Source organism: Pseudomonas sp. GM79 (assembly GCF_000282495.1).
Taxonomy (GTDB): Bacteria; Pseudomonadota; Gammaproteobacteria; order Pseudomonadales; family Pseudomonadaceae; genus Aquipseudomonas.
This window is the reverse complement of sequence record NZ_AKJE01000110.1, coordinates 1-112,169: the sequence shown is the minus strand read 5'-3', so window position 1 is coordinate 112,169 and position 112,169 is coordinate 1. Positions and strand designations below refer to the sequence as shown.

102 protein-coding genes are annotated in these 112,169 nt (G+C 59.3%); 43 read left to right on the top strand and 59 right to left on the bottom strand.

Features of this window, described 5'->3' with window-relative positions:
- Positions 1-599: 599 nt before the first annotated feature.
- The gene (locus PMI36_RS02895; protein WP_008075710.1) at positions 600-1,571 is read left to right on the top strand and encodes a L,D-transpeptidase family protein; all 972 of its coding nucleotides are present in this window, start codon (positions 600-602) and stop codon (positions 1,569-1,571) included.
- Positions 1,572-1,694: 123 nt separating this feature from the next.
- Here the strand turns inward: PMI36_RS02895 and oprI are convergent, their stop codons facing one another.
- Positions 1,695-1,946 carry an outer membrane lipoprotei OprI gene (oprI, locus tag PMI36_RS02900; protein ID WP_003172710.1) on the bottom strand — a complete coding sequence of 84 codons (252 nt, stop codon included), beginning with the start codon at positions 1,944-1,946 and terminating at the stop codon, positions 1,695-1,697.
- A gap of 629 nt (positions 1,947-2,575) precedes the next feature.
- Here oprI and PMI36_RS02905 point away from each other — a divergent pair.
- Positions 2,576-2,857, top strand: coding sequence for a GNAT family N-acetyltransferase (locus tag PMI36_RS02905; RefSeq protein ID WP_007899932.1), 282 nt, complete (start codon positions 2,576-2,578; stop codon positions 2,855-2,857).
- Between the two features lie 65 nt (positions 2,858-2,922).
- Here the strand turns inward: PMI36_RS02905 and PMI36_RS02910 are convergent, their stop codons facing one another.
- Complete coding sequence (locus tag PMI36_RS02910; protein ID WP_007899930.1) at positions 2,923-3,999, bottom strand: 3-deoxy-7-phosphoheptulonate synthase; 1,077 nt, start codon at positions 3,997-3,999, stop codon at positions 2,923-2,925.
- Between the two features lie 143 nt (positions 4,000-4,142).
- Positions 4,143-4,571: a PilZ domain-containing protein gene (locus tag PMI36_RS0129960; protein WP_032830718.1), complete on the bottom strand. Its 429-nt coding sequence runs from the start codon at positions 4,569-4,571 to the stop codon at positions 4,143-4,145.
- Here PMI36_RS0129960 and PMI36_RS02915 point away from each other — a divergent pair.
- The 5 genes from PMI36_RS02915 to cysB all read left to right on the top strand — a co-directional run bounded on the left by PMI36_RS02915 (position 4,570) and on the right by cysB (position 8,528).
- Positions 4,570-4,956: a thioredoxin family protein gene (locus PMI36_RS02915; RefSeq protein WP_008075707.1), complete on the top strand. Its 387-nt coding sequence runs from the start codon at positions 4,570-4,572 to the stop codon at positions 4,954-4,956. The two genes, PMI36_RS0129960 and PMI36_RS02915, sit on opposite strands and share 2 nt — an antisense overlap.
- Positions 4,953-5,909 (top strand): putative 2-dehydropantoate 2-reductase, encoded by a 957-nt coding sequence (locus tag PMI36_RS02920; protein WP_008075705.1) that lies wholly within the window; start codon positions 4,953-4,955, stop codon positions 5,907-5,909. The genes PMI36_RS02915 and PMI36_RS02920 overlap by 4 nt, the downstream gene beginning before the upstream one ends.
- Before the next feature lie 25 nt (positions 5,910-5,934).
- Positions 5,935-6,840 (top strand): 5'-nucleotidase, encoded by a 906-nt coding sequence (locus PMI36_RS02925; protein WP_008075703.1) that lies wholly within the window; start codon positions 5,935-5,937, stop codon positions 6,838-6,840.
- A 96-nt stretch (positions 6,841-6,936) separates the two neighbouring features.
- Positions 6,937-7,440 carry a universal stress protein gene (locus PMI36_RS02930; RefSeq protein WP_008075701.1) on the top strand — a complete coding sequence of 168 codons (504 nt, stop codon included), beginning with the start codon at positions 6,937-6,939 and terminating at the stop codon, positions 7,438-7,440.
- A gap of 113 nt (positions 7,441-7,553) precedes the next feature.
- Positions 7,554-8,528 (top strand): HTH-type transcriptional regulator CysB, encoded by a 975-nt coding sequence (gene cysB / locus PMI36_RS02935; RefSeq protein ID WP_007899921.1) that lies wholly within the window; start codon positions 7,554-7,556, stop codon positions 8,526-8,528.
- Positions 8,529-8,531: 3 nt separating this feature from the next.
- Here cysB and PMI36_RS02940 read toward each other — a convergent pair whose 3' ends face one another.
- Together PMI36_RS02940 and PMI36_RS02945 are read right to left on the bottom strand one after the other, a co-directional pair.
- Positions 8,532-8,999: a hypothetical protein gene (locus PMI36_RS02940; protein ID WP_008075698.1), complete on the bottom strand. Its 468-nt coding sequence runs from the start codon at positions 8,997-8,999 to the stop codon at positions 8,532-8,534.
- Between the two features lie 14 nt (positions 9,000-9,013).
- Positions 9,014-9,412 (bottom strand): hypothetical protein, encoded by a 399-nt coding sequence (locus tag PMI36_RS02945; RefSeq protein ID WP_008075695.1) that lies wholly within the window; start codon positions 9,410-9,412, stop codon positions 9,014-9,016.
- A 124-nt stretch (positions 9,413-9,536) separates the two neighbouring features.
- Between PMI36_RS02945 and earP the strand changes: the two genes are divergently transcribed.
- Positions 9,537-10,694, top strand: a complete 1,158-nt coding sequence (gene earP / locus PMI36_RS02950; protein WP_008075693.1) for an elongation factor P maturation arginine rhamnosyltransferase EarP — start codon at positions 9,537-9,539, stop codon at positions 10,692-10,694.
- Positions 10,695-10,742: 48 nt separating this feature from the next.
- Entirely contained in the window at positions 10,743-11,312 is a 570-nt protein-coding gene (locus tag PMI36_RS02955; RefSeq protein ID WP_007943632.1) for an elongation factor P, read from the top strand.
- Positions 11,313-11,488: 176 nt separating this feature from the next.
- On the opposite strand, the gene PMI36_RS02960 is transcribed toward PMI36_RS02955, so the two are convergent.
- The 4 genes from PMI36_RS02960 to PMI36_RS02975 form a co-directional block, all read right to left on the bottom strand.
- The gene (locus PMI36_RS02960; RefSeq protein WP_008075690.1) at positions 11,489-12,505 is read right to left on the bottom strand and encodes an alpha/beta hydrolase; all 1,017 of its coding nucleotides are present in this window, start codon (positions 12,503-12,505) and stop codon (positions 11,489-11,491) included.
- Between the two features lie 32 nt (positions 12,506-12,537).
- Positions 12,538-12,957, bottom strand: coding sequence for an organic hydroperoxide resistance protein (locus tag PMI36_RS02965; protein WP_008009416.1), 420 nt, complete (start codon positions 12,955-12,957; stop codon positions 12,538-12,540).
- A gap of 349 nt (positions 12,958-13,306) precedes the next feature.
- On the bottom strand, positions 13,307-13,768 hold the full coding sequence (locus tag PMI36_RS02970) for a MarR family winged helix-turn-helix transcriptional regulator (protein ID WP_007899914.1): 462 nt from the start codon (positions 13,766-13,768) through the stop codon (positions 13,307-13,309).
- Between the two features lie 69 nt (positions 13,769-13,837).
- On the bottom strand, positions 13,838-14,794 hold the full coding sequence (locus PMI36_RS02975) for a LysR family transcriptional regulator (protein ID WP_008075687.1): 957 nt from the start codon (positions 14,792-14,794) through the stop codon (positions 13,838-13,840).
- Between the two features lie 108 nt (positions 14,795-14,902).
- Here PMI36_RS02975 and PMI36_RS02980 point away from each other — a divergent pair, with 108 nt between their 5' ends.
- A complete protein-coding gene (locus PMI36_RS02980) occupies positions 14,903-15,652 on the top strand; it encodes a sulfite exporter TauE/SafE family protein (protein ID WP_008075685.1) in 750 nt (249 codons plus the stop codon).
- Here the strand turns inward: PMI36_RS02980 and PMI36_RS02985 are convergent.
- Complete coding sequence (locus PMI36_RS02985) at positions 15,642-16,496, bottom strand: LysR substrate-binding domain-containing protein (protein WP_007899911.1); 855 nt, start codon at positions 16,494-16,496, stop codon at positions 15,642-15,644. The two genes, PMI36_RS02980 and PMI36_RS02985, sit on opposite strands and share 11 nt — an antisense overlap.
- Before the next feature lie 96 nt (positions 16,497-16,592).
- Here PMI36_RS02985 and PMI36_RS02990 point away from each other — a divergent pair, with 96 nt between their 5' ends.
- Positions 16,593-16,808, top strand: coding sequence for a DUF1127 domain-containing protein (locus PMI36_RS02990; RefSeq protein WP_008075682.1), 216 nt, complete (start codon positions 16,593-16,595; stop codon positions 16,806-16,808).
- Between the two features lie 64 nt (positions 16,809-16,872).
- On the top strand, positions 16,873-18,102 hold the full coding sequence (locus PMI36_RS02995; protein ID WP_008075680.1) for a winged helix-turn-helix domain-containing protein: 1,230 nt from the start codon (positions 16,873-16,875) through the stop codon (positions 18,100-18,102).
- Between the two features lie 107 nt (positions 18,103-18,209).
- Here the strand turns inward: PMI36_RS02995 and PMI36_RS03000 are convergent, their stop codons facing one another.
- Positions 18,210-19,556 (bottom strand): class II 3-deoxy-7-phosphoheptulonate synthase, encoded by a 1,347-nt coding sequence (locus tag PMI36_RS03000; RefSeq protein ID WP_007899909.1) that lies wholly within the window; start codon positions 19,554-19,556, stop codon positions 18,210-18,212.
- 151 nt (positions 19,557-19,707) lie between these two features.
- Here PMI36_RS03000 and PMI36_RS03005 point away from each other — a divergent pair, with 151 nt between their 5' ends.
- Positions 19,708-20,463: a spermidine synthase gene (locus PMI36_RS03005; RefSeq protein ID WP_007899907.1), complete on the top strand. Its 756-nt coding sequence runs from the start codon at positions 19,708-19,710 to the stop codon at positions 20,461-20,463.
- 110 nt (positions 20,464-20,573) lie between these two features.
- Here the strand turns inward: PMI36_RS03005 and PMI36_RS03010 are convergent, their stop codons facing one another.
- Positions 20,574-21,365 carry a crotonase/enoyl-CoA hydratase family protein gene (locus PMI36_RS03010; protein WP_008075677.1) on the bottom strand — a complete coding sequence of 264 codons (792 nt, stop codon included), beginning with the start codon at positions 21,363-21,365 and terminating at the stop codon, positions 20,574-20,576.
- Between the two features lie 423 nt (positions 21,366-21,788).
- On the opposite strand from PMI36_RS03010, the gene PMI36_RS03015 reads away from it, so the two are divergent.
- On the top strand, positions 21,789-23,462 hold the full coding sequence (locus PMI36_RS03015; RefSeq protein WP_007943712.1) for a DEAD/DEAH box helicase: 1,674 nt from the start codon (positions 21,789-21,791) through the stop codon (positions 23,460-23,462).
- Positions 23,463-23,631: 169 nt separating this feature from the next.
- On the opposite strand, the gene PMI36_RS03020 is transcribed toward PMI36_RS03015, so the two are convergent.
- Positions 23,632-24,399, bottom strand: coding sequence for a DODA-type extradiol aromatic ring-opening family dioxygenase (locus PMI36_RS03020; protein ID WP_008075674.1), 768 nt, complete (start codon positions 24,397-24,399; stop codon positions 23,632-23,634).
- A gap of 103 nt (positions 24,400-24,502) precedes the next feature.
- Here PMI36_RS03020 and PMI36_RS03025 point away from each other — a divergent pair, with 103 nt between their 5' ends.
- Complete coding sequence (locus PMI36_RS03025) at positions 24,503-25,159, top strand: thiopurine S-methyltransferase (RefSeq protein WP_008075671.1); 657 nt, start codon at positions 24,503-24,505, stop codon at positions 25,157-25,159.
- Positions 25,160-25,357: 198 nt separating this feature from the next.
- Here PMI36_RS03025 and htpX read toward each other — a convergent pair whose 3' ends face one another.
- The gene (gene htpX, locus PMI36_RS03030) at positions 25,358-26,245 is read right to left on the bottom strand and encodes a protease HtpX (protein ID WP_008075669.1); all 888 of its coding nucleotides are present in this window, start codon (positions 26,243-26,245) and stop codon (positions 25,358-25,360) included.
- A gap of 317 nt (positions 26,246-26,562) precedes the next feature.
- Positions 26,563-27,774: a pyridoxal phosphate-dependent aminotransferase gene (locus PMI36_RS03035; protein WP_008009397.1), complete on the bottom strand. Its 1,212-nt coding sequence runs from the start codon at positions 27,772-27,774 to the stop codon at positions 26,563-26,565.
- A 226-nt stretch (positions 27,775-28,000) separates the two neighbouring features.
- Here PMI36_RS03035 and msrB point away from each other — a divergent pair, with 226 nt between their 5' ends.
- The 3 genes from msrB (at position 28,001) to PMI36_RS03050 (ending at position 29,527) form a co-directional block, all read left to right on the top strand.
- Positions 28,001-28,396 carry a peptide-methionine (R)-S-oxide reductase MsrB gene (gene msrB / locus PMI36_RS03040; protein ID WP_008075667.1) on the top strand — a complete coding sequence of 132 codons (396 nt, stop codon included), beginning with the start codon at positions 28,001-28,003 and terminating at the stop codon, positions 28,394-28,396.
- A gap of 187 nt (positions 28,397-28,583) precedes the next feature.
- On the top strand, positions 28,584-29,069 hold the full coding sequence (locus PMI36_RS03045; protein ID WP_008075665.1) for a glutathione peroxidase: 486 nt from the start codon (positions 28,584-28,586) through the stop codon (positions 29,067-29,069).
- The gene (locus tag PMI36_RS03050) at positions 29,066-29,527 is read left to right on the top strand and encodes a MarR family winged helix-turn-helix transcriptional regulator (RefSeq protein ID WP_007895038.1); all 462 of its coding nucleotides are present in this window, start codon (positions 29,066-29,068) and stop codon (positions 29,525-29,527) included. Before PMI36_RS03045 ends, PMI36_RS03050 begins: the two co-directional genes overlap by 4 nt.
- Here PMI36_RS03050 and PMI36_RS03055 read toward each other — a convergent pair.
- Complete coding sequence (locus PMI36_RS03055) at positions 29,511-31,832, bottom strand: hybrid sensor histidine kinase/response regulator (protein ID WP_032830716.1); 2,322 nt, start codon at positions 31,830-31,832, stop codon at positions 29,511-29,513. The two genes, PMI36_RS03050 and PMI36_RS03055, sit on opposite strands and share 17 nt — an antisense overlap.
- 153 nt (positions 31,833-31,985) lie before the next feature.
- Between PMI36_RS03055 and PMI36_RS03060 the strand changes: the two genes are divergently transcribed.
- Complete coding sequence (locus tag PMI36_RS03060; protein ID WP_008075660.1) at positions 31,986-32,876, top strand: ATP-binding protein; 891 nt, start codon at positions 31,986-31,988, stop codon at positions 32,874-32,876.
- Positions 32,873-33,355: a GAF domain-containing protein gene (locus tag PMI36_RS03065; protein ID WP_008075659.1), complete on the top strand. Its 483-nt coding sequence runs from the start codon at positions 32,873-32,875 to the stop codon at positions 33,353-33,355. The genes PMI36_RS03060 and PMI36_RS03065 overlap by 4 nt, the downstream gene beginning before the upstream one ends.
- On the opposite strand, the gene PMI36_RS03070 is transcribed toward PMI36_RS03065, so the two are convergent.
- The 9 genes from PMI36_RS03070 to PMI36_RS03110 all read right to left on the bottom strand — a co-directional run bounded on the left by PMI36_RS03070 (position 33,356) and on the right by PMI36_RS03110 (position 45,187).
- Positions 33,356-36,301, bottom strand: coding sequence for an HD domain-containing phosphohydrolase (locus tag PMI36_RS03070; protein WP_008075656.1), 2,946 nt, complete (start codon positions 36,299-36,301; stop codon positions 33,356-33,358). It abuts the gene before it with no gap.
- Between the two features lie 49 nt (positions 36,302-36,350).
- Positions 36,351-39,995: a transporter substrate-binding domain-containing protein gene (locus tag PMI36_RS03075; RefSeq protein WP_008075654.1), complete on the bottom strand. Its 3,645-nt coding sequence runs from the start codon at positions 39,993-39,995 to the stop codon at positions 36,351-36,353.
- A gap of 8 nt (positions 39,996-40,003) precedes the next feature.
- Positions 40,004-40,630 (bottom strand): response regulator transcription factor, encoded by a 627-nt coding sequence (locus tag PMI36_RS03080; protein ID WP_008075651.1) that lies wholly within the window; start codon positions 40,628-40,630, stop codon positions 40,004-40,006.
- Positions 40,631-40,886: 256 nt separating this feature from the next.
- Positions 40,887-41,291: a response regulator gene (locus tag PMI36_RS03085; protein WP_008075649.1), complete on the bottom strand. Its 405-nt coding sequence runs from the start codon at positions 41,289-41,291 to the stop codon at positions 40,887-40,889.
- Positions 41,292-41,460: 169 nt separating this feature from the next.
- Positions 41,461-42,792 carry a deoxyguanosinetriphosphate triphosphohydrolase gene (locus tag PMI36_RS03090; protein WP_008075647.1) on the bottom strand — a complete coding sequence of 444 codons (1,332 nt, stop codon included), beginning with the start codon at positions 42,790-42,792 and terminating at the stop codon, positions 41,461-41,463.
- A 67-nt stretch (positions 42,793-42,859) separates the two neighbouring features.
- Complete coding sequence (locus tag PMI36_RS03095) at positions 42,860-44,023, bottom strand: EAL domain-containing protein (protein ID WP_008075645.1); 1,164 nt, start codon at positions 44,021-44,023, stop codon at positions 42,860-42,862.
- Between the two features lie 123 nt (positions 44,024-44,146).
- Complete coding sequence (locus tag PMI36_RS03100) at positions 44,147-44,485, bottom strand: hypothetical protein (RefSeq protein ID WP_007895048.1); 339 nt, start codon at positions 44,483-44,485, stop codon at positions 44,147-44,149.
- Positions 44,482-44,871 carry a phage holin family protein gene (locus PMI36_RS03105; RefSeq protein WP_007895049.1) on the bottom strand — a complete coding sequence of 130 codons (390 nt, stop codon included), beginning with the start codon at positions 44,869-44,871 and terminating at the stop codon, positions 44,482-44,484. The genes PMI36_RS03100 and PMI36_RS03105 overlap by 4 nt, the downstream gene beginning before the upstream one ends.
- Before the next feature lies 1 nt (position 44,872).
- A complete protein-coding gene (locus PMI36_RS03110; protein WP_008009371.1) occupies positions 44,873-45,187 on the bottom strand; it encodes a DUF883 family protein in 315 nt (104 codons plus the stop codon).
- A gap of 306 nt (positions 45,188-45,493) precedes the next feature.
- Here PMI36_RS03110 and PMI36_RS03115 point away from each other — a divergent pair, with 306 nt between their 5' ends.
- Positions 45,494-46,702: an ammonium transporter gene (locus PMI36_RS03115; protein WP_008075642.1), complete on the top strand. Its 1,209-nt coding sequence runs from the start codon at positions 45,494-45,496 to the stop codon at positions 46,700-46,702.
- Position 46,703: 1 nt separating this feature from the next.
- Here the strand turns inward: PMI36_RS03115 and PMI36_RS03120 are convergent, their stop codons facing one another.
- Entirely contained in the window at positions 46,704-48,416 is a 1,713-nt protein-coding gene (locus PMI36_RS03120; RefSeq protein ID WP_008075640.1) for a cation:proton antiporter, read from the bottom strand.
- A gap of 207 nt (positions 48,417-48,623) precedes the next feature.
- On the opposite strand from PMI36_RS03120, the gene PMI36_RS03125 reads away from it, so the two are divergent.
- The 3 genes from PMI36_RS03125 to PMI36_RS03135 all read left to right on the top strand — a co-directional run bounded on the left by PMI36_RS03125 (position 48,624) and on the right by PMI36_RS03135 (position 50,314).
- Entirely contained in the window at positions 48,624-48,866 is a 243-nt protein-coding gene (locus tag PMI36_RS03125; RefSeq protein WP_032830720.1) for a glutaredoxin family protein, read from the top strand.
- A gap of 163 nt (positions 48,867-49,029) precedes the next feature.
- Positions 49,030-49,350, top strand: a complete 321-nt coding sequence (locus PMI36_RS03130; protein WP_008075636.1) for a hypothetical protein — start codon at positions 49,030-49,032, stop codon at positions 49,348-49,350.
- A gap of 73 nt (positions 49,351-49,423) precedes the next feature.
- Positions 49,424-50,314: a pseudouridine synthase gene (locus PMI36_RS03135; RefSeq protein ID WP_008075634.1), complete on the top strand. Its 891-nt coding sequence runs from the start codon at positions 49,424-49,426 to the stop codon at positions 50,312-50,314.
- An 89-nt stretch (positions 50,315-50,403) separates the two neighbouring features.
- Here PMI36_RS03135 and PMI36_RS03140 read toward each other — a convergent pair whose 3' ends face one another.
- A complete protein-coding gene (locus PMI36_RS03140; protein ID WP_007895056.1) occupies positions 50,404-50,625 on the bottom strand; it encodes a YgdI/YgdR family lipoprotein in 222 nt (73 codons plus the stop codon).
- A gap of 76 nt (positions 50,626-50,701) precedes the next feature.
- Positions 50,702-51,304, bottom strand: coding sequence for a molybdenum cofactor guanylyltransferase MobA (gene mobA, locus PMI36_RS03145; RefSeq protein WP_008075632.1), 603 nt, complete (start codon positions 51,302-51,304; stop codon positions 50,702-50,704).
- Between the two features lie 81 nt (positions 51,305-51,385).
- Between mobA and moaB the strand changes: the two genes are divergently transcribed.
- Positions 51,386-51,925 carry a molybdenum cofactor biosynthesis protein B gene (moaB, locus tag PMI36_RS03150; RefSeq protein ID WP_008075630.1) on the top strand — a complete coding sequence of 180 codons (540 nt, stop codon included), beginning with the start codon at positions 51,386-51,388 and terminating at the stop codon, positions 51,923-51,925.
- Positions 51,909-53,135, top strand: a complete 1,227-nt coding sequence (locus PMI36_RS03155; RefSeq protein WP_008075629.1) for a molybdopterin molybdotransferase MoeA — start codon at positions 51,909-51,911, stop codon at positions 53,133-53,135. The genes moaB and PMI36_RS03155 overlap by 17 nt, the downstream gene beginning before the upstream one ends.
- A 65-nt stretch (positions 53,136-53,200) precedes the next feature.
- Here the strand turns inward: PMI36_RS03155 and PMI36_RS03160 are convergent, their stop codons facing one another.
- On the bottom strand, positions 53,201-53,509 hold the full coding sequence (locus PMI36_RS03160; RefSeq protein WP_008075626.1) for a hypothetical protein: 309 nt from the start codon (positions 53,507-53,509) through the stop codon (positions 53,201-53,203).
- 322 nt (positions 53,510-53,831) lie between these two features.
- On the opposite strand from PMI36_RS03160, the gene yegS reads away from it, so the two are divergent.
- Positions 53,832-54,749: a lipid kinase YegS gene (gene yegS, locus PMI36_RS03165; RefSeq protein WP_008075624.1), complete on the top strand. Its 918-nt coding sequence runs from the start codon at positions 53,832-53,834 to the stop codon at positions 54,747-54,749.
- Here yegS and PMI36_RS03170 read toward each other — a convergent pair.
- The 3 genes from PMI36_RS03170 to PMI36_RS03180 form a co-directional block, all read right to left on the bottom strand.
- Positions 54,733-55,392 carry a response regulator gene (locus tag PMI36_RS03170; protein ID WP_032830712.1) on the bottom strand — a complete coding sequence of 220 codons (660 nt, stop codon included), beginning with the start codon at positions 55,390-55,392 and terminating at the stop codon, positions 54,733-54,735. The two genes, yegS and PMI36_RS03170, sit on opposite strands and share 17 nt — an antisense overlap.
- Complete coding sequence (locus PMI36_RS03175; RefSeq protein ID WP_008075620.1) at positions 55,389-56,282, bottom strand: sensor histidine kinase; 894 nt, start codon at positions 56,280-56,282, stop codon at positions 55,389-55,391. The genes PMI36_RS03170 and PMI36_RS03175 overlap by 4 nt, the downstream gene beginning before the upstream one ends.
- A gap of 468 nt (positions 56,283-56,750) precedes the next feature.
- Positions 56,751-57,221: a hypothetical protein gene (locus PMI36_RS03180; RefSeq protein ID WP_008075619.1), complete on the bottom strand. Its 471-nt coding sequence runs from the start codon at positions 57,219-57,221 to the stop codon at positions 56,751-56,753.
- A 463-nt stretch (positions 57,222-57,684) separates the two neighbouring features.
- Here PMI36_RS03180 and PMI36_RS03185 point away from each other — a divergent pair, with 463 nt between their 5' ends.
- Both PMI36_RS03185 and PMI36_RS03190 read left to right on the top strand, forming a co-directional pair.
- A complete protein-coding gene (locus PMI36_RS03185) occupies positions 57,685-58,623 on the top strand; it encodes a chemotaxis protein CheV (protein WP_008075611.1) in 939 nt (312 codons plus the stop codon).
- Between the two features lie 137 nt (positions 58,624-58,760).
- Complete coding sequence (locus PMI36_RS03190) at positions 58,761-59,564, top strand: MOSC domain-containing protein (protein WP_008075610.1); 804 nt, start codon at positions 58,761-58,763, stop codon at positions 59,562-59,564.
- 74 nt (positions 59,565-59,638) lie between these two features.
- Here the strand turns inward: PMI36_RS03190 and ppnP are convergent, their stop codons facing one another.
- The 8 genes from ppnP to PMI36_RS03230 all read right to left on the bottom strand — a co-directional run bounded on the left by ppnP (position 59,639) and on the right by PMI36_RS03230 (position 69,072).
- A complete protein-coding gene (gene ppnP / locus PMI36_RS03195) occupies positions 59,639-59,923 on the bottom strand; it encodes a pyrimidine/purine nucleoside phosphorylase (protein WP_008009347.1) in 285 nt (94 codons plus the stop codon).
- A gap of 74 nt (positions 59,924-59,997) precedes the next feature.
- Positions 59,998-60,546, bottom strand: a complete 549-nt coding sequence (locus PMI36_RS03200) for an exonuclease domain-containing protein (protein WP_008075609.1) — start codon at positions 60,544-60,546, stop codon at positions 59,998-60,000.
- Positions 60,547-60,617: 71 nt separating this feature from the next.
- On the bottom strand, positions 60,618-62,579 hold the full coding sequence (locus tag PMI36_RS03205) for an acetyl/propionyl/methylcrotonyl-CoA carboxylase subunit alpha (protein WP_008075608.1): 1,962 nt from the start codon (positions 62,577-62,579) through the stop codon (positions 60,618-60,620).
- A gap of 109 nt (positions 62,580-62,688) precedes the next feature.
- Positions 62,689-63,486, bottom strand: a complete 798-nt coding sequence (locus PMI36_RS03210; RefSeq protein ID WP_008075607.1) for an enoyl-CoA hydratase/isomerase family protein — start codon at positions 63,484-63,486, stop codon at positions 62,689-62,691.
- Positions 63,483-64,640 (bottom strand): citronellyl-CoA dehydrogenase, encoded by a 1,158-nt coding sequence (atuD, locus tag PMI36_RS03215; protein WP_008075606.1) that lies wholly within the window; start codon positions 64,638-64,640, stop codon positions 63,483-63,485. Before atuD ends, PMI36_RS03210 begins: the two co-directional genes overlap by 4 nt.
- 68 nt (positions 64,641-64,708) lie before the next feature.
- Positions 64,709-66,325 carry a geranyl-CoA carboxylase subunit beta gene (gene atuC / locus PMI36_RS03220; protein WP_008075605.1) on the bottom strand — a complete coding sequence of 539 codons (1,617 nt, stop codon included), beginning with the start codon at positions 66,323-66,325 and terminating at the stop codon, positions 64,709-64,711.
- A 2-nt stretch (positions 66,326-66,327) separates the two neighbouring features.
- The gene (locus PMI36_RS03225) at positions 66,328-67,257 is read right to left on the bottom strand and encodes an SDR family oxidoreductase (protein WP_008075604.1); all 930 of its coding nucleotides are present in this window, start codon (positions 67,255-67,257) and stop codon (positions 66,328-66,330) included.
- Positions 67,258-67,269: 12 nt separating this feature from the next.
- Positions 67,270-69,072: an acyclic terpene utilization AtuA family protein gene (locus PMI36_RS03230; RefSeq protein WP_008075603.1), complete on the bottom strand. Its 1,803-nt coding sequence runs from the start codon at positions 69,070-69,072 to the stop codon at positions 67,270-67,272.
- Between the two features lie 178 nt (positions 69,073-69,250).
- On the opposite strand from PMI36_RS03230, the gene PMI36_RS03235 reads away from it, so the two are divergent.
- The 3 genes from PMI36_RS03235 (at position 69,251) to PMI36_RS03245 (ending at position 71,891) form a co-directional block, all read left to right on the top strand.
- Positions 69,251-69,877 (top strand): TetR/AcrR family transcriptional regulator, encoded by a 627-nt coding sequence (locus PMI36_RS03235; protein WP_008075602.1) that lies wholly within the window; start codon positions 69,251-69,253, stop codon positions 69,875-69,877.
- Positions 69,878-69,970: 93 nt separating this feature from the next.
- Entirely contained in the window at positions 69,971-70,765 is a 795-nt protein-coding gene (locus tag PMI36_RS03240; protein ID WP_008075600.1) for a substrate-binding periplasmic protein, read from the top strand.
- 112 nt (positions 70,766-70,877) lie between these two features.
- Positions 70,878-71,891 (top strand): GNAT family N-acetyltransferase, encoded by a 1,014-nt coding sequence (locus PMI36_RS03245; protein WP_008075599.1) that lies wholly within the window; start codon positions 70,878-70,880, stop codon positions 71,889-71,891.
- Between the two features lie 147 nt (positions 71,892-72,038).
- On the opposite strand, the gene PMI36_RS03250 is transcribed toward PMI36_RS03245, so the two are convergent.
- On the bottom strand, positions 72,039-72,587 hold the full coding sequence (locus PMI36_RS03250; RefSeq protein WP_007894994.1) for an RNA polymerase factor sigma-70: 549 nt from the start codon (positions 72,585-72,587) through the stop codon (positions 72,039-72,041).
- A 381-nt stretch (positions 72,588-72,968) separates the two neighbouring features.
- Between PMI36_RS03250 and PMI36_RS03255 the strand changes: the two genes are divergently transcribed.
- Both PMI36_RS03255 and PMI36_RS03260 read left to right on the top strand, forming a co-directional pair.
- On the top strand, positions 72,969-85,952 hold the full coding sequence (locus tag PMI36_RS03255) for a non-ribosomal peptide synthetase (RefSeq protein WP_008075598.1): 12,984 nt from the start codon (positions 72,969-72,971) through the stop codon (positions 85,950-85,952).
- A gap of 202 nt (positions 85,953-86,154) precedes the next feature.
- Entirely contained in the window at positions 86,155-86,979 is an 825-nt protein-coding gene (locus tag PMI36_RS03260) for an alpha/beta fold hydrolase (protein WP_008075597.1), read from the top strand.
- A 124-nt stretch (positions 86,980-87,103) separates the two neighbouring features.
- Here PMI36_RS03260 and dsbG read toward each other — a convergent pair whose 3' ends face one another.
- The 5 genes from dsbG to PMI36_RS03285 form a co-directional block, all read right to left on the bottom strand.
- Positions 87,104-87,871, bottom strand: a complete 768-nt coding sequence (gene dsbG, locus PMI36_RS03265) for a thiol:disulfide interchange protein DsbG (RefSeq protein ID WP_008075596.1) — start codon at positions 87,869-87,871, stop codon at positions 87,104-87,106.
- Positions 87,847-88,713: a TlpA disulfide reductase family protein gene (locus PMI36_RS03270; RefSeq protein WP_008075594.1), complete on the bottom strand. Its 867-nt coding sequence runs from the start codon at positions 88,711-88,713 to the stop codon at positions 87,847-87,849. The genes dsbG and PMI36_RS03270 overlap by 25 nt, the downstream gene beginning before the upstream one ends.
- Complete coding sequence (dsbD, locus tag PMI36_RS03275) at positions 88,713-90,452, bottom strand: protein-disulfide reductase DsbD (RefSeq protein WP_008075593.1); 1,740 nt, start codon at positions 90,450-90,452, stop codon at positions 88,713-88,715. Before dsbD ends, PMI36_RS03270 begins: the two co-directional genes overlap by 1 nt.
- Positions 90,453-90,593: 141 nt before the next feature.
- On the bottom strand, positions 90,594-91,562 hold the full coding sequence (locus PMI36_RS03280; RefSeq protein ID WP_008075591.1) for a tetratricopeptide repeat protein: 969 nt from the start codon (positions 91,560-91,562) through the stop codon (positions 90,594-90,596).
- Positions 91,563-91,741: 179 nt separating this feature from the next.
- Entirely contained in the window at positions 91,742-92,437 is a 696-nt protein-coding gene (locus PMI36_RS03285) for a hypothetical protein (protein ID WP_008075589.1), read from the bottom strand.
- A 337-nt stretch (positions 92,438-92,774) separates the two neighbouring features.
- Between PMI36_RS03285 and PMI36_RS03290 the strand changes: the two genes are divergently transcribed.
- The 5 genes from PMI36_RS03290 to PMI36_RS03310 all read left to right on the top strand — a co-directional run bounded on the left by PMI36_RS03290 (position 92,775) and on the right by PMI36_RS03310 (position 97,372).
- Positions 92,775-93,455, top strand: a complete 681-nt coding sequence (locus PMI36_RS03290) for a response regulator (RefSeq protein ID WP_008075588.1) — start codon at positions 92,775-92,777, stop codon at positions 93,453-93,455.
- A complete protein-coding gene (locus PMI36_RS03295; protein ID WP_008075587.1) occupies positions 93,452-94,777 on the top strand; it encodes an ATP-binding protein in 1,326 nt (441 codons plus the stop codon). The genes PMI36_RS03290 and PMI36_RS03295 overlap by 4 nt, the downstream gene beginning before the upstream one ends.
- A 244-nt stretch (positions 94,778-95,021) precedes the next feature.
- Entirely contained in the window at positions 95,022-95,507 is a 486-nt protein-coding gene (locus PMI36_RS03300) for a GNAT family N-acetyltransferase (RefSeq protein ID WP_008075586.1), read from the top strand.
- A gap of 143 nt (positions 95,508-95,650) precedes the next feature.
- The gene (locus PMI36_RS03305) at positions 95,651-97,063 is read left to right on the top strand and encodes an aspartate aminotransferase family protein (protein ID WP_008075584.1); all 1,413 of its coding nucleotides are present in this window, start codon (positions 95,651-95,653) and stop codon (positions 97,061-97,063) included.
- Between the two features lie 81 nt (positions 97,064-97,144).
- On the top strand, positions 97,145-97,372 hold the full coding sequence (locus PMI36_RS03310; RefSeq protein WP_007934245.1) for an MbtH family protein: 228 nt from the start codon (positions 97,145-97,147) through the stop codon (positions 97,370-97,372).
- 204 nt (positions 97,373-97,576) lie between these two features.
- Here the strand turns inward: PMI36_RS03310 and PMI36_RS03315 are convergent, their stop codons facing one another.
- The 9 genes from PMI36_RS03315 to PMI36_RS03355 all read right to left on the bottom strand — a co-directional run bounded on the left by PMI36_RS03315 (position 97,577) and on the right by PMI36_RS03355 (position 104,712).
- The gene (locus PMI36_RS03315) at positions 97,577-98,548 is read right to left on the bottom strand and encodes a metal ABC transporter substrate-binding protein (protein ID WP_008075581.1); all 972 of its coding nucleotides are present in this window, start codon (positions 98,546-98,548) and stop codon (positions 97,577-97,579) included.
- On the bottom strand, positions 98,549-99,448 hold the full coding sequence (locus PMI36_RS03320) for a metal ABC transporter permease (RefSeq protein WP_008075580.1): 900 nt from the start codon (positions 99,446-99,448) through the stop codon (positions 98,549-98,551). It lies immediately after the preceding gene.
- On the bottom strand, positions 99,448-100,221 hold the full coding sequence (locus PMI36_RS03325; RefSeq protein WP_404943050.1) for a metal ABC transporter ATP-binding protein: 774 nt from the start codon (positions 100,219-100,221) through the stop codon (positions 99,448-99,450). Before PMI36_RS03325 ends, PMI36_RS03320 begins: the two co-directional genes overlap by 1 nt.
- Positions 100,222-100,295: 74 nt before the next feature.
- Positions 100,296-101,225 carry a metal ABC transporter substrate-binding protein gene (locus PMI36_RS03330; RefSeq protein WP_008075578.1) on the bottom strand — a complete coding sequence of 310 codons (930 nt, stop codon included), beginning with the start codon at positions 101,223-101,225 and terminating at the stop codon, positions 100,296-100,298.
- 35 nt (positions 101,226-101,260) lie between these two features.
- Positions 101,261-101,836 carry a DUF6162 family protein gene (locus tag PMI36_RS03335; protein ID WP_008075577.1) on the bottom strand — a complete coding sequence of 192 codons (576 nt, stop codon included), beginning with the start codon at positions 101,834-101,836 and terminating at the stop codon, positions 101,261-101,263.
- Positions 101,833-102,153 carry a hypothetical protein gene (locus tag PMI36_RS03340; RefSeq protein WP_008075576.1) on the bottom strand — a complete coding sequence of 107 codons (321 nt, stop codon included), beginning with the start codon at positions 102,151-102,153 and terminating at the stop codon, positions 101,833-101,835. Before PMI36_RS03340 ends, PMI36_RS03335 begins: the two co-directional genes overlap by 4 nt.
- Positions 102,150-102,692, bottom strand: a complete 543-nt coding sequence (locus tag PMI36_RS03345; protein WP_008075575.1) for a hypothetical protein — start codon at positions 102,690-102,692, stop codon at positions 102,150-102,152. Before PMI36_RS03345 ends, PMI36_RS03340 begins: the two co-directional genes overlap by 4 nt.
- Positions 102,689-103,894, bottom strand: a complete 1,206-nt coding sequence (locus PMI36_RS03350; protein WP_008075573.1) for a PepSY-associated TM helix domain-containing protein — start codon at positions 103,892-103,894, stop codon at positions 102,689-102,691. Before PMI36_RS03350 ends, PMI36_RS03345 begins: the two co-directional genes overlap by 4 nt.
- A 359-nt stretch (positions 103,895-104,253) precedes the next feature.
- Complete coding sequence (locus tag PMI36_RS03355; RefSeq protein ID WP_008075567.1) at positions 104,254-104,712, bottom strand: VOC family protein; 459 nt, start codon at positions 104,710-104,712, stop codon at positions 104,254-104,256.
- Positions 104,713-104,934: 222 nt separating this feature from the next.
- Here PMI36_RS03355 and PMI36_RS03360 point away from each other — a divergent pair, with 222 nt between their 5' ends.
- From PMI36_RS03360 to PMI36_RS03375, 4 genes are all read left to right on the top strand, one after another.
- Complete coding sequence (locus PMI36_RS03360; RefSeq protein ID WP_008075566.1) at positions 104,935-105,204, top strand: hypothetical protein; 270 nt, start codon at positions 104,935-104,937, stop codon at positions 105,202-105,204.
- A gap of 101 nt (positions 105,205-105,305) precedes the next feature.
- Positions 105,306-105,920 carry a LysE family translocator gene (locus PMI36_RS03365; protein WP_008075565.1) on the top strand — a complete coding sequence of 205 codons (615 nt, stop codon included), beginning with the start codon at positions 105,306-105,308 and terminating at the stop codon, positions 105,918-105,920.
- 205 nt (positions 105,921-106,125) lie between these two features.
- Positions 106,126-107,292, top strand: a complete 1,167-nt coding sequence (locus tag PMI36_RS03370; RefSeq protein ID WP_008075564.1) for a cysteine desulfurase family protein — start codon at positions 106,126-106,128, stop codon at positions 107,290-107,292.
- Between the two features lie 55 nt (positions 107,293-107,347).
- Complete coding sequence (locus PMI36_RS03375; RefSeq protein WP_008075563.1) at positions 107,348-109,156, top strand: aminopeptidase P family protein; 1,809 nt, start codon at positions 107,348-107,350, stop codon at positions 109,154-109,156.
- A 58-nt stretch (positions 109,157-109,214) separates the two neighbouring features.
- On the opposite strand, the gene PMI36_RS03380 is transcribed toward PMI36_RS03375, so the two are convergent.
- The 4 genes from PMI36_RS03380 to rhtA all read right to left on the bottom strand — a co-directional run bounded on the left by PMI36_RS03380 (position 109,215) and on the right by rhtA (position 112,024).
- On the bottom strand, positions 109,215-109,811 hold the full coding sequence (locus PMI36_RS03380; protein WP_008075559.1) for a 2-hydroxychromene-2-carboxylate isomerase: 597 nt from the start codon (positions 109,809-109,811) through the stop codon (positions 109,215-109,217).
- Positions 109,812-109,847: 36 nt separating this feature from the next.
- Complete coding sequence (locus PMI36_RS03385) at positions 109,848-110,588, bottom strand: SDR family oxidoreductase (protein WP_008075558.1); 741 nt, start codon at positions 110,586-110,588, stop codon at positions 109,848-109,850.
- 98 nt (positions 110,589-110,686) lie between these two features.
- The gene (locus PMI36_RS03390) at positions 110,687-110,968 is read right to left on the bottom strand and encodes a hypothetical protein (protein WP_008075556.1); all 282 of its coding nucleotides are present in this window, start codon (positions 110,966-110,968) and stop codon (positions 110,687-110,689) included.
- Between the two features lie 168 nt (positions 110,969-111,136).
- Entirely contained in the window at positions 111,137-112,024 is an 888-nt protein-coding gene (gene rhtA, locus PMI36_RS03395) for a threonine/homoserine exporter RhtA (RefSeq protein ID WP_008075554.1), read from the bottom strand.
- Positions 112,025-112,169 lie beyond the last annotated feature (145 nt).

Sequence of the window (112,169 nt, the reverse complement as noted above, 5' to 3'; positions counted from 1 at the left end):
CGCCATCGGCCATCCATGGCCGGGGGCGGCTACCGCGGCATCCCTGCCGCGGTGCCCCCTACGCAACGCCTGCGTTCGGCCTCTGGGAAAGGGGCGACAGATCAAGATCAAGAGCCAAAGCAACAGCAAGATCAACAGCTTCGCGAGCAAGCCCGCTCCCACAAAAAATCAGAGCACATCCAAAATCAGAGCCATCCGCTCTTCTTTTCACCACTCTATAGGCCGAGCGTTAGCTCGCCTGCAGCTTTTGATCTTGATGCACCGCCCGCCGCGATCGGCCATGGATGGCCGATCGCGGCGGGCCCACGGAGCAGGACCGGAGCGAGGGCATGCCGAGCCTGGGCGAGGCACCGAACGAAAGGGGCAGAAGCGCTTTGGTTACTTTCGCGCTTTTCGAAAGTGACTCGCTGTAAAAGCGAAACCAATAGAGGCCGTGACCGCAGAAACGGATATGTACACCATCAAGATAGAGACCTATGCCTCCATAACCTCCCCAGGCAAGCTCCTCAACCACAGGTCTTTACGTCTCCCCGAAATAACGGGAGGCGGTGTACAATCCCGTTTTTATACCCTTGTCGATCATGCGAAGGATTTTCCGGATGTTGCCGCGCTTTCCCGCCGTCACCCGCTGCCTGTCTCTTGCCGCCCTCTGTGTCGCGGGTCCGGTAGCAGCATTGGAGCTACCCCTGCCACCTCCCGGTGAAGACATCATCGGCCAGGTGCAAGTGATCAAGGCCAAGTACGAAGACACCTTCGCCGACCTTGGCACCACCTACGATCTGGGCTACTCGGAAATGGTCGCGGCCAACCCTGGGGTCGATCCATGGCTGCCGGGCGCCGGGACCGAAATCGTCTTGCCGACGCGTTTCATCCTGCCGCCGGGTCCTCGTGAAGGCATCGTCATCAACCTGGCTGAATACCGTCTCTACTATTTCCCGAAAGGCCGGGACGTGGTGTACACCTTCCCGCTGGGTATCGGCCGTGAAGGCTGGGGCTCGCCGATTGCCCATACCAGCATCATCGCCAAGACGCCGAACCCGAGCTGGACGCCTCCAGCGTCGATCAAGGCCGAGCACGCCGCTGATGGCGATCCACTGCCGAATGTGGTGCCAGCCGGCCCAGACAACCCGCTGGGGCCGTTCAAGTTCACTCTTGGCACTCCGGGCTACCTGATCCACGGTTCGAACAAGAAATTCGGTATCGGCATGCGCACCAGCCACGGCTGCTTCCGCATGTTCAACAACAACGTGCTGGAAATGGCCAGCATGGTGCCGGTCGGGACGTCGGTGCGGATCATCAACGATCCATACAAGTTCGGCCTCAGCGCCGGCAAGGTTTATCTGGAAGCGCACACGCCGCTGGACGACAAGGGCAACCCTTCGGTAGTCGACAAGCACACCGCAGTGATCAATGCGATGCTCAAGCGTGAGGACATCACCAACAACTTGCGCATGAACTGGGATGTGGTGCGTGACGTGGTTGCCGCTGAAGATGGCCTGCCGGTGGAAATCGCCGTGCCGAATGCGTCGGCGTCGATGGTAACGAGTGCGCCGATCGACCTGCAGCAGTAACGCTTTAAAGGAACCCGCCGACGCAGGCCGCGTCGGCGGGTTTTTTATGGCCTGCAGAAACAGCGGGCAATAAAAAAGCCGACCCAAAAAATGGGTCGGCTTGATAACAATCCCGAAGGACTATTACTTGCGGCTAGCTTTTTCCAGCATGCGCAGAGCACGCTCGTTAGCTTCGTCAGCAGTCTGTTGTGCTTTTTGAGCAGCAGCCAGAGCTTCATCAGCTTTACGGTAAGCTTCGTCTGCACGAGCCTGGGAGCGAGCTGCTGCGTCTTCAGTAGCAGTCAGACGTGCTTCGGTTTCTTTCGATACGCTGCTGCAACCGGTAGCCAGAACTGCGGCCAGAGCCAGAGCAGAGAATTTCAGAACGTTGTTCATCGTGTTCCCCTTCAAGGACTTTCTATTAAGTAGCTGTCTCCTCAGAGTGAGGAAATAGCCGGCGTACATACTACCCATTACTTGTAGTAAGTAAACTGACGTATAGCAAGAAGCAAAAAAAATTGTAGGCGTTGATTCTTTTTCGAGCAACTTTTAACTGCATTGTATAAAAAATATCCAGCTGCGAGGCCCGAGCTGAGCGAGCCGCCAAAGAAAAGTTCCCCACCTCGGCAGCTGTTTTTCAGTCTCGACTAAAGTCTGTCTAGATGGAATCGTCCAGACTTTTGTTCGGATTTTGCGCAGCGGCTCTCATATCTTTATCCATGTTGAGGTGACTTAAACAAAGGGCGCTCGTCTTAAGTCGCAATATCCGGCAATGTTCAGGCTCGACTCGGGAAGATTCCGGTCAGGCCGCCCCTGCATTACCCAAGCAACATCCGCCTGCCAGCATGACGAGCGTCCCTTGAGCATTTCTGCCAATGGTGCCTACTATTTGATACGTGCTCGGTTGCGCGAGATTGGTGTTGCTCTCTCGGTGTCCATTCAGGCACAGGGTGGCGTAGATGTTCCTTCGCCGGAAAAACATCGGTAAGGTAGGGGTCAGAATTAAAGACCCGCGAGGAGTAGTGATGAGCGAGGCGTTGTCCATCCACCATGACCAGGCTGGTCATCAGTTCGAGACCACTGTGGACGGTTATCGTGCCTACCTGACCTATATGGATCTGGGGAAACAGACCCTGGATATTTATCGTACCTTTGTGCCTAACGCGCTGCGTGGTCGCGGCATCGCGGCGGCGTTGACCGAGCAGGCACTGCAATACGCCGAGGAAATGGGCTACACAGTCATTCCATCGTGTTCCTATGTGGAGCGCTACATGGAGCGTCACGCGCGGCATGCCGCCAAGCTGTGAATAAAGCGAACGCATAAAAAAACGCCAGGTTTAAGCCTGGCGTTTTTTTTTGCGTGAAACGGTGATCAGCTGCGATCGCGTTTAGGCAACACATCCTTGAGCTTGGCGTGCATGCTGCGCAAGGTGTTTTCGGTGGCGGTCCAGTCGATGCAGGCATCGGTGATCGACACGCCGTATTGCAGGTCGGCGAGGTCTTTCGGGATCGCCTGGCAGCCCCAGTTCAGGTGACTTTCGACCATCAGGCCGATGATCGACTGGTTGCCTTCGAGGATCTGGTTGGCGACGTTCTCCATCACCAGCGGTTGCAGGGCCGGGTCCTTGTTGGAGTTGGCGTGGCTGCAATCGACCATGATGTTCGGCTTGATCTTCGCCTTGTTCAGCGCTTGCTCGCAGAGCGCGACGCTGACCGAATCGTAGTTCGGTTTGCCATTACCGCCGCGCAACACCACGTGACCGTAGGCGTTGCCCTTGGTGGTGACGATCGACACGCCACCTTCCTGGTTGATGCCCAGGAAGCGGTGCGGGCTGGAGACCGATTGCAAGGCGTTGATGGCCACTGTGAGGCCGCCATCGGTGCCGTTCTTGAAGCCGACAGCCGAGGACAGGCCGGAAGCCATTTCACGGTGAGTCTGGGATTCGGTGGTGCGTGCACCGATCGCCGACCAGCTGATCAGGTCCTGCAAGTATTGCGGGGAGATCGGGTCGAGGGCTTCGGTTGCGGTCGGCAGGCCCATTTCAGCCAGGTCCAGCAGCAACTGACGCCCGATATGCAAGCCATCCTGAATCTTGAACGAGTCGTCCAGGTACGGGTCGTTGATCAGGCCTTTCCAGCCGACGGTGGTGCGTGGCTTCTCGAAATACACGCGCATGACCAGATACAAGGTATCGGACACTTCCGCCGCGAGCGCTTTCAGACGCTCGGCGTATTCGTGGGCAGCCTTGATGTCATGGATCGAGCACGGCCCGATCACGACGAACAGGCGGTGGTCGGTGCCATCAAGAATGTTGCGAATGACTTCGCGGCCCTTGGTGACGGTGCGCAGGGCAGCGTCGCTCAGAGGGATATCACGCTTGAGCTGATCGGGAGTGATCAGGGTCTCGTTGGAGGCGACGTTAAGGTCGTTGATCGGTAAATCAGCCATCGTTTACTCGTCAGGTCACGGGTGCCGGCCGCCAGCGAACCCGCGCGGCGGAGCACAGCAAATTAAGCGCGTCGGGGAGCCGAACCTTAGCGCGTTACACCGTGGCTCGACAATGGGCAGACACCGGTTTAATCCAGCATTACCTATGCAAATGCCTTGCGAACCGTGTCGTGGGAGAACTCGTTGGCGTGCAGCTGGACCCATTCGAGGGCCAGGGTCTGGTTGTTCACCTGTTCGCTTTTGGGTTCGTGCTGACGGCAGTAACGTTCGATCTGGCAAACCTGCTCACCCATTCGCGCGCTGAACAGGGTCTGTTCGTCGACAAAAGCGATACCCACCAGGTAGCTGCGTTTTCGTCGCAGGCACCACGCTACATAGCCCAGGTAACAGATTGTGGTGCTCAGGGTCGGCATGCGCACTTGAAGTGCAGTGCCCCTTCGCCACCCGCGGTGGTAATTGCAAGCCACGCCGCCGAGGCTGATAGTGTGCAGCTGTTGCCGCGAAATGCACTCATGTTTGAGCAACGTCAATTCGACGGGTACATCGTCAGGATGAGGAAGATAACGTCCCATGAACACGGACTCCCTGTGTCGGCCATCTGACATCGTTTCTCCCAGTATAGTGGTCGAATCGGAACTGACCGATTTCGACGCCGACCAACGGCTGTTGGCGATGAACGGTATTTCCCTGGTGATCTTTACCAGCGTCGGCTGCGCGAGCTGCCGTTTTGCCCGTGAGCAATTGCCCACGTTCGATCTGGCGGTCGATCGACTGTGCTGGATCGATGCCGGGAACAATGGTGGCGTGGTCGAGCGTTATCGGGTCTTTCATTTGCCGGCGCTGTTTGTAGTGCGCGACGGTGAATTCTTTGGGGCACTACAGTCGCGTTTGATCAGCGCCGAGCTCAATGCAGCCGTGGGGCTGGCGTTGAGTCGAATAGCAGAGGAATTACCATGATAGGGGCAGATGCCAAGCCGACAATCGGTATTATCGGAACCGGCGCGATCGGCGGTTTCTACGGGTTGATGCTGGCGCGTGCCGGCTTCGATGTGCATTTTCTGTTGCGCAGTGAATTTTCAGCGGTGGCCGAACACGGGCTGCAACTCGACAGTGCGATGCACGGCACGTTGACGTTGAATCCGGTTCAGGCCTATTCGACGGCCGAAGATATGCCGCCCTGCGACTGGTTGCTGGTGGGCACGAAAACCACCAGTAACGCGGACTTGGCGCCGACAATCATTCAAGCTGCCGCTCCGAATGCCAAAGTGCTGTTGTTGCAAAATGGCCTGGACGTCGAAGACAGCCTGCGCGACTTGCTCCCCGATTCGCTGCACTTGCTTGGTGGGCTCTGTTTTATCTGCGTCCATCGCGAGGGACCTGGCGTCATCACCCATCAGGCTCTCGGCGCGGTGAATGTCGGCTACCACAGCGGCCCGGCAGTCGATGAGCAGGCGCGGATGGCGATTGTCGAGGAAGGCGCCGGGCTGTTCCGCGCCGCCGGAATCGATTCCCAGGCCATGCCGAACCTGCATCAGGCGCGTTGGCAAAAACTGGTCTGGAATATCCCCTACAACGGCCTGTCGGTTCTGCTTGGGGCAAGCACCACGCCGTTGATGGCCGATACCGACTGCCGGGAGCTGATCAAGGCGCTGATGACCGAAGTGGTTCAGGGGGCAACGGCCTGCGGTCACGAAATGCCGGCCGGATATGCCGACCATCTGTTCATGATGACTGAGAAAATGCCCGACTATTGGCCAAGCATGTACCACGACTTCCTGCACAAGCGACCGCTGGAACTGGATGCCATCTACACTCGGCCACTGGCAGCGGCGAAAGCGGCGGGATGTGAGTTGCCGCGAATTGAAGCCTTGTATCGCAGCTTGAGTTTTATCGACCGACGTAATCACTGAGTCGGCCAAAAGGAGAGGGAAGGGCATGGCCAATGGCATAGACGACAAACTGGTGTTGGCGATTTCTTCGCGAGCACTGTTCGACTTGAGCGAGAGCCACAAGGTTTATCTGTCGAGCGGCGTCGAGGCCTATCGGCAATACCAGATCGAACACGAAGACGAAATTCTCGAGCCCGGCGATGCGTTCCCGTTAGTCGAAAAACTCCTGAACCTGAACGCCAGTCTCGGCCGTGCCCGGGTCGAGGTAATCCTGGTGTCGCGCAACAGCGCCGACACCGGCCTGCGGGTTTTCAATTCTATTCATCATTATGGCTTGGCGATTTCGCGTGCGGCATTTGTCGGCGGGCGCAGTCCTTACCCATACCTGAAGGCCTTTGGCTGCGACCTGTTTCTTTCGACCCATTCCGACGATGTGCGCAGTGCGCTGGATGCCGGTTTCGCGGCAGCGACTATTCTGTCGGGCGGTGCCAGTCGCGCCGCCAGCGATGAATTGCGCATTGCATTCGACGGTGACGCGGTACTGTTTTCCGATGAGTCGGAGCGGGTCTATCAATCGGGAGGCCTTGCAGCGTTTCAGGCCAGCGAGCGTGAGGCCGCCCGCGAGCCTTTGCGCGGCGGGCCGTTCAAAGGATTCCTCGCGGCGCTCAACCTTTTGCAGCGCGAGTTCCCCGACGATGCCTGTCCGATCCGCACCGCGCTGGTGACGGCGCGCTCGGCGCCGGCCCATGAACGGGTGATCCGCACCTTGCGCGAATGGGACATCCGTCTGGACGAGTCGCTGTTCCTGGGAGGGCTGACCAAATCAGCCTTTCTCGAAGCCTTTGCCGCCGACGTATTTTTCGATGACCAGGCCGGCCATTGCGAGCTGGCCCGCGAAGTGGTCGCCACCGGTCACGTGCCGCATGGCATCAGTAACGAGCCGTCGATTTAAAGCGCTGCGGTTCAATGCGTTGCGCCGAACGCCGCACTCGTCACCGCACTGCTAAGCTGAATCAATCTCCGCCATGTTGGCATTCAGGAGGTCCCAATGATTCATTCGATGCTGTATGCCACCGACCTCGGTCTGTATGCACCTTTTGTGATGCAGCATGCGTTGGCACTGGCTCGAACATTCAATGCCGACTTGTATGTGGTGCACGCGGTTGAGCCGATGGGGTTGTTCGCCGAATCGGTGCTTCAGAGTTACCTCGATGAGCAGGCCTTGAACGAGTTTCACAGCCAGGGCCTGAATACGGTGATTGCCAATATCGAGCAGCGGGTGCTCGACAGCTTTCGCGAAGAACTGGGGGATGAGGGGGAGCAGGACCTGGAACGGATTCGGGCAGTGCGGGTGCTGCAGGGCGATCCGTCGCAGGTGATTCTCGAGCAGGCGCAGAAACTCTCCGTCGATTTGCTGATCGTAGGAAGTCACAGTCATGGCGCTGGCGCCGAAACGCCATTGGGCCGAACCGCTGCGCGCGTGTTGCAACTGTCCAGGGTGCCGGTCTATCTGGTGCCGCTGATGGAACGTCGTCGCAAAGGGGATCGCTAGGACACGAATAATGGCGTTTTGATAAAAAAGTTCTAGATTTATTAATCAAACCATTAATATAGTTATATATCGTCGCTGATGCCCGTGGCGTCTACCTGCTTTGAGGGATTCATATGAAGCTTCAACAATTGCGCTACATCTGGGAAGTGGCGCACCACGACCTCAACGTTTCAGCTACAGCCCAAAGCCTCTACACCTCGCAACCGGGCATCAGCAAACAGATCCGTCTGCTGGAAGACGAATTGGGGGTCGAGGTTTTCGCCCGCAGCGGCAAGCACTTGACCCGGGTTACCCCGGCTGGCGAGCGCATCATCACCACCGCCGGCGAAATCCTGCGCAAAGTTGAAAGCATCAAGCAGATCGCCCAGGAATTCTCCAACGAGAAAAAAGGCACCCTGTCGATCGCCACCACGCACACCCAGGCGCGTTATGCATTGCCACCGGTGATCAGCAATTTCATCAAGCAATACCCGGATGTTGCCCTGCACATGCACCAGGGTTCGCCGATGCAGATCGCCGAGATGGCCGCTGACGGCACCGTCGATTTCGCCATCGCGACCGAAGCGCTGGAGTTGTTCGGCGACCTGGTGATGATGCCGTGCTACCGCTGGAACCGCTGCGTGGTCGTGCCTCAAGGCCACCCGCTGACCAAGCTGTCGAAGCTGACCCTTGAAGCCCTGGCCGAATACCCGATCGTGACGTACGTGTTCGGTTTTACCGGCCGTTCGAAACTCGACGAAGCCTTCAGCCATCGTGGTCTGACACCCAAAGTGGTGTTCACCGCCGCCGACGCCGACGTGATCAAGACTTATGTTCGTCTGGGCCTGGGCGTGGGCATCGTGGCGAAAATGGCGGTCGACACCAAACTCGATAGCGACCTGGTGGTGCTCGATGCCAGCGAGTTGTTCGAATCCAGCATTACCAAAATCGGTTTCCGTCGCGGCACCTTCTTGCGTGGTTTCATGTGCGACTTCATCGAGAAATTCGCGCCGCACCTGACCCGCGAAGTCATGGCCAAGGCCATTCAGTGCCACAACAAACAGGAACTGGAAGAGCTGTTCGACGGCGTCGAACTGCCGGTGCATTAATCGCTAAATCACCTCGGTGACAGAAAACTGTTGCCGAGCGCCCGCCACCAGAATCTCCACTTCATCCCCTTCGAACTTGCCCAGCGGCGAGCGAGGGGTAATGACGGTAATCAATTGCCCCACCAGATCGATCTTCAGCCCGGCCGCGTCGGGGGCCAGGAACAGCCATTGTTCGCGACCCTTTTCGTCTTCCAGACCGAGCAGGGCACCGACTTCGATGCCGCGCTGATCGTCATAAGGCCGTAATGTCAGGTTCTGGCAAAGGGTCAATGACTGCCTGATTTCTTCCACTCGTCTGGCCTGTCCGGCCGCCAGATAAGACGCCTCCAGCCCCAGCGTGTCGTACTTGTTTTCGGCTATGTTTTCTTCGTGGGTCGCGGTTTCGTAAGCGGTTTGCGCGGCACGTTCAGCGATGTCGAGATCGATCCGCAGCTTGTCGATAATCAGTTGGTGGACGGTCGGCTTGTGCATGGAGAGCTTCTTGATCAGTCGCAGAATTGCAGGACGTTGGCGCGGCTTTTTTCGCTCGGCGCCGTTTGATTTTGCTGCAGCCAGAATTGGCATTTTGGATTGGACAGATTGTGTTTACTGCTTCTGGCCTGTTCCACCATTTGCTGCTGTTCATTCCTGCGCAGATGGTCCTCGTACTGTTCGAACATCGGGTTCTGCGAGGCGGGTTGCTCAATCACCGGTGGCTTTGCCAGTTGCTCCACCGCCTGGGCCAAGGGCGCCAATTGCTCGTTGAACAACAAGCGCCAGGCGAGCCAGCAAGTCAGTGCGATCGCGATGAATCCCAGCCACAAACCGAGGGCAATACTGCCGGTCAGTTGCAGCGCATTAAACTGGATCGGCAAGGGACGGCGCGGGTTGGGACGGTAGGGCATTACTGCCTCCTGGCGGGTGGTCGCGGGCAAGTGGCGATTGTCGCATGAAGATTAATCGCCGTCGGCTCTTCTGCACGGGGTAATTTATGCGGACAATCGGCGCCTTTGCCAACGGGAGCCTGGAATGCCTGAAATGCCTCAAGTGAAAAACCGCTGGCGCTGGGATATTTTTTGCACCGTGGTCGACAACTTTGGCGACATCGGTGTGACCTGGCGCCTGGCCCGACAACTGGTGGCCGAACATGCCGTGACGGTGCGCTTGTGGGTCGACGATTTGCGAGCCTTCGAGCGTTTGTGTCCGGACATCGACATCAACGCTGCGCAGCAGTGGCAGCAGGGCGTGGAGGTGCGACAGTGGTCGGCCAACTGGCAGCCCACCGAAGCCGCTGATGTCGTCATCGCCGCATTCGCCTGCCAGTTGCCGAGTGCCTATATGGAGGCCATGGCGGAACGGGAAAAACCGCCGCTGTGGATGAACCTCGATTACCTGAGTGCCGAAGACTGGGTTGTCGGCTGTCACGGCTTGCCGTCGGTGAAGTACAAGAACGTGCAGAAGTTCTTTTTCTTCCCGGGCTTTCGCAAGGGCACTGGTGGCTTGTTGCGTGAAAGCGGATTGCTGGAGCGGCGTCGGCAGTTTCAGCAAAGTCCGCAAGCTCAGCAAGAATTCCTGCAAGGCTTGGGAATTGATCGTGCGCCGAATGCACAACTGATCTCGCTGTTTGCCTACGAAAATACCGGGCTAGCCAGTTGGCTCGACGCGATGGCTGGCGACTCGACGCCGACGCATTTGCTGGTGCCCGAAGGGCGGATTCTCGGCGACGTCGAACGCTGGCTCGGGGTGGATGGGCTGAAGGCCGGTGCGGTGCATGTGCGCGGTGCCTTGACCGTGCAAGTGTTGCCGTTCGTCCGGCAGGATCAGTATGACCTGCTGCTGTGGAGCTGCGATTTCAACGCCGTGCGCGGTGAAGACTCCTTTGTCCGCGCCCAATGGGCAGGTCGGCCGCTGCTCTGGCACATCTATCGGCAGGACGAAGACATCCACCTGGATAAGCTCGACGCTTTCCTGACCCTGTACACCCAAGGCCTGTCCGGGCCTGCCCGCGAGGCGATCAGCGGTCTATGGCGGGCATGGAATGCAGGTGAGACAATGACCGATCACTGGAAATCAACCCGCAAACACTGGCCTGAACTGGAAAAACATGCCGAGACATGGTGTCTGGAACAAGCCTTGCAGGCAGATCTTGCCGCAGCGCTGGTACAGTTTTACCTAAATTGGATATGATACGCGGCCTAGATTTTTGTAAATCCCATCCAAATTCGGATATTCGCAATGAAAACTGGTAAAGAACTGAAACCCGGTACCGTGATCCGTCTCGAAAACGATCCTTGGCTGGTTCAGAAAGCTGAATTCACCAAGTCGGGTCGTAACAGCGCGATCATGAAGACCAAGCTGAAAAACCTGCTGACCGGTTACAAGACCGAGATCGTTTACAGCGCCGATGACAAGCTGGACGACGTAATCCTCGACCGCAAAGAAGCGACTCTGTCCTTCATCAGCGGCGACACCTACACGTTCATGGACACCACTGACTACACCATGTACGAGCTGAACGCAGAAGACATCGAAGCCGTTCTGCCTTTCGTTGAAGAAGGCATGACCGATGTTTGCGAAGCGATCTTCTTCGAAGAGCGTCTGGTTTCCGTAGAACTGCCGACCACTATCGTGCGTCAGGTTGACTACACCGAAGGTTCCGCTCGCGGTGACACTTCCGGCAAGGTGATGAAGCCTGCCAAACTGAAGAACGGTACCGAGCTGTCGGTTGCTGACTTCATCGAAATCGGCGACATGATCGAGATCGATACCCGCGAAGGCGGTTCTTACAAAGGCCGTGCCAAATAAGCACCGCTTGAGTAATGAAAAAGCCCGACCATTGTGTCGGGCTTTTTTTTGACTGCAAGAAACACGCGAATCCATTGTGGGAGCGGGCTTGCTCGCGAAGGCGGCTTCACATTCAACAGAAATATTGACTGATCTACCGCTTTCGCGAGCAAGCCGGCTCCCACATTTGTCCTGCGTTATTTCTTCAAATGCTGCTTGAGCTCTTCAGACGCCTGCAACATCGCCGAACGCACCGCAGGCACCTGGCTCACTACGTTGAGCAAACCGTAGTCATGGATCATGCCGTTGTAGCGCACTGCCGTGACCGGCACCCCCGCCTCGTCGAGTTTGCGGGCGTAGGCTTCACCCTCATCGCGCAGGACATCGGCGCTCGCCGTCTGCACCAGCGCGGGTGGCAAGCCCTTGAGTTGCGCGGTACTCGCCCGCAGCGGTGACGCGTATATCTCGTTCCGTTGCTTGGCATCGGTGGTGTAGTTGTCCCAGAACCACTTCATCATGTTTTTGGTGAGGAAGTGCCCCTCGGCGAACTGGTTGTAAGACGCCGTTTCGAAGCTGGCGTCAGTCACCGGCCACAACAACACCTGATACCTGATCGCCGGCGTGCCTTTGTCTTTGGCCATCAGCGCAACCACGGCTGCCATGTTGCCACCGACGCTGTTGCCGGCCACGGCCAGACGTTTGCCGTCGACGTTGATCTCTTTACCGTGCTCGGCCACCCACTTTGTCGCGGCGTAGGCCTGGTTGATTGCCACGGGGTAATGCGCTTCCGGCGACGGGGTGTAATTGACGAACACCGCCGCTGCGCCCGAACCCGTTACCAAATCCCGAACCAGTCGTTCGTGGGTCGGGAAGTCCCCCAGCACCCAACCACCACCGTGGAAGAACATGAACACCGGCAGCTCGCCTTTGACCCCGGCTGGCCGAACGATGGTCAGGCTGATCGGTTGGCCGTCGACCTGGATGGTCTTCTCGCTGACGTCGGCTTTGGGCAGCGTCAGTTTTACCCCGGCCTGCGCACCCACCAATACCGCGCGGGCTTCGGCAGGGGTGAGCTGTTCCATCGGTTTGCCGGTGCCGGCATTCAGTACATCGAGGAACGCCTGGGTGTTGTGTTCAACCCCATTGCCTGCGAATGCACTGTTGATGGACAGGGCGAGAAGAGTACCGGTCAAGACTTTGCTGAAAGTGTTCATGTTCATTTCCTGTCAGGCCTTGGAGTCAGCGATTAGACGGTAACGTGCAGGCGCACATCGACGTTGCCACGGGTGGCGTTGGAGTACGGGCAGACCTGGTGTGCAGCTTCTACCAGGCTTTGTGCGTCGGCTTGTTCAAGGCCCGGCAGGCTGATGTGCAGGTCGATGTCCAGACCGAAACCGCCAGGGATCTGGCCGATGCCGACATGGGCGGTGATCGATGCGTCGTCCGGGATTTTGCGTTTGGTCTGGCTGGCGACGAATTTCAGCGCGCCGATAAAGCAGGCGGAGTAGCCGGCAGCGAACAGTTGTTCAGGGTTGGTTGCCGCACCACCAGCACCACCGAGTTCTTTCGGGGTAGCGAGTTTGACATCGAGGACGTTGTCGCTGGAGATCGCACGACCGTCACGGCCGCCAGTGGAGGTTGCGATTGCGGTGTAGAGAGTTTGCATGGTGTGAGCCTCGTTCGGGTTTTGGTGTTTTTGCGCTAAATGTTTGCGCGCTAAGTAAGTGCGAGGTGAATGTAGCTCGCAAGTATTTAGCGCGCAAGATAAAATTTTGAAAAAATTTGATTCCGAATGAAAGCATGCGGTTAAAAGTATTGAGCTAGAGCTGTCGGGACGGAATTTTTGGTGGGGAGTTTTTTTCGAGAGAGGCGGGCGAAGCTGGAAAGGACACCACAAAACCAATGTGGGAGCGGGCTTGCTCGCGAAAGCGGACTGTCAGGCAACACTGATGCTGAATGACAAACCGCCTTCGCGAGCAAGCCCGCTCCCACAAGGGATTGGTGGTGTTTTGAGGTCAGAGGCTGTCTTGCAGATGACTACGCAGCGCTTGAAGATCCGCTTGCAGCTTTTTCAACTGTTCCAGCGTTTGTCCGCTGGCGCCGAGGATGCACTGGGGAATGCCCCGCGCCTTGTCTCGCAGCGCACGGCCTTGCTCGGTCAGTTCGACAATCACTACTCGCTCGTCTTCACGGCTGCGGGTACGGCTCAGCAGGCCTTCGGCTTCCAGGCGCTTGAGCAGCGGGGTGAGGGAACCGGGATCGGTCAGCAGTCGGGTGCTGATTTCGCCGACCGTCAACCCATCCTTTTCCCACAACACCATCATCGCCAGGTACTGCGGATAGGTCAGGCCCAGCGCTTGCAGCAGCGGCTTGTAGACTTTGGTCATCAGCAGCGAGGTGGAATGCAGGGCGAAGCAGACCTGATTATCCAGCAGCAGGTCGTCGCAGTTATCCGGGTTGTTGCGCTCGGTGTTCATTTCAAAGCCTTGATCAGTGATCGTCATAAATCTAGCGGGCGAATCTTTAATGCGCCAGATAATTCTGGACTAGTGGCGGTCCAGATTGGTTTGCAGCGCCAGATCCCACGGCGGGATGGGACTGAAACGGGTTTTCAGGTATTCCAGCAACAAGCGGCTGCGCGAGCTGGGTTGCTGTTCCAGGCGCAACGCATAAATGCCGGTGCTTTCCGGTTTTGGCAGACCGTTCTCGCAGAACAGCGGCAGCAGTTCGCCGCGTAATAAATATTCGCTGGCCAGCCAGGTCGGCAAGTGCGCGATGCCCAACCCGGCCAGTGCACCGCACACCAGCGCCTCGGCATTGTTGGCGCTCATGCGGATTCGCGCTGGCCGGTGCAAGTGCATCTGCCCATCTCGCTCGAAGCGCCAGGCGAAGGGCGGAGCCAGGCCCTCCCAATCGAGGCCATCATGGTCGATCAACTGCGCAGGGGCGGTGGGCACGCCACGGCGTTGCAGGTAATCGGGGCTGGCGCAGGCGATACGCACCATACTCGCCAGCGGCGTCGCCACCAGTCGGGTATCGGCCATCTGCCCGGCACGTAATACCAGATCGACCTTGCCCAGATTCGAGCCCTGCATGTCGACAAAGCTGTCGATCAGGTGCAATTGCACGTCGAGGCCAGGGTAAAGCGTCAGGAAGTCGGCAATTACCGGCGCGAGGTGTCGTCGTCCGAACGCTGCCGGCGCATCCACCCGGATCAAGCCTTCCGGCGCACTGCTAAGAGACACCGCTTCCGCCCGGGCCAGGCGCAGTTCAGCGACAATCCGCCGCGCACGCTCGGCAAAAGCCAGGCCGGCCGGGGTAGCGCGCACCGCATGGGTGCTGCGAATGAACAACTGGCTGCCAACGGCGCTTTCGAGGCTGTCGATGCGTCGCGCCACGGCCGAAGGCGTCAAGGGATGGCGTCGGGACGCAGCGGAAAAACTGCCGCTTTCCAGCACATCGAGAAACAGGCCAAGTTGTTCGGTCAACTGATTGGGGTTCATGGTTTGTTTGCGCTTGTGCGAAATTGGCACAGCCATTGTGCGTTGCTGTGCGTTTCCCCGCCAGAGCCGACTGCGTAGGATGAACAGCCTGACAAAAGGAAATCGCCTGTGATTGAGTTCTTGTTATATCTGGTTTTTGGCGCGGCCCTGGGAACCCTCGGCGGCCTGTTCGGCATTGGTGGCGGGTTGGTCGCGATCCCGCTGCTGGGCGTGTGGTTCGGTCTCGATCAGCAGATTGCCCAAGGCACGGCGCTGGTGATGGTGGTGCCGAACGTGATGCTGGCGCTGTGGCGCTATCACCAGCGCAATCGCATCGAATTGCAGCATGCGCTGCCACTGGCCTTGATGGGGTTCTGCTTTGCCTGGATCGGTTCGATCTGGGCGGTGGGTATCGATGCGCAATCCATGCGCTTGGGTTTCGTCGCTTTCCTGATCGCGCTGTCGGCCTACAACCTGATGCGAATGTTCACCACGAACGCACCGGCCTCTTCGCAGATGCGCTATTCCTGGCCGTGGCTGGGTGTGCTCGGCGCGGCTACCGGGACGATGGGCGGACTATTTGGAGTGGGCGGGGCGGTGGTGGCAACGCCGGTGTTGACCAGCCTGTTCGGTACCACTCAAGTGGTTGCCCAGGGGTTGGCGCTGGCGCTGGCGTTGCCGAGTACGGGCGTCACCCTGGCGACTTATGCGGTGCACGATCAGGTGCATTGGGCGATCGGTGTGCCGTTGGCGGTCGGTGGATTGATGAGCATCAGTTGGGGCGTGAGAATTGCCCACGCATTGCCGGAGCGGCTCCTGCGCGGGCTGTTCTGTGGTTTTCTGGTGGTCTGTGCGGTGATGCTCGCGTTTAAAGTTTGAAACCTTCGACGATGTGTTCGGCCAGGCATTCGGTGATCGGCGAAGGGTTGTTCAGGTTGCGGATCAGCATGATGCTGGCCTCCGGCAACAGCGGCAGGTCTTCGTTGGCGCCAAGGATGCGCATGTCCGGTGTGATCAGGCTTTCCAGCTGCGCGGTGATCGCCAGACCCGCGCTGACCACGGCCATCAACGCCGACAGGCTGGAGCTGTTGTAGGCAATGCGGTAGTCGCGGCCCATGGCATCCAGGGCATTGCATGCCCAGAGGCGGCAGAAGCAATCACTGTTGAACATCGCCAGCGGCAACGGTGTTTGCTCATGGGCGCTGAAGCATTGGGCTTCGGCCCAGACAAAACGCTCCTTGCGCAACAATTGGCCGATTTCGTTACCCGGCTCGCGGGTGACGATGGACAGGTCCAGGTCCTGGCGCTGCAACAGTTGCCGGGTCGATTCGCAATGAACCTCGATCTGGATCAGCGGGTAGAACTGCGCAAAGCGCGACAGGATGCCCGGCAGAAAGCGCATGACGTAATCGTCGGGTGTGCCGATGCGCACCGTGCCGACCATGTGCGGCTCGCGCAAGGTATTGAAGACTTCGCTGTGGAGTTTGAGGATGCGCCGCGCATAGCCCAGCAATACCTGGCCTTCGGCGGTCAGCTTGACCTGGCGCCCGTCGCGTTCGAACAGCTGGCGCTGCAACACGTCTTCTTCCAGGCGTTTCATCTGCATGCTCACCGCCGACTGGGTACGGTTGACCATTTCACCGGCGCGGGTAAAACCGCCCTGATCGGCAATCGCGACGAAGGTGCGCAGTACATCGGTGTCGATACTGGGGTAGGCGGACATTCATCAATCTCCGAGATGTATGCCATCAGAAACATTCGTTGGATTGATCTTATCGCTGGCGCGAGACTTGGGCCATCCCTAAAGGAGGGCAATACGATGAAAGGTCACAACGAGCATGTAACGGAACAAAAATTCTCAATCCACGCGGTATCCGATCTGCTGCACAAGTTTAGTCGCTGGTACGAACTTCACCGTGAACGTGAAATGTTGGCGGGCTTGAGCGACGAAGCACTGAAGGATATCGGCGTGAGCCGTGCGGATGTGGAGCATGAGACGGTAAGACCGTTCTGGGATGACCCGATGCATAAATGATGATGCCATCGCTACACAAACCACTTGCGGGTGAGGTAGGTTGCGAGCAGACAAGGAGATGCTCATGCCCGCCACACTGTCTTTTTCCCTCAAACAGGCTCGGCGTCTGGCGCTGGCTGCCCAAGGGTTCAACGGGCGTCAGCCGCCGGCGGCGATCAAACCGGTTCAGCTCAACCGGCTGATCGAACGCCTGGGCATTCTGCAGATCGATTCGGTCAATGCGTTGGTGCGTTCGCACTACCTTCCCTTGTTTTCCCGTCTTGGCAATTACTCCTCCGACTTGCTCGATCAGGCTGCCTGGAGTCAGGGCCGTCGACGCACGTTGTTCGAGTACTGGGGCCATGAAGCGTCTTTGTTGCCCTTGTCGATGTACCCCTTGATGCGCTGGCGCATGCAGCGTGCAACCCGCGGCGAAGACATCTATCAGCAACTGGCGCGTTTCGGTCGTGAGCAGCAAGACACGATTCGCCGCGTGTTGGCGTCGGTTCAGGAACTCGGTGCGCTGGGTGCGGGCAGTTTGTCGACCCGTCAGGAGCGGGCAGGGCCGTGGTGGGACTGGAGCGCGGAAAAGCATGCACTGGAATGGCTGTTCGCCGCCGGCGAAGTGACCGTGGCTGGCCGGCGTGGGTTCGAACGGCTTTATGATTTGCCGGAGCGGGTGATTCCTTCGGCGATACTTCAACAGCCCTTGCTCAGCGAGGCCGAGGCTCAGCGCGGTCTGTTGCTGCATGCCGCCAATGCGTTGGGCGTGGCGACGGAAAAGGACCTGCGGGATTATTTTCGCCTGAGCCCGGCAGACAGCCGGCCGCGTCTGGTGGAGCTGGTAGAGGCGGGTGATCTGCTGGTGTGTGAGGTTGAAGGTTGGCGGCAACCGGCCTATTGCCTGGCAAAGCCGAAAGTGCCGCGCAAGGTCGAGGCGAGTGCGCTGCTTTCACCGTTCGATTCGCTGATCTGGGAACGCAGCCGTACCGAGCGATTGTTCGATTTCCGTTATCGGTTGGAGATTTATACGCCGCAGCACAAGCGCGTCTATGGGTATTACGTATTGCCGTTTTTGCACAATGAGCGGGTTGCTGCGCGGGTCGACTTACGGGCCGAACGGGCGTTGGGCCGGTTGGCGGTGCATGCCGTGCATGAGGAAGAGCCGGGGCTGGATGAGGCGGGGATGTTGGCGTTGGCGGTCAATCTGCGGCGGATGGCGGATTGGTTGGGGCTGGCGCAGATTCAACTGAATTGCCCGCGGGCGAGTGCGGCGCGGTTGCGGGTGGCATTGGCACAGATTGAGGGTGATTGAGCTGACGCCTTCGCGAGCAAGCCCGCTCCCACATTTAGAATGCGGTCAACTGTGGGAGCGGGCTTGCTCGCGAAGGCGGTGTATCAGGCAATCAAAGAATTATTGACTCACCGCCGAACCTGCTTCAACGTCTCGGCAATCAAAAACGCCAATTCCAGCGATTGATCGGCATTCATCCGCGGGTCGCAGTGGGTGTGGTAACGATCCGACAACCCATCCTCGGTAATCGGTCGCGCGCCGCCAATGCATTCGGTGACGTTCTGCCCGGTCATTTCGATGTGAATGCCGCCGGCATAACTGCCTTCCGCTTCGTGAACCTGGAAGAACTGTTTCACCTCGCCAAGGATCTGCGCGAAGTCGCGGGTCTTGTAGCCGCTGCTGGCCTTGATGGTGTTGCCGTGCATCGGGTCGGAACTCCAAAGCACCTGCTTGCCCTCGCGCTGCACCGCGCGAATCAGCTGCGGCAGGTGATCGCCGACTTTGTTCGCGCCCATCCGCGCAATCAGGTTCAGGCGACCCGGATCGTTGTCCGGGTTAAGCACATCGATCAGGCGAATCAGGTCTTCGGGGTTCATGCTCGGGCCGACCTTCACGCCGATCGGGTTGTGCACCCCGCGCAGGAATTCGACATGCGCGCCGTCCAGTTGACGGGTACGGTCGCCGATCCACAGCATATGTGCCGAGCAATCGTAGTAGTCGTTGGTCAGGCTGTCGCGACGCACGAAGGCTTCTTCGTAGTTCAGCAGCAGCGCTTCGTGGGCGGTGAAGAAACTGGTTTCGCGCAGTTGCGGCGAGCTGTCCATGCCGCAGGCGCGCATGAAGGCCAGGGTTTCATCGATGCGGTCGGCCAGATGGCTGTATTTCTCGGCCAGCGCCGAGTTGGCAATGAAGTCCAGGTTCCACTTGTGCACTTGATGCAGGTCGGCAAAGCCGCCTTGGGCAAAGGCACGCAGCAGGTTCAGGGTTGCGGTGGACTGGTGGTAAGACTGCAGCAGGCGATCAGGGTCCGGTACACGGCTTTTTTCGTCGAAACCGATGCCGTTGACGATATCGCCACGGTAAGCCGGCAGCGTCACGCCGTTGATGGTTTCATCGTTGGCCGAACGGGGTTTGGCGAACTGGCCGGCCATGCGTCCGACCTTGACCACCGGGCAACCGGCGGCGAAGGTCATGACGATCGCCATTTGCAGCAACACTTTAAACGTGTCACGAATTTTCGCGGCGGAGAATTCGGCGAAACTTTCGGCGCAGTCGCCGCCCTGCAACAGAAACGCCCGGCCCTGGGTCACTTCGGCAAACTGACGACGCAACTCCCGGGCTTCACCGGCAAACACCAGCGGCGGATAGCTCGCCAGGGTTTGCTCGACGTGCAGCAAATGCGCCGCGTCGGGGTATTGAGGTTGTTGCTGGATCGGCAGGGCGCGCCAGCTGTCAGGGCTCCAGGGTTGGCTCATTGCAGTCTCTAGTGTTTTACGCTCGGACGGTTATGTTATCAGCAATTAGTGCGTGACCTGTTCCCGTCGCTTCGCGGACAATCGCGCCTTTGCCGCGCCACCCACGCGGTCTTATTACGTTGCCGGATCCCGGTGACGATCAGGAGACGAAATGACTGAGGAGCGCGTCGAGCATCTGCTCGCCGAGGTACAGGATGAGTTCGGCGTGATTCGCGTGCTGGAAGTGGCCGATTACCGTTTCCTGGAGTTCGGTGATGCCATCGAACAGAGTTGTGTGTTCACCGCTGACCCGAGCTGGCTCGAGTACGATTACACCCGGGCGATGCTGATTGGCGCGCTGTGCCACGAACTGCCGGAAAGCGCGCTGTTCCTCGGGCTCGGCGCCGGCACGCTGACCCAGGCTTGCCTCAAGTTCCTGCCGCTGGAAGACGTCGAAGCCATCGAGCTGCGCCCCGATGTGCCGCGCCTGGCCATCGAATACCTCGGGCTGGATGACGATCCGCGGCTGTACATCCGCGTCGGCGATGCCCTGGAGCTACTCGAAACGGCTGAACCGGCTGATCTGATTTTCGTCGACCTCTATACCGATGTCGGGCCGGGTGTCGGGCATCTTGCCTGGAGTTTTCTGGAGGACTGCCAGAAACGGCTGAATCCGGGTGGCTGGCTGGTGATCAACCAGTGGGCCACCGACGATGGCAAGCCGTTGGGCGCGGCGTTGTTGCGCGGCCTCTATCACCGGCATTACTGGGAACTGCCGGTGAAGGAGGGCAACGTGATTCTGATCGTGCCATCGGAGCTGGATCAGGAACTGGATTTGGATGGGCTGATCGCTCGCGCTGAAGGCCTGGCGCCGCGATTGGGGTATTCGTTGCAGTCGTTGATCAAGGCGATTCGGCCGGCGACTTGAATGGTTGCCTGTAAGGGCCCCTTCGCGAGCAAGCCCGCTCCCACATTGGATCGCGTTCTAATGTGGGAGCGGGCTTGCTCGCGAAGAGGGCCTCGCAGCCAATACATCCCTCAAACCCCTTTGAAAACCCCCGGCCGCTTCTCGATCATCGACCGCACACCCTCCTTGGCATCCTCGCTATTCAGCAGTTTTTTCACCTGCGCCGGCAAGGCCTGAGCTGCCGCCATTTCACCCTCATAGCGCGCCTGCCGGGCAGACATCAGCGTCGCCTGAACCCCCAGCGGGGCCTGTCGGGCAATCCGCTCAGCCAACTCGATAGCCCGCGGCAACAAATCCTCGCTGGCCATGACCTCCTGCACCAATCCCAGATGCAAGGCGTCATGAGCATCGAACTCATCGCCAGTAAGCAGCCAGCGCATGGCGTTGCCCCAGCCGGCGACCTGATGCAGGCGCAAGGTCGCGCCGCCAAACGGGAAGATTCCGCGCTGCACTTCCTTCTGGGCAAAACGGGTATTGCTGGCGCACAGGTTGATGTCGGCGGCCAGCATCAGCTCGATGCCAACGGTCAGGCAGTAGCCTTGCGCAGCGACAATCACCGGTTTGCTGACCCGAGGGCCTGCGAGCACGCCCCATGGGTCGCAGCCACCGGGCGGCGCCTGCCAGCCTTCGGCCAGGGCGGCGCCGGCGCTGACCAGATCGAGCCCTGCAGTGAAATGCTCACCATGACCGAACACCACCGCCACCCGAGACTCGCTGTCGGCCTCGAACTCACCATAGGCCAGGCTGAGTTCGTTGAGCAGGTCGAGGTCGAAGGCATTGCGTTTGGCCACCCGATCCAGGCCGATCATCAGGACATGACCGTGTCGTTCACGGGTTACACGACTGGGACTGGGCTGATTCATGGGACATTTCCTCGGGTGGGGAAGGGGGTGTCAGACCGAAGGGGCTGCGTCGCTAGAGTGAACCGTTTTAGCGCCATCGTCAGCAGGGCCGGGCCTTTGCAAAATAGACCGTCGCACAATTATCCGAAAAGCCCGTGACACAACGGTATGCGCCGGTTTTTTCCGATAAAAAAAGCTCCCTTTTTGGGCGAATTCCGGTATAGTGCGCGCCGGCCTTTAACCGGGCCGCGTTTAGGTAGCGCAATTCCCCGAAGCCAGCTTCGGCTGCACGTCCGCACAGCGGACTCTTCCTTGACGAATCTTTTTCATTCATTCGTTTTCGCAAATCCCCGCCGACAAAGCAGCCAGGGCGACTCTTGAGTCTTACACGGCATGCGCAGCTTTGGAGCATGGGTCTTTGCGGATGCACTTAGAGGCAGACCCATGACCCAGGAAACCGGCGGCTTCGCCGCTTTTAATCTTAATCCGAATATTCTTGCAGCTGTCATTGCGACCGGCTACGAAGAACCTTCGGCTATTCAGCAGCAATCGATCCCGATCATCATGGCCGGTCACGACATGATTGGTCAGGCGCAAACCGGTACGGGTAAAACCGCCGCGTTCGCCCTGCCGATCCTGCACCGCATCGATCCTGCAAAGCGCGAGCCGCAAGCCCTGATCCTGGCGCCAACCCGTGAGTTGGCGCTGCAAGTAGCAACCGCTTTCGAAACCTACGCCAAGCAAATGCCGGGCGTTACCGTTGTGGCCGTTTACGGCGGCGCGCCTATGGGCCCACAACTGAAAGCAATCCGTAATGGCGCACAGATCGTTGTCGCCACGCCGGGCCGTCTGTGCGACCACCTGCGTCGTGACGAAAAAGTCCTGGCAACCGTGAACCACCTGGTTCTCGACGAAGCCGATGAAATGCTCAAACTGGGTTTCATGGACGACCTCGAAGTTATCTTCAAGGCACTGCCTGCAACCCGTCAGACCGTATTGTTCTCGGCCACCCTGCCGCAGTCGATCCGTGCCATTGCCGAACGCCATCTGCGCGATCCGCAACACGTGAAGATCCAGACCAAGACTCAGACCGTTACCGCGATCGAACAGGCTCACCTGTTGGTTCACGCTGACCAGAAGACCTCGGCTGTATTGAGCCTGCTGGAAGTGGAAGATTTCGACGCCCTGATCATGTTCGTGCGCACCAAGCAAGCGACCCTGGACCTGGCCAGTGCCCTGGAAGCCAAAGGCTACAAAGCCGCTGCGCTGAACGGTGACATTGCTCAGAACCAGCGTGAGCGCGTGATCGAATCCCTCAAGGATGGCCGTCTGGACATCGTTGTGGCGACCGACGTTGCCGCTCGTGGTCTGGACGTTCCGCGTATCACTCACGTATTCAACGTTGATATGCCGTACGACCCGGAATCCTACGTTCACCGTATCGGCCGTACCGGCCGTGCCGGTCGCGAAGGTCGTGCACTGCTGCTGGTGACTCCTCGTGAGCGCCGCATGCTGCAAGTGATCGAGCGTGTAACCGGTCAGAAAGTTGCCGAAGTTCGTCTGCCGGACGCCCAGGCCGTTCTCGATGCTCGCATCAAGAAACTGACCAACAGCCTGTCGCCGCTGGTCGCTGATGCCGAATCGACTCACGGTGATCTGCTGGATCGCCTGACCGCCGACATCGGTTGCACCCCGCGTGCACTGGCCGCTGCTCTGCTGCGCAAGGCAACCAACGCTCAGGCGCTGACCCTGGCCGCAATCGAGAAAGAACGTCCATTGGTGCCGAACAACGCACCGCGTGGCGATCGTCCAGAGCGTACCGGTGATCGTCCGGACCGTGGTGATCGCGAGCGTCGTGCTCCGGTTCCATTGGCCGAAGGTCGTGCTCGTTGCCGTACCGCGCTGGGTGCGCGTGATGGTATCGCTGCCAAGAACCTGCTGGGTGCCATCCTGAATGAAGGCGGTTTGGCGCGTGAAGCCATCGGCCGCATCCAGGTGCGTGACAGCTTCAGCCTCGTCGAGCTGCCGGAAGATGGTCTGGAGAAGCTGCTGACCAAACTGAAGGACACTCGCGTTGCCGGTAAGCAGTTGAAGCTGCGTCGCTATCGCGAAGATTGATCCGCTCTCGAGCTGATTGATCGCGCATAAAAAATCCCCGACTGGTTCGGGGATTTTTTTTGCCTGGAAAAAGATCGCAGCCTCGTTTCACTCGACAGCTCCTACAGGAATCTCGTCGAACGCGGTCGATGTAGGAGCTGCCGAAGGCTGCGATCTTTTGATCCTGACGTTATCCGAAGCGATAAATATCCATGCCCAGAGCTCCCATGGTGAATCCCTGATGGACAATGCTGAACTCACCCCCAGCCGCGCGGGCAAAGTACAGCGGCAGCAGATGTTCGTCGCTCGGATGGTTGCGCACAGCATTCGGAGCTTGCTGACGATAGTCGTGCAATGCGGCTTCGTCATTCGCTTCAAGCTTCTCGATCATCCAGTCGCGGAACGCCTTGGCCCAGGGTTCGACGCTTTCCGGGCCGGCATGCCAGTCCAGTTCCCGCAGGTTGTGGGTGATGCTGCCGGAGCCGATCAACAGCACGCCGTGCTCGCGCAGGCTGGCCAAGGCATGGCCGACGCGGGTTTGCAGGGCGGGGCCGCCACGGGTGGGCAGCGAGACCTGCACCACCGGGATATCAGCTCGCGGATACATCAACGACAAGGGCACCCAAACGCCATGATCGAACGGTCGCTGGGCGTCGATGCGCGCCGGCAGGCCATCGGCCTTCAGCAGCTCGACCACCTCCGCCGCCAGTTGCGGATTGCCCAGGGCCGGGTATTGCACCTCGAACAAGGCCTGGGGAAAGCCGCCGAAGTCGTGCCAGGTTTCAGGCTGAGGGTTGCCGCTGACCAGCAGTTCACTGCTTTCCCAGTGCGCGGAAACTATCACGATGGCTTTGGGTTTCGGCAATGCGGCGGCCAGGCGCGCGAGGGCCGGCCCGCTGGCGCCCGGTTCCAGGGCTAGCATCGGAGAGCCATGAGAGATATACAGGCTGGGGAACATGAATGAGCTCCTGAGAGTAAGATGGCACCATCTTCAGTCAGATCATTGATCTAAATCTAATATAAGTTTTAGGGTCTTTTGATCGAATTTTTCGGGGTTAATTATGCAGCCGGAGTTTTGGCACAAACGATGGGCGTCGAATCAGATCGGCTTTCATCTGCCGGAAGTGAATCCTTATCTGCAACGGTTCTGGCCAGCGTTGGGCCTGGAAGAGGGCGCTCGCGTGCTGGTGCCGCTGTGTGGGAAAAGCCTGGATCTGTTGTGGCTGGCGCACCAAGGTCATGAGGTCTTGGGGATTGAGCTGTCGGAAAAGGCCGTGGAGGATTTCTTCAGTGAGCATCAATTTGACCCGGACGTCAGTGAGCAGGGGCCGTTCAAGGTCTACCGTGCCGGTTCAATCGAGTTGTGGTGTGGCGATTTCTTTGAGTTGACGGCAGGCGATGTGGCCGACTGCAGCGGTTTGTACGACCGCGCGGCATTGATTGCTCTGCCGCCGGCGATGCGTGAGCAATACGCGGCTCATTTGATTCGCATTCTGCCGAAGGATTCTCTGGGGCTGTTGATTACCCTGGATTACGACCAGGCGCAGATGGACGGGCCGCCGTTTGCGGTGCTGGATGATGAGGTGCAGCGGTTGTTCGGCGATGTGTGGGCGCTGAAGATTCTGGAAGACCAAGACGTCCTGGGTGAGAGCTGGAAGTTTCTCGAGGCCGGAGTCACGCGGCTGGAGGAGCGAGTCTATCGGGTTGCCAGCCATTAACCATTAAGGTGTGTTGAGTTTGCTGGCCTCTTCGCGAGCAAGCCCGCTCCCACAGTGGACCGCGCCCATTCAGATCACGCGGTCAACTGTGGGAGCGGGCTTGCCCGCGAAGAGGCCCTGAAGAGCACCGCACTAATCAAACAAACAAAAAAAAGGCCCGCATCGCGCTGCGGGCCTTTTCTTTTGGTGCGGAGCCTGTCAGCCCCGACGACGCAATGCGTCAATGCGCTCTTCCAGCGGCGGGTGGCTCATGAACATACGGGCGAACCCTTGTTTGAGACCACCGTTGATGCCGAAGGCATTCAGCGTGTCCGGCATGTGCACCGGCAGCCCTTGTTCTGCACGCAGACGCTGCAGGGCGCCGATCATTGCGCTGGTACCCGCCAGGCGTGCGCCGGCATCATCGGCCCGGAATTCACGCTTGCGCGAGAACCACATGACAATGGCGCTGGCCAGAATGCCCAGAACCAGTTCGGCGAAGATGGTCGCTACGTAGTAGGCGATACCTTGGCCTTCTTCGTTCTTGAAGATCACCTTGTCGACAAAGTTACCGATGATCCGGGCGAAGAACATCACGAAGGTGTTCACCACGCCCTGGATCAACGCCAGGGTAACCATGTCGCCATTGGCCACGTGGCCGATTTCGTGGGCCAGAACGGCTTTCACTTCATCCGGCGAGAAACGCTCGAGCAAGCCCTGGCTGACCGCGACCAGTGCGTCGTTCTTGTTCCAGCCGGTGGCGAAGGCGTTGGCTTCATAGGCCGGGAAAATCCCGACTTCGGGCATCTTGATCCCGGCTTCGCGGGACAATTGCTCGACAGTTTGCAGCAGCCATTGCTCGTGCCGGGTGCGCGGCTGGCTGATGATCTGGGTGCTGGTGCTCATTTTCGCCATCCACTTGGAGATGAACAGCGAGAACAGGGAGCCGGCGAAACCAAAGACCGCACAGAAAATCAGCAGCTGATTGAGGTTGAGATCAACCCCATTGGCCGCCATGAACCCGTTGAAGCCGAAAAGGCTCAGGGTGATGCTGGCAATCAGCACGACCGCCAGGTTAGTGGCCAAAAACAGCAAAATGCGCATCATGGTTGTAGAAATCTCCTCGTGCTAAAGATGTAGCGTACTGCGGGGTATATAAGGTGCTGCACCGGGCTATTCAACCGAGTGACTATTTCAAACTGTGTCCTACAACAACAGTCTAGCGGCTTGAAGGGCATTTCCGACGTCGGCATGGGAAACGGTTGTCAGCCAATTAGCGTCGCAGGCCCCCGCCGTTGTTAGGCGCGGGCATGAAACGTGTCGTCCGTCAGCGCTTGAAACAACGATACAGGGTAGGGTGCACAGATGTGTTGCTGAATTAATCACCGTGCGACTTTAACCCGCGTCGCACGGTGACAGGCCACTTACTGGCGATAGGATTTGAGGAAGTTACCGATCCGGCCGATTGCCTGATCCAGGTCGTCGAGTCGTGGCAGGGTGACCACACGGAAGTGGTCCGGCCATGGCCAGTTGAAGGCCGTGCCTTGTACCACCAGCAGCTTCTCCGAGAGCAGCAGATCGAGCACGAATTTCTCGTCGTTGTGGATCGGGCAGACTTTCGGATCGATCCGCGGGAACGCATACAGCGCGCCCATCGGCTTGACGCAGCTAACGCCCGGAATGTCGTTCAGCAGCTCCCAGGTACGATTGCGCTGTTCCAGCAGACGCCCTTGCGGCAGCACCAGATCGTTGATGCTCTGATAGCCGCCCAGCGCGGTCTGGATGGCGTGCTGGCTCGGCACGTTGGCACACAGGCGCATGTTGGCCAGCATGTCGATGCCTTCGATGTAGCTCTGTGCATGGTGTTTCGGACCGGAAATGGCGATCCAGCCGGAACGGAAGCCGGCCACGCGATAGGACTTGGACAGGCCGTTGAAGGTCAGGCACAGCAAGTCCGGCGCCAGTGAGGCGGTGCAGATGTGTACGGCATCGTCGTACAGGATCTTGTCGTAGATCTCGTCGGAGAACACCACCAGATTGTGCTGGCGGGCCAGTTCCAGCATGCCCAGCAGCACTTCCTTCGAGTACACCGCACCGGTCGGGTTATTCGGGTTGATGATAACCAGCGCCTTGGTGTTCGGGGTGATCTTGGCCTTGATGTCGGCCAGGTCCGGCCACCAGTTGGCCTGCTCGTCGCACAGGTAATGCACCGGGTTGCCGCCCGCCAGGCTTACTGCGGCAGTCCACAGCGGATAGTCGGGAGCCGGCACCAGCACTTCGTCGCCGTTGTTGAGCAGGGCCTGCATCGACATCACGATCAGTTCGGAAACGCCGTTGCCCAGGTAGATGTCTTCGATGCCGACGCCTTCCACCTGCTTTTGCTGGTAGTACTGCATCACGGCCTTGCGGGCGCTGAACAGGCCCTTGGAGTCGCTGTAGCCCTGGGCGGTCGGCAGGTTGCGGATCACGTCCTGAAGGATTTCATCCGGCGCTTCGAAACCAAAGGGCGCCGGGTTGCCGATGTTCAGCTTGAGGATGCGATGGCCTTCCTCTTCCAGGCGTTTGGCGTGCTTGAGCACTGGGCCGCGAATGTCGTAGCAGACGTTGGCGAGCTTGTTCGATTTGCTGACCTGCATGGCGATGTGTTCCCGAAAATGAACGATCCAGGCGGCGTATGAACGACCGTACTGGGAATCCTGCGTATTCACACAGGCCTGACACCTTGAGTGGCGGCACTCATAAATCCGTTTGAATGCACGTGGTCTGGCTGCCAGACTGGCGTTTGACGAGGCGCAATCATACGTGCCGCCCGATCCGTGGAAAAGGTACAGATCGGGCTTTTTCAGCTGCTGAGGTGTAACAATGGAAAAGTTGGAAAAAACCCTGGAAGAATGGCGGGCCATGCTTGATCCGGAGCAGTACAACGTTTGCCGCCTCAAGGGCACCGAGCGGCCATTCTCCGGTAAATACAACGGCACCAAAACCGACGGTGTCTACCACTGCATCTGCTGTAACGCGCCGCTGTTCGACTCAAAGACCAAATTCGATTCCGGCTGCGGCTGGCCGAGCTTCTACGCGCCGATCGGCGACAGCGCGATGGTCGAGATCCGTGATGTCAGCCACGGCATGATCCGCACCGAAGTGGTCTGCGCCAAGTGCGATGCGCACCTTGGGCATGTGTTCCCGGATGGTCCGCCGCCCACTGGTCTGCGTTACTGCATCAACTCGGTGTGCCTGGACCTGGTTCCCCGCGAGTAAGGCGAGCCCCGTAGGAGCGAAGCTTGCTCGCGAAGGCGTCTTGGCATTCAACACTGATGTTGACTGGCCCGGCGCCTTCGCGAGCAAGCTTCGCTTCTACAGATGAACGGCGTTCAATATTTTAAATTGCACACAATTCAATTGCTCGCTATGTTTGGTCTTTCTTCCTTCTCTCGGAGTTCGTGCCATGAGCGACAACCTGCTGAGCATCCCTTGCACCACCATCAAGGGCGAGCAAAAGACCCTGGCCGATTTCGCCGGCAAAGCAGTGCTGGTGGTCAACACCGCCAGTAAATGCGGGTTCACCCCGCAATACAAAGGTCTCGAAGAGTTGTGGCAGACCTACAAGGATCAAGGCCTGGTGGTGCTCGGCTTTCCCTGCAATCAGTTCGGCAAGCAAGAGCCGGGCAACGAGGGGGCGATTTCCGAGTTCTGCGAGTTGAACTACGGGGTGAGCTTCCCGCTGTTCAAGAAGATTGAAGTGAATGGTGCCGGCGCCCATCCACTGTTCGTTCAGCTGAAAAAACGCGCACCGGGCGTACTGGGATCCCAGGGCATCAAGTGGAACTTCACCAAATTCCTGATCGGCAAGGACGGCAAGTTGGTCAAGCGCTTTGCTCCGGCGACCAAGCCGCAGGACCTGAGCCGCGAGATCGAAGCCCTGCTCAAATGAATACGTTGTCAGTTGATTCACTGAAGCTCGACAGTCAGCTCTGCTTCAAGCTGTATGCCGCATCGCGGGCGGTGATCCGTGCCTACAAGCCTATGCTCGATCAGTTGGGCCTGACTTACCCGCAATACCTGGCGATGCTGGTGTTGTGGGAATGGCAGGAGACGGCGCCGGAGCAGCCGACGGTCAAGGCCCTGGGTGAGCGCCTGGCGCTGGACTCTGGAACCTTGACGCCGCTGCTCAAGCGCCTTGAGCAACTGCAACTGGTGCAGCGTCAGCGTTCGGCGCGCGATGAACGTGAGGTGCACTTGAGCCTGTCGCCCGCCGGCAAGGCTTTGCGTGATCAGGTCGGGCCGCTCAAGGCCCGGCTGTTATGCGATAGCGGCGTCGATCTGGATCGCCTGAATGATCTGCGCGATGGCCTCGATCACCTGCTGGGGCAAATCAAAGCGCTGTCGTAGTGGGTATCCACAAGTCGAGCAGGGCGGCCAGTTCCTCCCTGCGAAAAGGCTTGGCCAGGTAGTCACTCATGCCCGCCGCACGGCAGCGTTCACGCTCTTCGGACATGGCGTTGGCGGTCAGGGCGACGATGGGCAGCTGTGGCCAGCGCCCGCTGCGACGAATCTGCCGACTGGCTTCATAGCCATCCATCACCGGCATGTTGCAGTCCATCAGCACCAGATCGAATTCGCTCTGCTCAAGCTGATCCAGCGCTTCGCCGCCGTGGGCCGCGACACTCACCTCGCAACCGAGTTTTCCGAGCATGCCCTTGGCCACCAACTGATTGACCGGGTTGTCTTCTACCAGCAGGATGCGTCCGCGTCGCAGGGGTGAGATGGCTTCGATCCGCGCCCCGTTGATGGTGGTGAGTTCCGGCTGCAGGATCCGCCGCAATGTCTGGTAAAGCGCATTGCGCGCCAGAGGTCGAGCCTGTTGCTGCAAGGGCGCGAGGGCGTTGACTTGGTCGCTGGGCAGGAAACTGCCGTAGGCGGTCACCAGCAGAATCGGCGCGGTGAAGGTAGGGCGCAGGCCAAACAGGCATTCGGGGCAGTCGGTGATCAGCACATCCGGCTTTAGCCCGATCAACCGGTCATCGATGGAACGCTGCTGATAGTCGAGCCCCCAGCTGGGCAGCAGACTGTGCAGCAGTTCTGCCAGACCGCTGCTGGCGGCGGTGATCGCGACGATGTTGCCCCGCAGTGCGGCCGGGGAAATGGCCCGGGTATGGCAGGGCAGGGGCAGGTCGGCGCAGAACTGGCTGCCGAAGCCCGCTTCCGAGCTGATCGTCAGACGCCCTTGCATGGCTTCGCAGAGGCTATAAGTCAGCGCCAGGCCCAACCCGGTGCCGCCAAATTGCCGGGTAATACCGGCACCGGCCTGGGTGAAGGGCTGGAAGATTTTCACCTGCGCGTCCTGGGCGATGCCGATGCCAGTGTCGCAGACTTCGATTCGCACACCGTCTTCGAACGTTGAAAGACGCACATCGACCCGTCCGAAACGGGTGAACTTGAGGGCGTTGGACAACAAGTTACTGACGATCTGCCGGACCCGGGTCGGATCACCGAGCACCAGTGCGGGAAATTGCGGGTCGATCAGGCATGCCAGCTCGACACTCGGCGCGGCGTTCTGGGACAGCAGGTTGGCGGTGTCTTCGATTAGCGAACCAAGGTCGAACGGAATGTGTTCGAGTTCGAGCTGGCCGGCATCGAACTTCGACAGGTCGAGAATATCGTTGAGCAGTTCCACCAGCACTTTGCCCGAGTCATGGGCGATGGACAGCTGTTGTTGCTGCTCGGCATTGAGCGGGCCGTCCAGCGAGAGCGCGATCATCCCCAACAGACCGTTGAGGGGCGTGCGGATTTCATGACTCATGTTGGCCAGGAATACCGAACGCGCTTCGGCCATGTCCAGGGCAGTGCTGCGGGCGACCTCCAGCTCTTCGTTCGATTGGCTGAGGCGGGAATTGATCGCCTTGAGTTCCGCGGTGCGGGCCGAGACGATGTTTTCCAGTTGCGAGAGGTAGTCGGTCAGGCGGTTTTCGGCGTTTCGCCGTTGCTGGATTTCAGTGGCTATGTTTTCAAACTGCTGATTGGCGACCTTGACCAAGACCCCGATTTCATCGTTTTCATGCCCCGTCGGACACTCCAGCAACGTCGGTTCCGCGCTGCGCGGATCACGGCCACTGAGTTCGCGGATAACCCGCACCAGCGGTTTGGTCAGCATCACATAAAACAGCGCCAGCAGAATGCCCGTGAGAATCAGGCTGCGCGCGAAGCCGTTGAGCAGGGTCACTTCGGCCCGGCGCAGGAAACGACTGCCAAAGGTGTAGGTATCGACTTCCAGTTGCAAGGTCCCGAGGGATTCGTCGGGCAAGTGGTCGAGGTAAAGGCGGTCTGCGAACTGCCGGTTGGCGCCGAACAGGAAGTCGCTGATCATCCGGTCACTGTTTTCCAGGCCCGGACGTTTGACGCTGGCCAGCACGGTATTGTTGTTGTCGGTCAATTGCGCGCCGATGATTGCCGGGGAGCGCAACAGACCCAGGGCCAGTTCCTGAGCAAGTTCGGCATCGATGTTGTAGGCGATGCGAGATGCGGGGTTATGACTGATTTCCAGCAACGACAGTATTTCGCGGTTGATGGAGGCATCTTCGCTGGCATAATCGATGCCTATTTGCAGCAGGCTGAGCAGCGTGCCCAGAATGAATCCAGCCAGCACCGTAAGCCTGGCTTGTTTGTATGACAGCCGGTGGCTGAACTTGATATCCATGGGATGTTGAACCACTTCCGTTTCCCTTCGCTGCTCAAGCATAGTCGATCATCAATGGATACCGATGTTCTGGCAAAACACTTGTAGGGGTATAGACGCTGTGTTTCGTCGCTGTATCGCCATCATTACCTTGAACGTGCCCGAGGAGAAGACGTGGATTCCCGATTGAATGCTTTTCTTGAACGCGCCGATGCCGTTTTGGCCCGCATCGAGCCGCTGCTCCCTGCGCCTCGGCAAGCCATCGACTGGACGCACTGCCTGGCCGCACGCTGGCAGCGCGAAGGGCGCAGCGGTTTTCTGTTGCCGCTGCAAGTCAGCCTGGACACGCGTTTGTCCGACTTGATCGGCGTTGACCGGCAACTGGAGCAACTGGGCCGCAACACCCGCCAGTTCCTCGACGGCATGCCGGCCAACCATGCTTTGCTCTGGGGTTCGCGAGGCACCGGTAAATCGTCGCTGGTGCGCGCCTTGCTGTCGGAACACGCCAAAAGTGGCCTGCGGCTGATCGAGATCGAACGCGATCACCTGGCGGACTTGCCGCGCGTGGTCGAGCAGATCGCCAAGTTGCCTCAGCGCTTTGTGCTGTTTTGCGATGACCTGTCGTTCGATTCGGGCGAGGGCGATTACCGCGTGCTCAAGAGCGTGCTCGATGGTTCTCTCGAACAGGCGCCAGATAACGTTCTGCTGTACGCCACCTCCAACCGTCGCCATCTGGTGCCGGAAAAGGAAAGCGATAACGAGAACTGGAAAAGGGTCGATGGCGAACTCCATCCCAGTGAGGCGGTGGAAGACAAGATCGCGCTGTCGGACCGTTTTGGCCTGTGGCTGTCGTTCTATCCGTTTACTCAGGAGCATTTCCTCAACGTCGTCGAACACTGGATCGGCCAATTGGCCGACAAGGCTGGCCTTGAGTGGCAGCGTGACGAAGAGCTGGACATCCTCGCAGTGCGCTGGGCCACGGGCCGGGGCAATCGCAACGGACGTTGCGCGTATCAATTTGCCCGCTATTGGGTCGGGCTGAAGCTGTTGGAGCACAAGGCATGATCGATTTACAAAAGAGCGGCCAGGGCCTGGAGGGCTACGGCATGCTGTGGGCGCAGCTGGAATCACTGCTGGCAGACGAGCGTGACTTTATCGCCAATGCCGCACAATTTTCGGCGTTTCTGTTCAACCAGCTCGATGACCTGAACTGGGCCGGCTTCTACCTTAATCGCAACGAAGAACTGGTGCTTGGCCCGTTTCAGGGGCAGATCGCCTGTGTACGAATTCCATTCGGTCGCGGTGTGTGCGGGGCGGCAGCGGCCACCTTGCAGACTCAACGGGTCGAAGATGTACATGCGTTCCCCGGGCACATCGCGTGCGACAGTGCCTCGAACAGTGAGCTGGTGGTACCGCTGGTCAAGGACGGTCGACTGATCGGTGTGCTGGACCTCGACAGCCCGAAACTTGCACGTTTTACCGCTGAAGATCAGGCCGGTATCGAGCAACTGGCAGCGATTTTCTTGCGTCTGACTGACTGCTGATCAGGTCTTCAAGCCGGCCTTGATCAACAGGCTTGACGGGTCGACTGCATCAATCTGTCGTGGGTCGAGAAAACGGTTGGCATACTGCAAGTAGACTTCGTCGTTGATGAACAGCCCGAACAACTCAGCGTCAATGTGGGCGTCACGGCACATGGTGGCCATGATGCCCAGCGCTTCGCTCAAGGACTTGGCTTTCTTGTAGGGGCGATCGGCGGCGGTCAGCGCTTCGAAAATATCGGCAATCGCCATCATCCGCGCCGGCAAGCTCATGTCTTCGCGCTTCAACCGTTTGGGATAACCGGTGCCGTCCATTTTTTCGTGGTGGCCACCGGCGATCTCCGCGATGTTACTGAGGTGGCCGGGGAAGGGCAGGTGACTGAGCATCAGTATCGTCTGCACCATGTGGTGATTGATGATGTAACGCTCCTCGCGAGTCAGGGTGCCTCGGGTGATGCTCAGGTTGTAGAGCTCGCCCCGGTTGTACTTGTAGCGTGGCACGTCAAGCTTGAATCCCCACGGATTGTCGGCCGGAATCAGTTCACTGTCGGCGCGTTCGAGCAAGTGTTCGGGTTTATCCGCCAGCAGCGGCTCGCTGACCGGCAGAGTCGGCGGCGGGGTCCGTGCCTGACGACGGTTCTCTTCCCACGAAACCCCCAGTCGATCGTCCAGGGTTCGGGTCCAGGTGCGTTTGGCGATGGTGTTCAGGCGTTGCAGATCGGCCTCGGCCATGGCCTCGCTGCCAAGATTGCAGCGGGCAATGAACGCGAAATCATCATCCAGCGCCGCCAGGTTGGCATTGCGTAATTGCGTCAGAGGCTGCTCGTCACCCCCTAGGGCGATGGCCTGCCAATAGTTGATCCAGGCATCACGCTTGAGCACTTCGAACCGTGTGCGGATTTCGTGGATGCGGTCGTTCAGGGTCTCAAGCTTCGTGGCTTTGTCGACCACGTATTCAGGCGTGGTGATCTTGCCGCAATCATGCAGCCAGGCAGCGATGTGCAGGGCTTCCCACTCATCGTCGGTGGGCCGATAGCTGCTGAAGGCCGGGGCCTGACTGGCTGCGGCGGCCTGCGCCAGCATCAGCGTCAGTGCCGGCACCCGCTGGCAATGACCGCCGGTATAGGGACTTTTGGCATCGATCGCGCCAGCCAGCAGTTGAATAAAAGAGTCCAGCAGCTGCTTCTGTTTGGCTTGCAGGCGCTGACTTTCGATACTCACGGCGGCTGCACCGGAAACCGCCTGGAGAAACGCGATGCGGTCCGGGCGAAGTTTTTCCAGATCTTCCTGCGTGCCGCTGTCGGCCAGCAGCAGGACCAGCAGCCCGACGGTTTCGTTATGACGATTGTGCAGCCGGATACCGATCAGATGAACCCGAGGGCACTCCAGCGCGAGCAAAACCTTCTGCAGGTCCCCTGCCTGTTCGAAGCCGAGGTGGCTGACAACATTGTTGGTATTCGACAGTTCCTGCATCCATTGAGGGCTCAGCGGATCCTGAGGCGTGTGTCCTTGAATATCGAATGATGACAACGCCTGTGAGCTGCCATGGATGACCAGCGCATGAGGCTCCACGCGATCGTCATCACTTTCCCGCAGGTAGAGCAGACCGGCCTGGGCCTGGCCGATCTTTACGGTTTCAAACAACACCCGTTGCAGCAACGGGGCGAAACGGGTCTCGGCGCTCAGGCTGTCGGTAATCTGGAAAAAACTCGCCAGGGTGTCTTTCATGCGCGCCATCGACACGCTCAGTTGGTCGACTTCAAGCACCGGCGAGCGACGGGAGGCGGGAAAGTTGAAATCGAAACTGCGAATCGCATCGGCTTCCTGCACCAGGGCGTGCAAGGGTTTGACCAGGATTCTCGAAGTCAGCCAACCCATCGGCAGGCACAACAGCAGCGTCGCCAGGGTAATCAACGCGCCTTGCCAGCGTATGCGGTAGGCATCGACGAGCAATTCGTCCTCCGGCACCAGTAGCGCCAGTTGCAGTCCCTGCGGGCCACCCTCCTGGATGCTGCTGCGCGCCACGATCCATTGGCGGCCCGCGGTGTTCAAGCGATTGACCTCGGAGGGGCTGGTGAGCAGAGCCGCGAGCGTGGGGCTCAGATCGGCGGCTTTGATCAACCGGGCGGTCTGATCGTCGACGATCAGCTTGCTGCTGTCGGGGTAAGCGATGGCATTGCCCTGGGCATCGAACAGCACAATTTCGGTACTGGGGGTCACCACATGTTCGGCCAGGGTCGCGGACAGTTCAGCCAGCGTGAGGTCGGCCCCCATCACTGCATGCTCGCCACTGCGCCGGGCCAGTGTGGTGCCGACGTTGTGGGTGGAGAAAAAAAGGTAGGGCTCAGTGGTGATCTGATCGTGGTTGCCGAGGGCGCTGGAGAACCAGGCGCGGGTACGGGGATCGTAGGTCTCGTCGGGGTTGTCCTGGCGGCTGACAAGGGCCAGGTTCTGATCGAAAAACAATGATTGGGAGCGGATCTGGCCGGCGCCTGGGTGTTCGATGCTCCACACCTGATACGTCGCCGTGGCCGGTGCCTTGACCTGTGTTTTCAGGGTGACGGTACGCAGGGGGCGAACCATGAAGAAGTCGCCATTGGCGTAGCCCAGGTACAGCGAGGCCAGATCGGGATTGTCCTTGAGCGATTGGCTGAAGGGCTTGAGCAACGCCAGGCGTTGCTCAAGGTCAGGCGCCTGGGTCGCCGGGTTGTCCGCCAGCAGGTTGAGCAGATGACGAATCGGCTGATAGGTGCGGTGCAGGTCCAGACGGACATCCTGCTCGATGCGGTTGAAGAGTTTTTCGCTGCTGGAAAGGATGATATGGGTGGTTTGCCCATAGTTGAAAATACCCAGTACCACCCCGGTCAGTAACAACAGGAAGGTGAACATCACGCTGATATGGATGTGCAGAGGAAACCGGCGTTGATCCGGGCGCAGTGGGCTGGGCATTGCAGCTTTCTCCATGATGATTAACACACTGCTCAGCCCCCAAGCATAGTTAATGCTCCTTCATTGTGCTTTTGTCATGGCGTGCCATCTGTTGTTGCAATGATTGCTCCAGTTCGAGCATGGCGCGCTCCATGGCCTTGCTGCAATCGGCCACTTCATCGTGGTGGAGTCTGTTATTGCAGGCCTGTTCGAGCGCCTCGCAGCTGTCGATCAGTCGGCAGGCCTGGACGATTCGGGCCGCGCCCTTGATTTTGTGGGCAATGTCGAGGAGTGATTGCCGGTCCTTTGACTCGGATAACGCCAGCAGCGCTTTGCGGTCCAGGCGGGTGCTGTTCAGCAGTTCGGTCAACAATCGCTGGTTCAGTGTCGGGTTGCCACCGGTCAACAGGTGCAGTCCCTCCAGACTGAAGGCGGGTGCGCGGACCGTCGGCGTGATGCCTTCGACCCTCTGGCTCAAGGCCGTCAGGCTGAGGGGTTTGAACAGGCAATCGTCCATCCCGGCCAGTTTGCAGCGTTGTCTTTCCTCCGGCTGTGCGTTGGCGGTGAAACCCAGAATGGTACAGGGAGGGCGTTGCAGGTGCTGTTCATGTTGGCGAATGGCCCTGGCCAGCTCATATCCATTCATGATCGGCATGTTGCAATCGGCAATCACCAGGTCGAATGGCTGGCTCTTCCAGGCTTCGAACCCCGCCTTGCCATCCGCTGCGACGTTGAACCGATGCCCCAGAAACTCCAGTTGCTGACACATGAGCAAGCGATTGGCCGGATGATCATCGACCACCAGCACGTTCAAGGGGGTAGTGCTTGGCTGGATTTGCGGCTCGACAGATTCCGGCATCCGTTCCGTCGGCAGGGTGGCCAGGTTCAGCGAAATGCGGACCTGCGTGCCGACGCCCGACTGACTGTTCAATTGCAGGCTGCCGCCCATCATTTCGCACAGATTGCGACTGATCACCAGGCCCAGCCCCGCACCGCCTCTGGCTAACTGGCCGGAGTTATCGGCCTGGACGAAAGGCTCGAACAACCGCTGTTGATCCTGCTCGCTGATTCCTGCGCCACTGTCTTCCACCAGTAACTGCAACTGGACCCGGTCGGGCTCGTCGGTCGACTGCAACTCGACGCTGATCCTGACCTGGCCCTGTTGCGTGAACTTGATGGCATTGCTGATCAGATTGGACAGCACCTGCTTGAAGCGCATCGGGTCCAACACGACATCGGTGGTCGGTTTGGCAGGGCTGAACTCCAGTTGCAGTCCGAGATTTTTCTGCCGGGCCAACCCGTCGAAAATCCGCACCACCGAGGCTACGGTTTCAGCCAGATTGACGCGCTCCGGGCTCAGGTTCAGACGCCCGGATTCGATGCGCGCAATATCAAGAATGTCCCCGATCAGTTCCAGCAGGTCTTTCGCCGAGTGGTACGCGACGTCGATGGCGGGGCGATCCGGATGACTGTGATCGATACGTTTGAGCGTCAGTTCGAGCATGCCGATGATTGCATTCATGGGCGTGCGGATCTCATGACTCATGGTCGCCAGAAAGGTGCTTTTAGCTCGGTTGGCAGCATCGGCTTGTTCCTTCGCGGCCCGTAGTTCATCGAACAGTTGCCGGCGTTCGCTGATGTCGATCCAGCCGCCAATGATGCCCTGCACGTCACCGCTCGAGTCGCGATAGGGAAGAATCCAGTGATAGATCGTCAGCTTGCGGTCTTCGATGTGCAACGGACGGTCGAGAATCAGCGGCGTTCCCTCGGCCATGACGCGCTGGTAGTCCGCCTGATATTCCCGTGCTTCGAAGAGGTTGCCAAGGGTGCCCGGTATGACGCCTTTACCGATGATGTCTTCGCGTTTTGCACGGAAGGCTTCCAGGTAGCTGTCGTTGCAGCTTTGCAGCAATCCCTGGCGATCACGCACGTAAATGGGATGAGGCGTGCCATTGACCAGCGATCGCATGAATTCCAGCTGATCGTTCAAAGCGCGCTCGGCCGCCTGCCGCTGTTTGATCTGGCGCCTCATATAGGCGTTCCAGGCAACGGATATCAGCAGCAACACACCGGCGCCTATAACGATCTGATAGAACACGCGATGATAGTTGCGCCAGGTACTTTGCGAGGCTGCTGAATAGCCGCGCCAGCGGTTGTTGATGATGCCCAGCTCTTCGGGGGCGATGCTCAGCAGTGCCTTGTCGAGGATGGCATTCAGTTCCTTGGCGTCGCGCCCGGTCGCCAGGGAAAACGCTGCCTGTCGGGTACCGATGGTGGTGCTGATCTGAAGTGTCTGTTCGAAGATCCGCGATGAGATGAAGTAGTTGGCGATCACCAGTGAGTTCACCGCACCTTCTGCCTGGCCCTCGGCGAGCAACTCAACGGCACTGAACGTGTCCGGGGTTTCAACCAGGTTGATTCGCGGAAACTCGCTGCGCAGGTAATCCACCAGTGGGTTGCCTTGGGCGATGGCCAGGCGTTTATCCTGCAATTGCGTGAGGTTTGTCGGGCTGTCGGCCGCTTTGCGCGTCAGCAGCACAAAGGAGTTTTCCAGATAGGGACGGCTGAAGCTCAACGTCGTTTCACGTTGAACGCTGGGGAGCAGGGCGGCGATCAGATCGGCCTGATGGTTAGCGATCTGCTCGATCATCTCGTCATCGCTTCGGCTACGCTGGATTTCGAAACGCAAACCGGTGCGCAATCTGATCAGCTCGAGCAGATCAGCCGTGACGCCCCGAAAGTTGCCGTCGCTATCGAAAAACGTCAGTGGCGCAAACGCTTCATTGACCACGACGCGCACGACTGGATGTTGTGCCAGCCAGCGCTCTTCACGGTGGCTGAGTTGCAGCTTGTGGTCGGTGAGAAGAATGTCGCTGCCGGCACTCCAGCGTTTGGCGATGTTTTCTCGCTCGCTGGTGGGGATGGCCTTGAGTACTGCGTTGATGATAGCGAGCAGATCCGGATTGTCCTTCTGCACGGCGAAGCTGAAACCATGGGCTTCGTGTTTACCGAAGTTGGCCATGCGGATGTTGTTCAAATACCCCTTGTTGATCATGTAGTGGGTTGAAATGGTGTCGCCGAGAAAAACGTCGGCCTGGTCGAAGGCAACCGCATTGATTGCATTCTGGTAGGACGGGTAAGAGGTGATGATTGCCTTCGGATACAGCGCCCTGACTTCGTCCAGAGGCAGATAGTGATACACCATGCTGAGCCGCATGCCGGCAAGCCCATCGGTCAGCGATCTGGTTTCTCCTTCTCGTGTCACCAGTACGGGTTGATCCACCGCATAAGGCGTGGATAGGGCAATGTCGGCATTGTCGGCCTCGAACCCATTGGCGGTGCCAAGCATGTCGACCTGGCCTTTCTCCAGCGCCTCGATAGCGGCCCCTCGGGAGGCGAAGCGCTGAACCTTGACCGGCAACCCTATGGCCTTGCCGAGGATGCCTGCGTAATCGGCGGTGAAACCTTCATAGTCGTGGCCGCTGAGGGTCAGGTCGAAAGGAGGATAATCCGGGGCCGATGTACCCAGGATCAATTCACGTTTGTCTGTGACCCATTGTCGTTGTGAGGTATCCAGCTGGACTTCCATGTGCCCGGCCGTTGAACGACTGAGTAGGGCGTAGTGTTCGCTGGCTGTCTGAGCCGCGAGTACTGAAGTGCTCAGGCATAAGCCCGCGGCCATGAGTATCAGGCAATCCTTGAAACGGCTGGGCATCCTGTTTCTCACACTAACGCGTTACGTTTTGCCATATCGATGAGTTCAACCAGGGATTTGGCCTTGAGTTTCTGCATCAGTCGTTTTTTATAAGTGCTGACCGTCTTGTTGCTGAGAAACATGCCCTTGGCAATTTCTTTGTTTGTACGACCCTGGGCGAAAAGTTGTAATACCATCAGTTCTCGATCATTAACGGATTTGAACAATTCCAGGTCGGCCCAGCGCGCGTCGTCATGACGAACAGGGTTCAACGCTTGACTGGGGAAGTAGTTGTAACCAGATAAAACTGCTTTGATCGCACTCATCAGTTCACTGAGGTCTTCCTGTTTGCATACATAGCCCGATGCACCGGACTGCATGCAGCGAATACCGAAAAGTGTCGGACACTGTGCAGTTAATACCAGTGTTTTTAAGGGTGTGCTCATGGCGTTGAAACGGGAAAGAACTTCCAGCCCATCCAGTTTGGGAATGCTGATGTCTAGGATGATCAGGTCAGGCATGCATTCGCGAACCATCTGCATTGCATCGACCCCATTGTCAGTTTCGCCGACGACTTTGTAACCTTCATGTTCCAGTAGCATTCGAACCGCAAGGCGGATGACAGGGTGATCGTCGACAATAAAAACGGAGTTCATAATCAAATCCCATACGTGCACAAATAATGCGCGCACCTTAGCTCAGATAGTTATGGGGCCGCATGAACTGAGGGAGCTATAGCGGCAATATAGGAAAAGTCCTACAACTGAAGAAGAATGGGACTACGTATCAACTAGGTTTTGCATGAGGAAAGGCAAAGGTTTGATAGGTCTAGTCAAGCGATTGAAAGCATTGAGTTAGAGGTCTGAATCTATGCGCTGGTCATTGCTTTAGTGTGTTTGGGTTTTCGTGTTTTTATATGGAGGCCAAGGTCAATAAGTTTCTGAAGTCTGATTGTTTCAATGGTTTGATCAAGTAACCGAGCAAGGGCAATCCATGTTCGTAGGCCATGACTTTAAGTTTGTCCAGTTCGACGGATGTCAGGCTGCTCAGAAGTATTGCCTGCCTGATCATCCCCCGGTGACTGGCGTATTCGATCAAATCAAGGCCTGCAAGGTCGGGCAGGCATTGGTCGCACAGAAGAATGTCGAACGGTTGCGCAGCCTTGAGCATTTGTTGCAAGGCGCCTCTGGCGCTGTCAGTGGGGGTCAGTTGGGTGAAGCCAAAACTCTCGAGCAGGGACTGAGTCGCCCGTAGCTGAAAGGGATGATCTTCCACCAGCAAGATGCGCCAATCATGTTTGAACATAGGAGCTTTCATGAGTCATCTGTCGAGCAAAGGGAGTGAGATTATTTCGCGAGATGGCCGAACAATCGATCAGTCCGCTCCGCACAAGGTGTAGGGCGATTCTGTCGACGTTGAAATACAGATGAATGTCGAGAATTCGATCAGCCGCTCAGAGCTCTCTGACAGGCTGATCGATACGTTTTTATCGGTGGCTTGAACGCCCGGTCATTTCCAGCGCCATTTCACCGGCATAGCTGTCGGTCATGCCGGCGATGAAATCAATCATGCGCAAGAAGGAGGTGTGTAAAGGGCCGTGAGGATCGGGTGCATTGTTGCCCAACAGGTCGAGTATGCGGCGGTGCTTGAAGGATGGCGTACGGCCGTTGTGTTGCTCCAGTGCCGCGCCGCAAAAGGCGTTGAGCAGGATTTCCAGGGTGGTGTAGGCGCCTATTTCGTGGAGTGTCTTGCGCTTGTCCTGGAAGATTTTTTTGCGCGCCATGTCCTTGGCATTCAAGACGCAACGTTTGGCGGGGCCGTGCATGTGTTCCACCAGGTCGCCAGCCAGCGTGCCGGCCAGCAGCGCGTCCTGTTGCTCGACGAACGCTCGGGCTGCTGCGTTGGTCAGGTGTTCGATGGCTTTGCCCCGCAGGATCGCCAGTTTGCGCCGACGCGAATCTTGCGGGCCGAGCTGGCGATAGGTTTCCGGGAGATCGTCGCCCACCAGGTCCAGCAGCAGGGACTCGACTTCGGCGTACTCCAACAGGTCCATCTCCAGGCCATCTTCCAGATCGATCAGCGCGTAGCAGATGTCGTCGGCGGCCTCCATCAGGTACACCAGCGGGTGGCGCGCCCAGCGTTGTTCGTCCAGTTGGGGCAGACCGAGCTTGTGCGCGATCTGTTCCAGCAGTGGCAGTTCGCTCTGATAACAGCCGAACTTGTGCTTCTTGTAGCCCAGTGAGTCGGCGTGTCGAGCAGTCCACGGGTATTTGAGGTAGGTGCCCAGCGTGGCGTAGGTCAGCCGGGTCCCCCCTTCGAACTGGTGGTATTCAAGCTGGGTAAGTACCCGGAAACCTTGGGCGTTGCCTTCGAAATTGAGGAAGTCATTGCGTTCGGCTTCGCTCATCGCATCCAGCCAGCCACGGCCTGCGGCCTGCTGGAACCAGTGGCGGATCGCGTCTTCACCGGAATGACCGAAAGGCGGATTACCAATGTCATGGGCCAGGCAAGCCGATTGCACCACCATGCCCAGATCGCTCGGTTCGCACCAGTCGGGCAGGGCGCTGCGGATGGTTTCACCAACGCGCATGCCCAGCGAACGGCCGACGCAGCTGACTTCCAGCGAGTGGGTCAGGCGTGTGTGGATGTGGTCGTTGCTGGAGACCGGATGGACCTGGGTCTTGCGCCCGAGGCGGCGAAATGCGCCCGAGAAAATGATGCGGTCGTGGTCTTTATGGAAAGGGCTGCGGCCGAGTTCTTCCGGGCTGTGCACAGGCTTTCCGAGGCGTTCGCGGGTGAGCAGGGTTTGCCAATCCAAGGCTGGTTTCTCCGTCAGGTGACTGATCCCCTAGCTTCCCGGTTCGCGCCGGTCCCTGCAAGGAGAACTAAAGCCCCGCGGCATCGATATCGATGAGCAGCAGTCGCTCGCCGTTATCGAAGAATTGCCCGGCGGTGAGGCAGTACTGATTGCTGGTGGCATCGCGGTAGGTGTTGGAAAGCGTCAGCCGGCGCTCATCCCAACCCTCGGCCAGCAAGTGATAAAAGTAGGGGCGCCATGACCAGTTATGGCCCAGGTAGCGGTTATCGGCTTCCCAGCCGTTGTTGCGCCATTCCAGATTGGGGGTCAGCTGCGTGCCGTGGCGGTCGCATTGATAAAAGCGCAACAACCAGGGAAACGCTTCCAGTTGCGGCAAGGTGCTGAGGGGCGCGCTGGCTTGAGCCCAGGCTTGCAGGATGGTCATCAGTTCGCTGAGTTGCTGGCGCATGATCATCAGACGAGCGCGTTCAGCCAGTTTTTGCTGAACATAGCGCTGGCGCAGTTGCGCGAAGCGCTCGACAAAGGCATCTGTGGCGAAGAAATCAGCTTGTGCACGGGCGAACAGAAAGCCCTGTACGTAGCGTGAACCACACTCCAGGGCAAAATTCAGTTGAGCTTCGGTTTCCACGCCTTCAGCGATAATCCAGCAACCGGTTTTCTCCGCCATTTGCGCCAGTGCCTTCACCACCTCGCTGCTGGGGCCTCCCAATGCGGCGGCCTGGAACAATCGCATGTCGAGCTTGAGAATGTCCGGTTGCAGGGCCAGCACGCGATCGAGCTGAGAGTAACCGGCACCGAAATCATCAATGGCGATCCGCGCCCCGGCTTGTCGGTAACGGGCCACGACTTCGGCAAGACGCAGGCTGTCACCGCCCAGTTCGGTGATCTCAAAGACGATTCGTTGCGCGTCGACGCCATGCCTGCTCAACTGCTTGAGACTTGGCAGTGCCTGGTCCCGGTGCAAGCGACTGATCCAGCGGGGCGATATGTTGAGGCTGAGAAACCAGTCCGGGGGCGCTTCATGCAAACGCCTCAGCGCATCATCGCGAATCTGGCGATCAAGACGACGCAGGGCAATGGCGGGGGTTCGCGGGTCGGCGAACAGAGGTCCTACCGAGGTCAGTTGACCGTCGGCCTGACGCAGTCGACCCAGCGCTTCGACGCCAGCGATGCGGCCCGTGGCGGTATCGATGAACGGCTGAAAGCAGGCGAGCGGTTGCCCGTCGATCACGAAGCCTCCTTAGTAAGGTTTTGTTCTGGGTAACCCTGGACACCAAGCAGGCACGCAGGATCAACCTCTCGAAAAAGAGGTTAATCCCGGTGGTATTGCAAGAATGCAGCCAAACAGGACTGATTAGTGTTTGCGCGAGTTCTGCATGATCAGTTTGATCAGTGGCCCCAGCGTGACGCCCAGGCGAGCCAGCCGAGTCAGGCTGCCGATACCGCCACCCTTGGCCCCCTTGCCGGTCAGAAAGCCCAACCCGATCACGGCCGCGATGCCCCAGAGCGGGGCGTGTTTGATGCCGAGACCGTCTTGCAGGTTTTGCGTCATGCCACGCACCCGTTGCAAGGGATGCAGCAGCTGTTGGGATTCGTGGCGAATTTCCTGGCGATGCATTTCCATGCGCAGGCGAATCAGCGCCTTGCGCATTTCCGTGCGCGAGCTGTTGCGGGGAAGTTCAGACAGGCTCATGGCAACAGACGCTCCCGATCATTGGCCAACTCTTCCAGGGTGCCGTGGAAGGGCGAGGACTCATCGAAAATCGCTGCTCTCAAGCGCATCGCACAGAACAACGCGGCGAGGGTATAGAACACACAGAGCCCGATGATTGCTGCCAGGCGATAGGTGTCCCAAAAAAGGATCAACACCAGCGTCGACAAGCCCACCAGCAATAACAAGGCAAAGACCAGCGTCAGGCCTGCAAACAACAACAGGCTTACCGTGCGTGCTTTTTGTTCCTGCAATTCAATGCCAAACAGTTCGACATGACTGTGCAGCAGTCCAAGAAACGCGGCACCGAGGCGCCGCGGGGATGAGCCGGTGCCCGTCGCAGACGGGCCGGATTCGCCGATCGCCATATTAGCGCCGAGTGGCCAGCAGGCCGATCAGGAAGCCCACGCCAGCCGCGATTCCGACCGATTGCCATGGGTTGGCCTGGACGTAATCTTCCGTGGCTGTGACAGCGGCTTTGCCGCGCTCGCGCACAGAGTCTTCGGTCAATCTCAGGGTTTCCCGCGCACGCAGCAGACTGTCATGGATCTGCTGGCGCAACTCATCGGCTTGATCGCCAGCCAGGGATTTGGTGTGTTCCAGCAACCTTTCAGTGTCGGTGACCAGTGTCTGAAAATCTTCCATCAAAACTTCTTGAGCAGTCTTTGCTGTGGTGCGTGCCATTGGTGATCTCCGTGAGTGGCTACTGAAGCGTTCGAGTATGAGCCTTGCGTGAAGGTTCAGTACAAATGACTGGTACAACTTTTGCTATGTCGTGGTGCGTCAGCCTGCGCCGTTGCGCTGTTGCCGGGCATGATTTCAGGAAAACCTTAACTCAAATAATCAAAACTCGCGCAAAGGTTCCGTTCTTGTGCGCCAAAGCGGTTCATCCGGATCAGCGCTTCAGTCTGGATCGGCTGCAACTTGGTGCGTCAGCCTTCTGCGCGAACTGCTTTGGTGCTTTTTTTCAGCCTTCAGGTCTGCCAATCCATGGAAAATCTGCAAAGTGCTGTGGACAGTCTGGTCCATAGCTCCAACACGTTGTTCATCCTTATCGGTGCGGTCATGGTCCTGGCCATGCACGCCGGTTTCGCCTTTCTCGAGGTGGGTACGGTTCGACAAAAAAACCAGGTCAACGCCTTGTCGAAGATCCTCAGCGACTTCGCCATTTCGACCCTGGCCTACTTCTTTATAGGCTATTGGATTTCCTACGGAGTCAATTTCATGCAGCCGGCGGCGGTGATCACCGCCGATCATGGCTATGGGCTGGTGAAGTTTTTCTTTCTGCTGACCTTTGCTGCGGCGATACCGGCAATCATTTCGGGAGGCATCGCCGAGCGCGCCCGGTTCGTCCCGCAGTTGTGTGCGACGGCGCTGATCGTGGCGTTCATTTATCCCTTCTTCGAAGGCATGATCTGGAATGGCAACTTTGGTCTGCAGGCCTGGTTGCTGGAGCGCTTTGGCGCCAGCTTCCATGACTTCGCAGGCTCTGTGGTGGTTCATGCCATGGGTGGCTGGCTGGCACTCGCGGCGGTGTTGTTGCTCGGCCCAAGGCAAGGTCGTTATCGCGATGGGCGACTCGTGGCATTCGCACCGTCGAGCATTCCCTTTCTGGCGTTGGGTTCGTGGATTCTGATCGTCGGCTGGTTCGGCTTCAACGTGATGAGCGCCCAGACCTTGCAAGGGGTCAGCGGGCTGGTCGCGGTGAATTCGTTGATGGCCATGGTCGGCGGCACCGTGGCGGCGTTGATCGCCGGGCGCAATGACCCGGGCTTCCTGCATAACGGTCCATTGGCCGGACTGGTGGCGATCTGCGCCGGATCGGATCTGATGCACCCGGTGGGCGCGTTGGTGACCGGTGCCATCGCCGGGGCACTGTTTGTCTGGTGCTTTACCGCCGCCCAAGGCAAATGGCATATCGATGATGTGCTGGGCGTCTGGCCTCTGCATGGGCTGTGTGGTGTCTGGGGCGGGATCGCTTGCGGCATCTTTGGTCAAACCGCCTTGGGTGGTTTGGGGGGCGTGAGCCTGATCAGCCAGTTGATCGGCACTTCTCTGGGGGTGATCGTGGCGCTGGTTGGCGGTTTTGCGGTGTATGGCACGATCAAGGTGTTCCATGGCCTGCGCCTGAGTCAGGAAGAGGAGTATTACGGCGCGGACTTGTCGGTTCACAAGATCGGTGCCGTGAGCCAGGATTGAATCAGCGTTCCTCATCGTCGGCACCGGGGTAAAAGCCATGCAGCAGGCGATAGCGGTCACGCCTTACCTGGTCGACCCGGTCTCGCACCTGCTGGCCGGGTATGCCCAGCATGACCAGCGCGTGGGAGGCGAGCATCAGGCTGGACTCCAGCAACTCGGGTACGACTTCGCTGGCGCCAGCCGCCTTCAACTCTGCCAACTGACTGTCGTCCCGTGTGCGCACCAGGATCGACACACTCGGGTTGAACCGGCGTGCCTCCTTGAGTATCAACAGTGCGATGTCCGTCTGATCCACGGCGACCACCATTAGTCTGGCGCGTTCCAGCCCTATGGCCACCAGCAGTTCGCCGCGACGTGAATCGCCGTAATGAACGCAGTTTTCATTGACGGCTGCTTCCTGAACCCGCACCGGGTCGGTATCCAGCGCAATGTACGGTTGATCTACATTACGCAGGACGCGCCCGATGGACTGACCTACGCGGCCATACCCACAGATCACCACGTGATTGTGCAAGCCAGCGTTGAGTGCGCTGATTTTTTCGAGTTCGGCTTCTTCGTTGGGCTTGTGGTGCAGGCGTGTGGCGATGTGGGGAGCGGCGCGCAGCAGTAAAGGCGTCACCAGCATCGAGCAGAACGTGGCGGCCAGCAGCAGGCCACCGAAGTCGGCGGGCATCAGTTTGCTCTGCTGCATCTGCGCCATCAGGGCAAAGCAGAATTCGCCCCCTTGAGCCAATGCCAGGCCGCTGCGCCAGGCGGTTTCGACATCACTGCCGCGCCATTTGACCAGCAGCGCGACCACGGTGCCTTTGATCAGCAGCAATCCCAGCGTCAGACCGAGAATCAGCAAGCCGTGGCTGGCAAACAAGCGCAAGTCGATCAACATGCCGATGCTGACGAAGAATACCCCGAGCAGAATGTCGCGAAACGGACGGATGTCCGCCTCGATCTGATGTCGGTAGTGGCTCTCCCCCAGTAGCATGCCGGCGAGAAAGGCGCCCAGAGCTGGGGAGAGGCCGAGCAGGTGAGTCAGCCAGGCCGTCAGCAGAACGATCACCAGCGCCAACAGCACGAACAGCTCAGCGGACCGGGACGCGGCGACTTCATGAAACAGCCGTGGCAAAAACCAGCGACTGACCAGCAGCAGACCGACGAACAGCACGATCGTCTTGCCCAGCGTCAATGGCAGAGCCCAATACCAGACCTGGTCGCTGTTACCGGCGAACACCGGCACCAGGGTCAGTAGCAGCACTGCGACCACGTCCTGGAACAACAGCACGGCGATGGCATTCTGGCCGTGGCGGCTGAAAAGCTCACCGAGGCTGCTTAACTCCTTGCTGACAATGGCGGTGGACGACAGCGCCAAACCGGCACCGAGTAACAGTGCAGGCGTGGTTGGCATGCCGAACAGCATCAGCAACACCCCCAGCGCGATCCCGGAAACCAGCACTTGCAGGCTGCCCAGGCCAAATACCACTTGGCGCAGTGCGAGCATTTTCGATAGAGAAAATTCAAGCCCGAGAGAAAACAGCAGGAACACCACGCCCAACTCGGCAAGGTCGGGCAACTCTTCGCTTTCATTCACCCAGTCGAACGCTGTCGGCCCGATCATCAGCCCTACGCACAGGTAACCCAGTACCGGAGGCAAGCGCAGGCGCTGGAACAATGCAATCACCACCAGAGAGGAGATGAAGATGATCAACAGATTGGCGAACACAAAAAACTCCGGTGAGGGTTCTGGCTACTCAAGCGTAGAAGTAAAAAAGACGCGAGCATCGTGCAAATGGCCGTTAAGGCGAATGATGTGCGTCAGGAGTTTACCGAAATCTCTTGAAATGCCATTGCTCAGACAGATAGGGCATCGGCTCGACTGCTTTTGATCGCGGGCCTAGAATGAGCGCTTACTTCGATGGGTCTTGTCGTCATGCCTCCTGAATGTCAGTTGTTCGGCACCGTTGGTTGCCATCTTTGTGAAGTCGCCGAAGCCATGCTGATGGAGTTTGTCGAGCGTGGTCTGTTGGTGGAACTGGTGGATATCGCTGACGATGAAACCTGGTTCGAAGCTTACAGTCTGCGTATTCCGGTGTTGCGACGGATCGATACCGGCGCTGAGTTGGGCTGGCCGTTCGGTGCCGATGAAGTGGTGGCGTTCCTGCGCGAACCCTGACGCTGCTGGCGATGCGCCCCACCTGTCGCGATCCTCGTTTCATCCCTTGGCCAAAGACAGGTTATTCGGTTACTGTATGTTCATACAGTTACTCCGATTGCCTGCCATGCTTTCCCCGGTTTCGGGTTTACGCAGGCGATCCCGGACGTCAGAGGGATGAACCTTGGTCAATGTCGAGCAATTGAAGAACAGCGTGAACCGGATGTCGGCGGACGTGGTGCGCGAGGCTGTCCTCGAACTGCGTTTGGATGGTCTGGTCACGGAGGGGAAAACACCCTTCAACAAATTGCATTTCAATACCTGTTTCGCCGAAATCGAAGCCTTGTTCCAGCGTGCGGGCTACCACCGGCAGCTGGATGTCGTGGGCTATCAGGGGTTGTTGTATGCGCTTTATGATCCGGGGCGCTGGGAAGCGGTCGATGTGCTGCGCTGGCTCAAGGAGTTCACCGAAGCGGCCGCTCGAGCACAGTCGATACCGGCCTGAGGATTCTCTTCTAGGTTCGTTCCGGCCACTGTTGGATAATGCCGCTCTGTATTGAGGGGTTAGAGCTTTTCGTATGTCCACTTCATCTTTTTCTGCCGCACACAACCAGGCCAGCACGCTCTATCTGCCGCCGGGGACGTGGCAGACCGTCCTCGATTGCCTGTGCGAACACTTCAGCGCCATCGGTCGTGAACAATGGCTGGACAGAATTGCTCGCGGTCGTGTCCTTGATGGGCAAGGCTTGCCGATCGCCCTGGACCTGCCTTACAGGGAAGGTCTGCGGATTCATTATTTCCGTGAGGTGCCGGACGAAAAACCGATCCCGGTAGTGGAGTCGATCCTCTATGCCGACGAGCATCTGGTGGTGGTGGACAAGCCGCACTTTCTGCCTGTGACTCCGGCGGGCGAATACGTGGAGCAGACATTGCTGCGACGGCTGATCCGTCGACTGGATAACCCGCATCTGGTGCCTTTGCATCGCATCGACCGGCATACGGCGGGGCTGGTGCTGTTTTCAGCCAACCCTCAGAGTCGGTCGGCGTATCAGTCATTGTTTCCTACACGCCAGATCGAAAAGCGCTATGAAGCAATCGCCCGGGCATTGCCTGAACACTCCTTCCCGCTGGTCCATAAAAGTCGACTTATCGATGGCGAGCCGTTTTTTCGCATGCAAGAAGGTCCGGGCATCAGCAATACCGAGACGGCTGTCGAGGTCAGGGAGAAAAACGGTGAACTCTGGCGTTATGCGTTGTACCCGGTGACGGGCAAGAAACATCAGTTGCGAGTTCACATGACAGCCCTGGGGGCCAGCATCTGCAATGATCCGTTCTATCCGCAGGTGCTCAAGGACGTAGAAGATGACTATGCCAACCCCTTGAAGCTGTTGGCCCAGGGGCTGCGATTTGTCGATCCGGTCACGGGGCAGGAAAGAGAATTCGAAAGCACCATCACCTTGCAGTGGTGATCACAGGGCTAACGACCCTGCTTTTCTTCAGCCACGAAAAAGCCCGCTTTAAAAGCGGGCTTTTCTGTATCTGGTTGTCGCCGTAAAGATTACAGATCTTTAACGGTACGGACCTGATCTTTGTTGACGCGGGTGTGCTTGCCATCCAGTTGTTCGAATTCGTAAAAGCCCGATTCTTCATCGTACTTAGGCGCGTCGACGGCCTGGATTTCTCGACCGTCATTCAAGGTGATCACTGTAGGCGATGCGCAACCGGCGAGGGTGGCAAGGCCCAGTGCGAGCATGAAAGTGGCGAGGGTCCGTTGAGTCATGGGTGTGTCTCCGAATGGGAATTCTTTTGGTTGCTGAGCTTGAGACGTATACAACGCGCGCAAGTTCCTTCGCGTGTCAGTCTGACACAGTGTGGTGTGTGCTTAACAGTTCCGGCGTATTGAGATTGGCCAGGCGGGGGTCGTTATCCGGGCATTGCAGGGCTGTGGCGCCCAGCTTGCGCATAAGGCGACCCGGGCTGCGCTCGCCTTCGTTCCAGGCAGTCTCGAAAGCCGCTGAAAGGGCGACGGGAATCATGCACAGCAAGGGTTCCCAATGTTCACCATGGCGCAGCATCATCGGTTTGTCCGGATGCTGTCCGGCGGTTTCACGCATGCTCTGGAGCAGCGCGGCATCGATGCGTGGCACATCGCAGGGCAGCACGAGTAAGCAGGCGTGACGGGCGGCCTTCAGGCCAGCGCGAATACCCGCCAACGGCCCCGGAAAGTCGCCTTCGTCGTCATGGACCAACTGATCCGCATAAGGCGCATATTTTTCCAGGTTTCTGTTGCAGGAGATGATCAGGTCATCACTCAGCGGGCGTGTCTTGCGGTGCAGATGCGCGATCAGCGGTTCGCCGTGCCAATCCAGCAATCCCTTGTCCTGACCGCCCATGCGTTGGCCGCGACCGCCGGCCAGGAGCAGAATGGAGCAAGGTGCCAGAGGTGTATTCGAGGTCATCGCACTTCTCCATGAGGGCGGCGAAAAAATGAGGCGCTGTGATATAACACCGGGCTGTTTCTCCTACAACTGGACGAGCCTATGAAAGCCAAGGCTGATGTACCTTTCGCACCGCTCAACATCGCGGTGCTGACTGTCAGCGATACCCGTACCCTGGAAACCGATACCTCAGGCCAGGTCTTCGTCGACCGTTTGAGCGCTGCCGGTCATAACCTGGCGGCCCGTGTATTGCTTAAAGATGACCTCTACAAAATTCGCGCGCAAGTCGCCAACTGGATTGCTGATGAGGTCGTGCAAGTGGTGCTGATCACCGGCGGTACCGGGTTCACCGGTCGCGACAGCACGCCCGAAGCCGTGAGTTGCCTGCTGGATAAACAGGTCGATGGTTTTGGTGAATTGTTCCGGCAGATATCGGTAGCGGATATCGGCACCTCGACGGTTCAGTCCCGGGCCTTGGCTGGTCTGGCCAATGGCACGCTGGTGTGCTGCTTGCCGGGCTCGACCAACGCGGTGCGCACCGGTTGGGACGGCATTCTCGCCGAGCAACTGGATTCTCGTCACCGTCCGTGCAATTTCGTGGCCCATCTGAAACAGGCGGCACCCTGTGAAACCCGCGGGTAAGCCAGGCAAGACAGGCAGTCTGATGGCTGTCGAGGTGGCACTGGCGCGTTTACTGGAAATGGCCGACGCCTCGAAGATTCGTGAGCACGAACGCTTGCCGTTGGCGCAGGTTCAGGGGCGTGTCCTGGCCGCTGACCTGGTCTCGACACTTGATTTGCCACCTTGGCCCAACAGTGCCATGGACGGTTATGCCTTGCGCGTGGCCGACTGGACGGGAGAGCCGTTGGTGGTCAGTCAGAAGATTTTTGCAGGCCAGGCCCCGGAGCCCTTGAAGCCAGGTACTTGTGCGCGGATCTTCACTGGCGCGCCTGTGCCCGCTGGTGCCGACTGTGTCGAGATGCAGGAGAACGCCGAGGTTCAGGCGGATGAGCGAGTACGTTTCACCGAAACCATGACCCCAGGAAAGAACATCCGTCCACAAGGTCAGGAGGCCACCGTCGGTGAGCTGATCCTGCCCGCCGGAACGCGTCTGGGGCCTATTGAGCAGGGGCTGGCGGCATCGCTGGGATGCGCTGAGCTGGACGTGGTTCGCAAGGTTCGTGTTGCGGTCTTGTCTACCGGTGATGAGTTGATTGAGCCTGGTCAGGCCCTTGGGCCAGGACAGATCTACAACAGTAATCGAGTGTTGCTTTGCAGCTGGTTGCAGCGGTTAGGTTGTGAGGTGATCGATGCCGGTATTCTTCCCGATGATTTAGCGACCACTCGTGCCCGCCTCGGTGAGTTGAAGGATGTCGACCTGATTCTCTCGACCGGTGGCGTATCGGTGGGAGAGGCTGACTTTCTGGGCATTGCTTTGCGGGAAGAGGGCGAATTGACGCTGTGGAAGCTTGCCATCAAACCAGGCAAGCCGCTGACGTTCGGGCATTTTCGCGGCGTGCCCGTGATCGGTTTACCCGGCAATCCGGCGTCTACCCTGGTCACTTTTGCTCTGTTGGCAAGGCCCTACCTTTTGCGCCGCCAAGGCGTAAAAGAAGTTGAGCCCCTGAAGTTTCAGGTGCCGGCAGGGTTTGTCTGGCCAAAGGCTGGTAACCGACGTGAGTACTTGCGCGGACGTCTGGAGAATGGCCGGGCAATCATCTACAGGAATCAGAGCTCTGGCGTACTGCGCAGTGCTGCCTGGGCTGACGGTCTGGTTGAAGTGCTGGAGGACCGTACGTTGATTGAGGGTGATTGGGTGAGCTTCATCCCGCTGAGTGAAGTCTTGAGCTGATACAGGCACTGGTTTTGCCCCGCAAGCCCGGTTGATCGCATCGGGCTTGCGTGCGTGACCATTTCTTAATGTGCCAGAAGTGTCACGACCTGATCGAAGCGGCTGTTGGCGATCCAGGCCAGAAGACCCAGGATCACGGCTGTTGCGCCAGCTGAATAGGCAAGCCTGTGTTTGATGGATTTGACGTCACCCCGGACTTCATCCATGTCTCTGCGGATGTACTTGAGGTGTGTCTCCAGTTCAATGACGCGAGGTTCCATGTCCACTTCTCCGGCGTGCTTTGCGCTGTTTTTGAGTTCAGCCTGATGATTGGCGCGATTTTCTGCGAACGGCGCGACCGGAGTTACCGGTAGTCTGAGGTCATGGCTTTGCATGGACTAACTGGCTCCTTGCGTTAAAACCATTCAGGTGATCGATGCCGTTGTTGCTTGCGCTTTTTGAGGCCCTTAAGGGGGTTTCATTCATTTTTTCACGTCCCTGTGTAATTAACGGGTGATAACTGATAACCGAGATCCAACGGTGTACCAATTGTTCGGATGGGTCAATTGAGCCGATTCCTCATGTTTTGTACGAAAAAATACCGCTCTGTAGGACTCACGTTTCCTTCCCTTGGAAATAATTGAAATCCAGTCGACTTTTATCAGGGGCTGCGAGGTCAACATATCCCATGGAATTGCGGATATGGGAGTGGCAAAAATGAGCGAGCGCAAGGCACTGTTGATTCTGCATGGCAAGCAGGCACTCAATGAGGAGGTCCGTGCAGCCGTCGAAGGCAAGCGCCAGCAGGGCTGGAAACTGGCTGTTCGACTGACCTGGGAGGCCGGTGATGCGCAGCGGTTGGTGGAAGAAGCGCTGACGGCAGGCTATACGCATCTGATTGCCGGCGGCGGCGACGGTACCTTGCGTGACATCGCTGAAGCCATGGCGGCGCATTCGACGCAGGCCAGCCTGGTACTTTTGCCCTTGGGCACCGCCAATGATTTTGCTCGTGCTGCCGGTGTGCCTCTGGAGCCCGCTCAGGCGTTGGATCTTCTGGAGGCTGTCCCGCGAACCATTGATCTGGGAGAAGTAGGCGGTCAGGTTTTCCTGAACATGGCCACTGGCGGCTTTGGCAGTCAGGTCACGGCCAATACCTCCGAAGATCTGAAAAAAATTCTTGGCGGCGCCGCTTATCTCTTCACGGGTTTATCGCGCTTCAGTGAGTTGCATGCGGCCTATGGCGAGTTGCAGGGGCCAGATTTTCACTGGCGCGGCGAATTGCTGGCATTGGGCATTGGCAATGGCCGACAGGCTGGCGGTGGTCATGTGTTGTGCCCGCAGGCGCTGGCTGACGATGGTCTGCTGGATATCAGCATTTTGCCCGCGCCACAGGAAGTGGTCGGTACCTTGAAAGATTTGCTGGCCGATGGCTTCGGCATCGATAACATGTTTGTGCGAGCTCGCTTGCCATGGGTCGAGATCAAAGTCTCGGAGGGCCTTTACATCAACCTTGATGGTGAACCTCTGGAGGGCGACAGTCTGCGTTTCTCGGCGCGCCCGGCGGCATTGCGGGTGCATTTGCCCGAGGGCTCGCCGCTATTGAGTGTCTCGAATCCAGCTAATCGTCCAGACTGATGATTTGCTCGCGCACGGCGAACAGCACCAGACCGGCCACATCGTAGATCTGCAAGCGTTTCATGATCTGCGAGCGGTGGGTTTCGACAGTCTTGATGCTCAGGCCCAGGCCATTGGCGATTTCCCGGGTGGATTTTCCGCGAACAATCAGTCGCAGGATTTCCAGCTGACGTGCCGTCAGATTGTGCGAGTCCTGGGTTTGCGTCTGATTTTTCTGGGTTCGGGTCAGCGCCTGGTTGATGACGGTATGGGCAATGGCCGGGCTCAGGTAGCGTTCGTTATTGCGCAAGGCATCCAGGGCATGTTCGAGTTCGGTGGCCGTGGTGTCCTTGAGCAGGTAGCCATGAGCCCCTGATTCCAGGGCCTGCATGATAAGCGCCGGGTCGGTGTGCATCGACAGGATGAGCACTTTGCACTGCGGGCGTACGCGCTTGAGTCGCTGCAAGGCTTCAAGACCACTGGTTTCCTTCATGGAAATATCCAGCAGAATGATGTCCGGGGACAGCTGCTCGACCATCTCGACTAACAGCGAGCCGTCATTGGCCTCCCCGATTACCGCATAGCCGGGAATATCCAGCACCAGGGCGCGCACGCCAGCCCTGATAAGCGAGTGGTCATCCACCAGAAGTAAGTTACAAGTCAATGCATAACCTTATTGGTACTGGCCCGTTCCAGCGCACGCGGCGCCCAGGGGAAGAGTGCTTCGATTTGAGTGCCTTTGCCCGGCTCGCTGGTCACGGTCAGTGTGCCACCTAACTGATCGATCCGTTCCGACATCCCGGCCATTCCGCGTTGCCCCTCGCGAGCGGGATCTGCCGCTGGCGCGAAACCCAGGCCGTCGTCGCTGATCAACAACGTCAGGCCTTGGGGCTGGCGTTGCAGGCGGACCAACAAATTACTGGCCTCGGCGTGACGCAGTATATTGGTAACCGCTTCTTGGGTGATGCGAAAGGCTGCCACCGTCATTTCCTCCGGTATGCCCGTCAGGCGTTGATGGCATTCCAGGCTCCAGTGCACGGAGGTATTGGCCAGGGTCCTGAGTAAATGTGCACGCAGGCTGGCTTCCAGCCCGAGACTGGCCAGTTGCCGCGGATTCAGGATGGCCGACACATCTCGCACCTTGGTGAGTGTTTCGTCCAGCGTATCGCACAGTACCGAACACTGACCCTGCAGTTCTTCGGGCATTCGACGTTTGAGCCATTCACTTTGAAGTTTCGCGGCGGTCAGCAATTGACCGATGTCATCATGCAGTTCCCGACTGAGCCGATGGCGTTCGTTTTCCTGCACTTGCAGCAGACGGTCAGCCAGTTCTTGAGGTTGAAACTTTATCGATTTGCGCGAAAGGCAATGTCCCACCCAGACACAGGTCAGCGCTGCACTATTGAGCACCAGCAGACTCAACGGCACAGATATGGACAAGCTGTAGACCAGCAGGCTGCCAAGCGCCGAACAGATACACAGAAAAAGCGTGAACCGGCGCGCGTTTTTTTGGGAGGGTGGCCACAGGGTAATTGACTTGAGGCTGGCGTACATAGCGGATGGAGCCAATAGATGTTCGCTGCGGGCAGACCGGCCACAAGGGCTGACGGGTCTCTGTGTGGAAATCGTTGTGTGAAGTCGCCTTCATGGCTGTGGTGCAGTGCTGGAAATGCAGCCTTCAGGGTGCTTGGCTGGCTTCACTGTGCCATTAATTGGCGTCAACTAATGGTCCGCATACTACCACTTAACATACCGTTGGTCGCGTTCGGTATATAGCTCTATATAGTCAAAATACAGTTTTTGGACGATGGTTCCATAATGGAAAAACTTTCGATTGTTGTCGTCGGAAGATATCGATTGCCAGGCATTTTGTTTTTATTGCCCACTATCTGAAGTCGAGACAGGGATAACTATCTCGAACTGTCTTCGACGCAATGCCCATTCAATTGCGGCATGAGCGCATCAAGTTATAGGGCGGCGTCATGGCAATAGAAAAGCACAACACGGCCAGGGTTGATGTTTTTAAGCTTGCCGTTCCGAGAACGAAACCAACCTGAAGGGTCTGGCATGGCTGGGCGGCTGAAACTGACTTTGTCCCACTTGAAACGCAAACGCTTCTATCAGTGAGGTCTGTTCAGTGTCATCGAGACTGAGTTGGCCGGTAGTCTGATCGATGAGTTCGAGTTGCCAGGCCAATAATGTGAAGCAGTCCTTGAGCGCGTCCAGGGCTTGATCGTGCAGGTCCATGTGGTTCTGCGCGCAGCTCAGTAATCCATGGATATGCAGCGAAAACTCCGAGACCGCCGCCAGTGCCAAGGCATCGGCCTTGCTGGACAGCTTGAGAAGGGTGCTGAGCATGCAATCGATGGCGTCCTTGTCATTGCTGATCAGTTGCAAATGACTCAGGCATTCCTCGGATTTGGCCAAGAGTGTTTCAGCCTCAACGAGAAATTCCGGAAATCGCTGAGCCCACTCTTTGGTGTCGTTCGGCATGCTTATCTCCACAACGTCGTGTCAGATGAGGGAATGTCGTGTGTGCCGACGAGAACCATAGGTGTCCCCGCGCTGCCAAGCCTTCGTGATATCGCGCTCCGGCAGATTTGAGCGCCGGCAGGGGAACTCGAGAGGGTGGATGGCCACTGACCTGCAATCGCACACAAAAGCCTGACTCCATTCATGCAATGAGAATGGCGTCACATTAATGGCTATTGGATATTGCGAATATCAGGTTGGGCCTGATTGTTACTAGGGGAATCCCTTACGCAGGGGAACCTAACGTGCAAACCGAGGTCGCGCCGCAGGGAAGGAAGCAGATGAAAATCACGGAGCCAGTAAAGCATGATGTTAATGTGACATCAATGCCTGAACCTGGCATTTTGTCTGGGGGTCAAGGTCCGGCAAAAACAGCCGATAACTCCCTTTAGTGAATTCATCAGAACAAGCCCAGGAGTCATTAATGGCCGGCATTCTCGACACGGTAGACCAACGCACGCAACTAGTGGGTGAGAATCGCCTGGAAATTCTCATGTTTCGGCTGGCCGGACGGCAATTGTTTGCGATCAACGTCTTCAAGGTCCAGGAAGTGCTTCAGCTGCCGAAGCTGACCCTGATGCCGCAACGCCATCCCTTTGTTTGCGGCGTGGTCAACCTGCGTGGCCAGACGCTGCCGGTGATCGATCTGTCCCAGGCCATCGGCATGCGCCCGTTGGTGCCAAGTCCCACCAGTACCATTATTGTCACCGAGTACAACCGCTCGGTGCAGGCGTTCCTGGTCGGTGGCGTGGACCGCATCGTCAACATGAACTGGGAAGCCATTTTGCCGCCGCCGGCCAGTGCCGGTCGCCAGCATTACCTGACCGCCATCAGCAAAGTCGATGATCAGTTGGTGGAAATCATCGACGTCGAGAAAGTCCTGGCGGAGATCGTTCCGTACAACGCCAAGGTATCGCGCGACAAACTCGACGATCCGGTGCTGGAGCGTGCCCGTGGCCGCGAAGTGCTGCTGGTGGATGACTCTAACGTGGCCTTGTCGCAATTGCGCGACACGTTGGGTCAGTTGGGCGTGAAGATGCACATTGCCAGCGATGGCTTGAAGGCGCTGAACATGCTCAAGGCCTGGGCAGATACGGGCGAAGTCATGACCGACAAGCTGCTGATGATCTTCACCGATGCGGAAATGCCGGAGATGGATGGCTATCGCCTGACCACCGAAATCCGTAATGACCCCCGTTTGCGTGGCCTTTATGTGGTCTTGCACACCTCGCTGTCGGGCAGCTTCAACGACTCGATGGTGAAGAAGGTCGGCTGCGACAACTTTCTCTCCAAATTCCAGCCCGACAAACTCGTCGACGTGGTGCGCCAGCGCCTTATGCTCGACGCAGTGCCGACAAGTTAAGCCCCGGCGCATTCTTTGTAGCAGCTGGCATTACAGCTTAATTTAGAGGCATTAGGACAAGCCCCCTCGCCACGGGGCCTTTGATTCGGCAATCAAGCTCGTATAGGGTGGCGTTTTTACCCACCAGGGAGCTGGCCATGCGTCTGAGCGCGCTTTATCGTTTTCCATTGAAATCCGGCAAGGGCGAGACCCTCAATGAGGTCAGCCTGGACAAGCTGGGACTGGACGGTGATCGACGCTGGATGCTGGTGGACGAAGCCAGTGGGCGCTTTCTGACCCAACGCGCGGTCGCGAAAATGAGTCAGCTGTCGGCGTTGTGGAGTGCCGACGGCGGCTTGACCCTCAGTGCCCCGGGCCATTCAACGATCGATATTGCGTTGCCTGACGGCGATGCCGATTTGCGTGGCGTGACCATCTGGCGCGACACCTTGCGCGTCCCCGATGCCGGCGATGCGGCGGGTGCCTGGGTCAGTGAGTTCATCGGCAAGCCGACGCGTCTGGTGCAAGTGCCGCTTGATCGCGCACGGACCACCCAGGCCGGCTATGGCAAGGACGACGATCAGGTGGCGTTTGCCGACGGTTTCCCGTTGTTGCTGATTGGTCAGGCGTCGCTGGAAGACTTGTCGAGCAAAGTCGGGCGGCCGCTGGAGATGTTGCGTTTCCGGCCCAATCTGGTGATCGAGGGCAGTGAAGCGTATGCCGAAGATAGCTGGAAGCGCATCCGCATTGGCGATGTCGAATTCCGCGTGGTCAAGTCCTGCTCACGCTGCATTCTGACCACCATCGACCCGCAGACCGGCGAACGCAGCGAAGATCGTGAACCGCTGGCCACATTGCAGAAATACCGCGCCGAGGCCGACGGCGCGATGTTCGGGCAGAATCTGGTCAACGACGGCAATGGCCGGCTTGAAGTCGGCATGCCCGTGACGATCCTCGAATAAAAGCCCTTCAAAATAAAAAATGCCCGCGTCCAAGGACACGGGCATTTTTTTTGTCGCTGTGAAAACCCGGGGGGTTAACCGCGGTATTCGCACAGGTAAGCGGTGTCGACGGCCACTTTCAGCTGGAACTTGCTGTTGGCGGGCACGTTGAACTGGCTGCCGGCGGCGAAGGTTTCCCAAGCATCGCTGTCAGGCAGTTTGACGGTCAGGGCGCCGGACACCACGTGCATGATTTCACGCTGGCTGGTGCCGAATTCGTATTCGCCCGGTGCCATGACGCCGATGGTCGCTGGACCTTCAGCGGTGCCAAAGGCGATCGACTTGACGGTGCCGTCGAAGTACTCGTTGACTTTAAACATGGGCGGTTCCTCGAAAAGGGCTAAAAAGGGCCGGCCAGTATGCACAAGGTGTCGATAGGCGTCACCTCCTGCACTCAAGGATTCGCGGGGAAAACCAGCGGTAACAAACGCGCAGTATTGCGCGCGTCTTCCAGCGCCCGATGCTGCTGACCGTTGAACTGCAGGCCCGCCAGCTGCAAGGCTCCATTAAGCCCCAGCGGGCGCTCCAGCCGACGAGCCTTGGCGAAGCGTTGCTTGAGGTTCATGTGCGGCACCCGGCTCAGGGCGCTGTCGAGTTGCAGGCGCTGCCAGTCTTGAAGCAGCTGTTTGCGGTCGTAATCGCCCCAACTGGCCCAGCCTTCCAGGCGTGCGTGATGCTGGCCGAGCCAGCGTTCGAACAACGGCCAGACGTCGGTGAGCGGTTGTGAGGCATCGATATTGGCCTGGGTGATGTGGGTCAGTTCCCGGCAAAACGGCGTCAGCAAGGGCCGGCGCAACGGGCGCACGAAGCACTGGAAGTGATCCAGTTCCTGGCCCTTGCGGTCCACGAGGGTGGCACCGATTTCGATGATTTCCATTTCCGTTACTGGCCAGCCACCCTCATCGGTGGTGGCTTCCAGATCAATGACCAACCAGTGAGGCATCGCAGGGTTCCTGGTATCCGCGTCCTGATAGGGCTTGAGCGTAGCCAAACCCGGCGGATCCGCCTAGCGGCTTATCCGACCTCTAACAAAATCTGACGATTTTTGACCTGATCGCCGACCCTGACCTGCAAGCGTTTAAGCACTCCGTCAATCCCCGATTTGAGCGGATGCTCCATTTTCATTGCTTCGAGCACCACCAATAGCTGACCTTTGCTGACCGGGCTGCCCTCACTGACCAGTACGTCGACGATCGCCCCGTCCATCGGCGCCTTGAGCGTGCCGGAACTGACACTGGCCTGGCTGCTGACCAGTGCCTGGGTTCGATCGACCAGCCGCAGGCTGCCGGGGCGCGTGAACAACCACAGTTGCCCGGCCTCGAGGCGGTAGGCATGGCGTTGGCGGATGCCGTCGATTTCCAGCGTGGCCCAACGTCCGTCGCACTGTATGACCTTCAGTTCGAGGGCACGAGCGTCGATCTGAACACGGTAGGGTTTGCCAGGTTCAGCGTTCAATTCTACTGGCCAATCCTGATCCTCCAGGCCGATTCGGTAGTGCAAAGGCACGCTGGCGTTGTTGCGCCAACCGGCCAGCGGGGTGCGGTGAGCCTGCGCTGAAGCCTGATAAAACAGCGCCGCAGCGATGGCCAGTTCTTCGGCTCTCGGCACATGGGGATGCAGGCAGGGATGATCGGCGAAGTGCGTGGGGATGAACCCGGTGCTGAACTTGCCGCTGATGAACTGCGGATGTTCCAGCAGGCAGGCGAGCAAGCGCTGATTGCTTTGCACGCCCAGCAGCACGCTGTCCTGTACCGCCCGCAGCAACTTACGCCGGGCTTCTTCGCGGGTAGCGCCGTGGGCGATGAGCTTGCCCAGCATCGGATCATAAAACGGACTGACAGACTGGCCCTCGATCAAGCCATGGTCGATCCGCACACCGCCCGGCAACGCAGGTTCCCAGGCTGCGATTCGCCCGGTTTGCGGCAGAAATCCTTGGGCTGGGTCTTCGGCATACAGACGCACTTCCATGGCATGGCCGTTGAGCTGAACCTGCTCCTGTTGCAACGGCAGTGGCAGTCCTTCGGCCACGTGAAACTGCCAGGCCACCAGATCGAGGCCGGTGATCAGCTCTGTCACCGGGTGTTCCACTTGCAGCCGGGTGTTCATTTCCAGAAAGTAGAAATGCCCGCGAGCATCCAGCAGGAACTCCACAGTGCCGGCGCCGACATAATTCACCGCGCGCCCCGCCTTGAGCGCCGCTTCGCCCATGGCCTGGCGCAAGTCGGCAGTCATCACCGGGCAGGGCGCTTCTTCGATGATTTTCTGATGCCGACGCTGGATCGAACAATCGCGCTCACCAAGATAGATCAGGTTGCCGTGCTGATCGCCAAACACCTGAACTTCGACGTGACGCGGGTCGATCAAGGCTTGTTCGAGGATCAGTTCGTCGCTGCCAAACCCATGCAGTGCCTCGGAGCGTGCGGTGCGAATCTGCTCCAGCAACTCTCCAGCGCTGTGCGCCAGGCGCATGCCACGACCGCCGCCACCGGCACTGGCCTTGATCATCAGCGGGTAGCCGATGCTTTCGGCTTCACGGCCGAGGGTCGCGTCGTCCTGTTCGCTGCCCTGATAGCCTTTGATGCAGGGCACGCCCGCTTTGATCATGGCGAGTTTCGACAGACGTTTGCTGCCCATCAGTTCGATGGCCTCGGGGCTCGGGCCGATGAAGATGATGCCGGCCTGTTGGCAGGCGCGGGCGAATTCTGCGTTTTCCGAGAGAAAGCCGTAACCGGGGTGGATCGCATCGGCACCGGTGCGCCGGGCGGCGTCGATGATTGCCTGAATGTTCAGGTAAGACTGCTGCACCGGGGCCGGGCCGATGTTCACGGCTTCGTCGGCCATCTGCACATGCAAGGCATCGGCGTCGGCGTCGCTGAATACTGCGACGGTGCGGTAGCCCAGCGCTTGCGCGGTGCGCTGGATGCGGCAGGCGATTTCACCGCGGTTGGCGATCAGGATTTTGCTGAAGGCGGGCATGGACGCTTTCCTTGAATTTTGCGGTGTCATTCAGGGCCTCTTCGCGAGCAAGCCCGCTCCCACATTTGAAATGCATTCCCCTGTGGGAGCGGGCTTGCTCGCGAAGCTTTTAAGAAGCCCAACCCGGTTTTCGCTTTTGCACAAAAGCCATGGTCCCCTCGACCCCTTCATCCCCAGTCACCGCTTCACTAAACCACTCGGCGGCCTGATCCAGCAGTCCATCCGAAAGTTGCCCCGCACTCGCCAGCAAGAGTTTTTTGGTCGCCGCATTCGCCCCCGGAGCACAACACAACACATGGGCCAGCACTTCATCGAGGCGCTCGGCCAAGGCTTGCGGGTCATGCTCGACAAAATGCACCAATCCCATCCGCCGGGCCTGGGTGCCATCGAACCGTGCGGCGGTCAGGGCCAGTCGGCGGGCCTGGGTCAGGCCGATGCGCTGCACCACGAACGGTGCGATCTGCGCCGGCAACAGGCCGAGGCTGGTTTCCGGCAGGCCGAATTGCGCCTGATGATCGGCCATGGCTATGTCACTGACGCAGGCCAGACCGAAGCCGCCGCCAAGCACAGCGCCTTGCAGCACCGTGATGACCACTTGCGGCGCATGCTGAGCTTCTTCCAGCAAGGCGCCGAACGCACGGTTCAATTCGCGGTAGGCGGTCGCGCCTTGCGCGCGGGCATTGGCCATGTCCTTGATGTCGGCACCGGCACAAAAATGCCCGCCGGCACCGCCGATCACCAACGCGCGAACCTGCCGGTCATCGCGCACCGCCGCCAGCACCGCACGCAGCTCGGCGACCATTTGCAAGCTCATGGCGTTGCGACTGTCGGGGCGATTGAGGGTGATGTGCAGGACGCCGTTATGCCGTTCGAGCAACAGAGTCTGGCAAACGGGAAGGGTGTTCATTTCTTTTTCCCCGGCAGGATGCCCATGAGTTTGCAGATGATCCCCAGCATGATTTCGTCGGCACCGCCGCCGATCGACACCAGCCGCACATCGCGGTAAGCCCGCGCCACCGGGTTGTCCCACATGAAGCCCATGCCGCCCCAATATTGCAGGCAACTGTCGCTGACCTCCCGACCGAGGCGCCCGGCCTTGAGTTTGGCCATGGACGCCAGACGGGTGACGTCCTGGCCTTTGATGTATTGCTCGGTGGCTTGATAGACCAGCGCCCGCAGGCATTCGATTTCGGTTTGCAGCTCGGCCAGGCGGAAATGGATGACTTGATTGTCGATCAGCGCATTGCCAAAGGTTTTGCGCTCCTTGCAGTACTCGATGGTGCTGTCGACGCAGTACTCCAGGCCTTTGATCATGTTTGCGGCGCCGAACAGCCGTTCTTCCTGGAACTGCAGCATCTGCATCATGAATCCCGCGCCTTCGTGGCCGATGCGGTTGCGTTGCGGCACGCGCACGTTGTCGAAAAACACCTGGGCGGTTTCCGAGCTGCGCATGCCGAGCTTGTCCAGGTGCGAGCTGAGGCTTATGCCAGGGCTGTTCATCGGCACCATGATCAGCGACTTGTTGATGTGCGGTTTGTCATCCGAGGTGTTGGCCAGCAGGCAAATGAAATCGGCGCTCGGCGAGTTGGTGATCCACATCTTGCTGCCGTTGATCACGTAGTCGTCGCCGTCCTTGCGGGCGGTGGTTTTCAAGCCTGCTACGTCGGAGCCTGCACCGACTTCGGAGACGCCAATGCAGCCAACCTGCTCGCCGGTGATCGCGGGGCGGAGGAATTCTTCGCGCAGTTCATCGGAGCCGAAACGCGCCAGGGCCGGGGTGCACATGTCGGTCTGCACGCCGATGGACATCGGAATACCGCCGCAATGAATGGTGCCGAACTCTTCGGCGGCCACAATCGAATAGCTGTAGTCGAGCCCCATGCCGCCGAATTTTTCCGGTTTGGAAATCCCCAGCAGACCAAGGTCGCCCGCCTTGCGGAAGATCTCATGGATCGGAAAACGCCCGGCTTTTTCCCATTCCTCGACATGAGGATTGATCTCGTGATCGACGAATTGGCGGACAGTGCGGCGCAGTGCTTCGTGTTCCTGGGTGAAGATCATTTTTTATTGTTCTCCTGTGATCGTTCCCACGCTCTGCGTGGGAATGCAGCCTTAGACGCTCCGCGTCATCAAAAACGGGCTACGCCGAAACTGTTGGGTTGCAGCGAACGAACCTCGGCCTCATGGCAGATGTCCAGCAAATACCCGAGCAACGTGCGGGTGTCCCGCGGATCAATCAGCCCGTCGTCCCATAGATTGGCGCTGCCATACAACGCGGTGGACTGGCTGTCGAGCTTCTGCGCGGTGACTTGTTCCAGCATGTCGAGCATTTTCGGGTCGGGCACCAACCCGTCCTTGAGCTGTTTGGCTTCGGTGACGATCCGCAGCACTTTGCCGGCCTGAGCGCCGCCCATCACCGCGGTGCGGCTGTTGGGCCAGGCGAAGATGAAACGCGGGTCGAGGCCACGGCCGCACATCGCGTAGTTGCCAGCGCCGTAGGAACCACCGACGACAATCGTCAGTTTGGGCACTCGGGCATTGGCCACCGCTTGAATCATTTTCGCGCCGTGCTTGATCACGCCTTGTTGTTCCGACTCGGTGCCGACCATGAAACCGGTGGTGTTGTGGAAAAACAGCAGGGGCGTCTGGCTCTGGTCGCAGAGCTGAATGAACTGTGCAGCCTTGCTCGCACCTTTGGGCGTAATCGGGCCGTTGTTGCCGATGAAGCCGCAGGCTCGACCCTGAAGCTGCAAATGCCCGCAGATTGTTTGCTGGTCGAACTCGCCCTTGAATTCGAGGAAGTTCGACGCGTCGGCAATCCGGGCGATGATTTCGCGCACGTCGTAGGGCTTTTTCGGGTCATCCGGGATCAGTCCCAGCAGTTCGTCGATGGGGTAGAGCGGTTCTTCCCACCGACGTTCGGGTAACCATGGCAACTGATCGTTCCACGGCAACAGGCTCATGATCTCGCGCACCTGGCGCACGCCATCAGCATCGTTCTCGGCCAGGTATTCGGCGGTGCCGGCGGTTTGCGCGTGCATCTGGGCGCCGCCCAGTTCTTCGTCGGTAGCGACTTCACCGGTGGCGGCCTTGAGCAGCGGCGGCCCGGCAAGAAACAGCTTGGCCTTGCCGCGCACCACCACCACGTAATCCGACAACCCCGGCTGATAAGCACCGCCCGCCGTGGCCGAGCCATGGACCACGGTGATTTGCGGCAAGCCCATGGCCGACATCCGCGCCTGATTGGCAAAGCTGCGCGCGCCTTCGACGAAAATCTCCGCCGCGTAATTGAGGTTGGCGCCCCCGCTCTCCGCGAGGGTGATCACCGGCAGTTTGTTTTCCATGGCGATCTGTTGCAGGCGCAGGGACTTTTTCAAACCACTGGGGGAAATGGTTCCACCCTTGATCGCGCTGTTGTTCGCCACCACCAAAACCCGCGCGCCGGAAACGTAACCGATGCCGGCGATCAAACCGCCGCCGGCCGAACTGCCGTCCTTGTCGTCGTGCAGCTTATAGCCGGCCAGGCTCGCCAGTTCGAGGAACGGCGCGCCGGGGTCAAGCAGCAGGTTAAGTCGCTCCCGGGGCAGCAGTTGCCCGCGCTTGTCGAACCTGGGCTTGGCTTCGGCGGCTTTGTTCAGCAGGTTCTGTTCGAGCTGGCGGACCTGCTCGATGCCGGCCAGCATGGCCGCACGGTTACGGGCGAACGATTCGCTGAACGGGTCTACCTGGGACTGGATGACCGGCATGGTTATTCCTTGTCCTTGGGTTCATCTGGTTTGGAGACGTCTGGTTTGGAGGTGTCAGGTTTGGACGCGTCGGGTCTGAGTACTTCGGGTAAATAGGCGCGGTGAAAGCCGTTGTACGAATGACTGTTCTGCGCCTTGTGCATCGGCCACGCCCGCCCGCCAAGGCTGGCGGCGCCGTCGATGCGCAACGTGCTGCCGCTGACAAAAGCGGCTGCCGGGCTGAGCAGGAAAACAATCGCCGCGCTGATTTCCGATTCGGTGCCGATGCGCTTGAGCGGTACGTGTTCGCACAGGGTCGGGATTACGGCCCGGAACGCACCTTCGTAGGTGTCCATGCCGCTGGAGGCGACCCAGCCTGGCGCGACCGCGTTGACCCGCACGTCGGCATAGCCCCATTCAAACGCGGCGGTCTTGGTGAAGTTGTCCATGCCCGAGCGCGCCGCGCCCGAGTGACCCATGCCGGGCATGCCGCCCCACATGTCGGCGAGCATGTTGACGATGGCGCCGCCGTGCTTGCTCATGGACTGATTGAACACCTCACGGGCCATCAGAAAACCACCCACCAGGTTGGTGCGCAGTATGGTTTCGAAACCTTTCTGATTGATCGACGCCAGGGGCGAGGGGTACTGCCCGCCGGCATTGTTGACCAGCCCATGAATCGGCCCGTGTTTGCGGATCAGCTCGCTGACCAGTTGCGTGACGGCGTCTTCATCGCGGATATCGCAGACCTGCCAACTGGCTTTACCGCCGTCTTCGGTGATTTCAGCGGCGACCTTTTTCAGTTTCTCGGCATTACGCCCCACCAGCAGCACCTGCGCGCCGAGGGCTGCGAGCTCGTGGGCGGTGCAACGGCCGATACCGCTGCCGCCACCGGTGACGATGATGTTCTGGCCAGCGAACAGGTCGGGTTTGTAAATCGAGTCATAAGCCATGGCGACGGTCCTCTAGTTGACCTGATCGGCGATGCGCTGCGGCACCGGAATCTGGATCTCCAGCAGTTGTTGAGCGAACGCCTTGCCTTGCGGATCGATCCGCAGGCTGGCCACGCCACCGCCGCCGAGTGCGTTCTCCAGAAGAAAATTAAAGCTCTGAGTGCCGGGTAAATACCAGCGTTCGACACGCCCGTGGATCGGGTCGAGGACATGGCTCATCCAGTCGACCATCACCTCAGGTGTCAGCGCTTCGGCGATCCACGGCAGATAGTCGGGATGGCGGGCCATGACGCCGATGTTGCTGTGATTGCCCTTGTCGCCGGAGCGCGCCACGGCGAGTTTGATCAGGGCCACGCTGGCGTCGGCGCGTTCTGTGGGTTGGGGTGGATCGAACGGTAGCGGCAAGTCAGCCGGGTCGAGTACATCGAGAGCGGGCAGGGCACACGGGTGGCGCTCACCGGCGAGGTCGATTTGCAGGGTGCAGGCTGTTTTGTCTATCAGGAATGAAAACAGCCGGATCAGCGGGTACACCGTCGGCCGCCCGCCGACGATCCCGGTCAACCCCGGCGCCATGCCGGTGGCGGCTTGGGCGATTTCCCGGGAAAACAGAATCAAGGCCTGTTTGCTCGGGTGGCGCACGGCGAGTTTGATCACCACTTCGCGGCTGTCCTGGCGCTGGCCGTGCGGGCCATAAGTGGCTTCGCTGCCCAGCAGTTCGATATTCACTTCGCTGTAGGGCGCCCAGCCGCGCTGGCTGAACATTTCCGAGGTCTTGTTGATGATCGCCTGGCTGACCCGTCGGGCCTTGGCCACGGCATCGATCCCGGCGATCAGGCAACTGGCGGTGCAGCGGAAACCGTCCGGATACGTGGCGCTGACTTTATAGTGATCGGTCGGCGGCAAGCCTTTTGCGCCATGCACCTGTACCGCGTTTTTGCCTTGTTGCACGAGTTTGACCTGACTGAAATCGCACACCACGTCGGGCAGCAAATAGGCCTGCGGGTCGCCGATTTCATAGAGCATCTGCTCGCCCACCGTCAGCGGCGTGACCAGACCGCCGGAACCATCGGGTTTGCTGACGATAAACTGGCCGTCGGCGCCGACTTCGACGATCGGAAAACCGATGTGTTCGTAGTCGGGCACGTCGCGCCAATCGGTGAAATTGCCGCCGGTGCACTGGGCGCCACATTCAATGAGATGCCCGGCCAATGCAGCCTGGGCGAGTTTGTCGTAGTCGTGCCACGACCAGCCGAACTCATGCACCAGCGCGGCGCTGACCACGGCGCTGTCGACCACGCGCCCGGTAATCACAATGTCGGCGCCCAGGCGCAGGGCTTCGACGATGCCCGGCGCGCCGAGGTAGGCGTTGGTCGATACGCACATCGGCGGCAGGGGCGTACCACTGAACATCTCATGCAGGCCAAGGCTGCTCAGGTGTTTGAACTGCGGTTGCAGATCGTCACCCGACAGCACGGCAATCTTCAGCGTCACCCCGGCCTTGTCGCAAGCCGCTTGCAGGGCAGCGGCGCAAGCTTGTGGATTGACGCCGCCGGCATTGCTGATGACGCGAATTTGTTGTTCCGCGAGCTGGTTGAGGAGGGGACTGAGGACTTCGATGAAGTCGCTGGCGTAGCCGGCCCCCGGATCTTTCATCCTCGCCCCGGCCATGATCGACATCGTGATCTCGGCCAGATAATCGAACACCAGGTAGTCCAGCCGCCCGCCTTCCACCAGTTGCGCGGCGGCGGTCGAGGTGTCGCCCCAGAATGCGCTGGCGCAACCGATGCGGATTGTTTTAGGCGCAGTCAATTCCATAACCACCTCCGACAGAAGTGCTTCGAGACTACCAAGCAAGCGCTTGGTTTGTAAACGGCTGAAATATCTTCTGCCCAAGCGCTTGCTTGGTCGCCCCCGCCAGCTTAAATTGCCCGCGCAACCCCGCTGTTTTAGCGGCCAGCGGCGCAATTGATTGATCGACTGTAGGAGAGAACGGGTGGACGAGCAAAAAGCCCTGAGGGTGATGCGCGAATTGGTCGACAGCGGCCAATTGACCGACCCGGACAGCGCCCGCGGCAAACTGCTGCAAGTGGCCGCTCACCTGTTTCGCAACAAAGGTTATGAACGCACCACCGTGCGTGATCTGGCCAGTGCGGTGGGTATTCAATCAGGCAGTATTTTTCATCACTTCAAAAGCAAGGATGAGATCCTGCGGGCAGTGATGGAGGAAACCATTCGCTACAATACCGCATTGATGCGCGCAGCCCTGGCCGAGGCCGGCAGTGTGCGCGAGCGGGTTTTGGCGCTGATTCGCTGCGAATTGCAGTCGATCATGGGCGGCAGCGGCGAGGCCATGGCGGTGCTGGTGTATGAGTGGCGTTCGCTGTCAGCAGAAGGCCAGGCGCAGGTTCTGGCGCTGCGTGATATTTATGAAAACATCTGGTTGCAGGTGCTGGGCGAAGCCAAGGACGCCGGTTTTATCCGTGGCGACGTGTTCATCACCCGCCGTTTCCTGACGGGCGCGTTGTCCTGGACCACCACCTGGTTTCGTGCCGATGGCAGCATGAGCCTTGATCAATTGGCCGATGAGGCGTTGATTCTGGTGCTTGAAGAACGGCAGTGAGCCGTCTATCTCGACAAGAAACTGGCTAAGTTGGCGAAACCGCCTAGCTTGAATGCATTGATGGATATTTTTTTCGGGGAGTAGGCTGTTTTGATGTCTTCGCCAATTCGGACAGCGTCTCGGCTTTTGCTGGCGGCGCTTGCAGTGTGCTGCGTGTTGCCGTCTCAGGCTGCGCAACAGGTGCGGGTCGGTGCCGCGCATTTTCCACCCTATACCGTGCGCCCGGAGTCCGGTGCCGACACAGGTCTGTTGCCGCAACTGGTGGAAGCGCTGAATCAGTTGCAAACCGACTATCAGTTTGTGCTGGTGCCCACCTCCATTCCTCGACGTTTCAACGACTTCAAGGAAGGCCGGGTCGATATGGCGATTTTCGAGAACCCGGACTGGGGGTGGAAGGACATCCCGCATACCCTCGTCGACATGGGCCTGGAAGATGCAGAAATCTTTGTCGCGCAGAAGCAACCCGGTCGCGATGAGAATTACTTCAAGGACCTGACGGGCAAGCGTCTGGCGCTGTACAGCGGCTATCACTACGAGTTTGCCAGTTTCAATGCCGATCCCAAGTATCTGGCCGAAACCTATAAAGCCACGCTGACTTATTCCCACGACAGCAACCTGCTGATGGTGCTGCGTGGAAGAGCGGACATTGCCTTGGTGACACGTTCCTACCTGAGCGATTACCTGCTGCGTAACGAGAAAGTCGGCGAGCAATTGCTGGTGTCGCAGCGCATCGATCAGGTCTATCACCATTACGCGCTGATTCGCCCGCAGGCGCCGATTACCGGTGAAGCATTTGGCAAGTTGCTGCAAGGCCTGCGAAACAATGGCCAGATGCTGAAGATTTTCGATCCCTACAAAATTGCCTTGGTACCGGTGCGTAAACCCTGAGTCGTGCCCCTGATTAGTGCCATGAGACGCGCATTTGGCGACAGCGCTTAAATTTCCAGCCCCGGCTCACGTCACATCGTTGAACTGTCGACGATTACCGTGAGCCCCACCCATGTCCAATCTGAATGACCTGACCACCCTGGCCTTGCCGTCAGGCAACTGTCTTGTAGCCGATGAAACCGCCAGCCGCCTGAGCCTCAGCCTGCAAGGGCAGCCGTTGATCGAGCTGCGGCTGACCCATGAGCCGGAGTTGCATCTGCGGCTGGAGGAGCGCTTCGGCCGTCCTGACGGTCAGGCATTCTGGGCGGCTTGCTATTGGCTGTTTGCCCGTGACGTGGCGTGTCAGCGTCTGACCTGGCAACTCGATGATGTGCCCACCGAAGCCTTGCTCAGCGGACTGCTGATCGCGACCGAAGTCACCGGCCAGTATCGCTGCGAACGCACGCTGTTCTGGCAATTGCCTCAGCCTTGGCTGGGTGAGTCGCGCACCGGCAGCTATCCGCAGCAAATGGTCATCAGTGGCGGCAAGCGCCATCCATTGCGTGCGGTGAAACCCCGTGGTGAGGTGTATCGACGTTTCGATGCGCGGCTCGGTGCGTGGGTTTCCCTGCGCACGGTAGAAATCGAGCATGACCTGGCGCGTTTCAACCGCTGGCAGAACAGCCCGCGGGTGGCGAGTTTCTGGCAGGAGGAGGGCAGTCTCGAGAAGCATCGTGAATACCTGAGCAAGCTCGAAGCCGACCCGCATACCTTGACGCTGATCGGCTGCTTCGATGATCAGCCGTTTGCCTATTTCGAAGCCTACTGGGCCAAGGAAGATCGCATTGCGCCGTTCTACGATGCCGGCGATTACGACCGTGGCATTCACATGCTGGTGGGCGAAGAACATCACCGCGGGCCGCACAAGGTGGCGAGCTGGCTATCGGCGCTGGTGCATTACCTGTTTCTCGATGATCCACGCACGCAACGGGTGGTCGCCGAGCCTCGCGCCGACAACGCGAAGATGATCGGGCATATGCACAATCAGTGTTTCCACTGCGAAAAAGAGTTCGACTTCCCGCACAAGCGCGCGGCGCTGATGGTGTTGGGGCGTGAGCGGTTTTTTGATCGGTGTTCGTTGGCTTGATGCGTAAGGCTCAAGGTCTGTTGCGGTCTTGAGTCAGCCTTCGCGAGCAAGCCCGCTCCCACAGTAGATTTTCGGTGTACACAAAATCTGTATTCACACCGATCAAATGTGGGAGCGGGCTTGCTCGCGAATGGATCGACGCAAATTTCAGCGACGAGCAAAGGTATCCGCACGATTGCCCGACACCTTGCGGCAATGCACCAGCGCGTCACGAATCATGAAGTTCACCAGGGTTGGCGAGACGCCGAGTTCCTTGGCGATGTCTTTTTGCGGTACGCCGTGCAGGCGGTACATCTCGAAGGCGTAACGGGTGCGGCTGGGCAGCTCCGTCAGCGCATCGGCAATGTTTTCCAGGGTCGAGAAATTCATGTGCGAGGTTTCCGGCGAAGCGCCCTGAATCACCACGTTCAGACCTTCCTCTTCCGGGCCCGAGTACTTCTGCTCCAGCGCCTGCTTGCGGTAATGATCGATCGCCAGGTTGCGCACGATCTGAAACAGATAGCTGAGCTGCGCCTTGATTGACGACGTGATCTGCGGCGCCGATTGCAGCCGGAAGAACGCATCCTGCACCACGTCTTCGGCGCGTGATCGGCAACCGGTGATGCGGGCGGCAATCTTGACCAGAATCAGTCGGTTGTCGACGAAGGCCTGAAGTAGCGGTGAATCGCACCTGCTTGTGGATACTTGTTCCGTCATTGGAAATCACCTTGCTGCAAATAGGGTCGTGGGACGACAAGTGGGTCGGAGTCGTCCTACACATCGAGCGACAAATTAGGCTGAATGATAATGATTGTCAATTGAGAAAGAGAATTAATGCTCCACATAAGAGCAGAGTGAGAACGGCGACACGCTGACTCACCTACCTGGCTGCAAGCCTGCCGGCGCTCAAGCCTGGCGACTAATTATTTCAAGACTTCATCCGTTCTCATTGGTGAATGGTTCCGGGCGCAAGCCCCGGCCAAACCAGCATTCCCAAGCCTTGCGCGGTCGGCGAAGACCGCGTCCTGCATGCCCATGAACGGGCGTGACGTACGAAAACCGATTCCACTTGCAAGCCGAATTCAGGCAGGAAACCTCATGACCGACGCGTTCGAACTCCCTAGCACACTGGTCCAAGCCCTTCAGCGCCGCGCGGCCCTGACGCCGGACCGGGTGGCCTTGCGTTTTCTCGCCGAAACCCAGGATCAGGCTGTGGTGCTCAGTTATCGTGAGCTCGATCAACGGGCGCGAACCATTGCCGGCGCGTTGCAGGCCGAGACGTCGTTTGGCGATCGCGCGGTATTGCTGTTTCCCAGCGGCCCGGATTACGTCGCGGCGTTTTTTGGCTGTCTGTACGCCGGTGTAATTGCGGTGCCAGCCTATCCGCCTGAATCGACCCGTCGTCATCACCAGGAACGTCTGCTGTCGATCATTAGCGATGCCGAGCCGCGCTTGCTGCTGACCAGCGCCGACCTGCGCGACGCGTTACTGCAAATCAACGAGGCGCCGCCGCTGCTGTGTGTCGACACCCTCGACAGCACCCTGGCCGAGCATTGGGTCGCGCCGGACCTGCAAGGCGAGCACATCGCCTTCCTGCAATACACCTCCGGTTCCACCGCGTTGCCTAAAGGCGTGCAAGTCAGTCACGGCAACCTGGTGGCCAACGAACTGCTGATTCGCCACGGATTCGGCATTGATCTGAACCCCGACGACGTGATCGTCAGTTGGTTGCCGCTGTACCACGACATGGGCTTGATCGGCGGCCTGTTGCAGCCGATTTTCAGCGGCGTGCCGTGCGTGTTGATGTCGCCGGCGTACTTCCTCGGCCGACCATTGCGCTGGCTGGAGGCGATCAGCGAATACGGCGGCACCATCAGCGGCGGGCCGGACTTCGCCTACCGACTGTGCAGCGAACGGGTCAGCGAATCAGCGCTGGAACGCCTCGACCTGAGTGGCTGGCGCGTGGCGTATTCCGGTTCCGAACCGATTCGCCTCGACACCCTGGAACGCTTCGCCGAGAAGTTCGCTGCGTGTGGCTTTACCTCGGACAGCTTCATGGCCTCTTACGGCCTCGCGGAAGCTACGTTGTTCGTTGCCGGCAGCCCGCGCGGCCAGGGCATTCCATCGTTGCGCGTGGATGATCAGGCCTTGGCGCAGAACCGTGCCGAGCCGGGCGACGACAGCGCGATCATGAGCTGCGGCGTCAGCCAGCCGGATCACGCGGTGCTGATTGTCGATTCCGTATCGCTCGAAGAACTCGCCGACAACGCGATCGGTGAAGTCTGGGCCACCGGGCCGAGCATCGCCCATGGCTACTGGCGCAACCCCGAAGCCACGGCCCAAACGTTCGTCCAGCACGCCGGCCGCACCTGGCTGCGCACCGGCGACCTGGGCTTTTTGCGTGACGGTGAACTGTTCATCACCGGGCGCCTGAAAGACATGCTGATCGTTCGCGGTCACAACCTCTATCCGCAGGACATCGAGCAGACCATCGAGTGTGAAGTGGAGGTGGTGCGCAAAGGTCGCGTGGCCGCGTTCGCGGTCAACCTCGAAGGGCAGGAAGGCATCGGCATCGCCGCGGAAATCAGCCGCAGCGTGCAGAAAATCCTGCCGCCCGAGGCGCTGATCAAAGCCATCCGTCAAGCGGTGGCCGAGGCATATCAGCAAGCGCCGAGTGTGGTGGTATTGCTCAATCCGGGAGCGCTGCCGAAGACGTCCAGCGGCAAGTTGCAACGCTCCGCCTGCCGCAATCGCCTGGCCGATGGCAGCCTCGACAGCTATGCGCTGTTCCCGTCGACAGACATCGCAAACCCATCTGAAACTGAATCGGGCTCTGAGCTGCAAACGTTGATCGGCCAGATCTGGTGCGAGCAATTGCAGGTCAAGCAGGTCAACGCCGACGATCACTTCTTCCTGCTCGGCGGCAACTCCATCGCCGCCACTCAAGTGGTCGCACGCCTGCGTGAAGAGTTGGGGCTGGAGCTGAATCTGCGCCTGTTGTTCGAATCGCCAACCCTTGGCGCATTCGCTGCCGCTGTCGCCCGGCAACAACAGGATGGCGGCGTGGCCCAAGGCGCGATCATGCCCTTGTCGCGCAGTGACGCCATGCCGCAATCCCTGGCGCAAAACCGTCTGTGGATCACCTGGCAACTCGACCCGCAGAGCAGCGCCTACAACATTCCCGGTGCCTTGCACCTGCGTGGCGAACTGGACGAAGACGCCTTGCGCGCCAGTTTCCAGCAACTGATCGAGCGTCACGAATCCCTTCGCACACGGTTTTTCGAGCGTGATGGCGTAGCCCTGCAACAAGTCATTGCTGCCGGCGAATTCAACCTGCAAGTGATCGATATCAGCGACCTGCCAGCCGCCGAGCGTGAAGCCCGCGCGCAGCAAATTCGCGAGGACGAAGCCCGCACCCGGTTCGATCTGGAAAAAGGCCCGCTGCTGTCGGTGACGTTGGTGCGCCTCGACGATGAAGACCATCAACTGCTGGCGACGATGCACCACATCATCGCCGACGGCTGGTCGATGAACGTGCTGATCGACGAATTCTCGCGCCTGTACGCGGCCGCTTCTCAAGGCCAGACCGCCAGCCTTCCAGTCTTGCCGACGCAATACGCTGACTACGGCAGTTGGCAACGCCAGTGGTTGGCGCAAGGGGAGGGTGAGCGTCAACTCGCTTACTGGAAAGAACAGTTGGGTGATGAGCATCCGACCCTGAACCTGGCCACCGATCATCCGCGTTCGGCGCAACACATTCACAGCGCCGCCCGCCACACGCTGCGTTTGGACAAGCGTCTGAGCGATGCCATTTGCCAGACTGCCCAGGCCCATGAATCGACGCCATTCATGCTGTTGCTCGCGGCATTCCAGAGCCTGCTGCATCGCTACAGCGGCCAACGCGACATCCGCATCGGCGTACCGAATGCCAACCGTCCGCGCCTGGAAACCCAAGGGCTGATCGGCTTCTTCATCAACACCCAGGTGTTGCGCGCCGAGGTGGATTCGCGACGGCCGTTCGTTGAGTTGCTGGCGCAAACCCGTCAAGCCGCATTGGGTGCGCAAGCGCATCAGGACCTGCCGTTCGAACAACTGCTCGAAGCCTTCCCCCAGGCCCGCGAGCAGGGCTTGTTCCAGGTGATGTTCAACCATCAGCAACGGGATCTCACTGCGCTGCGTCGCTTGCCGGGACTGCTCGCCGAAGAGCTGCCGTGGCACAGTCGCGAAGCCAAGTTCGATCTGCAATTGCACAGCGAAGAAGACCGCAATGGTAGCTTGAGCCTGTCGTTCGACTACGCCAGCGAGTTGTTTGACGCGACGACCATCGAGCGTCTGGCCGAGCATTTCAGCAACCTGCTGCGAGCCATTTGTGAGCAACCGAAAACCGCCATCGGCGACCTGCAACTGCTGACCCCGAGTGAGCACGATCAACAATCCGTCTGGAGCGCCGCACCTTGCACGCCGGCCAGCCAATGGCTGCCGGAGTTGCTCAACGAACAAGCGCGCCAGACCCCGGAACGCACCGCGCTGCTGTGGGACGGCGGCAACCTGGACTTCGCCGAACTGCACGCCCAGGCCAACCGCCTGGCGCATTACCTGCGCGACAAAGGCGTCGGCCCGGACGTGTGCGTGGCCATCGCCGCCGAGCGTTCGCCGCAGTTGTTGATTGGCTTGCTGGCGATCATCAAGGCCGGCGGCGCTTATGTGCCGCTGGACCCGGACTACCCGGCCGAGCGCCTGGCCTACATGCTCAGCGACAGTGGCGTTGAGCTGCTGCTGACCCAAACCGAACTGCTCGATCGCTTGCCGGCCACCGACGGCGTTAGCGTGATTGCCATGGACGCCCTGCATCTGGAGAACTGGCCAAGCCATGCGCCCGGTCTGCACCTGCACGGCGACAACCTGGCCTACGTGATTTACACCTCCGGTTCCACCGGTCAGCCGAAGGGCGTTGGCAATACTCACGCGGCCCTCGCTGAACGTCTGCAATGGATGCAAGCCACCTACCGTCTGGACCAAACCGATGTGCTGATGCAAAAAGCACCGATCAGTTTCGACGTGTCGGTGTGGGAGTGCTTCTGGCCGCTGATCACCGGCTGCCGCCTGCTGATCGCCGGCGCTGGCGAACACCGCGATCCGCACCGCATCGCGCAACTGGTCCAGCAATTCGGCGTGACCACGCTGCACTTCGTGCCACCGCTGCTTTCGTTGTTCATCGACGAACCGCTCAGCGCCGAATGCACCAGCCTGCGCCGGCTGTTCTCCGGCGGCGAAGCCTTGCCCACGGAACTGCGCAACCGGGTGCTGGAACACTTGCCAGCGGTGCAACTGCACAACCGCTACGGCCCGACCGAAACGGCGATCAACGTCACCCACTGGCATTGCACAACGGCTGATGGCGAGCGCTCGCCGATTGGCCGGCCATTGGGCAACGTGCTGTGCCGCGTGCTCGACAGTGACCTCAATCCGGTACCGGTCGGTGTGCCGGGTGAACTGTGCATCAGCGGTATCGGTTTGGCCCGAGGCTATCTCGGCCGTCCCGCGCTGACCGCCGAACGCTTTGTGGTCGATCCGCTGGGCGAGCAGGGCGCACGTCTGTATCGCACCGGCGACCGTGCGCGCTGGACTGCCGACGGCGTGATCGAATACCTCGGCCGTCTCGACCAGCAAGTCAAACTGCGTGGTTTTCGTGTCGAGCCGGAAGAAATCGAAGCGCGGCTGTTGGCGCAGTCTGGCGTCGCCCAAGCGGTGGTGCTGGTGCGCGAAACGGCGGCCGGCGGGCAGTTGATCGGTTACTACACCGCCACTGAAATCAGCGAAGCCCTCGATGCTCAAACCACCCGCCTGAAAGCCGCACTGGCTGCCGAGCTACCGGAATACATGGTCCCGGCGCAACTCATGCGTCTGGACGAAATGCCCCTGAGCCCGAGCGGCAAACTCGATCGCCGCGCCTTGCCGCAGCCCCAGTGGCAAATCCGCGAACATGTCGAACCGGTCACTGCCCTTGAGCAACAAATCGCCGGTATCTGGCGCGAGGTGCTGGGCCAAACGCAGATCGGCCTGCGCGACGACTTCTTCGCCCTCGGCGGCCACTCGCTGTTGGCCACGCAAATCATTTCCCGCACCCGCCAGGCGTGCGACGTTGAGTTGCCGCTGCGGGCGCTGTTCGAGGCCAGTGAACTGGGCGCGTTTGCCGAACAGGTTCGCTTGATCCAGGCCAGCGGCAAAACCAACAAGCAGCCGCCGATCGAGAAGGTCGACCGCAGCCAACCGGTGCCACTGTCCTATTCCCAGCAACGCATGTGGTTCCTCTGGCAGATGGAACCAGACAGCCCGGCCTACAACGTCGGCGGCATGGCGCGGTTGCGCGGCGTGCTGGACGTCGGGCGTTTCGAGGCGGCGCTGCAAGCGCTGATCATGCGCCACGAAACCCTGCGTACGACGTTCCCGAGCGTCGACGGCGTGGCCCGGCAACAGGTTCATCCAGACACCCGCCTGCGCATGGACTGGAAGGATTACACCACGCTCGATGCCGATAGCCGCGAATGGCAGGTCCAGCAACTGGCCGATGACGAAGCCCATAAACCTTTCGATCTGGAAGCCGGATCGCTGCTGCGTGCTTGCCTGGTCAAGACTGCCGAGCAGGAGCATTACTTCGTCCTGACCCTGCATCACATCGTCACCGAAGGTTGGGCGATGGACATCTTCGCTCGGGAATTGAGCGCGCTCTACGAAGCGTTCGTCGATGATCGCGATTCGCCGCTGCAACCGCTGCCGGTGCAGTACCTGGATTACAGCGTGTGGCAGCGGCAGTGGCTGGAATCCGGCGAACGTCAGCGTCAGCTCGATTACTGGACCGCGCAACTGGGCCGTGAACATCCGTTGCTGGAATTGCCGGCCGACCGTCCGCGTCCGCCGGTGCAAAGCCATCAGGGCGAACTGTTCCGCTTCGACCTCAGCGATGATCTTGCGGCGCGGGTTCGTGCCTTCAATGCCTACAACGGTCTGACCCTGTTCATGACCATGACTGCTGCGCTGGCGGTGTTGCTTTATCGCTACAGTGGCCAGACCGATCTGCGCATCGGTGCGCCGGTGGCCAACCGCATTCGCCCGGAAAGCGAAGGGCTGATCGGCGCGTTCCTCAACACTCAAGTGCTGCGTTGCCAGCTCGACGGGCAGATGTCTGTCGGCGAGTTGTTCGAGCAGGTTCGCCATACCGTGATCGAAGGCCAGTCCCATCAGGACCTGCCGTTCGATCATCTGGTGGAAGCCTTGCAGCCACCGCGCAGTGCGGCTTACAACCCGCTGTTCCAGGTGATGTGCAATGTGCAGCGCTGGGAATTCCAGCAGAGCCGGACCCTGGCCGGGATGACGGTCGAGTACCTGGCCAACGATGCGCGAGCGACCAAGTTCGACCTCAATCTGGAAGTCACCGACCTCGACCATCGCCTCGGTTGCTGCCTGACCTACAGCACCGATTTGTTCGATGAGCCGCGCATTGCGCGCATGGCCGGGCACTGGCGCAACCTGCTGGAAGCGTTGCTCGCCGATCCACAACAACGCCTCAGCGAACTGCCGTTGCTGGAAGCCACAGAACAGCAAAACCTGCTCGACAGCCTCGGCATTGAGCCGGGCGAACATCGTCTCGATCAATGCATCCATCACCTGTTCAGCGAACAGGCGCTGGTGCGCAAGGACGCACCGGCCCTGACATTCGCCGGGCAAACCCTGAGCTACGCCGAGCTCGACAGCCGCGCCAATCGTCTGGCCTGGATGCTGCGCGAGCGTGGTGTCGGGCCGCAGGTTCGGGTTGGCCTGGCATTGGAGCGCTCGCTGGAGATGGTCGTCGGCCTGCTGGCAATTCTCAAGGCGGGCGGCGCCTATGTGCCGCTGGACCCGGAATACCCGCTGGATCGCTTGCATTACATGATCGAAGACAGCGGCATTGGTTTGCTGCTCAGCGATGCGGCGATGTTCACGGCGCTCGGCGATTTGCCGGCCAGCGTCGGCCGCTGGTGCCTGGAAGAAGATGCCGCTGCACTGGCCAACTACCCGGCCACTGAGCTGCCGTTTATCAGCCTGCCGCAGCATCAGGCGTACCTGATTTACACCTCGGGCTCCACCGGCAAACCGAAAGGCGTGGTGGTGTCCCACGGTGAAATCGCCATGCACTGCCGCGCCGTGATCGAACGCTTCGGCATGCGACCCGACGACTGCGAATTGCACTTCTATTCGATCAACTTCGATGCCGCGACCGAGCGTCTGCTGGTGCCGCTGTTGAGCGGTGCGCAGGTTGTCCTGCGTGCGCAAGGCCAGTGGGATGCGCAAGAAATCTGCGGGCTGATTCGTCGCCACAACATCAACATTCTTGGTTTCACCCCGAGCTACGGCAGCCAGTTGGCGCAATGGCTGGCGACCCAGGGCGAAACCCTGCCGGTGCGCATGTGCATCACCGGCGGCGAGGCGTTGACCGGCGAACACCTGCAACGGATTCGCGCGGCGTTCAAACCGAGCCTGTTTTTCAACGCTTATGGCCCGACTGAAACCGTGGTCATGCCGCTCGCCAGCCTGGCGCCCGAGCAATTGGAGGAGGGGCTGGGCAGCGTGCCGATCGGCAGCGTGATTGGCGCTCGGGTGGCGTACATCCTCGACGCCGATCTGGCGTTGGTACCGCAAGGCGCGACGGGCGAGTTGTACGTCGGCGGCGCCGGCCTGGCGCAGGGGTATCACCAGCGTCCGGGCATGACCGCCGAACGGTTTGTCGCTGATCCTTTTGCAGCGAATGGCGGACGTTTGTATCGCACCGGCGACCTTGTCCGTCAGCGCGCCGATGGTCTGGTCGAGTACCTCGGCCGGATTGACCATCAAGTGAAGATCCGTGGTTTCCGTATCGAACTGGGCGAGATCGAAACCCGTTTGCTGGAACACGAGTCTGTGCGTGAAGCGGTTGTTCTGGCACTCGATGCGCCGAGTGGCAAGCAATTGGTCGGCTACCTGGTCACCAACATCGCCGAACAGGATGAAGCGCAACAAACTGCATTGCGCGAAGCGTTGAAGGCGCACCTCAAAGCGCAGTTGCCGGATTACATGGTGCCGACGCACTTGATCCTGCTGGCCTGCATGCCGCTGACCGCCAACGGCAAACTCGATCGTCGCGCACTGCCGGCCCCGGACCCGGAGTTGAATCGTCAGCAGTACGTGGCGCCGAGCAATGAACTTGAACTGACTCTGGCCGGCATCTGGTGCGAAGTGCTGAACGTTCAGCAGGTCGGCCTCAACGATAACTTCTTCGAACTGGGCGGCGATTCGATTCTGTCGATCCAGGTGGTCAGCCGTGCACGGCAGCAGGGCATCCACTTCAGCCCGCGTGACCTGTTCCAGCATCAGACCGTGCAGACGCTGGCCGCCGTCGCGACCCGCACCGAGCAGATCACCGCCGAGCAAGGCCTGCTGAGCGGTGAATCGCGTCTGACGCCGATTCAGCACTGGTTCTTCGATACCGACATTCCACAGCGTCAACACTGGAACCAGGCGTTGCTGCTGGAGCCGACCGTGGCGCTCGAGCCTCATCGTCTGGAGCAAGCGCTGCTGGCGGTGATCGAACAGCACGACGCCTTGCGCCTGCGTTTCACCGAGGTTGACGGCCATTGGCAGGCCCGGCACCAGGCGATTTCCGACGCTGCCGTGCTGTGGCAGGTGCATGTGCCGGCCATAGACAAATGCGTGGCGCTGTTCACCGATGCCCAGCACAGTCTCGACCTTGAGCAAGGGCCACTGATGCGGGCGCTGCTGGTGGATGATCCTGAGGGGCAACAACGGCTGTTCATTGCCATTCACCACCTGGTGGTGGACGGGGTGTCGTGGCGGGTGCTGCTGGACGATCTGCAAACGGTTTATCGTCAACTCGAGTCCCGACAGTCGGTAAAACTGCCGTCGAAAACCAGTGCTTTCAAGGACTGGGCCGCACGCTTGCAGGCTTATGCCGGCAGCGAATCCTTGCGTGAAGAATTGAGCTGGTGGCAGACGCAACTGGCCGGCCCAAGCGCTGAACTGCCCTGTGATCGTCCGCAGGGTGGTCAGCAAAATCGTCACGCGCAAACCGTCAGCGTGCGCCTCGACAGCGAGCGCACCCGCCAACTGCTGCAACAGGCGCCGACGGCCTACCGCACTCAGGTCAATGACCTGCTGCTGACCGCATTGGCCCGTGTGGTGTGTCGCTGGAGCGGTCACGAATCGGCGTTGATTCAACTCGAAGGCCACGGTCGCGAAACCCTGTTCGACGAGATCGACCTGACCCGCACCGTTGGCTGGTTCACCAGCGCCTATCCGCTGCGTTTGACGCCTGTGGCAGAGCAGGGTGCCTCGATCAAAGCGATCAAGGAACAACTGCGCGCGGTGCCGCACAAGGGGTTGGGTTATGGCGTGCTGCGTTATCTGGCCGATGGCCTGTGCCGTCAGACCATGGCCGCGCTACCGGTGGCGCCGATCACCTTCAATTACCTGGGTCAGTTCGACCAGAGCTTCGGCAGTGATGCGCTGTTCCGTCCGCTGGATGAACCGGTGGGTGCGGCCCATGATCCACACGCGCCGCTGCCTAACGAGCTGAGCGTCGACAGTCAGGTGTATGGCGGTGAGTTGGTGCTGCGCTGGACCTTCAGCGCCGAACGCCACGACCGGCAAACCATCACCGAGTTGGCAGAGGCGTATCTGGGCGAATTGCACAGCCTGATCCAGCATTGCCTGAGCGACAACGCGGGCGGGCTGACGCCGTCGGACTTCCCGCTGGCCAGACTGACTCAGCCGCAACTCGACGCATTGCCAGTCCCGACGGCGATGATTGAAGACGTCTACCCGCTGACCCCGATGCAGGAAGGCATGCTGCTGCACACCTTGTTGGAACCGGGCACCGGCCTCTACTACATGCAGGACCGCTACCGCATCAACAGCGAACTCGACCCCGAGCGTTTCGCCCAGGCCTGGCAAGCGGTGATCGCCCGTCACGAAGCCTTGCGCGCCTCGTTCTGCTGGAACGTCGGCGAAGACATGCTGCAGGTGATCCACAAACCGGGCAGCACGCCGATCGAATATCTGGACTGGAGCGCGGTTGCCGAAACCGAGCAAGAACCTAAGTTGCAGGCGCTGCTGAAAAACGAGCGCGAGGCCGGGTTCGATTTGCTCAACCAGGCACCGTTCCACTTGCGCTTGATCCGCGTGGGCGCGGCGCGTTACTGGTTCATGATGAGCAACCACCACATCCTCATCGATGCCTGGTGCCGTTCGCTGCTGATGAACGATTTCTTCGAGATCTACACCGCCCTCGGCGAAGGACGGGAAGCGCAACTGGCCGTGCCGCCGCGTTATCGCGATTACATCGGTTGGCTGCAACGCCAGAGCCTGGCCGAAGCGCGGCAGTGGTGGCAGCAGAACCTGCGAGGTTTCGAGCGCACCACGCCGATTCCGAGCGACCGGCCGTTCCTGCGTGAACATGCCGGCGACAGCGGCGGCATGATCGTCGGCGACCGCTATACCCGACTCGATGCCCGCGATGGTGCGCAATTGCGTGAATTGGCCCAGGCCCATCAGCTGACCATCAACACCTTCGCTCAGGCAGCATGGGCGCTGGTGCTGCGTCGCTTGAGCGGTGATCGCGACGTTCTGTTCGGCGTCACGGTGGCCGGGCGTCCGGTGGAAATGCCGCAGATGCAGCGCACCGTCGGGCTGTTCATCAACAGCATCGCCCTGCGGGTGAAAATGCCCGAAGACGATCAGCGTTGCAGCGTTCGGCAGTGGCTCAGCGGTTTGCTCGACAGCAACATGCAGCTGCGCGAGTACGAATACCTGCCGCTGGTGAGCATTCAGGAAAACAGCGAACTGCCTAAAGGCCAGCCGCTGTTCGACAGCCTGTTCGTGTTCGAAAACGCCCCGGTGGAAGTCTCAGTGCTGGACCGTGCGCAGAGCCTCAACGCGACCTCGGATTCGGGCCGCACCCACACCAACTTCCCGTTGACGGCGGTGTGTTATCCGGGCGATGACCTTGGCTTGCACCTGTCCTACGACCAGCGTTATTTCGATGAATCCACGGTCGAGCGCATGCTCGGCGAATTCAAGCGCCTGCTGCTGGCGCTGGTCGAAGGCTTCCATGGCGACATGGCCGATCTGCCGCTGCTGGGCACCGAGGAAAAAGACTTCCTGATTCATGGCTGCAACCAGAGTGAACACGAATACCCGCTGGAGCAGAGCTATGTCTCATTGTTCGAAGCGCAGGTTGCCGAGCATCCGCAGCGAGTTGCCGCCAGTTGCCTGGATCAGCAGCACAGCTACCTTGAGCTGAACCAGCGCAGTAACCGTCTCGGCCATGCGCTGATTGCGGCGGGCGTCGGCCTGGATCAACCGGTGGCGCTGCTCGCCGAACGTAACCTTGATCTGCTGGGCATGATCATCGGCAGCTTCAAGGCCGGTGCCGGTTACCTACCGCTGGACCCAGGCCTGCCGAGTCAGCGCTTGAGCCGGATCATTGACCTGAGCCGCACGCCGTTGCTGGTCTGCACCCAGGCGTGTCGTGAACAAGCCATCGCGCTACTGGAAGAGTTCGGTTGTGCCAACCGACCTCGATTGCTGGTTTGGGAAGACGTGCAGGCGAGCGATGTTTCGGTGACCAATCCGGGCATCTACAGCGGCCCGGACAACCTTGCCTACGTGATTTACACCTCCGGTTCCACCGGTCTGCCGAAGGGCGTGATGGTCGAGCAGCGCGGCATGCTCAATAACCAGTTGAGCAAGGTGCCGTACCTGAAATTGAGCGAGGCTGATGTGATCGCTCAGACCGCTTCGCAAAGCTTCGATATTTCGGTCTGGCAGTTCCTCGCGGCACCACTGTTCGGCGCTCGCGTGGACATCGTGCCGAACAGCATTGCCCACGACCCGCAAGGCTTGCTGGCTCACGTTCAGAGCCAGGGCATCACCGTGCTGGAAAGCGTGCCGTCGCTGATTCAGGGCATGCTCGCCCAGGACCGCATGAGCCTCGATGGCCTGCGCTGGATGCTGCCGACCGGCGAAGCGATGCCGCCGGAACTGGCGCATCAATGGTTACTGCGTTACCCGGAGATTGGTTTGGTGAACGCCTATGGCCCGGCGGAATGCTCGGACGACGTAGCGTTCTTCCGCGTCGACCTGGCCTCGACGCGCGGCAGTTATCTGCCGATTGGTACGCCGACGGATAACAACCGTTTGTACCTGCTCGATGGCGCGCTGGAGTTGGTGCCGTTGGGGGCGGTAGGTGAGTTGTGCGTGGCCGGCATCGGCGTGGGTCGTGGCTATGTGAGCGATCCGTTGCGTACTGCGCAAGTGTTTGTGCCGAACCCGTTCGGCGCACCGGGGGATCGCCTGTATCGCACCGGCGACCTGGCCCGACGTCGCAGTGATGGCGTGCTGGAATACGTCGGACGCATCGACCATCAAGTGAAGATCCGCGGTTACCGCATCGAACTGGGTGAAATCGAGGCCCGTCTGCACGAGCAACCGGAAGTTCGCGACGCGGCGGTGGGGGTGCAGGAAGGCGTCAACGGCAAGCATTTGGTCGGCTATCTGGTCGCAGCGGAGTCGGCGCTGAATCCGAACGAACGACTGGAGCGTATCAAGCAACGTCTGCGCGCCGAATTGCCGGAATACATGGTGCCGCTGCACTGGTTGTGGCTCGACAAGCTGCCGCTCAACGCCAACGGCAAACTCGATCGCAAGGCCTTGCCGGCGCTGGAGATTGGCCAGTTGCAGAGCCAGGACTATCAGGCGCCGCGCAATGAGCTGGAGCAGACCCTGGCGGATATTTGGGCCGAGGTGTTGAAAGTCGAGAAGGTTGGCGTGCGTGACAACTTCTTCGAACTCGGCGGGCATTCGCTGCTGGCCACACAGATCGCCTCGCGGGTGCAAAAAGCCCTGCAACGCAACGTGCCGCTGCGGGCGATGTTCGAGTGCAGCACGGTGGCGGAGCTGGCCGAGTACATCGACGGGTTGGCGGCGAGCGACATTACCGAAGATAAGGTGGATCGGTTGAATGACCTGATGGCGGAGTTGGAGGGCCTGTAATTCTCTAGCGTTTGTGAAGGCCCCTTCGCGAGCAAGCCCGCTCCCACATGGGGCTTGTGAATACAGATCCAGTGTGGGAGCGGGCTTGCTCGCGAAAGGGCCAGTGCAAACACCACATAAGGTTCGGGTTGACTGCCGATCGCCACCGGCTCAGTCTTCCTGTGCTTTTTTAATGGATATTATTTCACCAGGGAGACAGTCGATGCCCTTCGTAACGGTTGATGGACAAGCGCTTCACTACATAGATCAAGGCACAGGCCCTGCGGTACTGCTGGCCGGCAGTTACCTGTGGGATCAGGCTATGTGGGTGCCGCAGATTACGGCGCTGTCGCAGCACTATCGGGTCATCGCCCTGGACCTGTGGGGCCATGGCCAATCCGGGCGGATGCCCGAATGCACAAACTCGCTGGATGACGTGGCATGCCAGGCCCTGGCATTGCTCGATCATCTGGACATCCATAAGGTCACGCTGGTCGGTCTTTCGGTCGGTGCCATGTGGGGCGTTCGACTGGCGCTGTCAGCACCGCAGCGGCTCAACGGTCTGGTGCTGATGGACACCTACGTCGGCGTCGAGCCGGAACCGACTCGCCAATACTATTTCTCGCTGTTCCAGCAGATCGAAGACAGCGGTGTGATCTCGCCGCAACTGCTCGACATTATTGTTCCGATCTTCTTCCGTCCGGGCATCGATCCGCAGTCGGCGCTGTATCAGGATTTCCGCGCCAGACTGGCTGCGCTGCCGGCCGACCGTCTGCGTGAAAGCATTGTGCCAATGGGGCGGATTACCTTTGGTCGTGACGATCTGTTGCCGCGCCTGGGTGAACTGAACCCTGAAACCACGCTGTTGATGTGTGGCGATCAGGACAAACCGCGACCGCCGTCGGAAACCAAAGAAATGGCCGAGTTGATTGGTTGCCCGTATGTGCTGGTGCCGGAGGCGGGGCATATCTCCAATCTGGAGAATCCGGCATTCGTCACCGAGGCGCTGCTGAGGTTTCTGGGCGAGAGAACCTGCAAGTCCGTGTAATCGTTCTTCGCGAGCAAGCCCGCTCCCACAGTTGAGCGAGTTCTTTAATTGAAATGCGGTCGAATGTGGGAGCGGGCTTGCTCGCGAAGGCGCCAGTGAAATCACCTCAACCCTGAAGGCAGAATCACTTAGGCCCCAGAATCTTCACCAGTTTCTCCGGCGACGGCGCACCTTGCTGCTGTTGCAGCTGGCCCTTGTCATCCATGTAGAAAATCGCCGGCGTGGCGGCCAGTTCCAGCTCTTCCATCAACTGCATGTTCGCCGCGAGTTTCGCCTGAATCGCCGGCGGCACATCTTTCAGCGCCTTGAGCGAACTGTCTTTACCGGATTTCTCGTGGTCGGCCAACGCTTTCTGCGGATCCTTGGCAGCCAGCAGCGCGGCGGATTTGCCCGGGCTGTCTTCGCGAATGATGCCGACCATGATGTGCCGCAATTGCACCTTGCCAGCCTTGACCCACGGCCGCGCCTGTTCCCAGAACATGTTGCAGTACGGGCAATTCGGGTCACTGAACAGATAGACGATTCGCGGTGCGTCCTTGTTGCCGTCACCGATCCAGTTGCTTGCTTCCATCTTGCTCCAGACTTCCTTGGCCATCGGCGCGTAGACCAGTTTTTGCAACGGCGCGCTGCTCAGGTCATTGCCTTCGGCGTCGTACAAATTGCCCAACAGTACATGTTTGCCGTCCGGGGTCAGGTACAACGCCATGCCACGGTTCTGGTACTGCGCCGCATAACCGCGCAGGCCGTCGGGCGCGTCGAAGGTGCCAACAATTTTGGCGCCTTTGGCTTCGATCTTCTTGATCGCTTCAGGCAATTCTTCGGCCTGTACCGACGGCAAGTGCAGCAGGGCGGCACCCAGGGTTAACGTCAGCAGGTGGCGGAGGCGGAGCATGGCAATTTCCTTGAAGGCGTGGCCGAGGTGGCCGGGTTCGGGGTGTCGAAGTTTTCCAGGGCGCGGGTCAGGCTGGCTTCAGAGAGCTCGCCCAGATGGCTGCCCAGCAGGTGCCCGTCGGGGCTATAGAACAGCGTAGTCGGCAATGCCATGGAACCCACGGCCTGACCCAAGCGACCGCGGCCATCGAACAGCACGTTAGTCAGGCTCAGGCCCTGGGTTTCGAGGAAGGTGGCGACGCTCTGCATGCTTTCGGCCTGGTTGACGAACAGGAAGGTCAGGTCCGGGCGCTGCATCTGGGCATTTTCCAGTACCGGCATTTCCCGGCGGCATGGCGGGCACCAGGTAGCCCAAAGGTTGATCACCAGCGGGCCGCCCTGGTAATCGCTGAGTTGCACCGTTTGCCCAGCGGCATTGCGCAGGGTGATCTGCGGCAGACGCGTGCCTTGTTCGTAAATACTCAGGGAGAACGTCGCCAGCAGCCAGAACGCCAGGCCACTGACCACGCCAAAGCCCAACGGCTTGCGCAGGCCCGGGCGACGCCAGCCTCGATACATGGCAGCGAGTAACAGCACGACCACCCCCGGCCAGGCGAGAAAACCACCGTCGCGCAGGTCGATGATCTGCCATGGATCGTTGCGATACTGTGCCCAGTAGGCAATCACGAAACCGACCCGGGCCACCAGCAGGCCCAGCAGGAACAGGCTGAACAGCACCGACTCCGGGTTCTCGCCACCACGCTTGGCCACCCGCCAGCCGACAAAAGTCGCCAGTGCCAGGGCACTGATCAGCAGCAGGTGATTAAGGGCGATGGCAAAGGTGCCGAGGGTAAAGGTCAGCATTAACGAGCGTCTCGGGTGGTGGTCCAGCGTTGCAGGAAGGTGTCGGCATCGACCTCGCCGGTGATGCGCTGGCTGCGGCGCTCGATGCCGTCAGTGCCGATCCACAACAGGCTTGGCGGCCCCGGCACTTTATAACGGCCGAGCAGTTCGCGGCTGGCGGCATTGTCGGCGGTGACGTCCAGCCGTAGCAAGCGTACATCGCTGAGCGCTTGCAGGACTTGCGGTTTGCCGAAGACCTGTTTTTCCATGACTTTGCACGCCACACACCAGTCGGCGTAGTAGTCCAGCAGCACCCATTGGCCCTGGGCCTTGGCCGCATCGAGTTCGCGTTGCAGCACCGCGGGTTCCCTGATCGTCGTGAAGGCATCATGAATGCTGGGCGCGGCGGCGTCGGTACGGCCGGCGCTGTACACCTGCAATGGCTGATACGGATCGTCACTGCCACCCGCCGCACCGACCACCAGCAGACTGCCCCATAGACCCAACAGCAACGAACTGGCGCCGAACAGATGGGCAATCCGGCCAAACCCCTGCGACTGCTTCCAGGCGCTATAGGCGGCGATCAGCAGCAAGGCACCGCACAACCCGAGCCACAGCGATTCATCCAGCACCGGGCGCAACATCAGCAGCGCGGTGGCGAGGAACAGGAAACCGAACACGCCTTTGAGCAGGTTCATCCAGGCGCCGGGTTTGGGCAGGAAACGATTGCCGACGGTCACCAGCAACAGCAGCGGTATACCGATGCCGATGCCCATGGCGAACAGAATCAGCCCGCCGTGCAGCGCATTGCCGCTCTGGGCGATATAGAGCAGGGCGCCGGCCAATGGGGCGGTCATGCACGGTCCCACCAGCAGGCCGGACAAAGCCCCGAGCGCACCGGCACCGATCAGGCTGCCACCGCGCTGATTGCGCGAAACATGTTCCAGCCGATCTCGCACGGCCACCGGCAACTGCAGCTCGAAGAAACCGAACATCGGCAAGGCCAGCAGCACGAACACCGCCGCAAAGCTGCCCAGCAGCCATGGATTCTGTAGCAGTGCCTGAAGGTTCGCCCCGAGCAGCGCAGCCACAACGCCCATCGCCGCATACACCAGCGCCATGCTGATCACGTAGCTGCCGGCCAGGGCAAAACCGCGCTTGGGCGTGGCGCCACTGCCAACGATCAACCCCGCCAGAATCGGCAACATCGGCAACGAGCAAGGCGTGAACGCCAGCAGCAGGCCCAAGCCGAAGAACACCAGCAAGCTCCAGCCCAGCGCCCGTTGCTGCAGGTCGCTGGCCAAGGCTTGATCCGGTGCCTCATTTAAAAGGCTCGGAGTTGTGGTGTTGCCTAAATACACCACTTGAGTGTGGGGCGGATAACACAACCCGGCATCGGCACAGCCCTGGAAACCCACCTTGATCTGGCCGCTGGCACCCGCCGGGATCTTCAGTTCCAGGCCTTGGCGATAAACCTGCTGTTCACCGAAAAACTCATCGCTGTGAGCTTCACCTTCAGGCAACACCGGTTTGTACTGCGCAGGCAAATCGTCGAACTTCAGGCGTTTTTGGTACAGGTAGTAACCGTCGGCAATCTGCCAGAACAATTGCGTTTCACCGGACGCCAAGCGCTCGGAGGTGAAGATGAACGCTTTTTCGATGGGTAGAAAGTCGGGTTTTCTGTCGAATGGATTGTTCCCCGGCTGCGCCTGAGCAAGGCAGGTAAACAGCCAGAGAAGAAAAACAAGAAAACCGCGCATCGACAAGGCCTTAAAACATTGCAATTGCCGAGCACGATGATGGCTGCCGATTAACCCGGTGTTAACGAGCAAGACATGATTATTAGCCAGGCTGATTCGCGCTGGAATCCAGGATTCACAGCGCGAATCATCCTTAATGGCTTACCGAAGATCGCTGTAGGTCAATCTGAATTCCGACAGTGGGGGATGCGTACTCTTCCACTCTTGCGCAAATGCCTTGCCGGCTTCTATGTCTTCTTTGGACATGTCCTGCGCAATGATTGAAAGATTGCTAAACGCGGTGTTGTAGCGCGGGGATTCCCGAGAGGTATCGAGCACCAGCCAAATGAGGCCGTAGCTATTGATCAGGTTCTTCTCGAAGCCGTATTCGGTATCGATGCCATTCTCATCCTCATAGACGCCACCCAACCTATAGCCGTACTCGAGCACCGCGTTTACATCGTTCAATTGCGCCCTTTTGATCAGCCACTCTCTCCTGTTGGGAAGATCATGGCTAATGGGTGGGCGATTGCTGTACCAGTGCATCGCTCGAGAGAACCCCGCCTCGGCCGCACGTTTGAGCCAACGGTCGATAGTGGACCTGCGTTTAATCGCATCCGGAATGAGGGTGTGGTCCTTGTCATACACAAGGGCGAGTATGTATTGCCCTTCCAGAAAACCTGCTTCAGCCGATTTTTTCAGCCAGGCGATATCCTTGGTTATTTCATAAAGTTGAAGCATGGCTTCGCCATCGCCGCTGTCGGCACGCCCTTGCGCAAGTGTTTTGGCTTGCTTAAGGGACGCGTCATCAGCCAATCGCAGCAGGGCGTAGACGTCGCCCTGAGCTGCTGCCAGGGCGTACCAATCTCTGTCGGCGTGGGTTTGATCCTCCTCCTTGAGGTTGTTTTCCCGGCGCCTGATGACTTCTGCGAGTGCGTACTGCGATTTACGATCTCCAGCGGTGGCGGCAATGGTCAGATAAGCCTCCGAATCCCGGTATTCCCCCAGGTTGTAGAGCTCCAGCCCCTTTTTTCTGGCGGCTGCTTGCTCATTGGTCAACCGGGCAATCAGCGAGCTCAATGTGTTGAGCAAGCTGAACAGAGTCGTCAAAGCGGATGAGTGTGTATACATAGTCAATACCTGTGTGAGTGGACAATTGGGGTGGTACGCACACAGGTTATTCAGGTGAGAAGGAGGACGTGCGTTACATATATATATGACGCGCGAGAAATCACCCGTCGTCTGGAGAAAAGCCAGCGGTCCCCCGGCCCAAGGCATGATCCTCCCAGGAAGCGGAATCCGATGCCGTCTCAGTCTTGTATCAACCCTGGCCAGGTGTCGTCATCTATTGTTGTCGGCCCCGTCTCTGCCCTGTTGTCCTTTATGTTGTATCTGATGTATCTGTTGTTGGTCAGAAAGATATAGAAGTAGCTGTCGAAAAGCGGGGCGTCGTTTTGCACGGCTGTTATGATTCGGTTTTTGTAAGGTCCCAATCCGGGCCAAGAGTCAGGTGTGATGGGCTTTATTGATGTTTTTTGTGTTCTGTAATTGAAGTTGATGTAATGTCCATCATTCGTCAAAAACTTGAATAGATATTTGAAGCCGAATATTTCCCACCATGTGCCGGCCACGATGCGGTCGAAATAAGGAAGTAGCGAGTGCCACAACGAATCTTCAAGACGATAAGTTCCGGTTACTTTGTCGTAATCCTGGTCGTACTTACAGACCATCGGAGTGCCATTGGCATAATAGAACAGCCATAAAATGTCATCACCTCCGTTCGGGTGGCCCCCAACCCCAGTGACTGTAAAACCGAAACGCAGATCTTTGACGTGAGCGTGAAAGCTTCCCCAGTTATCGGCTGTTATCTCGGCAGGATATCCCTCGTCAACCTTGTTCTCGCCAAGATCAAATCTGGAGTAGGTATTGCTGTCTTTGAAGAAGAAGTAAATTTTATCTTTTCCTGCGCGCCAATCGACGGCAACAAAATTCTTGAGTGTCGACATGATCTGATTCCTTTCAGTTGGCTGAAGAGTGTTTATAGTAAATAAATGGCATCTCTTCGAGCCTGATAGTGTGGGGTGTTAATGTCGGAGTTAGACTATCGTTAGATATTGATCTTTGATATGGCTTTTTGTGGGTTGATTGTTTCGGTTTGAGACTGCTATGTTTCATGTCAACTAAGAGGAGGGTGTCAAAATGATTAAGGCGATCATCAAATACCTATCTGGTACGCTGGACGACCACTGAACGAAAGGCCTGCTTCTCGTCGGCCGTGGGGCTTGCCATAATTGCGGCTTAATCCACATCTGTTTGACTCGCGTTTTTGCTCATGGAGCTCCCATGCACGTACTGGTTTGCGAAGACGATGAGCTGATTGCCAGCGGCATTGTTGCCGGCCTCACGGCCCAGGGCCTGACGGTGGAACACGTGGCCACCGCTTCCGCCGCCCGGGCGATGCTCAAGGTGGCCGAGTTCGACGTCATGGTGCTCGATCTCGGCCTGCCGGACGAAGATGGCCTCAAGTTGTTGCAGCAGTTGCGTCACCATGGCCTCGAAATCCCGGTGCTGATCCTCACTGCGCGGGATTCGGTCACCGACCGGGTCGACGGCCTGCAAGCCGGTGCCGATGACTACTTGCTCAAACCGTTTGACCTGCGCGAACTCGCCGCCCGTCTGCATACGCTGTTGCGACGGGTGGCGGGTCGCAGCGTCAACCTGATTGAACATGGTCGTTTGACCTACGACCCGAGCAGCCGAGAAACCCTGCTCGGCGGCCGACCCGTCGATTTGTCGCGCCGTGAACAATCGCTGTTGCAAGCCTTGCTGCACAACCGTGGCCGGGTGTTGTCCACCGAGCAACTCAAGGACAGTGTCTACGGTTTCAATGACGAACTGGAAAGCAACGCCCTTAACGTCCATATCCATCACCTGCGGCGCAAACTCGGCAACGGCATCGTCGAGACCGTGCGTGGCTTGGGCTATCGCCTGGGGCCGGCCGATGGCGGAGAGCAATCGAAGTGATGAGTCTGCGTTTGCGCCTGAGCCTGACCCTCGGCGCCGCGTTTGCGCTGATCTGGGCCCTGGCCGCCGCCTGGATGCTCAGTGATCTGCGCAACCAGATGATGTTTTCCCTGGACCAGCGGCTGGTGGCGTCCGCGCGGATGGTGGCCGGGCTGCTGGAGCAACTGCCTGCGTTGCCGAGCAAGGGCGAGGGGACCCATTTCAGCGCTGAACAGCTGAGTATCCCTGGCGGCATGGCCTGTCAGGTCAGCTCGTTGCGCGGCGAAATCCTGGCCCGCAGCCACAGTAGCCCCGAACAAACCCTGGAAGCCGAAAAAATGGGCTTTCACGATCAAATGATCGATGGCGCACCCTGGCGCAGCTTCACCCTGGCGCGCGGTAATGTGCGCATTACCACTGCCGACCGGCAAATCGAGCGCGAAGCGCTGAACATGTCCATCCTGCTGGCGGCCTCGGTACCGGTCGGCGTGGCGCTGCTCGGCTGCCTGTGTCTGTTGTGGCTCGGCATCGGTCAGGGGCTGGCACCGCTTAATCGTATGCGCGATGCGCTGATGCGGCGCAGTGCCGATTCTCTGGAGCCGTTGCAGATCCAGCCGCTGCCCAGCGAACTGCAACCGCTGCTGGAAACTCAGAATCAGTTGTTCCTGCGTATTGGCAAGACCATCGAGCGCGAACGGCGCCTGACCGGTGATGCCGCGCATGAATTGCGCAGCCCGCTGACCGCGATCAAAACCCATCTGCAAGTGGCGCGCATGACTGAAGGCAGCGCCCGGGATCAGTCCCTGGCGCGGGCTGAAGAGGGCGCTGACCGACTTCACCGCACGCTTGAACAATTGCTGCTGCTGGCGCGCGTCGAGGGCAGTCTGTCGTTCGATGATGGCGTGCAATGCAGCGCCGAACAGGTGGCGAAACTGGCGATACAGGATGCGGCCAGCGGTGATCGTCAGCGGATCAAGTTTCAGGTGCCGACCACATTCTCCGATGCGCCGCTGCAAATGCCCGCGGTGCTGTCGATTGCCGCATTGCGCAACTTGCTCGACAACGCCCTGCGCCATACCCCAGGAAATGGGGCCGTGGAGCTGAGCCTGGAAACCACCAACAATCGCGTGCGCTTTTTGGTCCGCGACCACGGCCCAGGGATTGCCGAAGATGACCTGCAACACCTGACCCAACGCTTCTGGCGCAACGGCCAGAGCACCGGTTGCGGCCTCGGACTGGCGATTGTCCAGGCCATCGTCCAGCGTTGCGGCTGCACCCTGCATTTCGACAGCCGACCGGATGGCTTGCGGGTCGAATTGACGATGCCGTTGCAACCGGTCTGACAAGCCACCGCAGAGCAAATGTGGGAGCGGGCTTGCTCGCGAAGGCGGAGTATCAGCCAACATCATTGTTGAATGTGAAATCGCTTTCGCGAGCAAGCCCGCTCCCACAGTGGATCTGTGTGATCACAGGACCTGTGACTATCCTGGTCGCACACCAAATGTAACGTCTCTCCATTAGCCACCCGGCCCTCACAGCGCTATCGTCCCTGGCAGCTTTGACTCAATGGATTGAGGTAACAGCGCCATGGATGCATCGATACACATCTGCAAGGCAACGCCTGCCGACGCCGGGATCATCAGCCGCATCGTCGAGCGCTCCATTCGCGTCGGCTGCGCGCTGGACCATCGCAACGATCCGCGAACCGTCGCCACCTGGACCCACAACAAAACCATTGAACACGTGCAACCCTGGCTGGCCGACTCGCGGTTGTACCTGAACATCGCCCTGTTGCAGGACAAACCTATCGGCGTCGCCATGGCGGCGATCAGCGGCAAGGTCGCGTTCTGCTATGTACAGCCGGAATGGTTTCGACGCGGCGCCGGACAAGCGCTGGTGCATGATCTCGAAACCTGGTTGATCGCTCAGGGTTTGCCTCACGCGCGGCTCAACAGCACCCGTACCGGTGAGGCGTTTTATCACCGTCTGGGTTACCGGGCTTGCGCTGAAACCTTCACCGTGGCGGGACTCCACGCCATTCCCATGCACAAGGCGCTGTCACCACCTTCATAGAAAGCTGATCGAGGGTCTAAATCCTTGAGGTCCTGATGCGTTTCCAAAACAGGAAAACCTGCAAGTGCGCCCCGTGACCGGAACGCGCACCTGCCCGGTGTGCAGTTTTGGTCACTATCAACAGCGTATTGAGGGATCGAGAGATGTCAGTCGCTATCAGCCTTATCGAAGATCAGCCTGCCCGGATCGTTCCGACGCCTGCCGAGACGCTTTATCAGTTCAACGAATCGCCATTGCTGGCTCGTCAAAGCCAGCAGGAGTCGAACGCTCGCAGCTATCCGCGGCGCATTCCCCTGGCACTCAAGCGAGCCAAGGGCATTTATGTCGAGGATGTCGAAGGCCGCAGTTTCATTGATTGCCTGGCCGGTGCGGGGACTCTGGCTTTGGGACACAACCACCCGGTGGTGATCGAAGCGATCCAGCAAGTGCTGACCGATGAACTGCCGCTGCACACACTCGACCTCACTACGCCGGTCAAGGATCAGTTTGTTCAGGACCTGTTCGGTCTGTTGCCGCCGGCATTGGCCGCTGAAGCGAAGATTCAGTTCTGCGGCCCCACCGGCACCGATGCGGTAGAAGCCGCGCTGAAACTGGTGCGCACCGCCACCGGACGCAGCACGGTTTTGTCGTTCCAGGGCGGTTATCACGGCATGAGCCAGGGCGCGCTGAGCCTGATGGGCAGTCTGGGGCCGAAGAAACCGCTGGGTGCGTTGCTCAGCAGTGGCGTGCAGTTCATGCCGTATCCCTACGATTACCGTTGCCCGTTCGGGCTCGGCGGCGCGCAGGGGGTGCAGGTCAACCTGAGTTACCTGGAAAACCTGCTGAATGATCCAGAGGCCGGCGTGCAATTGCCTGCTGCGGTGATCGTCGAAGCGGTACAGGGCGAAGGCGGGGTGATTCCGGCCGATCTCGACTGGCTGCGCGGCTTGCGACGCATCACCGAGAAGGCCGGCGTAGCGCTGATCGTCGATGAAATCCAGAGCGGTTTTGCCCGCACCGGCAAGATGTTCGCCTTCGAGCACGCCGGGATCATTCCAGACGTGGTGGTGATGTCCAAAGCCATCGGTGGCAGCCTGCCGCTGGCGGTGGTGGTCTATCGCGACTGGCTCGACACCTGGCTGCCGGGCGCCCATGCCGGGACCTTCCGCGGTAATCAGATGGCAATGGCCGCAGGCTCTGCGGTGATGCGCTACCTGACAGAGCACAAGGTTTGCGAGCATGCCGCCGCCATGGGCGAACGCTTGAGTGAACACCTGCACATCCTGCAACGGGACTTCCCGCAACTGGGCGATATCCGCGGGCGGGGCTTGATGCTGGGCGTTGAGCTGGTCGACCCGACCGGCGCGCCGGACGTTCAAGGGCATCCACCGATATTCGCTCGGCTGGCGCCGTTGGTGCAGCGCGAATGCCTCAAACGCGGATTGATCCTCGAGCTGGGCGGGCGTCACGGCGGTGTCGTGCGTTTCCTGCCACCGTTGGTGATCACGGCCGCGGAAATCGATCGGGTGGCCGGCATTTTCGGCAGGGCCATGGCTGCGGCCATCGCCAGCCTCTAAATTTTTTGGTGCCTTGAACGTTCCTTCTACATAACGGCTGCGCACGGCGTGCAGCCCACCCTACAGCGATGGAGAGACAGCATGACGTCAGTATTCGACCGCGAGGACATCCTCTTTCAGGTCGTGGTCAACCACGAAGAGCAATACTCGATCTGGCCCGACTACAAAGCCGTGCCACAAGGCTGGCGCACCGTGGGCAAGAGCGGCCTGAAAAAGGAATGCCTGGCCTACATCGAAGAGGTCTGGACTGACATGCGTCCACTGAGCCTGCGCCAGAAAATGGAAGAACAGGCGGCTGTGGCTCACTGAGTCACCGCGCAAAAAGAAGCCCGCTGATCTTATCGGTTCAGCGGGCTTTTTCTTGGTCTGGATTCAGTGTTGCCTGTCAGGGCGCCTTCGCGAGCAAGCCCGCTCCCACAGTGGATTTGTGTCGATCACAGAATCTACGATCACCACCGATCAAATGTGGGAGCGGGCTTGCTCGCGAAGAACGATTACACGGTGCAACTGACGTTACGCGCCGTCCAACCCTTTAATCACCAAATCCACATTCCCTTCCAATTCGGCCACCGGATCCGCCGCATCGACACTCAACACCACCAACCGACTGCCAGCCTCGGCAATCACCGCTTTTACCGCATCCGACGGCTGGCGATGATGCAATACCACCGCCACGTCATTGTCTTTGAGCGTCGCACCCAGTTGTTTGAGCGCCTCCGGCGTCCACTCGGCATCCGGTCGAGCATCGAGGCCAATCAGCTCAAGATTAAGGCCGCCGATCAGGTAGCCGAAATGATCGCTCAAACTCATCACACTCAAATTGTTAGCACGGGCCAACCGCGACTCACTGTCAGCGCTGAACTTGAGCAGGCGCTGTTTGAGTGCTGCCAGGTTGGCATCGATTTTCGGCTTGGCCGCTGGCGCCAGGCGCACCAGGTCTGCCGCCATGACATCCGCCATCCGGCCCATGTTGTTGCTGGACAACCAAGGCTGACTGTTCAAACCGTCGATCTTGCTGCCAGGCTGTACAGCGATGCCGGGCAGGGCGCCGTCCACCGGGCGGGCGGCGTCGATTTCAATGATGCGGATATTGCTGCGACGGGCGTTCGGATACAGCGGATCATCCGGCCATAGCGAACGCAGGCCGATGACCGCATCCGCGTCGATCGCCAGCTTGTTGAGCGCTTGAGCGCCGCGACCGGTGAAATAAGCGGTCTGCCGACTGCCGGGAAGGTTGGCCGGCGCAGCGCGCTCAAGGCTGACATCGGTGCCCTCCAGCAGCAGGGCACCCAGACCGTAGGTCACAGGCAACGCTGCCAGCACCAGCACTTTGTGCGTTGAAGTCGAGGCGAAGAGCGCGGTGTTACCGACACCGTGATTGGCCAACAAACGCATCGGTTCGAAGGTGTCGGTGGCGGATGCGTTGAACGAGGCTGGCCCACACAAGGTCAGCGCCAGGGTCAATTGACGCAGAGAAAAAGACATTTATCCGAGGTTCCCTTTCAGACTTGGAACGATGCCACGAGCAATCGCGGCCAGGGCGAAGGCGATACCGGCCACCAGAATGATCGCGGCACCGGACGGGATAGGCAGGTCAAAGACAATCGGCGCGAGAATTCCGCACAGCGTGCTCACCGTGGCGATCAGCACCGAACACCAGAAGAAACCCTTCAGCGACTGACTGAGCAAGCGCGCGGCCGCCGCAGGAATCACCAATAGCGCACCGACCAGAATCGCCCCGATAACTTTCACCGCCGCCACCGTGATCAGGGTCACCAGAATCACGAACAGGTAATCCAGGGTCTTCACCGCCACACCACGTACCGCCGCCAGCTGCGGATTGAAACTGGCGAGCATGATGCGGTTGTACAGCGGCAGGGCCAGCGCCATCACCAGCGAGCCGACGATGGCCAATACCAGCAGGTCATTGCCGTTGACTGTCAGCACTGAACCGAACAGCACATTTTCCAGAATGTGTACGTTGATTTTACCGGCCAGGATCAGCAGCAGGCTCGCACCAAGTGCCAGCGATACGGAGAGAAACACACCAATCAAGGTATCCGGCGCCAGCCCCGTACGGTTGCGTAAATAGTTGAGCAAAATGCCGAACAGCAGGCAGTAACCGAACAGGCTGCCATAAGGCCCGGTGTAGGGCTCGCCGAGCAGAATGCCGATGGCCACACCGGTCAGCGCCGCATGGCCCACCGCTTCGGAGAAAAACGCGAAACGCTTGACCACCACCAGCGTACCCAAGCCGCCCAACACCGGGCCGATCAACAGCCCCGCGAGCAGCGCGTTGACCACAAATCCATAGGTCAGCGCTTCCGGCAGGTAACCCGACGAGGCCCAACCCTGGACCATCAAACGAAAGGCTTCGTAACTCATCAGGCGGCGCTCCGGGGATGGGTCGAGAACAAGGTCAGCAGTCGCTCCGGGGTCAGTGCCTGTTTCGGCGTGGCATCGAACAGCACCCGGCGATTGAGCCCGGTGACCCGGTCCGCCAGTCGCCCGACCGCCTCCAGATCATGCTCGATCCACAGCACGGTGATGCCGCTTTGGCGCCAGTCACCTAGCAATCGTTCGAACACCTGAATGCCGGCCTCATCGAGGGCCGACATCGGCTCATCGAGTACCAGCAATTGCGGCGCCGGAATCAAACCTTGGGCCAACAAAACGCGCTGGCGCTCACCGCCGGACAATGCGCCCATGCGCCGCTTGCGCTTGTCCTGCATGCCGACCCGTTCCAGTGCTTCGCCGATGGCCGCCGCGTAGTGTTTACTCAACCCGAGAAACGCCGGGCGCCGCTGGCACATCGCGGCCATGAAGTCATCGACGGTCATCGGTAAACCGCGATCGAACTCCAGCGCCTGAGGCACGTAGCCGATGGTCCCCGGTTCGCCAGGCCATTGCAGGCTCAATCGACCTTGATGCGGCATCTGCCCGAGCAGGGTCTTGATCAGCGAGCTCTTGCCGCCACCGTTGGGGCCGACCAGTGCATGCACGCTGCCGGGCCGAACCTCAAAGGTCACCTTGTCGAGGATCGTCGTGCGACCCAGCGTGAGGCTGACCTCGGCGAAATCCAGCGTCGGCCCCGAAACCTGTGGGAGCGGCGGTGCGGCGATCCGACTTGCTCGCGAAAGCGCTGGGTCAGTCAACATGGATGTCGACTGATACTCCCTCTTCGCGAGCAAGCCCGCTCCCACAGGGGATTGAGTGATGGTTTCTTTAGCGGTCATGCGCCGGACTCCTGAATCGCGCGGACGACGGTATTGAGGTTGCCGGTCATTTCTTTTTCGTACTTGTCGGCGGTGTATTCGCCGTAGGAAATGTGCGACAGCGGATACAGTTTCACCCCGGATTCACGCTGAATGGTCTCGACGTAAGTGGACGGGAAATCCATCTCCGAGAAGATCACTTTCACGTCCAGCTCCCGCAGCTGATCGATGGTCTTTTTCAGCTGGCTGGGGCTCGGTTCGATACCGTGGGCCGGCTCGACCACAGCAGTCACTTCCAGGCCAAACTCGCGCAGCAAATAATCGTAGGCGGCATGCACCGTGGCCACGCGCAGCTCGGCGTTCGGCGCCTGGGTCAGTTTTGCCAGGGCGTCGGCGCGCATCTGCCGCAGGCGTTTGCCATAGGCGCGGGCGTTCTGTGTATAGGTTTTGGCGTTGGCCGGGTCGAGCTTGCCCAGTTCCCGGGCGATGTTGTTGACCTGGGCAATGGAAGCGCTGATCGACAGGAATGTGTGCGGGTTGACCACCTTGCCGGCACCCCGGGCAGCGACGCCGGTGGCGGCCAGCAGGGGCACGTTTTCGTTGGCTTCGATCACCTTGATGTTCGGCGTTTCGCTGGCGGCGATCATGCGGTCGGCGAAGTCGTCATGGCCCACGCCGTTAAGTACGACCACGTCCAGCCCGCTGATGCGTTTGATGTCTTCGGCCCGCGGCTCGTAGGCATGCGGATTGAAACCGGCCGGGATCAGCGGAACCACTTCGGCCTTGTCACCGACGATGTTGGCCACGTAACTGTAATAAGGGTGCAGGGTGATTCCGATGCGCAGGCGCTTGGCTTCGTCGGCACTGGCCAGAGGTGTCAGCAAACAGGCAAACAGGCCGACCAGCAGCAGGCGCAAAAAGGAATGACGTTGAGATGAACTAGGCATGGGAAAGCGGTCTTCTCTCGGGTGAAGGCGAGGGTTCAATGCCGATGCTGGCGGGTGACGCCGGCATCGAATTGCGCGACGATCTGCTGCCAGCCGGCGCCGTTGAGCGCAGCGTCGGTGAGATCGTTCGGGGCGTTGAGGGTGCTGGCGCGGTTGAGCCAGATGTCTGGCGCAGTGTCGTCTTCAGCGGTCAAGCGCATCAGAAACGAACCGGCAACGGTTGGGGTCTGGCTTTGGCCGAAATACGCCTTCGCGCCCAGCAACTGCCAGGCATGGCTGCCGCGGCTGACAGAACTGGCGTCCTGGGCAAACGGCGCAAAGCCTTCATCGGCGAGGGTGGCGGGTGTGGGCAGCGCCTGCTGTTCCTGACGCAACAGATGAATTTCATCCAGCGTGACCCGCAGGTCGGCGTAAATACCTTGCTCGGAGGCGCTCAGATCACGACGGGCATCCAGTTGATGGCTGCCAACGCTGCTCACCTCCTGAGCCTCGCCACGCCAGGCGACTACCGAGCCGGCAACCGCCAGGATCATCAGGCACAGCAGCAACACATAGAGGGTTTCATGGCCGGCGCCGGCCGGGCGGACGATGTGTGTGGTTGGTGTAGTCATGGGGCTTGGATGTCCGCTTGGTCGATCTCGACGACGTGGCCGGGACCAGCGTCGAACAGCACGTAGAACTCGGCGCCGGGCTTCTTGAACGTCAGGGTCGAATCGCTGCCGAGTTTGCCCGGCACCAGAATGGTTTCGTCGTAGCCGATCACGTCCAGGGTCACGCCCGGCGCGCCGCTGCCGTCGGAGAAACCGCCGGTGCACTGGATCTGTTCGGCATCGATGGCCTTGCATTCGCACATCGGGTTGTGAGCCAGGGCGCTGGCGCTGAAACCGGCGCAAAACATCAATAGAGCGGGGCGAAAAGAGCTGATCATGGTTTGCCTCCTTGTTTGTTCAGCCATGCGAGGGTGGCCGGGGATGCCTGGCTCAGGGGGATGGACGCTTGATGCATGGCGCCGTCCCAGCCTTCCATGGTGATCCACAGCTCGGCGTCGGTTTTGGTCTTTTCGGGCACCGGCAGCATCGCGCCCATGCGGTATGGCGTGCCGAAGAAAATCACCCCGGCCGCGCGCAGGCTGCGGGGTTTGCCGATGCGCAGATACGTCGCCTTGACCTCATCGCGACAGCGCTCGCACAGTGCTGCGTTGAAACCTTTCATGTGGCCAGCCGGGCCGGTCAATCGTGGCGCTTCGTTGCGCAGTTCGGCCAGTTGCAGGCTCCAGGGACCGACCTGGATTTCGCCGATTTCCCGTTCCCCCAGTCCGCTGTCTCCGCGAAACAGCGAGGCGTCGGCAAAGTATTTGGGCATGAAGCCCAAAGGGATCAGCAGCAAGAAAATGTTGATGTGGAAGCGCCATTTGCGCCAAAGCAGGCTCGCCCGGGAAGGCTGCGGTGCAGTGATCGTCTTGCTCACAGGTTGCCCTCCGGAGTCTGTTGGTTCATGACCGTTTGCGGTCTCGACACCGGGAGCGGAGCCTTGTTGCTGCGCTTGAACGCATTGGCGGTGGCCAGGGCGGTGCGTTTGGTCCAGATCAGCAAGCCGCTGAGCACCATCATGCTCAGCAGCAAACCGAAGAAGAACCAGATCAGCTTGATCCAGATCCCGCCAAAGTCACCGGTGTGCAACGGACGCATCGACTCGGTCACGAATTCCAGGCTGGAGCGATCGGACAGCAGCCGTGTGCTGGCAATATCGCCGTTGTACGGGTTGACCTCGGCCGTCTGGAACATCAGCGGATACCAGCTTCGACCACCGACCGACAGGTGGCTGTAGGCATTGCCCGGCAGGCTGACGAAACTCGCTTCCAGTCCGGGGATCTGTTCCTGAGCGACCTTGATCGCCTGTTCCAGGCTGATCATCGGGGCCGGCTTGCCGGTGCTGGTCAATGGCACGCTTTCGCGCGAGACGACCGACACCACCGGTTCCGTGGTAATCGAAATCTGGTTGTCGAACAGAATCGCCTTGATCAGGAACCAGACACCGGTGATCGAGATCACCGCAATGAACCAGATCGACCAGATGCCGCTGAGCCGGTGAAAGTCGCCCCAGAAAATCCGTGCGCCATGGCGAATGCGCAGGGTCGGTCGGAAGAAGCCTTTCCAGAACCGTTTGTAGACCACCAACCCGGTCACCAGCGACGCCAGCATCGGCAGCCCGAGGAACGACACCAGATACCAGCCCCAGCTGTAGCCGTTGGTGAACGGCACCAGCCACCAGCCATGCAGTGCACGGGTGAATGCCTTGAAGTTGAATTGTGGAGCGGTGCCCTGAATCACCCCGCTGTAGGGGTTCACATAGACCGTCACCGAGCGGCCGTCCGGGTAACTGACGTCCACGTCCAGGGCGAAATGCGACTCGTCGGGGCGACTGATGCTCTGGACCAGCGTCTGGGGTTCGGCCTGTTTGATGGCGGCGACAATCTGGTCATAGTTGAGCAGCGGCGCGTCGTCTGAAGGCGCGCTGGCCCGCATTTGCGGGTTGGCCAGCCAGACGATTTCCTGACTGACCACCGCCAGCGTGCCGGTCACACAGACGATCAATACAAAAAACCAGATGGGCAGCGCCAGCCAGCTATGGACCAGAAACCAGAGTTTTGAGCGGGATTTCTTCGACATGATTAAAGGTCTTGTTTCGATGAGAGGACTACTGCTGCGGGCTTCCCAGCGGTGCGGTCCATGAAAAGTCCGGCCGTGGCTTTTGCCTACGCGACCGACTGCATCTAAATAAGACGTATGAGCATCGAAAATCCCGAAAGGGGATATGAAAGTAAATGTTTCGTATTGCTGGCTGGGCGGGGGGCGGGTTTATTTGCGAAAAGGTCTGACAGTCAAATTGGATGTTGAAGGTGATGGCCTCTTCGCGAGCAAGCCCGCTCCCACATTGGATTGGTGTCGAACACACATTATGTGTACGCAGCCGATCAACTGTGGGAGCGGGCTTGCTCGCGAAGAGGCCCGAACATTCACTGAAAAACTCAACCCTGTTTAAACATCTCCTTCGCCCGCTGTTCGATCTGCTCCTGAGTCAAATCCTCCTTGTGCGTGGCCAAAAACCACAGATGCCCGTAGGGATCCTTCAAAGTCCCCGAACGGTCGCCATAAAACTGATCCTTGACCTCGGATACCTGCGTGGCACCGGCATCGATGGCCTGCTTAAAGGACTTGTCCACATCATTCACATACAGATGCAGCCCCACGGACGGCGACTTGTCCGGGTTGCTCAATGGGCCCTGGTCGCAGGGTGTGCCAAGCATGATCGGGCAGTCACCAATACGCAGCTCAGCGTGCCCGATCCCGCCATCGGGCATGGCCAGGCGCATGACTTCGGTGGCGCCAAAGGCCTTCTTGTAGAAGTCGATGGCTTCGGCAGCTTTCTGAATGCCTAAATAAGGGGTGATGCTGTGATAACCCTCTGGAATAGGTTTTACGCTCATGACGGTTCTCCTTTGTTGTGGGGTTAAGGTGTTCCTTCGCCGATTTCCGGTCGAATAACTATAGGTCAACCCTTTTCCCGCAACCGAGTGCCCGACGAGCAGTTGCCAAAGACTGCGATCTTTTGATCCGATACCCACTATCGAGAGCGTTGATTTCTACCCTTCGAGCGGCACGGGTAGCCTGTGTTCATTGCCCCAAACACAGATCTGCGGACGCCCGAAATGAAATCTCTGCTCGCCACTTTCTTGCTGCTCGCCATCTCCGTTCTCGCCGGATGTGCCAGCCATGTTTCACCGGAATTGCGGCCCTACACCGCTGAAGAAACCCGGGAACTGGCGCTGGAGGCGCTGAATCGTCGTGGCTTGTCCTTCGACGAGTACCACGCGAAGAAAGCCGAATTGCTCGGCCAGCCGGCAAAATCGTTCAGTTTCGACAAACAAGGCGAGATGAACGCCGAACGCGCAGTACAGCTGCACGGTCGCCAAAGCTGAGTGACAACTGTACCGCTCGAACTTTCACGCAACTGTCCATGGGTTTCCCTCAAGGCGTGCGATAGGGTCAATACCTGACTGACCCTGATGGACTGCCACCCATGACACTCTCACTCGACCTGCTGCTGGGCTTTGCCCTGTTTGCCCTTGTCACCTCGATCACCCCCGGTCCGAACAACACCATGTTGCTGGCCTCGGGCGTGAATTTCGGCTTTCAGCGCACCATTCCCCATATGCTGGGCATCACTTGTGGCTTCTTCGTCCTGGTGGTCGCCGTCGGTTTCGGCCTGGGCACGGTATTTCAAACCTATCCAATGCTTTACACCGTGTTGCGCTATGTCGGCGCGGCGTATTTGCTGTACCTGGCGTGGAAGATTGCTCATTCCGGGCCGGTCGCCGAGGGTGAACAGGGAGAAGGCAGGCCGATCAGTTACTTGGGTGCGGCAGCGTTTCAATGGGTCAACCCCAAGGCCTGGATCATGGCCATCGGTGCCATCAGCACCTACACGCCGATGCAGGGTTATTTCACCAATGTGATTGTGATTGCCGCGGTCTTCGCCTTGATCAACCTGCCAAGCGTCGGGGTGTGGGCCGGTTGCGGCACGCTGTTGCGCAATGTGCTGCGCGATCGCCGCTGGTTGCGGCTGTTCAACTGGGGTATGGCCTTATTGTTGGTGGCTTCGATGTATCCGTTATTGCTCGAAAGTTTTAGCTGACGCATTGCTTCATCCGGTGGCCCGATGCCTGTTAAGCTCGACTTCAGGAGCGTTCCTACGCACTTTTAAATGAAGTTGTTCTTCTTTAATGGCCTCCGATCAGGTATTGCTGTCGTTCTGAAAATTCGGCGTCGCTCATGAGGCGGCGCTTTGACATTTCCAGTGACGAGCTTCCTGATCCCGGAACACGCTCTGCGAGTCTTTTATGAAAAAACGTCCGTTGTATTTCGACTACGCCGCCACCACGCCGGTGGATGAGCGGGTCATCAAGGTCATGGTCGAGTGTCTGGGTTTCACGGGTAACTTCGGCAATCCAGCGTCCAGTTCCCACGCCTTCGGCCAACAGGCCCGGCAATCGGTCGAGCAAGCACGGCGCCAGGTCGCCGAGTTGGTGGGCGCCCAGGCGGAACAGATTGTCTGGACTTCCGGCGCCACCGAATCCAACAACCTTGCCCTCAAGGGCGTGGCCCAGGCCCGCGGTGTATCCGGCGGCCACATCATTACCAGCCAGATCGAACACAAAGCGATTCTCGACACTGCAAAACAGTTGCAGGACGCAGGCGTTGCGGTGACGTATCTGGTGCCCGATGCCGAAGGCCTGATTACTCCACAAGCGGTCAGTGAAGCGATGCGTGAGGACACCTTTCTGGTGTCATTGATGCTGGTCAATAACGAACTGGGCACCATCAACGACATCCCGGCCATCGGCCAGGTGGTGCGTGATCGCGATGCGTTATTCCACGTTGATGCGGCTCAGGGCGCGGGCAAAGTGGCGATCGATCTGGCCCGGTGGCCGGTGGATTTGATGTCGTTCTCGGCGCACAAGGTCTACGGTCCCAAAGGCATCGGCGCGCTGTATGTCGGTCCTCGTGTTCAGCAGCGTCTGCAGGCGCAGATCCACGGCGGCGGTCACGAGGGCGGGTTGCGTTCCGGCACGCTGGCGACGCACCAGATTGCCGCAATGGGGGCAGCCTTCGCGTTGGCGGCCACCTCGTTCGATGAAGAAAAAGCCACCATCACACGTCTGCGTGAACGCTTGCTCGAGCCGCTGCTGAGCATTCCCGGGGTGCGCCTCAATGGCAGCCCGACCCAGCGCATTCCCCATACCCTGAGCCTGACTTTCAACGAAGGCGAGTTCAGTTCCGCGGCTTTGAGCACCTCGATCGCGTTTTCCGCGACCTCGGCCTGTAATTCCGCCAGCAATGCACCGTCCCATGTATTGCTGGCCCTGGGGCATGACGCACGCTCGGCCAGTCGCACCATTCGCTTGAGCCTGGGGCGTTTCACCACCGAGCAGGATATCGATCAAGCGGTACGCCTGATTAAAGCAGCTTGCGCCAGTGCTCCGGCATTCTGGGCGACAGGTCCTTAAGCGCCGACTCTGATCGGCACCGAATAATAATGATGAGTGGTTAGCAGGAGACACGATGAGTACACAGCCTTTGACCAATGGATTGGTACCCCAGCGCCTGGCGCAAACCCGCGAGCTGATGAGCCGGGAGGGCATTCATGCTCTGCTGGTGCCGTCGGCCGACCCGCACCTGTCGGAATACCTGCCGGGCTATTGGCAGGGACGGCAGTGGCTGTCAGGTTTTCATGGCTCGGTGGGCACGCTGATCGTCACGCCGGATTTTGCCGGTGTCTGGGCCGATAGCCGCTATTGGGAACAAGCGAGCAAGGAACTCAAGGGCAGCGGCATCGAACTGGTCAAGCTGCAACCGGGTCAACCCGGCCCGCTCGATTGGCTGGCCGAGCAAACCCCTGAAGGCGGTGTCGTCGCAGTCGATGGCGCGGTGATGGCCGTGGCCTCCGCGCGTACTTTGAGCAGCAAACTCGAAGAACGCGGCGCACGTCTGCGCACCGACATCGATCTGTTGAGTGAAGTCTGGAGTGATCGTCCGAGCCTGCCGAACGAGCCGATCTATCAACACTTGCCGCCTCAGGCGACGGTCAGCCGTGGCGAAAAACTCGCCAAACTGCGTGAGGTGCTGAAAGAGCGCGGTGCCGACTGGCACTTCATTGCCACCCTCGATGACATCGCCTGGCTGTTCAACCTGCGCGGCGGCGATGTGTCGTTCAATCCGGTGTTCGTGTCCTTCGCCCTGATCAGCCAGCAGCAGGCCACCTTGTTCGTCGCCCTGAGCAAAGTGAGCGCCGAGCTACGCGCCATTCTTGAACAGGACGGCGTGACCCTGCGCGATTACAGCGAAGTCACCGCCGCCTTGCGCGCCGTGCCGAGCGGCGAGAGCCTGCAAGTCGATCCAGCGCGGGTCACGGCCGGTCTGCTGGAAAACCTGAACAGCGGCGTGAAACTGCTCGAAGGCCTGAACCCGACCACCCTGGCCAAGTCGCAGAAAAGCCTGGCCGATGCCGAGCACATTCGTCGGGCAATGGAGCAGGATGGCGCGGCGCTGTGCGAGTTCTTCGCCTGGCTGGAAGCGGCTTGGGGGCGTGAGCGCATCACCGAACTGACCATCGACGAACACCTGACCGCGGCGCGTACCCGACGTCCGGATTACGTGTCGCTGAGCTTCAACACCATTGCCGCGTTTAACGCCAACGGTGCGATGCCGCACTACCACGCCACCGAAGAAGAACACGCGGTGATCGAGGGTGACGGCTTGTTGCTGATCGACTCCGGCGGCCAATACCTGGGCGGTACCACCGACATCACCCGAATGGTGCCGGTGGGTACGCCGACTGACGAGCAGAAGCGCGATTGCACCCGCGTGCTCAAAGGCGTGATTGCACTCTCCCGCGCACAGTTCCCACGAGGCATTCTGTCGCCGTTGCTGGACGCTATTGCCCGTGCACCGATCTGGGCCGAAAGCGTCGACTACGGCCACGGCACCGGTCACGGCGTCGGCTATTTCCTCAATGTTCACGAAGGCCCGCAAGTCATCGCCTATCAGGCCGCGGCTGCACCGCAAACCGCGATGCAGCCAGGCATGATCACCTCCATCGAACCGGGCACTTACCGTCCGGGTCGCTGGGGTGTGCGGATCGAGAATCTGGTATTGAATCGCGAAGCAGGCAAGAGCGAATTCGGTGAGTTCCTGAAATTCGAAACCCTGACCCTGTGCCCGATCGACACTCGTTGCCTGGAACCGTCGCTGCTGACTGAAGACGAAAAGCAGTGGTTCAACGGTTATCACGCCGAGGTGCGTGAACGCCTGAGTCCGTTGCTCAACGGTGCGGCCCTCGAATGGTTGAACACCCGAACCGCGGCTATTTGAGCGGTTTGAATCCAGGCGCTGTGTCCAGTGCCTGGCTCATTTCATAGGCAGGCGTTGGCTATTGCGCACGCAGGGCTTCAAGGACGAAGTCCAGCCGATCCTGGCCGAAGAACAACTGATCACCGACAAACATGCTCGGTGCACCGAATACACCACGTTGCACCGCTTCCTCGGTGTTTTCCTTGAGGGCGGCTTTGACGGTTTCATCGGCGGTCAGTGCCAGCACCTCGTTTGGATCGAAACCGTTTTGCGTCAGCACGGCGGCAACAGTCGCTGGATCATCGAGGCTGCGTCCCTCAACCCAAAGGGCGTGAAACAGGCAATCGATAAACGCCTGAAAGCGTTCGGGATGGCGTAGTTGCATACCTGTGACAGCGCGCATCAGCATCAGGGTATTGATCGGGAAGTTCGGGTTGAACTTCAGCGGTACGCCATAGCGTTTGGCATAGCGATCCAGGTCCTGAAACATGTAGCGACCCTTGGCCGGTACGGTGATGGGGGAAGCATTGCCAGTAGCTTTGAAGACGCCACCCAGCAGCATCGGTCTGTAGATCAGCTGACTATCGGTCTGTTTGCAGATCTTGGGCAGCTGGGTATAAGCCAGGTAAGTGGCGGGGCTGCCAAGGTCGAAAAAGAACTCCACGGTTTTGCTCATGGTCGATGTGCTCTTCTTATTGTTGGAAGGGGAGGGCTACCAGCGTTCGTTCCAGGGGCGCAGATCCAGCTCGAAGGTCCAGGCGTCCCGTGGCTGGCTGTGCAGGTACCAATAGTTGTCGGCGATATGCTCGGGATTGAGAATGCCGTCCTGATCCTTGGTCGCGTATTTTTCCGGGAAATTGTCGCGGATAAAGTCGGTATCGATGGCGCCATCCACTACGACGTGGGCGACATGGATGTTCATCGGCCCCAGTTCGCGGGCCATGCTTTGCGCCAAGGCGCGAATCCCGTGCTTGGCCCCGGCGAAGGCGGCGAAACCCGCGGCGCCGCGCAAGCCAGCAGTGGCGCCGGTGAACAGGATCGTGCCCCGTTGGCGGGTGACCATGCGCTTGGCCACTTCACGGGCGTTGAGAAACCCTGAGAAACAGGCCATTTCCCAAATCTTGAAATACTTGCGGGCGGTTTCTTCGAGAATACTGCAAGGCACATTGGCGCCGATATTGAAGACGAACGCTTCGATGGGGCCGATCTCGGTTTCGATCTGCTCAATGAGTGCTATCACGTCTTCTTCATTACGCGCATCGCAGGCAAAACCGTGAGCCTCGCCGCCACTGGCTGTGATGGACTCTACCAATGGCTGGAGTTTGTCTGCGCTGCGACGTGTGACGCAGGCGACATAACCTTCACGGGCAAAACGTTTGGCGATGGCGCCGCCGGTGGCATCGCCTGCGCCGACGACCAATACGATTTTCTTGTTATTGATAGCGGTAGTCATGGATATCGCCCTTTGCTGAACGGTCATTGACTGACGAACGTTAGCAGCATCGGCGCGAAGCGCCTATCGGGCTACACAAGCCCGATAGGAAGGGAGGGTTACTTGCAGATGACGATCATGCTGCGGCTGGTGTAGCCGGCAGGGTTGAGGCCGAACGGATAGTCACCGGGCTCTTCCACCGCATCGCCTGACTTGGCGATGACTTTGTAACCCTTGGGCGCGCACGAGTTGGCGGCGCTGGTGTAGCATTTGTCCCACGAGGACGAGAGCCCCGAACAATTGATATGCAGTCCTTTCTTGCCGTGTTTCGTCTGGGATTTCGAGGTCGCTGCGCAGCCCGCAATTGCAAGTACGGCGATCAGTATCAAAATTCGTTTCATTGCTGTCCTTAATAGCGGCCCCGGATCTGTGCCTGGGTCTGCCTGCATTCGCTTTTGCTTGAAGCGTTCTGATATCCCTATCTGAAAAAATCCATGTCTGACACTGAGTTACGTAGCCTAAACATGGCCTAATTGAGCGGTAAATACCAGACCTGCGTCAATCTTGTTTCAATCTGCTGCGACCACAGGCTTGGCGTTACTTCCCATGGTCATGGTCGCGCCGACGGAAGCCAGAATGATGCACAGGATAGCCAGCCACTGTGACAGGGAAAGGTATTCCTGGAGAAACAACAGGCCGGACAGCGCACCGATCGCAGGTTCGATGCTCATCAATGTACCGAAGGTCCGGGCTGGTATCCGTGTGAGGGCGACCATCTCCAGGGTGTAGGGCAGGGCGGTGGACAAAATGGCGACCCCGATGGCCACGGGAATCAACGAGGGTGTCAGTAGCGCAGCGCCAGCGTGGACAATACCAATGGGAGCTACGAACAGGGCGGCAATCATCACGCCCAACGCAGCGGTCTGCACCCCATTATCAGCACCAGCCTTCTGGCCGAACAGAATGTACAGCGCCCAGCAGACACCAGCACCGAGGGCATAACCTGCTCCGACCAGATCGATGCCCGTGCTCGTGGCGCCTGTCGGAATCAATAGCAGTAAACCCAGGGCTGCCAGAGCGATCCACAGAAAGTCGATCGCTCGACGTGAGGCGTAAATAGCGACTGCCAATGGGCCGGTGAACTCCAGGGCTACGGCGATACCCAGGGGGACAGTGCGCAAGGACATATAGAAGAGGAAGTTCATGCCGCCCAACGCCATCCCGTAGACGATAACGGTGCGCAGGGATTTCGCAGTGAGCTTCGCTCGCCATGGGCGCAATATCAGCAGCATGATCACGCTGGCAAAGATCAGTCGCAGGGTGGTCGTTCCTTGAGCACCGATAACCGGGAACATGCTTTTGGCCAGGGAGGCTCCGGACTGGATTGATGCCATGGCTATCAAGAGCAGGCCAACCGAGAACAGGGTCGAGGCAAGACTGCGGGGGTGGTCATTCATTGCGTGGCATCGTCCGAAGTAGCAAGCGAGAGTATTGTTGTATGTGTTGGGCAATATACTGCGCATTCGTTACGGGCGCGTCTATATATAAGCAGGGATTTTGGACATCCTGATAGAAAAATCAAATCAGGGGTTGACGGCAGAT

Bases quoted from the DNA above. Each gene is read 5' to 3' on its own strand.
- PMI36_RS02895 (WP_008075710.1), top strand. From the start codon at position 600: ATGTTGCCGCGCTTTCCCGCCGTCACCCGCTGCCTGTCTCTTGCCGCC.
- oprI (WP_003172710.1), bottom strand. From the start codon at position 1,946: ATGAACAACGTTCTGAAATTCTCTGCTCTGGCTCTGGCCGCAGTTCTG.
- PMI36_RS02905 (WP_007899932.1), top strand. From the start codon at position 2,576: ATGAGCGAGGCGTTGTCCATCCACCATGACCAGGCTGGTCATCAGTTC.
- PMI36_RS02910 (WP_007899930.1), bottom strand. From the start codon at position 3,999: ATGGCTGATTTACCGATCAACGACCTTAACGTCGCCTCCAACGAGACC.
- PMI36_RS02915 (WP_008075707.1), top strand. From the start codon at position 4,570: ATGAACACGGACTCCCTGTGTCGGCCATCTGACATCGTTTCTCCCAGT.
- PMI36_RS0129960 (WP_032830718.1), bottom strand. From the start codon at position 4,571: ATGGGACGTTATCTTCCTCATCCTGACGATGTACCCGTCGAATTGACG.
- PMI36_RS02920 (WP_008075705.1), top strand. From the start codon at position 4,953: ATGATAGGGGCAGATGCCAAGCCGACAATCGGTATTATCGGAACCGGC.
- PMI36_RS02925 (WP_008075703.1), top strand. From the start codon at position 5,935: ATGGCCAATGGCATAGACGACAAACTGGTGTTGGCGATTTCTTCGCGA.
- PMI36_RS02930 (WP_008075701.1), top strand. From the start codon at position 6,937: ATGATTCATTCGATGCTGTATGCCACCGACCTCGGTCTGTATGCACCT.
- cysB (WP_007899921.1), top strand. From the start codon at position 7,554: ATGAAGCTTCAACAATTGCGCTACATCTGGGAAGTGGCGCACCACGAC.
- PMI36_RS02940 (WP_008075698.1), bottom strand. From the start codon at position 8,999: ATGCACAAGCCGACCGTCCACCAACTGATTATCGACAAGCTGCGGATC.
- PMI36_RS02945 (WP_008075695.1), bottom strand. From the start codon at position 9,412: ATGCCCTACCGTCCCAACCCGCGCCGTCCCTTGCCGATCCAGTTTAAT.
- earP (WP_008075693.1), top strand. From the start codon at position 9,537: ATGCCTGAAATGCCTCAAGTGAAAAACCGCTGGCGCTGGGATATTTTT.
- PMI36_RS02955 (WP_007943632.1), top strand. From the start codon at position 10,743: ATGAAAACTGGTAAAGAACTGAAACCCGGTACCGTGATCCGTCTCGAA.
- PMI36_RS02960 (WP_008075690.1), bottom strand. From the start codon at position 12,505: ATGAACACTTTCAGCAAAGTCTTGACCGGTACTCTTCTCGCCCTGTCC.
- PMI36_RS02965 (WP_008009416.1), bottom strand. From the start codon at position 12,957: ATGCAAACTCTCTACACCGCAATCGCAACCTCCACTGGCGGCCGTGAC.
- PMI36_RS02970 (WP_007899914.1), bottom strand. From the start codon at position 13,768: ATGAACACCGAGCGCAACAACCCGGATAACTGCGACGACCTGCTGCTG.
- PMI36_RS02975 (WP_008075687.1), bottom strand. From the start codon at position 14,794: ATGAACCCCAATCAGTTGACCGAACAACTTGGCCTGTTTCTCGATGTG.
- PMI36_RS02985 (WP_007899911.1), bottom strand. From the start codon at position 16,496: ATGTCCGCCTACCCCAGTATCGACACCGATGTACTGCGCACCTTCGTC.
- PMI36_RS02990 (WP_008075682.1), top strand. From the start codon at position 16,593: ATGAAAGGTCACAACGAGCATGTAACGGAACAAAAATTCTCAATCCAC.
- PMI36_RS02995 (WP_008075680.1), top strand. From the start codon at position 16,873: ATGCCCGCCACACTGTCTTTTTCCCTCAAACAGGCTCGGCGTCTGGCG.
- PMI36_RS03000 (WP_007899909.1), bottom strand. From the start codon at position 19,556: ATGAGCCAACCCTGGAGCCCTGACAGCTGGCGCGCCCTGCCGATCCAG.
- PMI36_RS03005 (WP_007899907.1), top strand. From the start codon at position 19,708: ATGACTGAGGAGCGCGTCGAGCATCTGCTCGCCGAGGTACAGGATGAG.
- PMI36_RS03010 (WP_008075677.1), bottom strand. From the start codon at position 21,365: ATGAATCAGCCCAGTCCCAGTCGTGTAACCCGTGAACGACACGGTCAT.
- PMI36_RS03015 (WP_007943712.1), top strand. From the start codon at position 21,789: ATGACCCAGGAAACCGGCGGCTTCGCCGCTTTTAATCTTAATCCGAAT.
- PMI36_RS03020 (WP_008075674.1), bottom strand. From the start codon at position 24,399: ATGTTCCCCAGCCTGTATATCTCTCATGGCTCTCCGATGCTAGCCCTG.
- PMI36_RS03025 (WP_008075671.1), top strand. From the start codon at position 24,503: ATGCAGCCGGAGTTTTGGCACAAACGATGGGCGTCGAATCAGATCGGC.
- htpX (WP_008075669.1), bottom strand. From the start codon at position 26,245: ATGATGCGCATTTTGCTGTTTTTGGCCACTAACCTGGCGGTCGTGCTG.
- PMI36_RS03035 (WP_008009397.1), bottom strand. From the start codon at position 27,774: ATGCAGGTCAGCAAATCGAACAAGCTCGCCAACGTCTGCTACGACATT.
- msrB (WP_008075667.1), top strand. From the start codon at position 28,001: ATGGAAAAGTTGGAAAAAACCCTGGAAGAATGGCGGGCCATGCTTGAT.
- PMI36_RS03045 (WP_008075665.1), top strand. From the start codon at position 28,584: ATGAGCGACAACCTGCTGAGCATCCCTTGCACCACCATCAAGGGCGAG.
- PMI36_RS03050 (WP_007895038.1), top strand. From the start codon at position 29,066: ATGAATACGTTGTCAGTTGATTCACTGAAGCTCGACAGTCAGCTCTGC.
- PMI36_RS03055 (WP_032830716.1), bottom strand. From the start codon at position 31,832: ATGGATATCAAGTTCAGCCACCGGCTGTCATACAAACAAGCCAGGCTT.
- PMI36_RS03065 (WP_008075659.1), top strand. From the start codon at position 32,873: ATGATCGATTTACAAAAGAGCGGCCAGGGCCTGGAGGGCTACGGCATG.
- PMI36_RS03070 (WP_008075656.1), bottom strand. From the start codon at position 36,301: ATGCCCAGCCCACTGCGCCCGGATCAACGCCGGTTTCCTCTGCACATC.
- PMI36_RS03075 (WP_008075654.1), bottom strand. From the start codon at position 39,995: ATGCCCAGCCGTTTCAAGGATTGCCTGATACTCATGGCCGCGGGCTTA.
- PMI36_RS03080 (WP_008075651.1), bottom strand. From the start codon at position 40,630: ATGAACTCCGTTTTTATTGTCGACGATCACCCTGTCATCCGCCTTGCG.
- PMI36_RS03085 (WP_008075649.1), bottom strand. From the start codon at position 41,291: ATGAAAGCTCCTATGTTCAAACATGATTGGCGCATCTTGCTGGTGGAA.
- PMI36_RS03100 (WP_007895048.1), bottom strand. From the start codon at position 44,485: ATGAGCCTGTCTGAACTTCCCCGCAACAGCTCGCGCACGGAAATGCGC.
- PMI36_RS03105 (WP_007895049.1), bottom strand. From the start codon at position 44,871: ATGGCGATCGGCGAATCCGGCCCGTCTGCGACGGGCACCGGCTCATCC.
- PMI36_RS03110 (WP_008009371.1), bottom strand. From the start codon at position 45,187: ATGGCACGCACCACAGCAAAGACTGCTCAAGAAGTTTTGATGGAAGAT.
- PMI36_RS03115 (WP_008075642.1), top strand. From the start codon at position 45,494: ATGGAAAATCTGCAAAGTGCTGTGGACAGTCTGGTCCATAGCTCCAAC.
- PMI36_RS03125 (WP_032830720.1), top strand. From the start codon at position 48,624: ATGCCTCCTGAATGTCAGTTGTTCGGCACCGTTGGTTGCCATCTTTGT.
- PMI36_RS03135 (WP_008075634.1), top strand. From the start codon at position 49,424: ATGTCCACTTCATCTTTTTCTGCCGCACACAACCAGGCCAGCACGCTC.
- PMI36_RS03140 (WP_007895056.1), bottom strand. From the start codon at position 50,625: ATGACTCAACGGACCCTCGCCACTTTCATGCTCGCACTGGGCCTTGCC.
- mobA (WP_008075632.1), bottom strand. From the start codon at position 51,304: ATGACCTCGAATACACCTCTGGCACCTTGCTCCATTCTGCTCCTGGCC.
- moaB (WP_008075630.1), top strand. From the start codon at position 51,386: ATGAAAGCCAAGGCTGATGTACCTTTCGCACCGCTCAACATCGCGGTG.
- PMI36_RS03160 (WP_008075626.1), bottom strand. From the start codon at position 53,509: ATGCAAAGCCATGACCTCAGACTACCGGTAACTCCGGTCGCGCCGTTC.
- yegS (WP_008075624.1), top strand. From the start codon at position 53,832: ATGAGCGAGCGCAAGGCACTGTTGATTCTGCATGGCAAGCAGGCACTC.
- PMI36_RS03175 (WP_008075620.1), bottom strand. From the start codon at position 56,282: ATGTACGCCAGCCTCAAGTCAATTACCCTGTGGCCACCCTCCCAAAAA.
- PMI36_RS03180 (WP_008075619.1), bottom strand. From the start codon at position 57,221: ATGCCGAACGACACCAAAGAGTGGGCTCAGCGATTTCCGGAATTTCTC.
- PMI36_RS03185 (WP_008075611.1), top strand. From the start codon at position 57,685: ATGGCCGGCATTCTCGACACGGTAGACCAACGCACGCAACTAGTGGGT.
- PMI36_RS03190 (WP_008075610.1), top strand. From the start codon at position 58,761: ATGCGTCTGAGCGCGCTTTATCGTTTTCCATTGAAATCCGGCAAGGGC.
- ppnP (WP_008009347.1), bottom strand. From the start codon at position 59,923: ATGTTTAAAGTCAACGAGTACTTCGACGGCACCGTCAAGTCGATCGCC.
- PMI36_RS03200 (WP_008075609.1), bottom strand. From the start codon at position 60,546: ATGCCTCACTGGTTGGTCATTGATCTGGAAGCCACCACCGATGAGGGT.
- PMI36_RS03205 (WP_008075608.1), bottom strand. From the start codon at position 62,579: ATGCCCGCCTTCAGCAAAATCCTGATCGCCAACCGCGGTGAAATCGCC.
- PMI36_RS03210 (WP_008075607.1), bottom strand. From the start codon at position 63,486: ATGAACACCCTTCCCGTTTGCCAGACTCTGTTGCTCGAACGGCATAAC.
- atuD (WP_008075606.1), bottom strand. From the start codon at position 64,640: ATGATCTTCACCCAGGAACACGAAGCACTGCGCCGCACTGTCCGCCAA.
- atuC (WP_008075605.1), bottom strand. From the start codon at position 66,325: ATGCCGGTCATCCAGTCCCAGGTAGACCCGTTCAGCGAATCGTTCGCC.
- PMI36_RS03225 (WP_008075604.1), bottom strand. From the start codon at position 67,257: ATGGCTTATGACTCGATTTACAAACCCGACCTGTTCGCTGGCCAGAAC.
- PMI36_RS03230 (WP_008075603.1), bottom strand. From the start codon at position 69,072: ATGGAATTGACTGCGCCTAAAACAATCCGCATCGGTTGCGCCAGCGCA.
- PMI36_RS03240 (WP_008075600.1), top strand. From the start codon at position 69,971: ATGTCTTCGCCAATTCGGACAGCGTCTCGGCTTTTGCTGGCGGCGCTT.
- PMI36_RS03245 (WP_008075599.1), top strand. From the start codon at position 70,878: ATGTCCAATCTGAATGACCTGACCACCCTGGCCTTGCCGTCAGGCAAC.
- PMI36_RS03250 (WP_007894994.1), bottom strand. From the start codon at position 72,587: ATGACGGAACAAGTATCCACAAGCAGGTGCGATTCACCGCTACTTCAG.
- PMI36_RS03255 (WP_008075598.1), top strand. From the start codon at position 72,969: ATGACCGACGCGTTCGAACTCCCTAGCACACTGGTCCAAGCCCTTCAG.
- PMI36_RS03260 (WP_008075597.1), top strand. From the start codon at position 86,155: ATGCCCTTCGTAACGGTTGATGGACAAGCGCTTCACTACATAGATCAA.
- dsbG (WP_008075596.1), bottom strand. From the start codon at position 87,871: ATGCTCCGCCTCCGCCACCTGCTGACGTTAACCCTGGGTGCCGCCCTG.
- PMI36_RS03270 (WP_008075594.1), bottom strand. From the start codon at position 88,713: ATGCTGACCTTTACCCTCGGCACCTTTGCCATCGCCCTTAATCACCTG.
- dsbD (WP_008075593.1), bottom strand. From the start codon at position 90,452: ATGCGCGGTTTTCTTGTTTTTCTTCTCTGGCTGTTTACCTGCCTTGCT.
- PMI36_RS03280 (WP_008075591.1), bottom strand. From the start codon at position 91,562: ATGTATACACACTCATCCGCTTTGACGACTCTGTTCAGCTTGCTCAAC.
- PMI36_RS03285 (WP_008075589.1), bottom strand. From the start codon at position 92,437: ATGTCGACACTCAAGAATTTTGTTGCCGTCGATTGGCGCGCAGGAAAA.
- PMI36_RS03290 (WP_008075588.1), top strand. From the start codon at position 92,775: ATGCACGTACTGGTTTGCGAAGACGATGAGCTGATTGCCAGCGGCATT.
- PMI36_RS03300 (WP_008075586.1), top strand. From the start codon at position 95,022: ATGGATGCATCGATACACATCTGCAAGGCAACGCCTGCCGACGCCGGG.
- PMI36_RS03305 (WP_008075584.1), top strand. From the start codon at position 95,651: ATGTCAGTCGCTATCAGCCTTATCGAAGATCAGCCTGCCCGGATCGTT.
- PMI36_RS03310 (WP_007934245.1), top strand. From the start codon at position 97,145: ATGACGTCAGTATTCGACCGCGAGGACATCCTCTTTCAGGTCGTGGTC.
- PMI36_RS03315 (WP_008075581.1), bottom strand. From the start codon at position 98,548: ATGTCTTTTTCTCTGCGTCAATTGACCCTGGCGCTGACCTTGTGTGGG.
- PMI36_RS03320 (WP_008075580.1), bottom strand. From the start codon at position 99,448: ATGAGTTACGAAGCCTTTCGTTTGATGGTCCAGGGTTGGGCCTCGTCG.
- PMI36_RS03325 (WP_404943050.1), bottom strand. From the start codon at position 100,221: ATGTTGACTGACCCAGCGCTTTCGCGAGCAAGTCGGATCGCCGCACCG.
- PMI36_RS03330 (WP_008075578.1), bottom strand. From the start codon at position 101,225: ATGCCTAGTTCATCTCAACGTCATTCCTTTTTGCGCCTGCTGCTGGTC.
- PMI36_RS03335 (WP_008075577.1), bottom strand. From the start codon at position 101,836: ATGACTACACCAACCACACACATCGTCCGCCCGGCCGGCGCCGGCCAT.
- PMI36_RS03340 (WP_008075576.1), bottom strand. From the start codon at position 102,153: ATGATCAGCTCTTTTCGCCCCGCTCTATTGATGTTTTGCGCCGGTTTC.
- PMI36_RS03350 (WP_008075573.1), bottom strand. From the start codon at position 103,894: ATGTCGAAGAAATCCCGCTCAAAACTCTGGTTTCTGGTCCATAGCTGG.
- PMI36_RS03355 (WP_008075567.1), bottom strand. From the start codon at position 104,712: ATGAGCGTAAAACCTATTCCAGAGGGTTATCACAGCATCACCCCTTAT.
- PMI36_RS03360 (WP_008075566.1), top strand. From the start codon at position 104,935: ATGAAATCTCTGCTCGCCACTTTCTTGCTGCTCGCCATCTCCGTTCTC.
- PMI36_RS03365 (WP_008075565.1), top strand. From the start codon at position 105,306: ATGACACTCTCACTCGACCTGCTGCTGGGCTTTGCCCTGTTTGCCCTT.
- PMI36_RS03370 (WP_008075564.1), top strand. From the start codon at position 106,126: ATGAAAAAACGTCCGTTGTATTTCGACTACGCCGCCACCACGCCGGTG.
- PMI36_RS03375 (WP_008075563.1), top strand. From the start codon at position 107,348: ATGAGTACACAGCCTTTGACCAATGGATTGGTACCCCAGCGCCTGGCG.
- PMI36_RS03380 (WP_008075559.1), bottom strand. From the start codon at position 109,811: ATGAGCAAAACCGTGGAGTTCTTTTTCGACCTTGGCAGCCCCGCCACT.
- PMI36_RS03385 (WP_008075558.1), bottom strand. From the start codon at position 110,588: ATGACTACCGCTATCAATAACAAGAAAATCGTATTGGTCGTCGGCGCA.
- PMI36_RS03390 (WP_008075556.1), bottom strand. From the start codon at position 110,968: ATGAAACGAATTTTGATACTGATCGCCGTACTTGCAATTGCGGGCTGC.
- rhtA (WP_008075554.1), bottom strand. From the start codon at position 112,024: ATGAATGACCACCCCCGCAGTCTTGCCTCGACCCTGTTCTCGGTTGGC.